Raw genomic sequence first — 113,389 nt, forward strand, 5'->3', positions numbered from 1 at the left:
GGCGCGGGGACGGCGGCGCCGAAGCGGTGTCAGATCACGTCCTCCAGCTCGCGCAGCAGCCGCGCCTTCGCCCGCGCACCGACCACCGACTTCACCGGCCGGCCGTCCCGGAAGACCATCAGGGTCGGCATCGACAGCACGCCGTAGGCGGCCTGGGTCTCCGGATTGGTGTCCACGTCGAGCTGGACCACCCGCAGGGTGCCGGCCCGCTCGGCCGCGATGTCCGCCAGCACCGGGGCGATCATCCGGCAGGGCGGGCACCAGTCGGCGGTGAACTTCACCAGCACCGGCAGGTCGGCCGCGAGCACCTCCTCGGCGAAGGTCAGGTCGGTGACGGAGGTCAGCTGAGCACTCATCGGAAGGCCCTCCCGGGGCAGGTGGTGGTCGGTCTCAGGGATGCGGACGGAGCTCGCAGGAGGGATCGGCACCGGCCGCCCCCTCGGCGAGCCGCGCCATGTCCTCCTCCGCGCGCAGGAGTTGGGCCCCGACCTGGTCGCGGACCTGGCGCAGCCGGTCGATGCACTCGTCCAGCTCGGCCAGCTTGGCCCGGTAGACCTGGAGCGAGGCCGGGCAGGAGTCCCCGGCCGGGTGGCCCGCCCGCAGGCACTCCACGAACGGCCGGGTCTCCTCCAGCCCGAAGCCGAAGTCCTGGAGCATCCGGATCTGCCGCAGCATCCGGAGGTCCTCCTCGTCGTACGTGCGGTAGCCGTTGACGCTCCGCCGCGCGGTCAGCAGACCGCGCGACTCGTAGTACCGCAGGGTGCGCGTGGTGGTGTCGGCCCGTGCCGCGAGTTCTCCGATCCGCATGCCCCGACGGTAGACCTTGCCCCCGACGTCAACGCCAACCCCTCCGGGGAAATCCGCCGGGCCCGGCGCGCGGCCGGGGGTAGGGTCGGGGCATGGCGGACGAAGAGCTGAGCGTACGGGTGGACAGCTGGATCTGGTCGGTGCGGCTGACCAAGACCCGCTCGATGGCCGGCGCCGCCTGCCGGGCCGGGCACGTCAAGGTCAACGACGAGCGGGCCAAGCCCGCCCAGGTGGTCCGCGAGGGCGACGTGGTGCGGGTCTACCACGACGGCCGGGAGCGGGTGGTGACGGTCCGCAAGCTGATCCGCAAGCGGGTCGGGGCCGAGATCGCCGCCGAGTGCTACCGGGACGACAGCCCGCCGCCCCCGCCCCGGGCGGAGGCCGCCGCGCTCGGCATCCGCGACCGGGGCACCGGCCGCCCGACCAAGCGCGACCGCCGCGAGATGGAGCGCCTGCGCGGCGTCTGACCGGAGCGCCACCCCGGCCCCTCCCCGGCCCCTCCCCGGGACCGACACCGGCCCGGACGGCCTCCGCCGTGGGCGACAATGGTGCGATGTCCCGACGCCAGAAGCCCACGCCCCGGCCCACCCGGCCGACCCGTCCCGCCGTGACCGCCATCACCCCCTGCCCGTGCGGGCGGGCGGCCTCGTACGGCGACTGCTGCGGGCCGCTGCACCGGGGCGAGAAGCCGGCCGCGACCGCCGAGCAGCTGATGCGCTCGCGCTACACCGCCTTCGCCGTGCGGGACGAGCCCTACCTGCTGCGCAGTTGGGCCGCCGCGACCCGCCCGACCTCGGTGGACTTCGATCCGGGCCTGATCTGGGAGCGGCTGGAAGTGCTGGCCACCAGCGAGGGCGGCGCCTTCCACGCCGAAGGCACCGTCACCTTCCGCGCGCACTACCGGGACGGCGGCGAGCCGGGCTCGATGGAGGAGCACAGCCGCTTCGTCCGCGAGGACGGCGCCTGGGTCTACCTCGACGCGCAGTAGCGGAGGCGGAGCGCCGCCGCGGACACGCGATGGCGGTCCGGATCGGGACGGACCCGCACCGAGCAGGCGCCGCACGGGCGTCCCGGCCCGGCCAGGGGGTGGTGGCACTCCGCGCGGCCCGGGGTGCGAGGATGGCGGTCCCGCCCCGTACGGCGGGCCTTTCAGCCGACCGGCCGGCCGCCCACACGGCGGCGGTACCAGGGGCACGGCGAGGCCCGCGCACCGCTCGGCTGCACCACCCCGGCAGCCCGGACGGCGGCGGCTTCCCCCTCTACTTCCCTCCCTCAGGAAGCACCCCGCCATGCACGTCTCCACCGTGCCCGGCCGCACCCTCGCGGTCCTGGGCTGCCTGACGCTGGCCGCCTGCGCCGGCTCCACCACCACCGAGCCGGGTTCCGCCGGCTCGCTCCGTGCCCAACTCCCGCGCGCCGTACGGGATGCGGGCGTCCTGCGGATCGCCACCGACCTCAACTACCCGCCCGTGGACTTCAAGCAGCCGGACGGCACCCCGGCCGGCCTGGACATCGACCTGGCGCGGGCCCTCGGCAGCCACCTGGGCCTGCGGGTGGAGTTCACCGACCTGCCGTTCGAGAAGGTGCTGCCCGCCGTCCGGGAACGCCGGGTGGACCTCGCCGTGTCGGCCGTGCTGGACACCCGCCAGCGCCAGCAGGGCCTGGACGACCAGGGGCGGACCACCGACTCCGGCGTCGACTTCGTGGACTACTTCGTCACCGGCACCTCGATCCTGGTGCGCCGGGGCAATCCGGCCGGGATCGGCTCGCTCGACGACCTGTGCGGCCAGACCGTGGCGCTCCAGCGCGGCACCGTGCAGGACGAGATCGCCCAACGGCAGACCGCCGCCTGCACGAAGGCCGGCAAACCGCTGACCATCCGCCGGACCGACACCGACCAGCAGGCGCTGGCCGAGGTCGCGGCCGGCCGGGCGGTGGCCGATCTGAACGACTACCCGGTGGCCGAGTACAACACCCGGGACGGCCAGGGCGGCGGCCGCTTCCAGGTGACGGGCGGTCAGTTCCTGACCAGCCCCTACGGCATCGCCCTGGCCAAGGACTCCACCGCGCTGCGCGACGTGCTGGCCAAGGCGCTGGACCAGCTGATCCGCAACGGCGAGTACGACCGCATCCTGGAGCGCTGGGGCGTACCCGGCGGCGCCGTCAGCAGCGCGGTGGTCAACGGCGGTCGCTGACCGGGCTCCCGGGGCCTACTTGACCGGGGCCAGGCCGGTGCAGCCGCGCAGCCCCTCGCGCCGCTTGAGCGAGGCGGCGGCCTTGGCCCCGGTCTCCGGGACCGGCACGCCCTGCGCGTTGATCTCGGCCGGGGTGAACTCCTCGGCGGTGACCTTGCCCTCGGCCGTCACGGTCAGGGTGGTCACCCCGGTCTCGTTGGAGTTGGCGTAGCTGGAGGTGGCGTACCAGAGGAAGTTGCCGAAGCCGTAGCCCACGTAGGTGTCGCCGAGCATGCCCGCGCCCAGCATGGTGTGGGCGTGCGTGCCGACCACGGCGGTGGCTCCGGCGTCGGCCAGCTTCTTGGCGATCGAGGTCTGTGCGGCGGTCGGGCATGCCTTCCCCTCGTCGCCCCAGTGCAGGTAGACCAGCACGACGGACGCCTGGGCCTTGGCCTGCTCGACCGCCTTGATCAGGGCGGGCTCGTCCAGCGCCGAGGCGATGCCGGCCTTGCCGACCCCGGCCCGCCACTTCTTGTTGGTCTCCTCGTTGACCTGGCTGGCCCCGAGCACCGCGACCTTCACGCCCTTCACGTCGGCCAGGTAGGGGGCGAACGCCTCGGTGGCGTCCTTGCCGAAGCCCACCACCGGGATCGGCGAGGACGCCTTGGCCGCCAGGGTGTCGGTCAGCCCCGGCTGGCCGAAGTCCACCGCGTGGTTGTTCGCCATCGAGACCACGTCCACGCCCGAGTCCTGGAGCACCTTGAGGGTGCGGGCCGGGGTGCGGAAGGTGTAGGTCTTCGCCTCGGGCGCGCCGCGCTCGGTGATCGCGGTCTCCAGGTTGAGCACCGACAGGTCGGCGTCGGCCAGCTTCTTGGAGATCGGCCCGAGCGCCTGCTCCGGCGCCTTGACGTTCAGCCGGCTCTCGGTCCGGGACTCGAAGTGCACGTCCCCCGCGAAGGCCACCGTGAAGGTCGTCCCGGGTGCGGCCGACGGAGCCGCCGGAGTGGTCGACGCCGCGCCGCCGGACGGCTGGGCGGCGCCGGACGACTGGGCGGCGGACTGCTGGGCCGAGCCGGGCTCGACGTGGTCACCGCCGGCCGGGTGCGGCTCTTCGCTGCAACCGGCGACCAAGGCCAGAGCGGCCACCAGCGCGGCTGCGGACACGGCACGGCGCATGACGAGTTTCCCCCCGAATTCGATACGTGAGCACCTGAGGTTACGACACACCCCCACCTCTGGAACACATTTCCCCCACGGAAGCGGAAGATCACGGTCCACAAGGGCCTCTGCCATACTGCGCGGATGTCGAAGAGGAACCGCTCCCAGCCCGCGACCTTCGCCGCCATGGTGGCCGCCGTCCCGCGCGAGCCCGAGCCCGACGAGGACTACGGCACCATCGTCGACCCGATGACCGCCCGGGCCTTCACCGACGCCGAGGGCCACCACTGGGTGCTCTCCCGGGGCCCGCTCGACCCCCGCCGGGCCAAGCGGATGGCAACCGCCGCCGACGAGATGGCCCTCAGCGGCCCCGACCACCACGACGAGGCCACCAACCGCTGGCTCCCCGCCTTCCTCCCGCGCGCCGACCGCCTCGCCGCCTGGCAGGAGGTGGCTCAGCTGTACGGCGCCGACGGCATGCTCAGCCACGTGGCGTACGAGTTCACCAGCGAGGACGGCCGGGTGCTCCTCTACATCCAGACCTTCTGCTGACCCCCCGTCAGCGCATCAGGTCCGCCGCCGCCCCCGCGCTCGCGGCGAGCACCAGCCCACCGCGACCGTCCGGGCGCTCCTGGAAGACCCAGGTGTACGCGGACGGCGGCTCGACGGACGGCGACCCCTGCCGCTCCGCCGCCGCCCGGGCGGTCATGGTGACCAGCAGCCGCCCGCCACTCCGCTGCCAACCGCCGTCACCGGTCAGCCGCCAGCCCCGGGCCGCGTCGTGCCCGGTGACGTCCAGGCCCCGTACGGCGGCCGACCCGTCCGGACGGAGCGTCAGCCGCACCTCGCCCGCACCGCGCCAGTCCCCCACGAGAGCCTCCGGCGGCGTCGGCGGCACTGCGGCCGACACCGGGACGTCGGTCGCGCCCGCCCACCAGAGGCCGACGACCAGCCTGGCACCCCCGTACAGCGCCGCCCCGACGAGCAGCAGCGCCACCGCCGCCCCCGCCCCGCGCATCCACCGGGCCGTGCCCGCCCCACGTCGTTCGCCACTCACCGGGCCGAGCCTGCCAGATGAACTGAACGCGTTCAACTCTGGCTGGTTCCCGGCCATCCGGTGCGAACCACCCCATATCCGGCCGGTCGGACGTAGCGCGATTCGGCCATTGGGCGCAATACCGTGGTCCACGTCACGTAATTAGATCCGTAACGGATCGACTCCTCCTGCGATGGAAGGGGAGGTGTTGTCGCGCGGGACGAGTCCGTACCCGCGCTGTCCCACTCCCCTTGTGAGAGGCTCCTCGTGTCGCTCAGCTCGCCCAGCAGGGTTTCCGTCGCCGAGAAGAAGCGTCCCGTCAAGCGGGCCACCGCCAAGGTGCCGGTGGCCGCACAGCCGTCCGAGTCCGAGGACTCCGGGTGGGAGGAGAACGGCGCCGGGGCCGCGGCGGAGCCGGAGGAGCAGGAGACCGAGGTCTTCGTGCTCTCCGACGGGGACGAGGACGACGCCCCGGCCCAGCAGGTGGCCACGGCCGGTGCCACGGCCGACCCGGTCAAGGACTACCTGAAGCAGATCGGCAAGGTCCCGCTGCTCAACGCCGAGCAAGAGGTCGAGCTCGCCAAGCGGATCGAGGCCGGCCTGTTCGCCGAGGAGCGGGTGGACACCGACGACTCGATGTCCCCGCAGCTGCGCCGCGAGATGGAGCTGCTGGCCGAGGACGGCCGCCGGGCCAAGAACCACCTGCTGGAGGCCAACCTCCGCCTGGTGGTCTCGCTGGCCAAGCGCTACACCGGTCGCGGCATGCTCTTCCTGGACCTGATCCAGGAAGGGAACGTCGGTCTGATCCGCGCGGTCGAGAAGTTCGACTACACCAAGGGCTTCAAGTTCTCGACCTACGCGACCTGGTGGATCCGGCAGGCCATCACCCGCGCGATGGCCGACCAGGCCCGCACCATCCGCATCCCGGTGCACATGGTCGAGGTCATCAACAAGCTGGCCCGCGTGCAGCGCCAGATGCTCCAGGACCTGGGCCGCGAGCCCACCCCGGAGGAGCTCGGCCGGGAGCTGGACATGACGCCGGAGAAGGTGGTCGAGGTCCAGAAGTACGGCCGCGAGCCGATCTCGCTGCACACCCCGCTCGGCGACGAGGGCGACAGCGAGTTCGGTGACCTGATCGAGGACTCCGAGGCGGTCGTGCCGGCCGACGCGGTCTCCTTCACCCTGCTCCAGGAGCAGCTGCACTCCGTGCTCGACACCCTGGCGGAGCGCGAGGCGGGCGTGGTGTCGATGCGCTTCGGCCTCACCGACGGCCAGCCGAAGACCCTGGATGAGATCGGCAAGGTCTACGGCGTGACCCGCGAGCGGATCCGCCAGATCGAGTCCAAGACCATGTCCAAGCTGCGCCACCCCTCGCGCTCGCAGGTGCTCCGGGACTACCTGGACTGACCTGGACGACCTCCCCCGCCCGCACGCCATCGGAGGGCCCGGCACGGTGACACCACCGCACCGGGCCCTCCGGCACGCCACCCGCCGTCAGATCGGCAGCGCGTGCAGCCACACCGCTCCGGCGGGCCGGCCCGCCCCGTCCCGCAGCGGGTGCCACCTGGTCAGCAGCGGCATCACCACCGGGCCTCCGGGCTGCTCCACCTCGACCGGCCCGGTGATCTCCCGCCGGTCCAGGGCGGCGTAGAGGCCGGCCTCGTCGGGGCGGCAGAACACGATGGCCGGCTCCGGCCCGAGCCCGGCCGCCCGCTCCAGCGCCCCGCCGACCACAAGGCGGGCCAGACCCCGCCCCCGCATCGCTCGGTGACGCCCACCCCGCCGAGGCCCACCACCCGGGTGCGCACGCCGCCCACCGAGATCGGCAGCACCGTCATCCCGGCGTGGGCCAGGGTGGCTCCGCCCCGCCGGATGCCGACGTGGTGCTCCTCAGGGCCTCAGGTCAGACCGTACGAGGCCACCCGGGCGGGGTCGGGCCGGTCGCCGTACAGCCCGGTGAGGTGGTAGCTGTCGAACGGCACGACCACCAGGTCTGCCGTCGCGGCATGCCGATCATCGGTCATCCCGACATCCTGTCATCCGGCGTGACGGGCACCGCAGTTCGCTACAGTGCGGGCAGCGGCGCGCAGAGGTGTATACCAATCCGGCCCCCGACCACCTCCGGCCGTCGCTGAACTCCCACCCCCACGGAGGAAGTTGTGCCGACCCGCCGTACCGTCCTGACCCTTGCCGGAGGCGGGGCCGCCGCCCTGCTCGCCGTCCCCGCCGGCCCGGCCGCCGCCACCACCGGTCGGGCCGCCGTCACCGGCCCGCGCACCGTCCGGCTCACCGCTCCGACCGGCCCCCGCCGGGTGGCCACCCGGGCCGTCCACCTGATCGACCGTCAGCGCACCGATCCGTTCGCCCCGGTGCCCGCGCCCCGCGAGCTGATGGTCCAACTCTGGTACGCCGTGGGCTCGGTGGGCGGCTGCCCGGACGCCCCCTACACCTCCGCCCGGGTGGCGGCGGCCGTCGAGGCCGGGCTCGGCCTGCCCGCCGGGCTGGTCGGACGGCTGCGCGGCCACGCGGTCTCCGGGGCGCCCGGCGGTGGGGCGGGCGGCGGGGTGGGCGGCGGCGGGGTGGGCGGGCAACCCTCCGGCCCACTGGTGCTGTTCAGCCCGGGGCGGACCGGCATCCGGGCCGGTGCGACCGCGCTGGCCGAGGAGCTCGCCTCGCGCGGCTTCGTGGTCGCCGCCGTGGACCACACCCACGACGCGGCGGCGGTCGAGTTCCCGGACGGACGGCTGGTGACGGGCAACCTGCCCGCCGAGCCGGAGGACTGGGACGCCCAGGACCGCAAGGAGGTCGCCGTCCGGGCCGCCGACCTGCGCTTCGTGGCCGACCGGCTGGCCCGGCTGCTGCCCGGCACCGCCGGGCGGCCGGTCGGGGTCTTCGGGCACTCGCTGGGCGGCGCGGCAGCGGCCGAGGCCCTCCGGCAGGACCGCCGCTTCGCGGCCGGACTGGACCTGGACGGCGGCCTGTTCGGCAGCACCGTCCCGGCGGTCGGTCTGGACCGCCCGTTCCTGCTGCTGACCTCGCTCGCGGACCACGAGACCTGGCAGCTGTTCCGGGATCACCACCGGTCCTGGGGGCGGCAGTTGCGGATCACCGGAGGCGGCCACCTGACCGCGACCGACATCCCGCACCTGGCCGTGCCGGGCCGGCTGGCCGAGGTCTGGGACGGGCCGACCTATGAGGCACTGCTCGGCCCGATCGCCCCGCAGCGCGGCACCGAGCTGGTCCGCGCGTACACCGGGGCCTTCTTCGAGCGCTTCCTGCTCGGCCGGCCCGGCGGCCTGCTCGACGCGCCGTCCGGGCGATACCCCGAGGTGATCCACCAGTGGAGCCGGAACGGCGGCTGACCGCGGGATATCGTCGCGGTGTGCCCCACCCGCCGACCGGCCGCGCCGCCCGGTCGGCGGGACCGCCGCCGTGACGGTCGGTCAGTCCCCCGGCCGGCGCGCGGTGCCGACGAACGGAGCCCCCTGCCATGCCGCACCCCGACTCCCGGGCCGAGCCGGCGGCGTCCCTCGCTCCGGCCCCGGTCCAGGGGGACCTGACGGGCCGTCCGGACCGGGCCGCGTCCGGGCTCGCGGACGTGCTCCTGGTGGTGCGCACCGCGACGACCCTGAACCGGCTGCTCGACGTCGTCCCGGTGTTCGCCGACGACCACCGGGTCCGGCTGCACTGGACCATCGCCCCCGGCTCCGCCTACGACGACGGCCTGCCGGAGCTGCTGGAACGCCACCGGATCCACCTCACCCCCTGGGCCGAGGCCGTCCGACACCGCTACGGCCTCGCGCTCGCGGCCAGCGCCAACGGCCGACTCCACCAGCTGCGGGCGCCGTTGCTGCTGCTCCCGCACGGCGCAGGCTTCAACAAGCGCCTCGGTGGCCACGGCAGCGGCGCCCCGGGCGGCCCGTCCGGGCTGACTGCCGGACAACTGCTGCACCGGGGCCGCCCGGTGGCGGCGGCCATCGGCCTGGGCCATCCCGCCCAGCTGGCCCGGCTGGCCCTCTCCTGCCCGCCCGCCGCCGCCCGGGCCGTGCTGGTCGGCGACCCGTGCCACGACCGGATCCGGGCCAGCCTGCCCTGGCGGGACGAGTACCGCCGGGCCTTCGGGCTGCGGGCCGGGCAGCAGCTGGTCGTGGTCTCCTCCACCTGGGGCCCGGCCTCGCTGAGCCGGCGTCACCCGGAGCTGCTCACCCGGCTGCTGGCCGAGCTGCCGGTGGACGAGTACCGGGTCGCACTGGTGCTGCACCCCAACGAGTGGGCCCAACACGGCGCCTTCGGCCTCCGGCTCCGGCAGCACTCCGCCCGGACCGCCGGGCTGATCGCCGTGCCGCCGCACGAGGGGTGGCGGGCGGCGCTGGTGGCCGCCCGGGTGCTGATCGGCGACCACGGCTCGGTCTCGCTCTACGCAGCCGCCGCCGGGCTGCCGGTGCTGCTCGCCACGGACGGTGGCGGCGAGCTGGACCCGGCCTCGCCGATGTCCGAACTCATCTCCACCGCACCACAGTTGGACCTCGACGCGGCCCTGCTTCCGCAGCTCGCCGAGAGCCTGGCACCGGCCGTGCTGCCCCCCGGAGCGTTCGCCGCCGAGGACGGCTCCCTGGCCCTGCTCGCCGAGCTGGCCTACCGGCGGCTCGGCCTCACCCCGCCGGCCCGCACCCCGACGGCCGAACCGGTCCCGCTGCCCCGGCCGGACACCACCACCCCGGCCCGCCGACTGACAGTGCACACCACGCTGCTGGCCCCCGCCACGCCGGACCGGCCCGCACTGGTCCGGCTGGAGCGTCACCCGTCCGGGCTCACCGAGCTGCACCCGGCCCCGGCCCGACCCGCGCCGGACGGACACACCCGCCGCCACCGGCTGGCCGAGCTGACCCCCGAATCCGGCCGGGCCGCCCAGAGCGCCAGCGTCCTCACCAGCCACGATCCGGACCCGGACCCCGGCTGGCCGGCCCGGGCCCTGGAGCGCCACCCCGCCTGCCGGATCGCCGCCGTGGTGCTGGACCGGCACCGCTGCCTGCTGCGCCTGCGCACCGGCGAGCTGCTGACCACCACCCTGCGCGGCGACGCCGACCCGCTGCTCGCCGTCTCCGCCCTGCACCACCTGCTGACCGCCGGTCAGCCGGTCCCCCGGTCCGTCCGGATCGAGATCGGCGGCCACCGGTACACCGCCACCATCGACCGTGCCGAGCCCGCCGAGCCCGGCACCTGACGGTCAGCCACTCCCCAGGCCCGTCCGGATCGAGCACGGCCGCGAAGTCGGTGTGCCCCCGGCCGCTCCCCGAACCGCCGACGCTCCGCTCCGGCCGTGCGCCCGGTGCCCACCCCGCCCTCCGAGGCCGACGCCACCGCCCCGATCCGGTACGGGCTGCGCACCGACAGCCACTCGGCCAGGGCCGCCTCCGGCTCCGGCTCCGGCTCCGGCTCCGGCTCCGGCTCCGGCTCCGGGACGACGATCAGCGGGCCGTCGAGGTCGCGCGGCGTCCCGTACAGGTCGTGCAGCGCGCTGCCGGCCGGCAGCGCCGACAGCCGGGCCGGAAGCTCGGCGGGAACGCGGTACCGGCCCCTCCGACGGAGTCGACGCCGAATCCGGCCTGGCGGTCCACCTCGGTCACTGCTCCTCCCCCGGCCCGGTACCGCCCTCACCGTAACGAGCCGTCAGTTCGGCGCCGATCCGGGCCAGTTCGGCTCGGGCCTGCGGCGGGGCCAGCACCTCGATCCGGGCGCCGAGCCCGGCCAGCCAGGCCGCGACCACCTCGGGTGACGGGCCGTCGACCTCCAGCTCGCGCCACCCGTCCGGGAGTTCGCCCACCTCGCGGACCCGGCCCGAGCCGAGGCGCTCCAGCAGCGCCTCGGTGCCGGGCGCGGCGCGGAGCAGCACGGTGGCGGCGTGCAGCCGCCGGTCCATCCGCGCGGTCAGGGTGCGCCAGGCGGTGCCGAGGTCGAAGTCGGCCGGGCGGTCGACCGGTTCGCCGGTCGGGACGGCTCCGGTGACCCGGCTGAGGCGGTAGGAGCGCAGCCCGTCCGGGGTGCCCGCGACCAGGTAGCCGACCCCGGCCTTGCTGGCCAGGCCGAGCGGGTGCACCGTCCGCTCGCGTGCCGGGCGGCCCGGGGTGGCGTAGCCGAGCCGCACCTGCTCACCCTCCACCACGGCACGCCGAAGCACCTCCAGGTGCGGCCCGGCGGCGCCGACCGGCGCCCGGGACCAGTCGGTCGGGTCGGCCACCCCGCCCCGGGCCGCTGCCTCGGCGCCCTCCCGCTGGGGCGCGGGCAGCGCCTGGACCAGCTTGCGCAGCACGGTGCGGGCCCCGGGCGAGTCGGCGACCGGCCCGGCGGTCAGGAAGAGCGCGCGGATCTCGTCGGTGGTCAGCCCGTTGAGGGTGGTGCGGGCACCCCCGACCAGGGTCCAGCCACCGCCCCGGCCGCGCTGGGAGTACAGCGGGACGCCGGAGGCGGCCAGCGCCTCCAGGTCGCGGCGGGCGGTGCGCTCCGAGGTCTCCAGTTCGGCGGCCACCTCGGCCACCGTGACGCGGCCCCGCCGCTGAAGCAGGAGCAGGGTGGCCACCAGTCGATCGGCTCTCATGGAGCGTCATTCTGCTGCCCCGGCCGGCCGGTTCGGGACCGATTCGGACCCGCTCGGAAAACTGGCCCGAAGGTGGCCGGTTTCGCGGAGAGGCTGGTCTCATCGCCCCGGACGAACGGCCGGGGCCGGAACGGAAACGGAGCAGAAGATGATCGTGGTGACCGGAGCAACCGGGAACGTCGGCCGACCGCTGGTGCAGGCGCTGGCCGAAGCCGGGGAGCAGGTGACGGCGGTGTCCCGGCACACCCCCGAGGGGCTGCCGACGGGGGTGCTCCACCGGGTGGCCGATCTGGCCGAACCCGCCTCCCTGGAACCGGCATTGGCGGGGGCCGAGGCGCTCCACCTGCTGATCGCGGGCTCGGGGGCCGAGCTCGATCCGCAGGCGCTGCTCGGGGTGGCGAAGGCAGCCGGGGTCCGGCGGGTGGTGCTCCAGTCCTCCCAGGCGGCGGGCACCCGGCCGGGTCTGGCCTCGCACGACGGCCTGCGGGGCTTCGAGGCGGCGCTGCGGGCGAGCGGTCTGGAGTGGACCGTGCTGCGGCCGGGCGGCTTCGCCTCGAACGCCTTCCTCTGGCTGGAGTCGGTGCGGGCCCACCGGACGGTGGCGGCCCCGTTCGGTGAGGTCGGCCTGCCGCTGGTGGACCCGGCGGACATCGCCGCCGTCGCGGCGGCCGTGCTCACCGACCGCAGCGGCGCCCACGCCGGGCGGACCTACCAGCTCACCGGGCCGGCGGCGGTCTCGCCGCGCGAGCAGGCCGAGGCGCTGGGTGCGGCGATCGGCGAGCCGGTGCACTTCGTCGACCTGAGCCGGGAGCAGGCGCGCGAGCACCTGGCCCGCTTCCTCCCGCCGACGGTGGTGGACGGCACCCTGGCCATCCTGGGCGAGCCGACCGCCGAGGAGCAGCGGCCGAGCCCGGACGTCCAGGCGGTGCTCGGCCGGGCCCCGCAGCCCTTCACGGCCTGGGCCCGGCGGCACGCGGCGGCCTTTCGCTGACCGGCCCGCACCGCACGGCACAGCTCCGCACCACACCGCCCCGCCCCGCCCCGCCCCGCCCCGGCGGCCCGTCTGCCGGAAGGCCCGCGCCGACGCCCCCGGTCAGCCCTCGACCGACTCGAACTGCGCCAGCTGCTCGGCGAGTTCGGACGCCCGGGGGCTGCCGGTGGCCTGGTGGATCCGACAGGCCCGATCCAGGTACCCACGGGCCGCCGGAGCATCACCGACTGCCGAGGCGGCCTCGGCTAGCAGCTCCAGCACCGGGGCCTGGTCGGTCGGGGTGTCCCGTCCGACGAACACCGCGAGCGCCTGCTCCAGGAGCTCGACCGCCTGCCGGCGCCGGCCCAGCCGGAGCTGCACCCCGCCCAGGGTGGTGGCGATGCGGGCGGTGGTGCGCTCGTCCGTCCCGTCCCCGAGCCGGTGGGCCCGCAGCAGCACCTCGGCCGCCGCGTCCCACTGGCCGCGGCGGTCCAACACCTGCCCCAGGTGGTGGAGTTGGAGCCTGGTGCCACGCACCTGCCGGAGGTTCTCGTTGATCCGCAGCGAATCCTCGAAGGCGGTCTGGGCCTCGTTCAGCCGCCCCTCGGCCAGCATGGCCTTCCCGGTGAACTCCAGCACGCTGGCGGTGGCCCGTAGGTCCCCGGCCAGCCGGGCGGCGGCCAGCGCCGGGCGCAGCTGGGCGTGCGCGGCGGCGAAGTCGTGCCGCTCCCAGTGGGCGCGGGCGAGCTGGGCCCGGTAGCGGGCGAGCAGCAGCAGCTCCTCCTCCCGCTCGGCGGCACCGACCGCCAGAGTGTACGCCTCGACCCAGTAGTCATACGGCCGTTGGTCCTCGACCAGCTTCCAGAGCGGCTCGGCCAACCGGCAGACCATCTGGTCGTCACCGAGTCCGCTCGCGGTCCGCAGACAGGCCATCAGGTTGTGCCGCTGGGCGCGGAACCAGTCCAACGCCTGCCGCCCGTCGCCGAACGCCAGGTCCGGCCCGGGGCCGGCCGGCAGCGGCTCCTGGTACCGCAGCCGCTCGCCGAGCGCCCGGTCCGCCCGCTCGGCCTGCCGCGCGTACCAGTGCACGGTGCGCTGCCAGGCCGCCGCGCGCTCGATCCCACTAGGGTCGGCGATCCGGGCCATCCGGGCGGCGTGCTCACGCAACAGGCAGTGGTAGCCGAGCCGTTCGGCCTCGGCGTCCTCCTCCAGCAGTCCGGCGTCGACGAGTTCGGCGATGGCCGCCTCGGCAGCCCAGAGGTCGAGGTCGGTGGCCGCGGCGGCTGCGCCGGCACTGAACCCGCCACCCGGGTGGTCGGCCAGCAACCGGTACAGCAGCGCCGCATCCCCGGGCAGGGCCCGGTAGCCGGCGTCCCAGAGCGCTTCCACGTCCGCCCCTCCGATCGTCCCGCCACCGGCGTCCGGCACACCGCCCGCGCCCGCCTCCGCCAGTTGACGGACCAGCTCCGCGGCTCCGGCCCGGCGCATCCGGCGCAGCCTGAGCCCCACGACCCGGAGCGCGATCGGCAACCCGCCACACCGGTCGGCCAGTTCGGCCACGGCCTCGCTCTCGGCCGCCGCCAGCTCCGGGCCGATCAGCTCGGCCAGCAGACGGCGGGCGTCCCCGGACGGCAGCATGCCGAGCGGCACGGCGAGAGCACCGTCGGCCTCGGCCTCGTGCAGTCTGGTCCGGCTGGTGGCGACGACCGCACTGTCCTCGCCGGCCGGGAGGAGCAGGGCGAGCTCGACCTCGTCGTCCACGTCGTCGAGCAGGACCAGCAGGCGGGCACCGGCCGTCCTGGAGCGGAACATGGCCTGCCGCTCCGCCAGGGTGGGCGGCAGCCAGGCGGCATCCACGCCCAGCGACTCCAGCCAGCCTCCGAGCACCTCGGAGAAGTCCACGGCGCCGTCGTCCTGGCGCAGCCGGCCCAGGTCGGCGTAGAGCTGGCCGTCCGGGAAGCGCTCGCGCATCCGGTGCCCCCAGTGGGCACCCAGCTCGCTCTTGCCGACCCCGCCGATGCCGCTGAGCACCACCACCGCCGGACGGCCGGTCCGGCGGTGGTTCAACTCCGCGGTGCAGAGGGCCTGTTCGGAGACCCGGTCGAAGAACCTTCCCCGGGTGTGCGGGAGCTGGCCGGGCACCGGACGCCGGGGGCCGCTGACCGTCAGGTGCTCGATCACCTGAGCCTGGATCAGGTGCCCGTCCACCCGGCCGCCGTCCACCCGGTTGACTCCGGCCGACTTCGATCGGACCACTTCCTCGGACTCCGGTCGCTCCGCCACGCCCACCCCTCGTTCCGTCCTCGACCGCCAACACTGTAGACGCTCCGCAGGCCGGAAGGGTTGTGGTCGCATGTGTACATCCCACCCGAAGAGATCACTCCAGGTATCGGACTAGTCACCCTCCGTTGAAGACTGAGGGCGGCCCATTTCCGATCGAGAGCGACACATCGATGACCCGCATACGCCGCACCTCCCCGCGCCGCCCGCTCGGCGCCGCCGCCCTCGGCCTGCTCCTCGCGGGCGGGGGCCTCGGCACCGCCCTGGCCGGGCCCGCCGCAGCCGCTCCCGCGCCGCACGCCGTGCGGGCCGACTGCCCGCCCGCGCCGCTCTGGGCGAACACCGGCGGGGCGACCCGGGTGCTCGTCGAGTACGACACCGCGGGTGCGGTGCTCGCCACCGCGCCGCTGGCGCGTGACTACGGGGACATCGCCTTCAGCCCGGACGGCTCGAAGCTGTACGGCGTCAACTTCCCGGCGGCGCCCGTGCTCTACACCGTGGACCCGGCCACCGGGGCCGAGACCGGCAGCACTGCGGTGACCGGCCCGCTCGCCGAGCTGCCGCCCTCCCAGGCGGTGAACGGACTGACCGCCGCCGCCGACGGCCGGCTGATCGCGGGCTCCTTCACCACCCAGCAGATCTTCCTGATCGACCCGGCGACCGGCGCCAGCACGGCGGCGCCCTACGCCTTCCCGGCCGGCTTCGTCTCGGCCGGTGACTTCCTGACCCTCGCCGACGGCGACATCCTGGCGTTCGCCACCGAGGTCAGCGCCCCCGGCGCCGGCTCCCCAGTCTTCCGGATCCACCCGGACAACACCCTCACCCGGATCGGCACCGTCCCGCTGACCTTCGGCGCGGCGCAGTCCGGTGGCAGCGTGTACGCGTTCGGCTCGGACGGCACGATCAACCGGCTGGACGGCGTGCCGACCGCGTACTCGACGGCGCCGCTGCCGGTGACGCCGGTGGTCGCCACCGGCTCGGGCTTCTACGGGGCCACCGCCCCGCAGGACGCCGGGACCTGCACGGCGCCGACGTACACCGTGGCCAAGGGCGTGACCCCGGCCGGCCCGGTCATGGAGGGCGCCACCGTCACCTACACGGTCAGCCTCGCCAACACCGGCACCGTCGCGGCCAACGCCGACTTCAGCGACGACCTCTCCGCCGTCCTGGACGACGCCACCCTGGTGCCCGGCTCGGTCACCGCGTCCACCGGGAACGCCTCGGTGGCCGGCAGCACCCTGAGCTACACCGGCGTCCTGAACCCCGGCACCACCGCGACCGTCAGCTACCAGGTCACGGTCAACACCCCCGACACCGGGGACCGCGCGCTGACCAACACCGCCACCGCGACCGCGCCGGGCGGCAGTTGCGCCACCGAGGGCGGGTGCACCACCACCGTCCGGGTCGAGCGGCCGGCCACCACCGGCCTCACTGTGGTGAAGGCCGCCACCGAGCAGTCGTTCAGCGCCCCCGGCCAGGTGCTGCACTACACCTTCACGGTGACCAACACCGGCACCGTCCCGCTCACCGGCCTGAAGGTCACCGACGAGGGCCCGGGCAGCCCGCAGGTGACCTGCCCGGTCGGCACGCTGGCGCCGGGTGCCTCGACCACCTGCACGGCCGAGTACACCGTCACGGCCGCCGACCTGACGGCCGGTCAGGTCACCGACCGGGCCACCGCCACGGCCTCCGACCCCGACTGCAAGCCGGTGACCGCCACCAGCAACACGGTCACCGTCCCGTGCCGGACGCCCGGCCCCGACGACTGTGACGAGCAGCAGGGCACCGTGCTCCGGTAGCCCGGCGGTCCACCGAGCGGCGGCCGGGGGTGGTGGCGCAACACGCCACCACCCCCGGCCGCCGCGTCAGGCGGCGCAGAACTCGTTGCCCTCGGGGTCCCGCATCACCCACCAGTGCCCGGCCGGCCCCTGGTCCACCTCCCGGACCCGGACCGCGCCGAGGCCCTCCAGTCGGGCGACCAGGCCCGGCAGGCCCTCGTCCCCGGCGTGCAGGTCGAGGTGCAGGCGGTTCTTGACGGTCTTGGGCTCGGGGACCTCCTGGAACAGCAGCCGCCGTCCCTTGCCGACCCCGCTCGCCGGGTCGAAGGGTTCCTCGGGGTGGCGGACGGCGGCGTAGCCCCGGAAGACCTTGCGGCCCCGGTGCTCGCCGACCGCCGCCTCGGGCAGGTGGCCGGCGGCGAGCAGCTGCTCGATCAGCGGGCTCGGGTCCTCCACCTCGTACTCCAGGGCAGCCGCCCAGAAGTCCGCGAGGGCCGGGGCGTCGGTGCAGTCGATGACCAGTTTCCAACTCAGTGCCATGTAACCAGTTATATTGGTTACATGGATTCGGCCGCAACCGCCAAAGGACTGACGCTGCACTCGCGCAGCGGCACCGCCTACCGCTTCGACGCCGGAGCACTCTGCCTGGAGCTGATGACCACCGGCGGCCCGGGGCCCTACCGGCACTTCGAGGTGCTGCACGCCCCGGCCGACCTCACCGTCTTCGCCGAGCGCTCACGGCTCGCCCCGACGCCGGAACTGGCGGTGACCGGGCAGGACGTCACCGACCTGCGCCGGGTACGCGACGCGCTCTTCGGCCTGGTCTTCGCCCACCTCGACGGCACCCCCCTGCCCACCGAGGAGCTGGCGCTGCTCAACGAGGCCGCCGCCCGCCCCTCCCTCGCCCCGGCCGTCGCCGCCGACGGCACCCGCCACTGGGCGGCCGGGGCGACCGGCGCGCAGCTGGTCGCCACCGTCGCCCGGGACGCGGTGGACCTGCTCACCGGCCCGTCCGCACACCGCATCCGCACCTGCTCGGCCGACAACTGCCAGCTGGTGTACGTCGACACCTCCCGCCCCGGGAACCGCCGCTGGTGCTCGATGGAGCACTGCGGCAACCGCCACAAGGTCCGGGCCCTGCGCGCCCGCCACACCGAGGAAGGATGACCGCCATGTCCGCCACCACCGGCAGGACCGCCCCGACCGGGAGCACGGCCACGACGGCGGGCACCGCCGTGCCCACCGGGCTCACCAGGGACGTGGGCTGGGAGATCGGGGTCTCCCGCACGCTGCCGCACCCCGGCCCGCTGGTCTGGGACTTCGTCACCAGCCCGGCGGGGCTGGCCCTCTGGCTCGGCGAGGGCACCGCCGCCCTGCCCACCGTGCCGGGCACCCCGTACCGGACCGGCGCGGGCGTGACCGGCGAGGTGCGCGGCTACCGGCCCGGCGTGCGGCTCCGGCTCACCCACGGCCCGACCACCGTCCAGCTGACCGTGACCCCGGCCGGGGATGGCTCGAAGTCCGTGCTCCGGTTCCACCAGGAGCGGCTGGCCGACGCCGCCGAGCGCGAGCGGCAGCGGGCGCACTGGCGGGCCGTCATGGACCTGGTGGCCGCCGGGCTCGACGGGCCCTGAGACCGGCAGGTCCCCGGCCGGAGCCGATCCGCCGTTTCCCGTCCGATGAGGGCCGGTCGATCGCGGCTCCGGGCCCGTTACCCGCCCGGGGCCGATCCCGGGCGGGCACGGTCAGACCGGTCCACCGGCCCGGCGGCGGCCCCTGAGCGAGCGCCCTGACCGAGCGCCCTGACGGAGGGTCAGCCGATCCGCTCGGCGACCGGGGTCGCGGCCGGCTCGACCGCGACGGGCTGCCGCGCGGGACGGTCCAGCGCCCACGCCACGGTGGCGACCGCGCAGCCGGTGAGGGCGAGGCCCGAGCCGACCACGGTCGGCGACAGCCAGCCGAGCCCGGCCGACAGCGCCACGCTGCCGAGGTAGGCACCCTGGGCGTTGGCCAGGTTGAAGGCGCCCTGCACGGTGGCCGAGGCCAGGGTCGGGGCGGTGCGGGCCTTCTGCATCACCAGGGTCTGCACCGTCGGCACGGTGGCGAAGCCGCAGGTGCCGATCAGCACCACCGTCAGCGCCGCCGCCCACGGGGTGCTCGCGGTGAACGCGAACAGGCCCAGCGCCAGCGCCATCAGCAGGAAGGCCACGCTGATCGACGGGCGCAGCGCCCGGTCGGCCGCGTAGCCGCCGATCAGGTTACCGATCGTCATCCCGACGCCGAACAGGGCGAGCACCACCGTGACGCCCTGTCCGGAGAAGCCGGACACCTCGGTGAGCACGGGCGTGATGTAGGTGTAGCAGGCGAACAGCCCGGCGCAGCCGGTCACCACCGTGCCGAGGGCGAGCCAGAGTTGACCGCTGCGGAAGCTGGCCAGCTCGCTGCGCAGCCCGGCCCCCGGCCGGCTGGGCAGCTCGGGCAGCAGCCGGGCCAGAGCGAGCGTGCCGACCGCCCCGCAGCCCACCACCACGAGCATCGCCGAGCGCCACCCGAGGTGCTGGCCCAGCAGGGTCGCGGCGGGCACGCCGAGGATGGTGGCGACCGTCAGCCCGGAGAACATCACCGCCACCGCCCTGGCCCGCAGGTGCGGGGCGGCCAGCTCGGCGGCGGCCACCGCACCGGCCCCGAAGAAGGCGCCGTGCGGCAGTCCGGTGATCAGCCGGGCGGCGGCCAGCAGCGGGAAGTTCGGGGCCACCGCGCAGAGCAGGTTCCCCAGGGTGAACAGCGCGGCCAGACCGACCAGCACCCGCTTGCGGGGCAGCCGGGCCGCGGCGGCGGTGAGCAGCGGCGCACCGATCACCACGCCGAGCGCGTACATCGAGATCAGCCAGCCCGCCTGCGGGACCGAGACGGCGAGGTCGTCCGCGACCTGCGGCAGCAGGCCCATCGCGGCGAACTCGGTGGTGCCGATCGCGAAGGCGGTGAGGGCGAGGGCGAGGAGCGCCAACGGCATGGCGGTACCAACTCCAGGGTGAGGGGGTGAGGCAGGGGGCGGTCGCCGCTGACCGCCGGTCGAGGGCTCGGGGAAGTCTACCGAGCGGTGGTCAGTACCCGGATCCGCCGCAGCTCGCCGTGGATCTCGGCCAGCGTCCGGCAGCCGTCCGGCGGAGCCGTCGGCGGCGGCCAGGACGACGGCCCCGCACCCTCCAACTCACTTGCCAGTTGCGCCAGTTCACCGGTGATCCGGCAGGCTTCGGGACGGCTCGGGTACGGGCGGCCGTGGTCGAGGCGGACCGCGCAGGCAGTGATCGCGTCCACGATCCGCTCCACCCGGCCCCCGACCGGCAGCCAGTCCCGGTCCGCCCCCAGCTCGGCGGCGGCGGTCTCGGCGGCGGACCGCGCCTGCGCGAGCGAACGGTAGGCGGCCCGGCGCAGCGCGTCCCGCTCGGCGCGGGCCGGGCGGGCCGGGCGGGCCGGGCGGGCCGGATGGTCGGGGGTCAGCACGTGCGCCAGGTAATCGCGGGCGTGCCGGAGCGCGACGGCGTACCGGTGGCCGACCCGGGTCCTGGTCGAGGTCAGCCGGGGCAGGTGACCGACCAGCAGCACCACCAGGCAGGCCAGCACGGTGTCGGCCAGGCGGCTGCCCGCCGCGCCGGTGTCACCCGCCAGCGAGACGAAGCCGAGCACGGTCACGGTGACCACGGCGGTCTGGGCGGCGAAGTGACGGGCCGCCAGCGGCACCAGCGCACCGCCGAGCGTCACGGTCGCCAGCTCCGGACCGTGGGGCAGCACGGCCGCCAGCAGCACCCCGGCGACCGTCCCGGCGCACCGGCTGACCACCCGGGAGAACAGCGGCCCGATGTCCGGCTTCACCAGGAAGGCGGCGGTGACGGGCAGCCAGTACCAGTACGCCGCCCCGAGCAGCAGCGCGAGCCCGGTCGACACCGCCACGCAGGCCGCCACCCGCAGTCCGTACTCCCGCCCCGCCGGCCCGGTCGGCCGCGCCCCGGGACCGCCCACCCGCAACGGCCGTCCCGGTGCTCCACCGTCCCGCCGGCCGACGGCCCCGCCGGGGAACGCTCGCGGCAGGCCCACCGGGGCCGGGCAGGTCAGCCCGGCACGCCACCGAGCGGAGCCCGACGCCCGGAGGCGTTCGGAGGCGTTCGGCGCTCGGTCCGTCGAGCACGGCCGGCCTCCGGCTCCGTCCGACAGCCGGACGCGGACCACCTCGGGGTCCCCGGCTGCCGTCCTCTCCCGGGCCAGGACCGCCCACACCCGTGCCAGGCCCGATCGGACGGCGGCGACCCACCCGCGCGGTCGCTCCCCTACTCCCGGGCCCGTCCCACCGCTTCCACCACCGGAGAACGTCAGGGTCGCCTCCAGCACCGCCCGGTCGAACGCCGTCCTGGCCGGACTGTCCGTCACGGGAGCCGACACCGCCCCCGGCAGTCCCCCCGCCCGGACCGCCGCCGCCAGCCGCCGGGGCCCGGCGACGATCCGCTCGGGCACCGGCTCGCCCTCCCAGAGCAGCGCCACACTCGCCTCGCAGAGCATGGCCGCCGCCCCGAACCGCTCCGTCAGCCGTCGCCACTCCCCCGCGGCACCCGACCAGCCCGACCTGTCCGACCCACCCGACGCGCCGTCAGCCCGGGGTCGGCACAGCCGCAGCGCCAGGTCGGCCTCGTTCAACGCGACGGTCAGCCGACGCCGCGCCGCCTCCGCCCCGGGGGTGCCGACGGCGGCCAAGGCCTCGGCCAGCGCGTCGAAGACGGCCGCCACCGCATGGCGCTCACCGTCCGCGCCGGACGGGCTGACGACCAGTCGGAGCGCCAGCTGCCACAGCGCCCCGGCCAGGAAGGCCACGGCCATCGCCCAGGGCGGTGCCACCACCGGCATCCCCGCCCCGACCGCCGTCAGCACCAGCAGCTGGACGGCCGCCGCCGACCACACCGGCCCGGCCACGCTGACCGCGCCGCTCACCAGGCCGACCACGGTGAGCAGCGGCAGCGCCCACCACCCCGGCACCCAGGCCGCGAAGAACCCGGCTGCCCCGGCCAGCGCCGGCAGGGCGATCCGCACCGCCGCCACCCGCCGCGTCCCGGGCCGGTCGTTGAGCGTCCCGAACAGCGCTCCCAGCGCTGCCGCGATCGCCTCGGCCGGCCTCCCCACGGCCAGCCCGAGGGCCAGCGCCGGACCGGTGCCCAGCGCCCCGCGCAGTACGGCGGGCCAGGGCACGGGCCCGCCTCCCGACCAGCGCAGCGGATGGGCCAACCAGGCGGGCGGCCGGTACGGCACGGTCTCCCCCTCTCCCCGGGTCATCGGACCTCCGGCCCGCCCGGGCCGCTCCGGCCCACTCCGGGCCGACCCGGTCCCGGGACCTCTGTGAGCGACCCTAGGCGGGCCGGTTGTCGCGCTCGCTTCGCCCCCGTTACAGGAACGTGACCATCCGTTCCGCCGGTCCGGCCGGGCCCGTACGCCCGCCCGAGGGCACCCGGCAGGCCCGTCCGCAACCCCGGCGAGCCCCCTCCGGAGCCTCCCGGCCGGGCCGCGCCCCCGGTCGCACCCCGTGCGAGGATGACACCACAGCAGCCCCAGCCCCCCGGGCGGTGGTCGACACATGCGAAGTGATGAGCAGGACGGCCTCCTGATGGTCCCGATCGCGACTGCGCTGATCTCCGAGGACGGCCGGATCCTGCACTGGAGCGCCGACGCCGAGGCCCTGCTCGGCTACCCGGCCCGGCAGGCCGTGGGCGCCCGGGCGGCCCAGCTGCTGGTCACCGAGGACCAGCGGCCGGAGGTGCTTGACCTGTTCCGGCACATCCTCTCCGGCCGGGGCTGGTCGGGGATCTTCCCGGTGCTGCACCGCAACGGCCACCACGTGAACCTCGAGTTCCGCACCCACCCGGTGCTCGGCCCGGACGGGCGCCCGCTGGTCCTGGCGGTGGCCTCGGACGTCACGGCGGTGCACCGGCTGCACGCCGACCTGGCGGTGCTGGACAGCTTCTTCAGCCAGTCCCCGGTCGGCATGGCGGTCTACGACGGCGATCTGCGCTTCGTCCGGCTGAACGACGCGCTGGCCCGGGCGAACGGGCTGCCGGTCGAGGCCCAGCTGGGCCGCCGGGTCACCGAGGTGCTGCCGGGGATCAACGGCGAGGAGATCGAGGCGGTGATGCGGCACGTGATCACCACCGGAGAGCCGGTGCTGGACGCCCGCTCCTACGGCCGCACCCCCGGCGATCCGGGCCGGGACCGGGCCTGGTCGGCCTCCTACTTCCGGCTGGACCGGCCGGACGGCGGGGTGCTCGGGGTGAGCTCGACCATCGTGGACGTCACCGAGCGGTACCGCGCCGAGGCCCGGGCGGCCCGGGCCCAGCAGCGGCTGGCGCTGCTCAACGAGGCCAGCACCCGGATCGGCACCACCCTCGATCTCGCCCGCACCGCACAGGAGTTGGCCGAGGTGGCGACCCCGGCGCTGGCCGACACCGTGGTGGTGGAGGTCCTGGACACGCTGGCCGCCGGCCAGCCGGCCGAGCTGCCCAGCCCGGCCGACCGCTCGGCGGTGCTGCGCCGGATGGCCTTCCACTCGGTGCCCGGCTCGGACATGAAGCCGCTCGCCCCGGTCGGATCGGTGCACCACTACCACCCCTCGGCCCCGTACGCCTGGGCACTGGCGCACCGCCGCCCGGTGCTGCTGCCGACCCTGGACGGCGATGCCGCGCACTGGTTCGCCGACGCGCCCGCGACGGCGGCGGCTATGCGCGCGGACGGGGTGCACACCCTGATGGTGGTGCCGCTGATCGCACGCGGCGCGGCGGTCGGCATCGCGGTCTTCTACCGGAACCTGACGGCCCGTCCGTACGACGGCGAGGACGCCGCCCTGGCCGCCGAGCTGGCCTCCCGGGCGGCGGTGGCCGTCGACAACGCGCTGCTCTACACCCGGGAGCGGGACGCCGCCCGGGCCCGGCAGTTCGCCCTGGAGGAGGCGCACGCCGCCCAGCAGCGGCTGGCACTGCTGAACGAGGCCAGCACCCGGATCGGCACCACCCTCGATCTCGCCCGCACCGCACAGGAGTTGGTGGAGGTGGTGCTGCCGAGGTTCGCCGACTTCGCCACCGTCGACCTGCTGGAGTCGGTGGTCGAGGGCGAGGAGCCCGGGCCACCGCCGGACGACGGCCCGGCCCTGATGCGCGCGGTGGCGGTCGGCGAGGTGCGCGGCTCGGAGGTGCTGGCCGGGGCGGCCGACGACGTCGGCGAGCCCAGCAGGTCGGCCAACCTCTATGCGGAGAGCCTGCGTTCGCGCCGCTCGATCCTGGTGGCGGAGGTGGACGAGGCGGCCCTGCACCGGATCGTGGCGGCACCGGACCGGGTGGAGCCCGGCCTGGCCGCAGGGGTGCACTCCTACGTGATGGTCCCGCTGATGGCACGCGGGGTGGTGCTGGGCGGGGCCGAGTTCATCCGGACCGTCAATCCGGAGCCGTTCACCGCCGACGACGTGGCACTCGCCGAGGAGCTGGCGGCCCGGGCGGCGGTCTGCATCGACAACGCCCGGCTCTACCGGCGCGAGCGGGAGACCGCACTGACCCTGCAGCGCAGCCTGCTGCCGCAGGAGGTGCACCAGTCGCTGGGCCTGGAGCTGGCCCACCGCTACCTGCCCAGCAGCGTGGTCAGCGAGGTCGGCGGCGACTGGTTCGACGTGGTGCCGATCGGCAGCGGGCGGGTCGCGCTGATCGTCGGCGACGTGATGGGCCACGGCATCCTGGCCGCCGCCACCATGGGTCAACTGCGCACCGTGGCAAGGACCCTGGCCACCCTCAACCTGGACCCGGCCCGGCTGCTGCGCCGCCTCGACGAGGCCGCCACCGCACTCGGCGACGGTCAGTTCGCCACCTGCGTCTGCGTGGTCTACGACCCGCTGGACCGCAGCTGCACCGCCGCCTCGGCCGGCCACCTGCCGCCGGTGCTGGCCCCGCCCGGCGGCGAGGCCGAGCTGGTCGAACTCCCCACCGGCGCACCGCTCGGCGTCGGCGGGGTGCCGTTCCACAACCGCACCTTCACGCTGCCCGAGGACGGCCTGCTGGTGCTCTACACCGACGGCCTGGTGGAGCGGCGCGGCCAGGACCTGGACCAGGGCCTCGAACTGCTCCGCCGCACCCTCACCCGCCGCCGGGGCAGCCTGGAGCGCACCTGCGACGCGCTGCTCGCCACCATGGAGGCGCCGGCCGGACAGGACGACGTCGCCGTCCTGCTGGCCCGGGCCCGGCCGGTCGGCCCGGACCGCTTCGCGGTGCTCCCGCTCGGCCGGAGCCGGGCCGAGGCCGGCCGGGCCCGCCACTTCACCCGGGAGGTGCTCACCGCCTGGGGCTTCGGCGGGCTGGCCGACCAGGCCGAGCTGCTCACCAGCGAGCTGATCACCAACGCACTGGTGCACGCCGGCCGCCCGGTTGAGATGCGGATCTTCCGCGACCGCCTGCTCACCGTCGAGGTCACCGACGCCGACCCCCGCCCGCCCCGCATCCGGATCGCCCGGGAGGCCGACGAAGGCGGCCGGGGCATGTACCTGGTGAACGAGCTCGCCCACCGCTGGGGCACCCGGGTCACCGACACCGGCAAGATCGTCTGGTACGAGCTGGAGCCCCCGGCGGGGAGCTGACCGGGCGTCAGCCCCCGCCGGACACCCGCCTCCCCTACTGCGGCGTCACGTACGCGCCCGAGATGCCGCCGTCCACCAGGAAGGTGTTCGCGGTCATGAAGGACGCGTCGTCGCTGGCCAGGAAGGCCACCGCCGCCGCGATCTCGGAGGGCTCGGCGAACCGGCCCAGCGGGATGTGCACCAGCCGGCGGGCCGCCCGCTCCGGGTCCTTGGCGAACAGCTCCTGGAGCAGCGGCGTGTTCACCGGCCCCGGGCAGAGCGCGTTGATCCGGATGCCCTCCCGGGCGAACTGCACGCCCAGCTCGCGGGTCATCGCCAGCACCCCGCCCTTGGAGGCGCTGTAGGAGATCTGCGAGGTGGCCGCGCCCATCACCGCGACGAACGAGGCGGTGTTGATGATCGAGCCCTTGCCCTGCCGCTGCATGTGCGGGATGGCGTACTTGCAGCACAGGTAGACGCTCTTGAGGTTGACGTCCTGCACCCGCTGCCAGGCCTCGACCCCGGTGGTCAGGATGGAGTCGTCGTCCGGCGGCGAGATGCCCGCGTTGTTGAAGGCGATGTCCAGGCTGCCGTAGGTGTCCACGGCGGTCTGGTACATCTGCCGGACGGCCTCCTCGTCCGTGACGTCGGCCCGGACGAACAGGCCGCCGACCTCGTTCGCCGCCTTCTCCCCGCTCTCCTCGTCCAGGTCCACGCAGACCACCTTGGCGCCCTCGGCGGCGAACCGCCGGGCGGTGGCCAGGCCGATGCCGCTGCCGGCTCCGGTGATGACGGCCACCCGGCCGTCCAGACGGTTGCTCATCTTCGCTACTCCTGATCCGTTGCGATGAAGACGTTCTTGGTCTCGGTGAAGGCGTGCAGGGCGTCCGGCCCGAGCTCGCGGCCCAGGCCGGACTGCTTGAAGCCGCCGAAGGGCGTCGAGTAGCGCACCGAGGAGTGCGAGTTGACCGAGAGGTTGCCGGCCTCGACGGCCCGGGCGACCCGCAGGGCGCGGCCCACGTCCCGGGTCCAGATCGAGCCGGAGAGGCCGTACTCGGTGGCGTTGGCGATCCGCACCGCGTCCGCCTCGTCCCGGAACGGCACCACGGTGACCACCGGCCCGAAGATCTCCTCGGTGAACGCCGGGTCGTCGTGCCGTACCGGCGCGAGCACCGTCGGCGGGTACCAGAAGCCCGGCCCGTCCGGACAACTCCCGGTGATGGCCGGGTCCTTGACGTAGGCGGCGACGCGCTCGCGCTGGGCGGCCGAGATCAGCGGGCCCATCTCGGTCTTCTCGTCGGCCGGGTCACCGACCCGCACCGCGCGCACCGCCCGCTCGAAGCCGGCCATGAACTCGTCCAGCACGGTGGCCTGCACCAGGATGCGGGACCGGGCGCAGCAGTCCTGCCCGGCGTTGTCGAAGACCGCGTACGGGGCGGTGGCCGCCGCCTTGGCCAGATCGGCGTCGGCGAACACGATGTTGGCGCTCTTGCCGCCCAACTCCAGGGTCACCGGCTTGACTTGCTCCGCGCAGCCGGCCGCCACCCGGCGTCCCACCGCCGAGGAGCCGGTGAACACCACCTTCCGGACGTCCGGGTGGGTGACGAAGCGCTCCCCGACCACCGGGCCGCGCCCGGGCAGCACCTGGAAGACGTCCTCCGGGATGCCCGCCCGCCGGGCCAGCTCGGCCAGCCGCAGGGCGGTCAGCGGGGTCAGCTCGGCGGGCTTGAGCACCACCGTGTTGCCCGCCGCCAGGGCCGGGGCGAAGCCCCAGGCGGCGATCGGCATCGGGAAGTTCCACGGCACGATGATCCCGACCACGCCGAGCGGCTCCTGGAAGGTCAGGTCCACCCCGCCGGCCACCGGGATCTGACGGCCGAACAGCCGCTCGGGGGCCGCCGCGTAGTACTCGATCACGTCCCGGGCGTTGCCCGCCTCCCAGCGGGCGTTGCCCACCGTGTGGCCGGCGTTGGCCACCTCCAGCCGGGCCAGCTCCTCCCGGTCGGCGTCCACGGCGGCGGCGAAGGCCCGCAGCAGCCGGGCCCGGTCGGCGGGGGCGACCTTGCGCCAGCCCTCGAAGGCCGCCTTGGCCCGGGCGATCGCGGCGTCGGTCCCGTCGAGCGAGGTCATCGGGACGGTGGTGATCACCTCCTCGGTGGCGGGGTTGACCACCTCGAAGAGGTCGGGGGCTGCGGTCACTGGGTGTTCTCCTCGGTCGGCGAAGCGGGGTGCACGGGCGTCGGGTGCGTCGCGGGCGTCACAGGCGCTCGAACCCACGGCGGCGCTCCCAGTCCGTCACCGCCGCCTCGTAGGCGGTGAGTTCGACCCGGCCGGCGTGCGCGTAGTGCCGCACCACGTCCTTGCCGAAGGCCAGCGCCGCCGCCTCGCTCTGCTCGAACGCGGCCACCGCGTCCCGGAGCGTGGACGGCACCCTGGGCGCGTCGGAGGCGTACGCGTTGCCGGTGAACTCCGGCTCCAGCGGCAGCTGGTGCTCGACCCCGTGCAGCCCGGCGGCGATCAGCGCGGCCAGCGCCAGGTAGGGGTTGACGTCCCCGCCGGGCACCCGGTTCTCGAACCGCAGCGAGGGGCCGTGGCCGACCACCCGCAGGGCGCAGGTCCGGTTGTCCCGGCCCCAGGCGATGGCGGTGGGGGCGAAGGAGCCCGGTACGTAGCGCTTGTAGGAGTTGACCGTGGGCGCCAGCAGCAGGGCGAACTCGCCCAGGCAGGCCAGCTGTCCGGCCAGGAAGTGCTCCATGGTGCGGGAGAAGCCGTGCGGGCCGTCCCCGGCGAACACCGGGGCGCCGTGCTCGTCCCGCAGGCTGAGGTGGACGTGGCAGGAGTTGCCCTCGCGCTCGTCGTACTTGGCCATGAAGGTGAGGCTGTAGCCGGCCTGGTCGGCGATCTCCTTGGCGCCGGTCTTGTAGACCGCGTGGTCGTCGCAGGTGGTCAGCGCGGGGCCGTACTTGAAGGCGATCTCGTGCTGGCCGAGGTTGCACTCGCCCTTGGCGGACTCCACGGTGAGGCCGGCGCCGGCCATCTCGTTGCGCAGCCGGCGCAGCAGCGGCTCGATCCGGGAGGTGCCCAGGATGGAGTAGTCGACGTTGTACTGGTTGACCGGGGTGAGGCCGAAGTAGCCCTTGTCCCAGGCCTGTTCGTAGCTGTCCTTGAAGACGATGAACTCCAGCTCGGTGCCCGCGTAGGCCTGCCAGCCGTAGCCGGCCAGCCGGTCCAGCTGGCGCCGCAGCACCTGGCGCGGGGAGACCGGCACCGGGGTGCCGTCCTGCTGGAGCACGTCGCACTGGACCATCGCGGTGGCCGGGTGCCAGGGCACCATCCGCAGGGTGGCGAAGTCCGGCCGGAGCACGAAGTCGCCGTAGCCGGTCTCCCAGGAGGAGACCTCGTAGCCGTCCACGGTGTTCATCTCGACGTCCACCGCGAGCAGGTAGCCGCAGCCTTCGGCGGCGTGGCCGACCACCTCGTCCAGGAAGTGGCCGGCGGCGATCCGCTTGCCCTGGAGGCGGCCCTGCATGTCGGTGAGGGCGAGCACCACGGTGTCCACGGAGCCGTCGGCGACCAGCTCGCGCAGCCGTTCGAGGGTGAGGCGGGGACTGCTCATCGGCTCTCCAAAGCGCTCGCGCGGTCGACCGGTTCGTCGTCGGCGGTGATCCGCGGGCCGGTGAACCAGTGCCGGGCCGACACCAGCCACCAGACCCCGGCGAAGCCGAGCACGACCGCCACCGCGACGGGGGTGTAGTTGAAGTTCGCGGCGGTGACCGGGCTGACGGTGGGCAGCATGAACAGCACCGAGATCAGCGCCGTCCAGCCGACCGCCACGCTACCGATCAGCCTGCTCCACCGGCCCAGGTGCCACGGGCCGCGCTCGAAGGCGTCACCCTGACGGAGTCTCAGGAACACCGGTACGACGTAGGCGATGTACAGTCCGATGACGGAGATCGAGGTGACGGCCGCGTAGGCGGTGGCGTTCCAGAGGTTCTGCGCGCCCAGCACGAAGGCGCCGCCGGTGGCCAGCCAGACGGCGGCCGTCGGGGTCTGGGTACGCGGGTTGATCCGGTGCCAGATCCGCGAGCCGGGCAGCGCGCCGTCCCGCGAGAAGGCGTAGATCATCCGGGAGTTGGCCGTCACCGAGGCCATCCCGCAGAAGAACTGGGCGCCGATCACGATCAGCAGCAGCAGCTTGGCCCCGGTCGGGCCGAGCGCGTCCAGGAAGATCTGCGCGGGCGGCACCCCGGTCGAGGTGCCGGTGACGCCCTCGTAGTCGCGGATCGCGAAGGTCAGGCCGAGCAGCAGCACCCAGCCGGCCACCAGCGAGACCAGCACCGAGTTCACGATGCCCTTGGGCCCGGAGCGGGCGGCGTCCCTGGTCTCCTCGGTCATGTGGGCCGAGGCGTCGTAGCCGGTCAGGGTGTACTGGGCCAGCAGCAGGCCGAGCATCGCCACGTAGAAGCCGCTGGTGAAGCCGGTGTTGTTCACGAACTTGGTGAACACGAAGGAGGCGGAGGCGTGTTCGGACGGCAGCAGCACCAGGGCGCCGACGATCACCGTCACGCCGGCCACGTGCCACCAGACGCTCACCGTGTTGAGCAGGGCGACCAGCCGCACGCCCCGGGTGTTCAGCAGCCCGTGCAGGAACAGGATCACCGCGAAGATCACCATGGTGTGCCCGGTGGTGGCGGCGTAGCCCCACTGGAGGTCCAGGAAGGCGTTGGTGAAGAACGCGGCCCCGAAGTCCACCCCGGCGGTGACGGCCACCTGGCCCATGAAGTTGAAGTAGCCGGTGAACCACGAGGCCGCCGCGCCGTTGCGGCGGGAGAGCTTGGCGGCCCAGTAGTACAGGCCCCCGGCGGTCGGGTAGGCGGAGCAGATCTCGGCCATCGCCAGCGCCACGCAGAGCGTCATCAGGCCGACCACCGGCCAGCCCCAGGTGATCAGGGCGGGGCCGCCGGTGTTCAGCCCGAAGCCGTAGAGGGTCAGGCAGCCGGAGAGGATGGAGACGATCGAGAAGGAGACGGCGAAGTTGGCGAAGCCCGACATCGAGCGGGCCAGCTCCTGGGTGTAGCCGAGCTGCCGCAGCCGGTGCTCGTCGTCGTCCGCCGGTCTGTGCGCGTCGTGCTCGTCGTGCTCGGTAGGCATGCGCACCCCTTGGGGGTTGAGGGGTTCGGGAGGAAGCCGAAACGTGCGCCCACGTCGTCGTGGCAGCCAAAGGACCGGTATCAGACCTTTGGCGTGGGCAGCATGTTTCCCTTCCCCTGATGCCCCGTCAAGAGCGCGCGGCTCACCGGGTGACGGGCGCGCCCCCGAACTCCGCCACCGCCGCGTCGACGATCCCGCTCAGCTGCGCGTGGTGCGCCCCGCGCCAGTACACCTGACCGCAGTCGCCGCACTGCGCGTAGACGTCGTAGGACTTCTCGGTGCCGTCCCGCAGCTGCTCGCGCACCTCGGCCTTGTCGGCCTCCCGGAGCACCCCGTTGCAGCTGGTGCAGCGGGTCCAGGGGGCCAGCGGGGGCGCGAACCGCGAGAGCACGTCCCGCAGTTGCTCGGCCGGACGGTGGCTGTAGACGTACGCCCCCGCCCACAGCTCGCGCCGGTGCAGCAGCCCCCGGTCCCGGGACAGCATCACCCGCTGCTCGGCCGCCGAGCGGGCGGACAGCGCCGGGTCCCCGATGTCGGTGTTCTCGTACGCGGCGTCCACCCCGAGCAGCCGCAGCCGGCGGGCCAGCGTGCCCAGGTGCACGTCCAGCAGGAAGCGCGGCGGACCGGGCAGCGCCTGCGGCCTGACGACCGGTCGGACGGCGATCCGCTCGCCGTCCACCGGCACGTGCGAGGCGGCCAGCGGTGCGCCCTCCCCGGTCTCGAACGCCCCGACCTCGGTCAGCGGCACGCCCAGCGACTCCACCACGTGCCCCAGCGTCGAGGTCCCGTCGGTCCGCAGCTCCGACCATCCGTCCCGGCGGCGGGAGCTGACGAAGAGGTGCAGCTCGGGGGCGAAGTCGATGGCGATCTCAGGCTTGTCCACGGGAGCAGCATGCCAGCAGCGCACCTTCTCCCGCCTCGGCTTTTCTCCGTTCCCCGGCCCCGTCCCACCCCTCGGAACGGGCCCCGCCCCGCCGCACCGCACGCGGGTACGATCCTCCCGTGGCTGACGACGGCATGGACCCGCGGGGCGCGGCCGTACTGCGTCCGGTGCGGACCGGCAACGCCTTCGAGGAGACCGTCGAGCGGATCCTCGCCGCACTCAAGCTCGGCGTCTTCGCGCACGGCGAGCGCCTGCCGCCCGAACGCGAACTGGCCACCCGCCTCGGGGTCAGCCGGGAGACCCTGCGCGAGGCGCTCCGCTCGCTCCAGCAGGCCGGCTGCGTCGAGCCCCGCCGGGGCCGCTACGGCGGCACCTTCGTCACCTACCGGCTGCCCCCGCCCGACCTGGGCCAACTCCGGCGCGCCGTCCAGGACATGGGCGCGGAGCTGGAGGACGCGCTGACCTACCGGCTGGTGCTGGAGACGGGCGCCTCCGAGCAGGCCGCCCGCCGGACCCTCACCCCCGCCCAGCGCGACCACCTGGAACGGCGGCTGGCCGAACTGGAGGAGTGCGACCCGGCCGACTACCGGCAGCTGGACTCCCGCTTCCACCTGGCGATCGCCGAGCTCACCGGCTCCCCCTCGCTGGCCGCCGGGGTGGCGGCCGGCCGGATGCGGCTGAACGACCTGCTGAACGCCATCCCGGTGCTCGGCCGCAACATCGAGCACGCCTCGGAGCAGCACCGCGCCATGGTCCGGGCCATCCTCGACGGGGACGTGGCCGCCGCCCGGCGCAGCACCGAGGAGCACCTGGAGGCGACCGCCGCACTGCTCCGGGGCTTCCTCGGCTGAGCCGCCGCTCCCTCAGTGCTGGTGCTCGTGGTCGTGCTGGTGGCCGTGCGGGTGCTCGTGGTCATGCTCGTGGTCGTGCGGGTGCGGGTGCTGTCCCCGGACCACCAGACGGGCGAGCAGCTCCCGGGTGGCCTCGGTGACCGCCGCCACCGCCTGCTCGAACGCCTCCTGGTTGTGCGCGGCCGGCGCCCGGAAGCCCGAGACCTTCCGGACGTACTGCAGGGCGGCGGCGTGGATGTCGTCCTCGGTGACCTCGGGGGTGACCGGCGCGCGCAGGGTCTTGATCGATCGGCACATGCCCCCAGTGTGCGCCGCGCCCCTGACAGGTGGCAGGGGGTGATGACCGCCCCGCCGGGGTACCGTGGCCAGGTACCTGCTTGACGCATGATCACCCCCGGACAGGCAGCAGGAGGAACCGTGGAGACGTGGGCCACCTGGACCACCCAAGGCATCCACGCCGGGCACGGCGGCGTGCACACCGAGGAGCTCGGCGCGATCACCGGCAATCTGACCCTCCACACCACCTGGGTGGAGGGCCAGGTGAAGATCACCGTCCAGTACACCGGTGCACAGGACTGGTTCACCGTGCTCGGCAGTCCGCTGCCGGCCGCCGACGAGACCACCGCCCGCAATCTGCACCAGGCCATGGTCGAGGCCACCAAGGCGGGCGACGCCCGCGCACCCCGGCTCTGACCAGGCACGATCCCCAGTACGTCCACCCCCGCCCGAGCCCCCCGCCGACGATCATCGGACTGTTCGTCAACTGCTAGTCTGTGCACGCCAACGGGGGGCTTTGGCCTGTTCCGCACCGGTCTGTCGGGCGCGGACGCGCTTCCGCGCGCCCCGTCACGTCCGAGAGTCCGGGAGCTCCACTTGTCGCTGCGCACCACACGCCGCCACGTCCTGCCCTTCGCCGCCGTCGCCGTCGCCGCCTCGCTGCTCGCGGGCGTCGCCCAGGCCGACACCTCCACCCCGGCCGACCCGAAGCTGGTCGCCGACCTGGACGCGATCCTCGCCACCCCGGCGCTGGCCAACGCGCAGGCCGGCGTCCAGGTCATCGACACCACCACCGGCCAGGTGGTCTACCAGCGCGGGCAGAACGCCCTGCTCACCCCGGCCTCGGTGCTGAAGACCGTCACGACCGCCGCCGCCCTCGACCTGCTCGGCGAGAACCACGTCTTCACCACCCAGGTGCTCACCACCGGCAGCCGCTACGGCTCCGTCCTGGTCGGCGACGTCGTGCTGCGCGGCGGCGGCGACCCGAGCCTGCGGCCCGCCGACCTGGACGACCTGGCCAAGCAGGTGGCCGCGGCCGGCATCACCACCGTCACCGGCCGGGTGCTCACCGACGCCACCCGCTACGACTCCGTGCCGCTCGGCCCGGGCTGGGCCTGGGACGACGAGCCCTACTCCTACAGCCCGCAGATCTCCGCGCTGACCGTGGCGCCGGACTCCGAGTACTCGATGGACACCGTGAAGGTGACCGTCACCCCGACCACGGCCGGCCAGCCCGCCAAGGTCACCACCTTCCCGGCCGAGGCCCCGGTCAAGTTCACCGGCCAGATCACCACCGGCGCGGCCGGCTCCGGCAACTCCAGCGGCGTCGAGCGCAAGCGCGGGGTCAACGAGATCTCGCTCTCCGGCAGTCTGGCCGCGGGCGCCGCCCCGGTCGACTCGCTGGTCACCGTCGAGGGCCCGGCCGCCTACACCGGCGAGGTCTTCGCGGGCTCCCTCAAGCGGGCCGGCGTCGACGTCACCCGCCCGGCGAAGGCCGCCACCGGCACCGAGACCGCCCAGCCGCTGGCCTCGCACTCCTCCGAGCCGCTGGGCAAGCTGATCGTCCCGATGCTCAAGATCAGCAACAACGGCATCGCCGAGCACCTGATCAAGGAGATCGGCAAGGTCAAGGGCGGCCAGGGCACCTGGGGCGCCGGCGCCACCCAGGTGAACGGCTTCCTGAAGACCAACGGCCTGGAGCTCCCGACGGGCCGTCAGGTGGACGGCTCCGGCCTGTCCCGCTACGACCTGGTCACCCCGGGCAAGCTCACCCAGCTGCTCGACCTGGCCACCCGCAAGCCGTGGTTCAAGACCTGGTACGACGCCCTCCCGGTGGCGGGCAACCAGGAGCGGATGGTCGGCGGCACGCTGGCCGCCCGGATGCGCGGCACCGCCGCCGAGAACAACGTGCACGCGAAGAGCGGCTCGATGAGCGGTGTCGACAACCTGATCGGCTACGCCACCGCCCCGGACGGCCGCCGCCTGGCCTTCTCCGCGATGCTCAACAACTTCCCGGGCGCCCGCCCGCGCTTCGTCCTGGACGCCATCGCGGTCCGCCTGGCCGCCGGCCCGGCCCCGGCCCCGGCCGCCTCGGCCCCGGCCAAGGCCCCGGCCGGCGGAGCCAACGCCCCCGCCGCCCGCTCCTTCCAGGCGCCGTCCGCCACCGCCCCGGACCAGACCCTGGTGCCGGCCACCCGCTGGGAGGAGTGCGAGACGCTCGGCCGCTGCTGAGTGCCCCGCCGAGTACCCCGCGCGCCCCTGGACGCGCTCCCGACGGAACCTGACGTTCCGTAACCGGGCCCTGCCGAACTTCGTTTGGCAGGGCCCGCTCGCCTATTCGTCAGGAGACAGACCATGTCCGGTGCACGGGCCATGCTGCAGACCGCCCGGAGCCACCTCGGCTACCGCGAGGGCGCGGGCAACCGCAACCGCTTCTCCACCGCGATGGGACGCCCGGCCGAGAGCTGGTGCGCCGACTTCGTTGCCGCCGTCGCCGCCGAGAGCGGGAACGCCGGGCGCTACCCCGACACCGCCTCCTGCGCCGCCGCCCGGGCCTGGTTCGACCGCCGCGACCGCCTCTCGGTCTACCCCGCCGTCGGCGCCCAGGTGCTCTTCGGCACCCCGGACGGCCCGTACGGCGCCGGCGGCGAGCACACCGGCCTGGTGACCGCCTACACCCCCGACATCATCACCGTGATCGCCGGGAACACCAACGACGACGGCTCCGCCAACGGCGACGGCGTCTACCAGCGCACCTACCGCCGCCGCTCCGCCTACGTCGACTCCTACGGCTACCCCGACTTCCCCGAGGGCCTGGTCTGCGCCGACCCGGCCTGGCGCTCCCGCCCCGGCGTCACCTGGTTCGGCCAGCAGGCCGACGAGTCCGACCTGCCCACCCCCCTGATCCCCCGTCAGGTGGTCATCGACGGCCACCCCTACGGCCCCGGCTCGCACGGCCCCCACGTCACCACCATGGGCCGCCTGCTGGTCGCGGCCGGCTGCTCCCACTACACCGTCGGCCCCGGCCCCGACTGGGGCCCGGCCGACACCGCCTCCATGCGCGCCTACCAACTCCGCATCGGCGACACCGGCCCGGACGCCGACGGCATCCCCGGCCCCCGCCAACTCCACCGCCTCCAGCAGGAGTTCGGCGACCGGATCTGATCCGGACGCCTCCGCAGGGTCTCCGCAGGCAGGGCACCCTCCCGCCGACTCACCTCCCACCGGCGGCCCGCACACCGGCGGGCCGCCGTACCGGACCGGGAGGACCGTCACCACGCCACTCGCCCCGACCGGTCCGACCACCAGAGCCGGAACCCACCCCCGACCCGCACCACCACGGGGTGGCGGCCCCGGCGGCGCCTAGGGTGAGGCAGGTGACGACCACTCAACCCACGCCCGCCCCGGCCCCGTTGCCCACCACCGACCCGGTCGCCTTGCTCAGCGCCGACCCGTACGCGGGCTACGCCGCACTGCGCTCCGCTGGACCGGTGCACCGCGTCACCGGCCCGGACGGCCTGCCGGTCTGGCTGGTGACCCGCTACCCCGACGTCCGGCGAGCGCTGGCCGATCCAAGGCTGGCGCTCGACAAGCGGCACGCCACCCCCGGCAACTACCGGGGCTTCGCCCTGCCGCCGGCCCTGGACGCCAACCTGCTCAACATGGACCCGCCCGACCACACCCGGATACGGCGCCTGGTCTCCCGGGCCTTCACCCCTGCCCGGATCGGAGCCCTGCGCCCCGCCGTCGAGCGGACGGCCGAGGACCTGCTCGACGCGATCGCCCCGCTCGGCCGGGCCGAACTGATCGCCGCCTACGCCGCACCGCTTCCGATCACCGTGATCTGCGACCTGCTCGGCGTCCCGGCCGACCACCGCCACGACTTCCGGGCCTGGACCGACACCCTGGTCGCCCCCGACCCGACCCGGCCGCAGGACGCCAAGGCGGCGGTCGGAGCGATGCTGGCCTTCTTCACCGGGCTCATCGCCCGGAAGCGGAACGAGCCGGGTGACGACCTGCTCTCCGCACTGATCGCGGTCCGCGACGACGAGACCGGCGGCGCCCTCGGTGAGGACGAGCTGACCTCGCTGGCCTTCCTGATCCTGTTCGCCGGGTACGAGAACACCGTCCACCTGATCGGGAACGCCGTGCTCGCCCTGCTCACCCACCCCGAGCAGTCGGCCGCCCTCCGGCAGGACCCGTCACTGGCCGCCGGCGCCGTCGAGGAGTTCGCCCGCTACGACGGACCGGCCCCGCTGGCGATCCGCCGGTTCACCACGGAGGACCTCGCCATCGGCGGGGTCACCGTCCCCGCCGGCGAGACCGTCCTGCTCGCCCTGGCCTCCGCCAACCGCGACCCCGGGCAGTTCCCCGAGCCGGACCGCCTCGACCTCGCCCGGTCGGAGAACCAGCACCTCGCCCTCGGCCACGGCATCCACTACTGCCTGGGGGCCCCGCTGGCACGGATGGAGACCGAGGTCGCCCTCACCGCCCTGCTGCGCCGCTTCCCGGACCTGACCCTCGGTCGGCCCGCCGACGAGCTGCGGCACCGCCCGTCGCTGCGGGCCCGGGGACTGCTGGCGCTGCCCGTACAGTGGGGCGCCACGGAGCGTGGAGAGCCGGAGGACCGATGCTGACCCTGGACGAGATCGACGCACTGGCCGAGCAGGCCCACGCCGGGCAGGTGGACAAGCTCGGCGTCCCCTACGTCGGCCACGTCCGGGCGGTGGCCGCCGGGCTGGCGCCGTTCGGGGCCGGACTGCAGATGGCCGGGCTCCTGCACGACGTACTGGAGGACACCGAGCTGACGGCCGAGGACCTGCTGCGGGCCGGCGTGCCGGGCGCCGTGGTGGCCACCGTGCAGCGGGTCACCCGGGTGGCGGGGGTCGGGTACGAGGAGATGATCCGTCAGGTGGCGGGTGATCAGGCGGCGGCCCTGGTGAAGATCGCGGACAACGCGCACAACTCCCACCCGGACCGGACGGCCGGGCTGGCACCGGCGAGCCGGGACCGGCTGGCGCTGCGGTACCGGGGAGCGCGCGAGGTGCTCTGGCCGGCGGTGCCGGTGGCGGACGTCCGCGCGGTGCTGGAGCTGGTCAACCCGCACCTGCTGGCGGAGCTGGCCGCCACGGGCTGACGGGCGCAGGCTGGGAGGTGGCCCCGCAGCGGCGAGGCCCCGACCCGAGGAGCACCACCATGTCCGACATGCAGCAGCGGCTCGGCGAGAAGGACGCCACCGACCGGGAGGACGTCCGGGCGGCCGACCCCGAGGAGGGCATCACCTCCTACCAGACCGCGCACGCCTGGCAGGAGTCGCAGGCCGAGGGCGACCGTACGGACGGGGACGACGACCGCTGACGGGTGAGGCCCGACGGCCCCCGCACCCTCCCGGGTGCGGGGGCCGTCGGCCGTGCGGTGGTCAGCGCCCCGAGGGCGGAGAGGGCACCGACCCGGGGGGGACGGCACCGACCAGGACGGGGCGGCCCCGGTGCAGTGCGTGCGGCCGGTGCCGAGCTCGAGGCTCCGGTCCCCACCAGGGCGACCCCGGCCACCATCGCGAGCACGCCGAGGGCCCCGAGCCGGGCCCGCCCGGCCAGCCGCAGGACCAGCGGTACCAGCAGGGCCACCAGCCCGCACCCGAGCGCGGCCCACGCCCCCACCTGCATGCCGGTGCCGGCCGGCAGGTCGAGGCAGCTGCGCAGCACCTCGCGGTGCCGCTCCTCGGACGCGGCCGAGTACCGCCAGACGGCCAGACCGCCCAGCACGGCCACCTGCACTGCGAACACCCCAGCCACCGGCCGGGCCTGACGGGCCGTCATCAGTACCAGCTCGGGGAGACTCGGACCACACGCACGCGCTGGGAGCCCTCGGCCTTCTCGGTGGCCGGCAGCCGGCCGTCCAGGCAGACGTTCCGCCGCGAGCCGGCGTGCCGGATGTGCTCCACGTCGCCGTCACGGGTGGCGGCGCCCGGTGCGCCCGCGAGGCGGCTCCTGGCCTGCCCGCCGAACTCCCCCATGCCGCCCACGGCCCCGGCCCTGCGCACGCCGCCGGTCGAGATGCCGATGTCCCGCATCCGGCCCCCGTCCGTTCCCCGTCCGTTCCCCGTTCGAAATGATCGGTCGTACGGGGAGCCACCCAGCGCTGCCGTCCGACGGGCCGTCAGCTGCCCTGATCGGTGGAGCGCAGGTCGGCGATCCGCTGGATCTTGCCCACCGAGCGCTCCAGCGTGTACGGGTCCACCACCTCCACCTCGGCGGTCACGCCGATGCCGTCCTTGACGGCGCGGGCGATCGCCGCCGCGGCCTCGGCCCGCTGCCGGGGGTCGGCGTCGGGGCGGGCCTCGACCCGGACGGTGAGGTGGTCGAGGCGGCCCCGGCGGGTCAGCCGGAGCTGGAAGTGCGGGGCCACCGACGGGACCCGGAGCAGGAGTTCCTCGATCTGGGTGGGGAAGAGGTTGACCCCGCGCAGGATGATCAGGTCGTCGCTGCGGCCGGTGACCTTCTCCATCCGGCGGAACGCGGGCCGGGCGGTGCCCGGCAGCAGCCGGGTGAGGTCCCGGGTGCGGTAGCGGATGACCGGCAGGGCCTCCTTGGTGAGCGAGGTGAACACCAACTCGCCGTGCTCGCCGTCGGCGAGCGGCGCGTCGGTCAGCGGATCGACCACCTCGGGCAGGAAGTGGTCCTCCCAGACGTGCAGGCCGTCCTTGGTCTCCACGCACTCCTGGGCGACGCCCGGCCCCATCACCTCGGAGAGGCCGTAGATGTCGACGGCGTGCACACCGGTGCGCTCCTCGATCTCCCGGCGCATCTCCTCGGTCCACGGCTCGGCCCCGAGGATCGCCACCCGCAGTCCGGTGGAGCGCGGGTCGACGCCCTGCCTCTCGAACTCGTCCAGCAGGGTGAGCAGGTAGGACGGGGTCACCATGATGACCTCCGGCGCCAAGTCCCGGATCAGCTGCACCTGGCGGGCGGTCATCCCGCCGGAGGCCGGGATGACGGTGCAGCCCGCCCGGGTGGCGCCGTCGTGGGCGCCGAGGCCGCCGGTGAACAGGCCGTAGCCGTAGGCGACGTGCACCTTGTGCCCGGCCCGGCCGCCGGCCGCCCGGATGGAGCGGGCCACCAGGTCGGCCCAGACCGAGAGGTCGGCCTCGGTGTAGCCGACCACCGTCGGGCGGCCGGTGGTGCCGCTGGAGGCGTGGATCCGGCGGACCCGGTCCATCGGGACGGCGAACATCCCGTAGGGGTAGGTCTCCCGCAGGTCGGCCTTGGTGGTGAACGGGAAGCGGGCCAGGTCGGCGAGCGTGCGGCAGTCCTCGGGGCGGACCCCGGCGGCGTCGAACTTCCGCCGGTAGAGCTCGACGTTGTCGTACGCGTGGCGCAAGGTGGCCTGGAGGAGCGCGAGTTGGCGCTCCCTCAACTGCTCGGGGGTCAACCGCTCGCCCGGGTCCAGCAGCTCGTCCGGCAACGGCTCGCCCAGGCGCACACCCATGTCCCACAGCTCCTTCGCCACCGGGCGCTCCGACCGGTCATTCGGTTGGTGCGCGAAGACCGTGCCCAGTAATCCACCGCCCGCCCGGGCTGTCAAGGTCCGGGCGGGCGGTGGCGTGGCGTCAGTTGGCCAGGCTGAAGTCACCTCCGACCGGCGCGGCCAGCTTGTCGACGCCGGTCAGCGCGGTGAGCGAGGTGACCGGGGTGGAGCTGTCCGTGGTGGTGCCGTTGCCGAGCTGGCCGGAGCCGTTGTTGCCCCAGGAGCGGACAGTGTTGTCACCGAGCAGGACGATGGTGTGCTCCCGGCCGCCGGCCACCAGTTGGATGCCGGTGAGCGAGGGGACGGGCACCGGGGTGATCCGGTAGTCGGTGGTGCCGTCGCCGATCTGGCCGGAGGTGTTATGGCCCCAGGCCTTCAGCCGGTTGTCGCTGTCGGTCACGGCGAGGCTGTGCTTGCAGCCCGCCGCGATCTGCGAGACGCCGCCCAGCCAGATGCCCTGGGTGTCGACCGGGGTGTAGCGGTTGATGGTGGAGTTGTCGCCGAGCTGACCGGTGGCGTTGTAGCCCCAGGCCTTGATGGCGTTGCCACTGGTCGGCTTGGTGGTGCTGCTCGCCGGGCCGGTCAGGGCGAGGTTGTGGTCGCAGCCCGCCGCGATCTTGGTGACGCCGGTCAGGCCGGAGACCGGCGAGGGGACGTTGCGGCTGGCCGAAGTACCGTCACCCAGCTGGCCGTTGATGTTGTAGCCCCAGGCCCAGACGGTGCCGTCCTCGCGCAGCGCGATGCTGTGGTTGAGGCCCGCCGCGATGGCCACCACCTTGTTGAGGCCTTCGACCCGGACGGGGACGGAGCTGTCGGCGTTGCTGCCGTTGCCCAGCTGCCCGTAATTGTTGTGGCCCCAGGAGACCACCGTGCGGTCGGCCAGCAGGGCCAGACTGTGGGTGCCACCCGCCGCGATGTCGGTGGCGTTGGAGAGGTTGACCACCTGGCCCGGCGCGTTGTGGCTGAAGACCGAACCGTCGCCCAGCTGGCCGGAGTTGTTGGACCCCCAGCTCTGCACCGTGCGGTCGGTGAGCAGGGCGAGGCCGTGCCCGTTGTGAGCGCCCGCGCCACCGGCAGCGATCTTCACCACCTCGGCACTGGTCAGGCCGAGCACGGTGGTGGCGGTGGTGCGGAAGTCGGTCCAGGTGCCGTCGCCGAGCTGGCCGGAGCGGTTGTTGCCCCAGGACTTGAGGCGCTTCTCCTGGGCCTGCGCGGTGGCGGCCGGCAGCGCGAGCGGGGCGGCTATCGCCAGGGCCGCGAGGGTGGCGGCAAGGGTACGGCGGGTGCGGCGGGAGTGGGTCATCACGGGCCTTTCGGAGGTGTCAACGCGCCAGGCTGAACTGGCCGTTGGAGGGTGCTGCGATCAGCGAGACGCTGCCGGACTTGGCCAGCACCTGGATCGGGGTGTTGCGCTGGAGGACGGTGCCGTCGCCGAGCTGGCCCTTGTCGTTCAGGCCCCAGGCCTTCACGGTGCCGTCGGCGAGGACCGCCAGGTTGTGCGAGGCACCGGAGGCGATGGCGATCGCCCCGGTCAGGCCCGCCACCGGGACGATGGTGTTCCGCTGGGTCACGGTGTCGTCGCCCACCTGGCCGTTGGTGTTCAGGCCCCAGCCCCGTACCGTCCGGTCCTCCAGCAGGGCGAGACTGTGGGAGGCCCCGGCGGACAGGGCCGAGACCTTCTTGAGTCCCAACACCGGGACGGGGTAGGACTTATTGACGACCGTGTCGTCGCCGAGCTGGCCCTTGTCGTTGTTGCCCCAGGCCACCGCCGTGCCGTCGGCGAGCAGGGCCAGGGCGTGGGTGGCGCCGGCCGTGATGCTCTTCACCGTGTTCAGCTCCGGTACCGCGACGGCGGTGGTGCGGCTGGCCGGGGCGGCGGGCGTGGCCGGGGCTCCCTTGGGGGTGATGCCGAGCTGGCTCTTGTCGTTGCTGCCCCAAGTCTTCACCGTCCCGTCCTTGAGCAGCGCCATGCTGAACGCGTCGCCGGCCGCGATGGCCTGCACCTCGTCCAGGCCGGCGACGGTGACCGGGAGCTTGGCGTCCGTGGTGGTGCCGTCGCCCAACTGCCCCTTGTCGTTGAGGCCCCAGGCCCGCACGGTGCCGTCCTTGAGCAGAGCGAGGGCGTGCGAGCCGCCCGCCGCCACCGCCTCCACCCCGGTCAGCCCGGGCACCAGGCTGGGCACCGACCACTCGTCACTGGTGCTGGAGGCGCCGTTGCCGAGCTGGCCCTTGTCGTTGCGGCCCCACGCCTCGACCGTGCCGTTGCCCATCAGGGCGAGGGCGAAGCCGGTCTGGACGGCGGAGGCGCCCGAGCCGCTCGCGGTGCCGCCGGCCGCGATGCCGTTCACCTCGGCGCCGGACAGGCCGACCACCGAGATGGGCGAGAGCCGGACGGCCTTGGTGCTGCCGTCGCCGAGTTGGCCGTTGGTGTTCTGGCCCCAGGCGCGCAGCCGCAGGTCGTAGGCGGAGGCGGCGGAGGTGGGCAGGGCGGTGCTGCCCAGCAGGGTGAGACCGGCGATCACGGCGGGGACGGCGGTGACGGGCAGGCGGCGGAGCTTACGGTGCGGGTGCATCTCTTCCTTCGGAGTCATGGGGTTCAGCGGTGGACGGGGGCGCCGTGCAGCGGGGTGTGCCCGTGCAGCGGTGAGTAGCGGCTCTGGGCCGAGGGGCCGGCCTTGGCGGCCGAGGCGGCCGAGGCGGACTCGGCGGCCTGAGCGGTCGTCAGGGACAGGACGGTGAGGGCGAGCAGGACACCCCCGGCCCGCAGGCAGCGGGCAGGGCGGAGCAGGCGGGTCATGGGGATTCCTCGACGATCCGGGCCGCTCGGCGCGGTGGGCGCACGGCCACTGGGGGACAGGGGATCGGGATCGTTCGAACACCTACCCGGCCGGTCCGGCGCGGCTCACCGCCTCCGGGCGGCTTCCACGCCAATGGCCCACACCGATGGTTCGTCTTCGCCCTATCGGCCCGTTCTGATTGCGGAGCGTGATCGCCGATTGAAGGATGGCGGCTGATCGTGAGTGACGGTCAGCTGACCGTCACTCAACCATTCGGCAGAGAAGCCAAGTTCAGTGGAGTCGACCGTGCTGCGGAAGAAACGTGCCAGATTCCTCGTCCTCACCCTCAGTAGCTCACTGGCCCTGGCGGGTCCGGCGGCGGCGGAGGACACCGAGCCGGCCGTGGTGGTGAACGGCACCTTCTCGTCGCCGACGGTGCCGGACGGCAAGTCCTGGGCGGCTTGGATCGACGGATGGAGCGGCGCCGGGGTCGGCTCGGCCGCCAGGGTCAAGCATCCGCGGGGCTACCAGGCCGCGTCGCTCGGCTGGGACGGCACGAACGTGGCGCTCAGCAGCCGCCTTCGCGGGGTCCGGGCCGGTGCCACCGTCACCCTCAGCTGGGACGACGGCCCGGGGGACTGCGCGGCGAAGGGCAGCGGACGCCTCGGCTACACCGTGACCGTGGCTGGTACGAGCAACCCGGCGGGCAGCTTCAGCACCACGGAGGCGACCGGCGCGGCGAGCTGGTTCACCGGTCGGACCTACTCCTTCACCGCCGCCGAGGACGCGCCGCAGGTCACCTTCGACTCCACCGTCGCCAAGGTGCCCAACTGCGGGCCGATGATCGCCAACGTGATGGCCAAGCAGACTGCGCCTCCGCTCAGCACCCCCGCCAAGCCCGGTGACAACGACCCCTGCGCGGGGGAGGCCGCCGGCAGCCCCGCCTGCAAGGACGTGGCGGGCGGCAAGGAGAGGATCGACGCCTGCCCGCCCACCAGCAGGGAGTGCCTGGGCAGCGTGGCCGGCGACGGCAAGGCCGAGAAGGACGGCATCGCCAAGGAGACCCAGGCCGTCGCCGACTTCGGCAAGGTCGCCCGGGACGAGCCGCCGAACGCCGCCGCGAACGAGCTCTGTGCGCTGCCGAACGCGCTGACCGCCTCGGTCGGGCCGGGCGACGCCGTGGTGCCGCCGAGCGAGTGGTGGTTCTGCTGATGCGCCGTCACCAGCTGCTCCGCACGGCCTCCCCGCTGACCGTGCTCGCGCTCTCCTGCGCCCTCGTACCACCGGCGCACGCTGCTGCACCCGTGGCCGTCCAGGTGCCCAACGGCACCTTCGCCCGCCCCACCGCCCCCGACAACGGCACCCAGGCCGGCCACGCCGACTGGTACCCGGACACCAACGCGGTGGTCTTCGGCAAGGCACTGGCCGGGCACCCGCAGGGGTACCAGGCCACCTCGCTGAACTGGAACGGCGCACCGCGCTCGATGCGCACCCGGCTCTGGGGGGTGAAGAACGGCTCCCAGGTCACCCTGCGCTGGGACGACAGCCCGAGCACCCACCCCTCCTGCAAGCCGGAGCAGGTGAAGGACGGTCAGACCTACAACGTCTCGCTGGTCGTCCCGACCGGCATTCCGCCGGACCCCCGGGTCACCACCAACGGCACCGACCAGGTGGGAACGCCGAGTTGGACCACCGGTCGGACCTTCGACTTCACCGCCACCGAGGACAACCCGATGGTCTCCTTCGACTCCGAGGAGACCCGCTCGCTCTCCTGCGGTCCGCTGATCACCAACGTGACGGCCGAGCAGGTGCCCGCCCCGGTCGACCAGAAGGTCGCCAAGGAGCGGCTGCCCGGCCCGGCCGCGTACAACGGCGTGGCCACCCTGGAGCCGGGCGTGGCGGTGGACGACTGCGAAGGGTCCGCCGCCGCCTGCCGGTTCACCGTCGACCGGCGCTACTCCTACCCGTACTACGGGCGGACCCGGATCATCGGCGAGGTGTACGTCAACTGCACCCGCAACACGGTGGTGGACGACCACCCGATGACCAACACCGAGCCCCCGTACGACAACCTGACCCAGTACTACGCGCTCAAGGGCACCCCGCTCACCCCGGACCGGGCCGACATCTCGGTGAGCCGCCCCCACCTGGCCGCCCAGGTGGCGGCCGGTTTCGCGGCCGGCGGCGGCAATCCGGCGGCTGTCTCCACCAGCAATCCGCTGACCTGGAGCCGGACCACCACCAAGTCCCTCAACCCCACCATCCAGCCGGGCGAAGTGAGTTGGATCGAGGTGCAACCGGCCCGGGAGCGGGTGGTGGGCACCTTCACCAACTCCCGCAACGCCTACCGGCTGGACGCCGTCTTCGACGTACCGGCCGCCTCCCTCCCGGACCGGTACTTCCAGCGCACCGGCCCGCTGAACGAGGTGGAGCTCCAGCGCTGCGGCACCGCCCGCCCGAGCGGCGGCACCCCGGACAACACCCCGGGGGCGGACCAGCGGCTGCTCACCCTGGACGCCCCGCCCGCAGGACTCCGGACCCGCTCCGTCCCGCTCCAGCCGTAGCACGGCACGGGCCGCCCGCCGGATCACCGGCGGGCGGCCTCGGTGCGCGGGCTGCTCAGTCGACCTCGGCCCAACTTCCTTCCGCCGTAAGCCGGTAGCGGACGTCGGGCACCGCGCCGTCGGTGCGCGGCCCCGACTCCAGCAGGCCCTCGGCGAGCGCCCGGCCGGGCGGTCGCAGGGTCAGGCAGCGGCCGGGGCTGGTGAAGGTCTGGGCGACCAGGGTGGAGACGTTGACGCTGGAGGGGCTGTCCACCGTGACGTTCTTGATCAGCTTGCCGGTGCCGTCCACCGACAGCTCGCCGACCGTCCGGGTCATCGCGTTCAGTACCCCGAACTGCAGCTCGTCACCGGCCTTGAGCTTGAACTTCACCTGGGTGGTCTCGGTGCTGGTGCGCTTCCACTCCTTGGAGAAGGCGAGCTTGAAGGCGAGTGCGAAGGTGGCCTTGGCACTCAGCTTGAGCTGGCCGGCCGCGCCGACCGTACCGCCGGCGGCCAGCGTGGCACCGTTGGCGATGTCGGCGTTGGGGCCCTTGTCGGTGGGGGCGGTGTGATCGGTGTGGGTGATCTCGGTCTTGTTGGCCACCCCCACGCTGCCCGCCACGTCGGTGGTGTTGTCGATGCTGCCCTCGATGGCGGCGCTGCCGGAGATCTCGCCGGAGAGGTTGTCGGTGGTGCTCGACTCCAGGGTGACGGTGCGGTAGACGTCGAGGTCCTTGCCGGTGCAGTTGATGGCGGCGTTCCCCAGCGACATGACCGCCGTGGTGTACTCGCGGGAGGCCCCCGGGTGGACTCGGAACGAGCAGCCGTACTCCCCGCCGCAGCCGTGCGCCACGGTGGGAGCGTCGGGCAGTGCGGTGCTCCCGTCGAACGCCTCGGCCGCCGCCATCGGCTCCGTCCCCCCGGTGGTCTCGACCGCGAGGGCGGGCCGGGCCGCGGCGAGCGGCAGGGCCAGGGCGGTCAGCAGTGCGGCGGCACGCCGAGCCTGCCGAGTGTGCCGGACGGGCCGCGTGTGCCGGGTGCGCTTCATCGCTTCCTCCAGTCGCCCTGCCCGGTGCGGACGTACAGGGCGCCCGGCCGCTGCCCGGCCTGCTGGGGCGTCAGCTCGATCAGTCCGGCCGGCTCGGTGGCGGCCCGGCCCTTCGGGCGCAGCGCCAGGCACTTGTCGGGGCTGGTGAAGGTCTGCGCGACCACCGCGCTGACGTTGGCGGTGGACGGGCCGTCCACGGTGATGTTCTTGACCAGCTTGCCGGTGCCGTCCACGGTCAGCTCACCGGCCGTGCGCACCATCGCGTTGAGCACCCCGAACTGGATCTCGTCCCCGGGGCTGACGTTGAACACCACCCGGGTGGACTCGGTGCTGACGGACTGCCAGGTGCGGGAGTACGCGGCCTTGAAGGCCAGTTGGAAGGTGGCCTTGACGCCCAGGTGCAGGGCGTTGGACCCGGAGACGGTGACGGGCAGTTCGACGGTGTTCTTGGCCTGGTCCTCGGTGGTCGGCCCCTTGTCCTTGTTCGGGCCCCACTGGTTGACGCTGTTCACCATGCCCGGCGCGACGCTGGCCGCCGCCGAGGCGCTCACCGTGCCGTCGATCGCGCCCTCGACGGTGGCGCTGCCGGAGATCTCGCCGTTGATGTTGTCGGTGCTGCTGGTCACGAAGGTGACGGTGCGGTCGATCTCCATGTCCTCGTCGGTGCAGTTGATGGCGGCGTTGCCGAGCGACATCACCGCACTCAGGTACTCGCGCGGGATGCGGTCGTACATGCGGAAGTGGCAGGCCGCCCCCTGGGCGCAGAGCTCGGTCACCTCCCGGACGGTGGACAGCCGTTGCTCCCCGTCGTACGCCTCCGCCACCAGCGGCGGGGGCGGCCCGCCGTCGTCCTCGGCGCTGCTCGGCGGGGCGAACGGGACCAGCACGGCGAGTGCCGCCAGCGGGGCGAGGACGGCGCTCCGGGCTCCGCGCCGCCTGGTCGGCGGGCGTGCGGGATCTACCACGGGGACTCTCCTGAGGGGGTGGATCGGGTCGGTCCCCTCATCGTCGGCGAGCACCGCATCGTGGGCGAACGGTCGTCCGCCGGTCTGCGCCATTCGGCTCAGCGCGGGGCCAGACCCTCCAGCAAGGTGCGCAGTACGCCCCGGAGTTGCTCCCCGAGCAGGCCCGGTTCGGCCGGGGCCGGCTCCTGCACCCAGCGGATCAGGGTGCCGAGGTAGAGGTCGTGCAGCAGGTCGCCGACCTGGTGGGCGGGCAGCAGGACGGTCAGCTCGCCGCGCTCCGCGCCGGTCTCCACGATCCGGGTGAACAGCTCTGCCGCGTAGGGGCGTTCGGTGAGCGGGCGGCCGGCCCGGACCCAGGCGGTGAGCATCGCGGCGGTCTGCTCCCGCTCCGCCTCGTTGAGCTGCCCGAGCACCGCCATGCAGTGCTCCAACCGGGCTACCGCGCCCTGCTGTTCGGGGTCCGGCAGCTGCTCCAGCGAGGCGGCCAGGGCGGCCCGGCGATGGCTGCCCCACTCGCTGATCAGGTCCTCCTTGCGCTGGAAGTGGTTGAAGAAGGTCGCCCGCGCGACGTCGGCCGCCTCGGCGATGTCGTCGACCGAGGTGCCGTCGTAGCCCTGCTCGGCGAACAGCCGCAGGGCCGAGCGGTAGAGGCTCTCCTTGATCCGCAGCTTGTTCCGCTCCCGGCGGCCGACCGACGATCCCGCTGCCCTGGACATGCCCGCTGCTCCCCGCTGGAGATCCCCCCGCCCGGCCTGCTGTCCGGGCCCTCGGCCTGCTTTATACCATGGTACAAAGTTGACTGTCGGTAACGTTTTGACAGTCCGTCAGGTGGGTAACGCGGCCCTTTCCGTCGCTTTCTCCGTCATTTCGCGTCGCGCACCGCGACGACAGTCCGGCGGGGATATTCGCCATTCCCCGGACCGGCCCGGCGCATGAATAGCCGGACGTGAAACACGGCACCTGACACACCTCGCCGGAAATCCGCCGGGACGTCGTCATTTCGGTGCACCGGGCCCCGGAGGAGCCTGACGGAGGCCCGGCCGAAAAGTCTTGACATACCGGGACGAAACCTCGGTCCATCGAGGCCAGTTCGTCAGATCCGCGCTCACACCGAATCCACCTGTGACCTGCGTCACCCTCAAAACTGTACTTGCGTCCACCTTTGGACGCCCATTTACTTCTGCCATCGATCCACAGACAGGGAAGGTACGGAGATGCAGGACTCCACCCTGAACATCGCGATCATCGGAATGGGACCACGGGGCCTTTCGGTCCTCGAGAGAATGGTCTCCCGGCTCTCCGCCCGCCCGGTCGCCCGGGAGGTGCGGATCTACACCGTGGACCCGGCCGAAATGGGCGCGGGCCGGGTCTGGCGGACCGACCAGTCCGAGTGGCTGCTGATGAACACCGCCGCCGGCGAGGTCAGCCTCTACTCCGGCGAGCCGGACGACGGCCCCTGGCGGGCCGGGGCCGGACCGTCGCTGCACGAGTGGCTCTCCGCCGACCCGGCGTCCTACCCGGAGCTCGGCTCGCCCAACACCTACGCCCCGCGCCGGGTCTACGGCCGCTACCTGCACGACGTCTACCGGCGGGTCACCGCCCACCTCCCGGCGGGCGTCACGGTCACCCCCGTCACCGCCCGGGCCCGCTGGGCCAAGCGCGGCGAGACCAGGGACTACCGCCTGACCACCAGCGACGGACAGCAACTCGACGTCGACAAGGTGGTGCTGACCACCGGTCACCCGCACAATTTCGCCGGCGGCTCGGACCGCGACCTGCTGGACTTCGCCTCCCGGCACCGGGGCACCAGCTACCTGCGCGGCGACTCCGCCGCCGACATGGACCTGGAGGACCTGCGCCCCGGCCGCCCGGTGGCGGTGATCGGCCTCGGCCTGACCTTCTACGACGTCACCACCGTGCTCACCTCCGGGCGCGGCGGTCGCTTCGTCGAGCGGGTCGACGGCCGGCTGAAGTACGAGCCCTCCGGCCACGAGCCGCACATCTACGCCGGCTCCCGCAGCGGCCTGCCGCTGCTGGCCCGGGGCCGCAACCAGAAGGGCTCCGACTACCGCTACACCCCGGCCATCTTCACCGCCCAGGCACTCGCCGAGGTCCGCCGCCGGGCGCTGGACGAGAGCGGCTCGGTCAAGCTGCGGTTCCGCGAGCACGTGCTGCCGCTGATCCTGCGCGAGGTGGACCACACCTACTACCGCACCACCGTGCTCCAGCGGGACGGCGAGCAGGCCGCCGCCGAGTTCTCCACCGCCTTCAAGCTCGCGGTGGCCTGCGACGACCGGCAGGTGGCCAAGCTGCTGGCCGACTCCGGCCTGGCCTCGCTGCCGCCGATCGACCTGGAGCGGATGGCCCGCCCGTTCGCCGGGGAGCGCTTCGCCTCGCCCGAGGACTTCCACACCCGGCTCGCCGCGGTGCTCTGCTCCGACGCCGCCGAAGCCGAACTCGGCAACATCGACGGCCCGTTGAAGGCCGCACTGGACACCCTGCGGGACATCCGGGGCGTGGTCCGGGAGGCCGTGGAGTTCTCCAGCCTGCACCCCGACTCGCAGCGCGACGAGTTCCTCGCCTGGTTCAACCCGATCAACACCATGGTCTCGGCCGGCCCCCCGGTGCTGCGCATCCGGCAGGCCGTGGCGCTGATCGAGGCGGGCATCCTGACCGTGGTCGGGCCCGACCTGGAGATCGGCCGGTGCGAGGACACCGGGCAGTTCTCGCTCGAATCCCCGTCCGTGGAGGGCTCGTTCGTCAACGCCACCACGCTGATCGACGCCCGCATCCCGCGCTCCGACATCCGGGTGGACGCCTCCCCGCTGATGCGCCAGCTGCTCGGCGACGGCTGCGCCGCCGCCCACACCAACCGCAACGAGCAGGACGGCGCGAGCTTCACCACCGGCGCGCTGGCCGTCACCGAGCGCCCCTACCGGGTGATCGACCGGGCCGGCGAGCCGACCAAGGGCCTGTACGCGCTCGGCATCCCGACCGAGGAGCTGCGCTGGTTCACCCAGATCGGCAACGGCCGCCCGGGCCCGATGGTCGGCTTCCACGCCGACGCCGACGCGATCGCCGAGGACATCCTCACCAGCGCGATCACCGGCGCCCCCGCTGCCGCTGCCACCGCCACCGCCGGCGCGGACGCCTGAGCCCAGCGCCCCACCCCCGTGCCCCGACCAGGAGTTGACGCACCGTGAACGCACAACACCCCGATCCGTACGAGGAGTTCAGGGCCGCCCGGGACCTGCTGCTGGAGCTGCGCGAGGACCACGACGCGGCCGTCGCCAAGTTCAGCTGGCCCCGGCTGGAGACCTTCAACTGGGCGATCGACTGGTTCGACCGGATCGCCGTGGGCAACCCGCGCGTGGCGATCCGGATCACCGACGGCACCGAGGCCGTCCAGCTCAGCTACGCCGAGCTCTCCGCCCGCTCCAACCAGGTGGCCAACTGGCTGCGCGCCCAGGGCGTCCGGCGCGGGGACCGGGTCCTGCTGATGCTGGACAACCAGCTCGCGGTCTGGGAGTCCATGCTCGCCGCCATCAAGCTCGGCGTGGTGGTGCTCCCCACCTACACCACCATCTCCGGCGACGACCTGGCCGACCGGATGACCCGCGGCGAGGTCGCCCACGTGCTGACCGCCAGTCACCTGACCGGCCTGTTCGACCCCTTCGAGGGCGTCACCAGGATCGCGGTCGGCGAGCCGGTGGCCGGCTGGCGCCCGTACGCCGAGGCGTACGGGGAGAGTGCCGCGTACTGCCCGCAGCGCGAGACCCGGGCCGACGAGCTGCTCTTCCTCTACTTCACCTCCGGCACCACCTCGCGCCCCAAGATGGTCGCCCACACCCACGTCAGCTACCCCGTGGGCCACCTGACCGGGATGTACTGGAACGGCCTGCGCCCCGGCGACGTGCACTGCAACGTCTCCGCCCCGGGCTGGGCCAAGCACGCCTGGTCCTCGTTCTTCGGCCCGCTGAACGCCGAGGCCACCGTGCTCTCGGTCAACCTGCCGCCCGGCGCCTCGCCCCGGCTGCTGGTGGAGATCGCCGACCGGGAGCGGGCCACCAGCCTGTGCGCCCCGCCCACCGCCTGGCGCACCCTGCTGCAGAGCCACCTGGGCAGCCGGCCGGCCGCGCTGCGCGAGGCCTCGTCGGTCGGCGAGCCGCTCAACCCCGAGGTGATCGAGCAGGTCCGGGTGGCCTGGGGCCTCACCGTGCGGGACGGCTTCGGCCAGACCGAGACCACCGCCCAGATCGGCAACACGGCCGGCCTGCCGGTCCGCCCCGGCTCGATGGGCAAGCCGCTGCCCGGCTACCCGATCCTGCTGATCGACCCGCGCACCGGCCGGGCCGGCGACGAGGGCGAGATCTGCGTCGACCTGACGGACCGTCCGGTCGGCGTGATGACGGAGTACCTCGGCGACCCCGAGAAGACCGCCAAGACCCTGGCCGACGGGCTCTACCACACCGGCGACATCGCCCGCCGGGACGCCGACGGCTACCTGGTCTACATCGGCCGCAACGACGACGTCTTCAAGTCCTACGACCACCGCATCTCCCCGTTCGAGCTGGAGAGCGTGCTGCTGCGCCACGAGGCGGTGGCCGAAGCCGCCGTCGTCCCGGTGCCGCACCCGGTCGGCTACCGCGTCCCCAAGGCGTACATCGCGCTGGCCGAGGGCCACCCGGCGGACGCCGCCACCGCCCGCGCCATCCTCGCGTTCTCCGCCGAGCAGCTCGCCCCGCACCAGCAGATCGCCTCGGTGGAGTTCGCCGAGCTGCCGAAGACCACCTCGGGCAAGATCCGCCGCGCCGAACTGCGGGCCGGCGCCGCCGGGGTGGAGCACCGCGCCGAGGACCTGCTCGACGAGCAGACCGTGCACTCCGCCCCCGGCCTCTGACCCTCCCTCACACTCTCCAAGGAGTACCGCCATGCCCGAGTACATCGCCCAGCAGCGCAAGGTCGAGGTCTTCCCTGACCTGCTCGGCGCCGGTCTGACCAGCGGCGCGCTGGACTGGCAGGCCTACGTCCAGCCCGGCCGGCAGGCCGTGGACGTGCACTGGCTCTACACCGGCGAGGAGACCGGCCCGGACGGCGCCGAGGCGTACATCGCGCACTTCGGCCCCGGCGCGCACGGCGACCTGCACCGCCACCTCGGCTTCGAGCTGCTCTTCATCCTGGAGGGCGAGCTGGAGAACGACAACGGCGACCGCTACCTCCCCGGCACCCTGGTGGTCGAGGTGCCCGACAGCATCCACCGGGTCTCCAGCAGCAAGGGCTGCAAGATGTTGGTCATCCGGGAGAAGCGCACCCTGGCGATCAAGCCCGGCGAGCTGCCCGACCTCGGCCTCGCCCTCGACGGCGCCCCGATCGACCCCAACGGCACCCAGAGCTGACATACCCACTTGCCGTGCACCGGAGTTCCCTTCCCGCTCCGGTGCGCGGCTGTCACCGTTGCCTAGACGACCCCCGTGTCCAGCCCGCTCCGCACCACCACGACCAGGAGACCTCCCATGGTCCAGTTAACGACCCCGCCCACGCCGGCGGCCCCGGCGGAACCGACCGTCGGCCGGTCCGGCAAGGTCCACGGCACCCGCTACAAGTGGGGCATCCTCTGGATCGGCATCTTCGCCCAGGCCGCCTTCAGCGCCACCTTCCAGGGCATCCCCACCTCCGGCTCCATCCTGCAGACCGCCTACGAGCTGACCACCGGTCAGCTCGGCTTCGTGCTCGCGGCGGTGACGGCCGGCATCTTCGTCACCGACGTCTTCTGGGGCATCCTCTCCGACCGGATCGGCGAGCGGGTGGTGCTGATCACCGGTCTCTCCGGCACCACCATCGCCCTCGCCCTGGTCACCGTCTTCCTGGTGCCCTCCGGCGGGGCGGTGCCCTCCTACGTCGCGCTGGCGGTGGTGCTGTTCTTCGCCGGCGCCCTCGGCGGCTGCGTCAACGGCGCCTCCGGCCGGGCGGTGATGGGCTGGTTCCCGCCCGCCAAGCGCGGGTTCGCGATCTCGCTGCGGGTCGCGGCCGTCCCGGCCGGCGGGGCGATCGGCGCCGCCGTGCTGCCGCCGCTGGCCCTCGGCGCGGGCTTCCGCTGGGTCTTCGCCTTCCTCACCGTCTTCTGCCTGCTGGCCACCCTCGCGGTGGTGATCTGGCTGGACGAGCCCCCGCTGGCCCGCACCAAGGACGCCGGCTCCACCGCCCCGTCCCCGCTGAAGCGCTGGGACATCTGGCGGGTGGCCATCACCGCCTTCCTGCTCGACCTTCCGCAGTTCCTGGTGCTCACCTTCGGCTCGGTCTTCCTGCACACCGTCAAGGGCATGTCGATCGGCTCGATCGCGGTGCTGCTGGTCGCGGTGCAGATCCTCGGCGCCGTCTCCCGGGTCTGGGGCGGCCGGTGGACCGACCGTCAGGGCGGCCGGTACCGCCGCACCCTGGTCACCGCCTACTCCTGGGTGATCGCGGTCGCCTACACCGGCATCGCGCTCTTCGAGTCCTCCCCGACCTGGGTGGTGGCCGGCCTGCTGATCCTGGCCGGCTTCCTCTCCTGCGGCTGGCACGGCGTGCACTACGCCGAGATCGCCACCATGGCCGGCGCCGAGCGCTCCGGCACCGCGCTCGGCCTGGAGAACACCATGGTCTTCGCGGGCGCCTTCGCCACACCCCTGCTCATCCCGCTGCTGCTGGACGTCTCCGGCTGGCCCGTCGTCATGCTGGTCATCGGCGCCGCTCCGGCCGTCCTCTCCGCCCTCCTGATGCCCCGCGAACTCCCGCGCTCGGCCGGGGCGGCCTGACCTCCGGCCCACCTCCGACGCGCCGACGGGCGCGCCGACGGCGCACCGCCGGGGCGGTCTCCACTGACACGGTGTCAGCGGGGGCCGCCCCGGCGGTTGTTCGGGTTGGATCGGGGTGGATCGGGGTGGTTCCGGGCCGTCCGGGATCAGCGCGGGTCGCGGTCGTAGACGGACCTGGACCAGCGGTAGCCGAGGACGGTGAGCACGAGGCACCAGCCGACGGCGAGCCAGCCGTTGTGGCCGATCCCGGTGCCGAGCAGCAGCCCGCGCAGGGTCTCGATGGCGGGCGTGAAGGGCTGGTACTCGGCGATCGGCTGGAACCAGCCCGGCATCGCGTCGACCGGGACGAAGGCGCTGGAGATCAGCGGGAGGAAGATCAGCGGCAGGGCGTTGTTGCTGGCCGCCTCGGCGCTGGGGCTGACCATGCCCATCCCGACCGCGATCCAGGTCAGGGCGAGCGCGAAGAGGGCGAGCAGGCCGAAGGCGGCCAGCCACTCCAGTGCGGTCGCCCCGGTGGAGCGGAAGCCGATCGCGACCCCGACCGCACCGACCAGCACCACGGCCGCCACCGACTGCACGACGCTGCCGACGACGTGGCCGATCAGCACCGAGCCCCGGTGGATGGCCATGGTGCGGAAGCGGGCGATGATGCCCTCGGTCATGTCGTTGGAGACCGAGACGGCGGTGCCGACGGTGGTGCCGCCGATGGTCATCAGCAGGATGCCGGGCACCAGGTAGGCGATGTAGTCGGAGCGGTCCGCTCCCCCGCCGCCGATGCCGGCGCTCATCACGTCGCCGAAGACGTAGACGAAGAGCAGCAGCAGGACCACCGGGGTGAGCAGCAGGTTGAGGGTCAGGGAGGGGTAGCGGCGGGCGTGCAGGAGGTTGCGCCGCAGCATGGTGGAGGAGTCGCGCACGGCCAGGGACAGGGAGCTCATCGGGAGGCCTCCGCGGGGTGGGTGGTGAGGGCGAAGAAGACGTCGTCCAGGTCGGGGGTGTGCACGGTGAGCTCGTCGGCCTCGATGCCGTGGTCGTCCAAGTGGTCGAGGATGCGCCGCAGTTGGCGCTGGCTGCCGTCGCTGGGGAGTTGCAGCGCGAGGGCCTCGTCGTCGCGGGCGGCGTCCGGGAGCGCGTCGGCGGCGCCCCGGTAGGCGTGCGGGTGGGTGAACCGCAGGCGGACGTGCCCGCCGGGGACCAGCCGCTTGAGCTCCTCGGCGGTGCCCTCGGCGACGATCCGGCCGCCGTTCAACACCGCGATGCGGTCGGCGAGTTCGTCGGCCTCCTCCAGGTACTGGGTGGTCAGGAGGACGGTGGTGCCGTCGGCCACCAGCTCGCGGACGATCTGCCACATGGCGTGCCGGGAGCGCGGGTCCAGGCCGGTGGTGGGCTCGTCCAGGAAGATGACGCTCGGGCCGCCGACCAGGGTCATGGCGATGTCCAGGCGGCGCTTCATGCCGCCCGAGTAGGTGGCGGCGGGCTTCTTCGCGGCCTCCACCAGGTCGAAGCGGCGCAGGAGTCCGGCCGCCACCCGGCGTCCCTCGGCCTTCGGCAGGTGGTGCAGGTCGGCCATCAGCAGCATGTTCTCCTCCCCCGTGATCAGGCCGTCGACGGCGGAGAACTGGCCGGTGACGCCGATCGCGGCGCGGACCTGCTGCGGGGCGGCGGCCAGGTCGTGACCGGCCACCCGGACCTGGCCGCCGTCGGCACCGACCAGGGTGGAGAGGATCTTCACGACGGTGGTCTTGCCGGCGCCGTTCGGCCCGAGCAGCGCGAAGACGGAGCCGGCCGGGATCCGCAGGTCGATCCCGTCGAGCACCACCTTCTCCCCGTACGACTTGCGCAGACCGACGGCGGTGACGGCGGCGGGGGCCTGCGCGGACCCGCCGTGCTTCCTGGGCGTGGGCATGACAGACGAAGGCACGGAGCCCTCCCCTTTCGGTGAACGGACTTGCCTGGCAGGTGGGTTCGCGGACGACGGGGGCGGTCAGCCCCGGGCGCGCAGGACGTCGATGTTGCCGTAGCGGGTACGGGCGCGGACCTTGACGGTCTCCTCGGCCTCGTCCGGGGCCTCGGTGCCGGTGAGCATGTTCCGCACCTGGCCGGCCCCGGAGTTGACGTCCAGCCAGGCGGCGGTGCCCGACCGGATGCCGACCTCGATGGCGCCGTAGTTGGTCTCCAACTGGGCGGTGCCACGCGCCACTTCACCGACCCGGATGGTGCCGTGCGCGGTGGTGGCGGCCACCGAGGCCTCGGCCCGCCGGACGTCGATGTCGCCGTTGGCGCCGCTCACCCGCAGATCGCCGCCGGCCAGCTCCACGGTGGTGGTGCCGTGCGAGTTCTTCAGGACGGCGGAGCCGGTGACGCTGCCGATCCGGACGCTGCCGGTGCTGGTGGAGACCTCGGCGGTGCCCTCGACCCGCCCGACGGTGATCGAGCCGTGCGAGGCGGTCAGCCGGAGCGGGCCGGTGGTGTCCAGCCGGGTGTCACCGGTCGAGGTCTTCACCCGGACCTCGCCGAGCCGGCCCTCGCCGAGCACCTGGGCCCAGGCGCCGGTCACGTCGACCACCGAGCCGGTGGGCAGCTCGACGGTGACGTCCACCGTGCCGGGCTTGCGCAGCGAGTTGCGGTGCTTGGCGGTCTTCACGGTGAGGGTGCCGTTGACGAAGGTCACCTCGGTCTGCTCGACCGCCCGGCGGTCGTTGTCCTTCTTGGGGTTGCGGGGCAGCACCTCGACCACGGTGTCGGTGCGGTCCCCGGCGGAGAGGCGGATCGAACCGGCCTCGACGTGGGCGGAGACGGTGATGGGGGTGGGGGTCTCGAAAGAAGGCATGGCTGTGGCGTCCTCTTGGCTCTCGGTGACATCTCCGCAGGCGGGAGAGGTGCGGTGGGATCCGGCGCGCGGTCGACGCGCCGTCAGGAGGTGCGGGCGGGCGGGCCGGTCAGCGGACCCAGCCCGTGATGCTCTGGCCGAAGCTCTGGACCCGTCCCGGCGGGGCCGGGCGCGGTGCGCCGCCGTCCACTGCGGCCGAGACGGCGCGCACCAGCCAGGCGTTGACCGACAGGCCCTCGCGGCTCGCGGCCTCCTCGGCCCGGGCCTTCAGCGGGGCCGGCAGGCGCAGGTTCACCCGGGCCGTGGCGCCGCCCTCGTCGAGATCGGCGGCGGCCCAGGCGGGCTCGGCGGGGGCGAAGGGCTCCGCCGGGACGGCGGGCTCGACGGGCGGCAGGGTCACCACGAAGTCCGGGTCGAGCCCGCGCAGCCGCACGTCGACCGAGCCCGGCGCCAGCTCGCGGGTGATCTCGTCCATCGCGGCCGAGAGCACGTTGAGCATGGTCAGCCTGGTCGCCGACTCCAGCGGGGCGGTGAGCCGCTCCGCCAGCTCGCGGGCGTCGTCGCCGCCGGCCTCGGCTGCCACCGCGAGCTCGCGGCGGAGGTTGTCGACATACGGGGTGAGGTCCATGACGCCATCATGGCACCACGGTGGCACCACATGCAAGCCCCCTTGGCGCCACCCTGGCTCAAACTGGCACCAAACCGCTCTCACCTGCGAAAATGCCCGGCTGACCCTCGCCGGAACAGCCCGGCCGAGACCTTGCCGACGCGCCGATGGCGCCACCTTGGCACCAAGTGGCACCGAATGGCGCCACTCGGCGCCGAGGCGACTGCACAGCCCTGGGCATAGACCGGTCCCGCCGTGCCTTGAGAGCGGAGGACGATGCCACCGACGGAGAGGAGAGCACCCCGTGCCGGTGCAGCCCATCTCGCCCGAGCGCCTGGCCGAGCTGCTCGCCGACCGGATCGCCGCGCTGCCCGTGACCGACGGCCGCCGGATCCGGGTCGCAGTGGACGGCGCCCCCGCCGCCCGGCCCGGCGAGTTGGCCGACGCCCTGGTGGAGCCGCTGCGGCTGCGCGGCCGGCCGGTGCAGCGGGTGTCGGCGGCCGACTTCCTGCGGGCCGCCTCGATCCGGTTGGAGTACGGCCACCAGGACACCGACGCCTACCACGATCTCTGGCTGGACGAGGGATCGCTGCTGCGCGAGGTGCTCGACCCGCTGGAGCCCGGCGGCACCGGCCGGGTCCTGCCGACCCTGCGCGATCCGGTCACCGACCGCGCCACCCGGGCCGGGTACGTCGCGCTCGCGCCGGACGCGGTGCTGCTGCTGGACGGCCCGCTGCTGCTCGGCCGCTGGCTGCCCTTCGACCTGACGGTGCACCTGGCGCTGACCCCCGCCGCACTCGCCCGGCGCACCGCGCCCGAGCTGCGCTGGACGCTGCCGGCCTTCGCCCGCTACGAGGCAGAGACCGGCCCGGCCGGGCTGGCCGACCTCACCGTCCGCTGCGACGACCCGCGCCACCCGGCCCTGGTGACGCCCCACCAGCCCCGGGAGTCCCGGGCGTAGGCCCGCGCTGGCAGTGCGGGCACCAGTAGGCCGGCCGGTCCCGGTCGTGGGTGGCGGCCCGGACCGGGGTGCCGCACCGCAGGCAGGGGCGGCGCTCGCGGCCGTAGACCCAGTGCAGCCGGCCCGGGCGCGGGTCGGGCACGGTGGGGTGGCCGGTGCGGGTCTTGTTGGCGTCGAGGAGCTGCTGCGCACGGGCCAGCAGCCGGTCCAGCACCGGTGCGGCGTCGGCGACCGGCGACCAGGGGGTGAGGGAGGCCAGGAAGCTGAGCTCGTTGGCGTAGATGTTGCCGATGCCGGCCAGGTTCCGCTGGTCCAACAGGGCTTCGCCGAGCGGGCGTTCGGGTGCGGCGAGCAGGCGACGGGCGGCCTCGGCCACGCTCCAGTCCGGGCCGAGCAGATCCGGGCCCAGGTGGCCGACCACGCTCGACTCCTCGGCGGTGCGCAGCAGCCGGACCACCGGCAGCCGGTACCCGACGGCGGTCGGCCCCTCGGTGCCCAGCACCACCCGGATCTGGTGGGCCGCGCCGCCGGACCACCGCTCCCCCGGCCCGAAGACCGCCCACCGGCCGTCCATCCGCAGGTGGGTGTGGAGCGTCAGACCGCCCTCGAACCGGGTCAGCAGGTGCTTGCCGCGCGGCACCGTGCCGAGCACTTGGCGGCCCGTCAGATCGGCGGTGGCGTGGGCGGGCACCCGGAAGTCGGAGCGGGTCAGCTCCCGGCCGGTGAGCGCGCGGTCCAGCTCGGCGGCGACGCGGTGGACGGAGTCTCCTTCTGGCACCCGTCCATCATGGGGCACCGGCCCGGGGCCGGGCGGCCCGACCGGCCGCCCGGCCCCGGGCCGGGCCGACCCCCGGTCAGGCGCCGACGCCCGGGAGGCCGGTCTCCAGACCGTCCAGCGCGTGCGAGCAGACGCAGTCCCGGTCACCGTCGGCGGGCAGCGCGGCCAGGGTCTCGAAGAGCACGGTGCGCAGCCGGTCGACGTTGCGTCCGAAGACCTCCAGCACCTCCCCGTGGGTGACGCCCTCGCCGGTCTCCACGCCCGCGTCCAGGTCGGTGACCAGCGCCAGCGAGGTGTAGCAGAGGCCCAATTCGCGGGCCAGTACGGCTTCCGGATGGCCCGTCATGCCGACCACCGACCAGCCGTTGGCGGAGAACCAGCGGGACTCGGCCCGGGTGGAGAAGCGCGGGCCCTCGATCACCACCAGCGTGCCGCCGTCCACCGGCTCCCAGTCGAGCGCCTTGGCGGCGTCCAGCGCGGCGGCTCGCCCGTCCGGGCAGTACGGGTCGGCCATCGAGACGTGCACCACCTCGGGGCGGCCACCGGCCGGCAGCGGCAGGCCGTCGTAGTAGGTCTGCGCCCGGCCGGCGGTCCGGTCGACGAACTGGTCCGGCACCACCAGCGTGCCGGGCCCGTACTCGACCCGCAGCCCGCCGGTGGCGCAGGGGCCGAGCACCTGGCGGACGCCCAGCGAGTGCAGCGCCCAGAGGTTGGCCCGGTAGTTGATCCGGTGCGGCGGCAGGACGTGGTCCCGGCCGTGGCGCGGCAGGAAGGCCACCCGCCGCCCGGCCACCTCGCCGAGGAAGACCGAGTCGCTGGGCGTCCCGTACGGGGTGTCCACCACCACCTCGGTGACCTCGTCCAGCAGGGCGTAGAGCCCGGAGCCCCCGATCACTCCCAGCTCGGCGCGGGCGGAACGGTCGGTGCTCTGATCCATGGTGACGGCCTCTCAGTCGCTACGGTCGCTAGGGTCACACGGGCACTGTTCGAAGATCCACTCTACGGAGCCGGGCCACCCCGGCCCCGCGCCCCACCGTCCAGGGGGACCAGATGACCGACGCCGACCCGTACCGCCTCCACCCGGGCGACGCCCGCTCCCCGGTGATCCTGCACGTGCCGCACTCCTCCCGGGTGGTGCCACTCGGGGCCCGGTCCGGCATCCTGCTCGACGATCTTTCCCTGGAACGGGAGTTGGACCACATCACGGACGCCCACACCGCCGAGCTGGCCGCCACCGCCGCCGGGGCCGCCGCCCGCACGCCCTGGCGGTTCGTCAACCGGACCTCCCGCCTGGTGGTCGACCCCGAGCGCTTCCCGGACGAGCGGGAGGAGATGACGGCCGTCGGCATGGGCGCGGTCTACACCCGCACCACCCACGGCGAGCCGCTGCGGGCACCCGGCTTCGACCCGGAACCACTGCTGGATCGGTACTTCCACCCGTACGCGGCGGCGCTCACCGAGGCGGTGGAGGAGCGGCTGACGGCCGTCGGCCGGGCCGTGGTGATCGACGTGCACTCCTACCCGACCGAAGCGCTGCCGTACGAACTGCACGGCACCGGCCCGCGACCGCCGGTCTGCCTGGGCACCGATCCGTTCCACACCCCCGCCGCGCTGCTGGCGGCGGCCCGCAGGTGCTTCGACGGCTTCGGCGGCACCGGGCTGGACAGCCCGTTCGCCGGCACCTACGTCCCGCTGCGCCACTACGGCCGGGACGCCCGGGTCTCCGCCCTGATGGTGGAGCTCCGCCGCGACGGCTACATGGCCGAGCCCGGCGGACCGGCCGGCCCGGGGCTCGGTGCGCTGGCCACCGCGCTGGCCCGGCTGGTGGACCTGGCGACCGGCTGACGCACGGTCAAGTGGAGCCCCAATCCGGGTAAAGCACCGTATGTCCGTCAGCAAAGGAACCCTGATCGGCCCCGGCATCCCCCCCGGTGCGCACACTGTCGGAACGGACCCCCACAATGTCCGCCATGGCCGAACTGGAAGACCCGCACTTCGCCCCCGCACCGCCCACCGAGCGCCGCCGGCTGAGCCGGCGGGCCCGGATCACCCTCGGCGGCGGCGCCGCCGTGGCCGCCGTGCTGGCGGTGAACCTGGGCATCGACGACGGCCGGGACAGGTACGAGCAGAGCATCGCGGGCCAGTCCGCCGACGGAGCCACCAAGGTCGTCCCCGGCGAGGCCTCCCGCGAGCAGCCCTGGCTCGGCTCCCCCGCCGCCACCTGGGCGAACGGCGAGGCCGGCATCGTGCTGCCGGAGGCCCGGCCGGTCGGGGTGTTCAGCGCCGAGCAGGTGGCCGAGCACCTGCGGACGGTGCGTTCCTTCCTGCTCGCGGCCAACGTCGACCCGGCGACCGTGAAGGGCGGCAGGCCCGACCGGGCGCTGGCCCTGCTGACCGAGCCGAGCCGCAGCTACGTGGACGACTGGCTGGCCCGGCCGACCCGCGACTCCGACCCGGCGCTGCTGTTCAGCCGCTTCGACCCGCAGCGGGCGGTGCCGGTCACCGACACCGTGAAGGTCAAGGGCGAGCTGAGCTTCGCCGAGGGCCGGGACGGCGGGCTGACGGTGACGACCGACCACAGCTTCGCCTACGCGCTCTTCCCCGGCCCGGAGGCGGGCAAGGCGCGCAGCTCGGCGAGCCCGGCCGGTGTGGTGCCCGCCGCCTTCGGCAATCCGGTCTTCCAGGCCCGGGTCGAGCGCGAAGTGGTCCGCCGCCAGCTGGAGTTCCACTTCGAGGACCCGGCGACGTCCGGGGCCGGGCCCGGGCAGACCGAGCTCGGCCGGATCGCCGCCAGCTTCGCCAACAACGTCTGCGAGATGGGGAACGGCTTCCTGGAGACCGACTTCGGCGGCACCGACCAGGAGATCGACACCTCCGGCCGGATGGGCGACCCGTACGACCGCGGCACCGGCGACATCGGCGGGGCCGGAAGCTGCGTCGCCGTCCGGGGCACCTGACGGCCCGTCGGCTCCCCGGCTCCGCCGCGCTGCTCGCCGCAGCGGGGCCGGGGAGCCGGTTCAGACGACGCCGGGACCGCCGTCCGCCGGGACGGCGCGGACGGTGTGGGTGCCGTCCGTCGGGATCAGCCGGTCACCCGGGACGGCGCGGTCGATCGCCTGCCGGAGCGCGGCCGGTCTGGTGGACGGATCGGCCGCCGCGGCGGGCAGGGCCGGCACCGGGCCGAGCGCACTGCCCGCCGCGGCGGCGGTGAAGGTCCGACGGTGCATCAGCTCTCCTCGGGACGGAGGCCCACCCGGGTGGCGGGCCCGCCGTACCCGGTCCGTCCCGTCCCGTCGGACGCGCTGCGCGACACCGCCGGACGGCGGGTCACCTGGTCGCGCTGACCGGCTCCTCCCGGTGGCCCTCCGTCGTCCCGGCAACTACGGCGGCCGGAGCGGTGCTGCGGGGCGGGAGCTTGGCCCCCTCGATGTCCACGTCCGGGGTGATCCGGTCCAGCCACTTCGGCAGGCCCCAGGCCCGGCGACCGAGCAGCGCCATGGCGGCCGGCACCAGGGTCATCCGGACCACGAAGGCGTCGATCAGGACGCCGAAGGCGAGCGCGAAGCCGATCGACTTGATGATCGGGTCGTGGTTGAAGACGAAGCCGCCGAAGACCGCGACCATGATCAGGGCGGCGGCGGTGACGACCCGTCCGCTCTGCGCCAGGCCCTGGGTGACCGCCCCGGCCGCGTCCTTGGTGTGCTCGTAGTGCTCGCGCATCCGGCTGACCAGGAAGACCTCGTAGTCCATCGCCAGGCCGAACAGCACGCCGATCAGCAGGACCGGCAGGAAGCTGGTGACCGGCCCGGCCGAGGGCACGTCCAGCACGCCGTTCAGGTGGCCCTGCTGGAACACCCAGACGGTGGCGCCGAGCGAGGCGGCGATCGAGAGCAGGAAGCCGAGCGCGGCCTTGAGCGGCACCAGGACGGAGCGGAACGCGATGGTGAGCAGCACCAGGGCGAGCAGCACGATGATGGTCACGAAGAGCGGCAGCGCGTCCGAGAGCTTGTTGGAGATGTCGATGGTGGCGGCGGTGCCACCGGCGATGTAGAGGGTGCCGCCGGCCTGGGCGGCCTCCGGGGCGAGGGCCCGCAGGCGGTGCACCATGTCGGTGGTGGCCTCGTCGTCCGGGCCGGTCTTCGGCACCACGGCGATCACGCTGAGGCTGCCGTCGGGGTTGGCGGTGGGCGGGGCGACCGCGGCCACGCCGGGGTCGGCGGCGAGCGAGCGGGCCAGGCCGGTGACGGTGGCCGCGCGCTGCTCGGCCGGCACGGCGGCGGTGTCGACGACGGCGACCAGGGTGGCGTTGAAGCCGGGGCCGAAGCCGTCGGTGAGCAGTTGGTGGCTCTTGTGCTGGGTGCTGGCGGCGGGCTGCGAGGCGTTGCTCGGCAGGCCGAGGCGCAGGTCCTTGGCGGGGAGTGCGAGGGCGACCAGGCCGACCACGCCGACCAGCAGCACCGCCAGCGGGCGACGGGTCACCAGGGCGGCCCAACGGGCGCTCCAGGAGGGCGCGTTCGCGGGCTTCCCGGCCTCGGCACCGGCCGGCCCGGCGGCGACCCCGGCCGTGCCCTCGGCTCCGGCCTCACTCCGGGCCTTGACCTCGCGCTGGGCCTCGCGCTGGGCCTTGCGCTGGGCCTTGCCCTTGTCCCGGGGCCGCAGGCGCTCGCCCGCGAAGCTGAGCGAGGCCGGCACCAGGGTGACGGCGATCAGCACGGCCAGCAGGACGGTGACGGCAGCCGCCAGGCCCATCGCGGTGAGGAACGGGATGCCGGTGACCGCCAGCGCGGCCAGGGCGATGATCACGGTCGCCCCGGCGAACACCACCGCGCTGCCGGCAGTGGCCGTGGCCCGGGCGATGGAGTCGTCCAAGTCCGCCTCGGGATCCGCGAGTTGCTCGCGGTGGCGGGAGATGATGAAGAGCGCGTAGTCGATCCCGACGGCCAGCCCGATCATCAGGGCGAGCACGGTGGCGGTGCTGGTGAGATCCACGAAGCGGGAGACGAACTGAACCCCCATCACCCCGATGACCACGCCGACGGCGGCGGTCAGCAGGGGCAGTCCGGCCGCCACCAGCGAGCCCAGTGCCAGGAACAGCACGGCGAACGCGATCACCACGCCGACCACCTCGGCCGGACCGCCGACCTCGGTGACCGGGGCCATCACCGAGCCGCCCAACTCCACCTGGAGCCCGGCGCCCCGCGCCTGGGTGACGGCCTCGGTGAGGGCGTCCTTGGAGCTCTGCGGCACCTGGTCGGCCGGGCGGTCGAACAGCACGTCGGCGAAGCCGATCCGGTGGTCGGCCGAGACGGTGCCGGCCTCGGCCGGCGAGGCCACGTGCACCACCCCGGGGACGGCGGCGGCCTGCTGCAACCCGTCGGCCACCGCCTGCCGGGCGGCCGGATCGGTCAGCGTCCGCCCCTCGGGGGCGGCGAACACCACCCGGGCGCTCCCGCCGGAGGCGGCCGGGAAGCGGTGCTCCAGCAGGTCCTGGGCCTGCTGCGACTCGATGCCGGGCACCGTGAACTCGGTGCTCGGCTTGCCGTGCAGGGTGGCGCCGAGACCGCCGACCACCGCGAGCACCAGCAGCCAGACCCCGACCACCGCACCCCGGCGGCGTATCGCCCACCGCCCCAAGCCGTACAGGCGTGCCGCCATGCCGTCCTCCCTCTCGCCTCGCTCCGTGCCCCGTCCGGGCGCTCGTTGCACCGTACGGCATTTTTACACTGGACTGTAATTTAACCCTTGGTGGTAATCTCCGCACCATGACCAGTGACGCCCGCCAGGACGGCCTCAGGGAGCGCGGCAAGGCCAAGCGCCGGGACGCGATCGTCCGGGCCGCCTTGAAGGAGTTCGCCGACCGGGGCTTCGACGCGACGACCATCGCCGACATCGCGGCCGAGGCCGAGGTCTCGCCGCGCACGGTCACGCTCTACTTCCCCTCCAAGCTCGACCTCGCCCTCGCCCACTTCGACGGCTTCACCTCGGAGCTGGCCGCCGGGCTGCGCGAGCGCCCGGAGGGGTGGACGATCCTGGACGCGCTGGAGCACTGGCTGCGCACCCGGTTCACCGAGACCACCGAGCTGGACGAGCTCAGCGACCGGATCCTGGAGGCCGACCCCCGGTTGAAGGGCCTCGCCAACTCCCGGCTGGCCGAGGTGATCCAGGAGGGCACCCGGCTGTTCGCCGAGGAGACCGGAAGTTCGCCGGACGACTTCGCGCCCCGGCTGGCGGCGGCTGCCGCGGCCGGCATCGTCTCCGAGCTCTGCCACAGCCCGGAGCCGGAGAACGTCGAGGCCGCCATCGCCTTCATCCGCGCGGGCGTCGCCACCCTTCCGTAGGCCACCGGACACCCGCCGCGCACCCCTCGCCCTCGGGCTGCCCAAGTCCGGCCCAACCGACCGTCAAGCCGTCACCCGGCCGCCCGGGCCCGGCGTACAGTGGCCGTCCCCGGCCCACCTCGGCCGGGGACGGTACGGGGCGCGGCGAGCGGGAGGACGAGGAGTCGTGAGCAGAGCGGTGGGCCACCGGAGCCTGCAGTGGCGGGGGCGGCGACCAGAGGGGGCGGAGGCCGCCGTGCTGGTGCTGCACGGGGGCAAGGAGCACAGCGAGGAGCGTCCCGGGCCGGTCAACCTGCCCGGCCTGCGGATGGCCGGCTTCGCCCGCGCGGTGGCCCGGCTGACGGCGGGTCAGCGGGTCGCGGTCGGGGCCGTGCGCTACCGCTACCGGGGGTGGAACGGCGCGCACGCCGACGCCGCCCGCGACGCCTCCGCCGCACTCAGCGACCTCGCCGAGGCGCTCGGCCCGGTGCCCACCGTGCTGATCGGCCACTCGATGGGGGGCCGGGCCGCGATCCGGGCGGCCGGTCACCCCTGTGTGTTGGGCGTGGTGGCGCTCGCCCCCTGGTGCCCGCCGGAGGAGCCGGTGGTCCAGCTCAAGGACCGCACCCTGATCACCCTGCACGGCGACCGGGACACCGTCACCGCCCCCGCCGCCACCCGGCTGCTGGCCGCCCGAGCCCGCGAGGCCGGTGCCCGGGTGGCGGGCTACACGGTGCCCGGCGCGGGCCACGCCCTGATGCAGCGCCCCGGGGACTGGCACCGGATCACCGCCACGCTCACCGCCGCACTGCTCGGCCTGCGGCCCTTCCCCGCCGAGGTGGCCGCCGCCCTCACACTGGCCCCGGGGCAGGACGGCGGCCTGGAGCTCCCCCTGACCCCGCGTCACGCCACGCCCGCCACCCACTGAAGGCCGGGACGGAAACCCGTGCCGCGCCGACGGCCATAGCGGACACCCTCTGACCTAGTTGCCGCCTATCTTTTCTCTTGTCGACGGAACGACCGACCAGAACGACGAAGACGGAGAGCCACCATGACCGGGACCACCGACCTCCAGGCCGAGACCACCGCCCCCGCCCTCACCGGCGAGCGGGCCGACCTGCTGGAGCAGCTCGGCAAGTCGCGCTTCTTCCTCCGCTTCACCGCCAACGAGCTGACCGACGGTCAGGCCGGCCACCGCTCGACGGTCAGCGGGCTGACCGTGGGCGGGCTGATCAAGCACGTCGCCAGCGTGGAGAAGGTCTGGGTGGACTTCATCCTGGGGGGCCCGTCCGCGATGCCGGACTTCTCCGCGATGACCGAGGAGGACTTCGCGGCGCGGGAGAACGAGTTCCGGCTGCTGGAGGACGAGACGCTGGAGGGCGTGCTGGCCGCCTACGCCGAGGTGGCCGCCCGGACCGACGCGCTGGTCGCCACCGTCGACCTGGACGCGGCGCACCCGCTGCCGAAGGCGCCGTGGTTCGACCAGGACGCCAAGTGGTCCGCCCGCCGGGTGTTCCTGCACGTGATCGCCGAGACCTCCCAGCACGCCGGCCACGCGGACATCGTCCGCGAGGCCATCGACGGCGCGAAGAGCATGGGCTGACGGTCGGCCGGCACGGTGGGATACTCGTACGGTCCGTCCGGGTCGAGAGGGTGTCCGAATGAGCAGCAACCGGGTCCGGGTCCTGCGCAAGCAGCAGCGGCTCAGCCTGGAGGCCCTGGCGGAGCGGGCCGGGGTGACCAAGAGCTACCTGTCGAAGGTCGAGCGCGGGCTCAGCGACCCCTCCATCTCCACCGCGCTCAAGCTGGCCAACGCCCTCGGGGTCGAGGTCGGCCGGCTGTTCTCCGACGAGGAGGACCCCGAACTGGTCACCGTGGTCCGGGCCGACGAGCGCACCCCGATCGCGGCCGGGGCCGGCCCGGGCGCCCCGCACTACGAGGGCATCGCCACCGGTCTGAGCGGCAAGCAGATGGTGCCGTTCGTGATGTACCCGCCGCCGGCCGGGGTGGACACCCCGTTCAAGTCGCACGGCGGCGAGGAGTTCCTCTTCGTGCACGCCGGGACGGCCGAGCTGGAGCTCGCCGACCGGACGGTGGCGCTCGGCCCCGGGGACAGCGTCTACTTCAACTCCGCGCTGCCGCACCGCTGTCACAGCACCGGGGCGGAGCCGGCCCAGATCCTGGTGGTGATCCACGACGATCCGGCCGACTCCGACGGACGGGTCCCGCCACTGCCCTGACGCCCGCCACGGGGCCCGTCCTGACACCTGCCACGGGGCCCGGTGGCGACGGTGGGTCAGGCCGGGACGCCCGCCGTCTCGGCGAGCAGGCCCGCCAGTTCGGCCCGGCCGGCCGCGTCCAGCGGCAGCAGCGGGAGCCGCGGGTCACCGGCCTCGAAGCCCGCCAGTGCGAGCCCGGCCTTCACCGTGGTCGGCAGGCCGCCGCGCAGCAGGAAGCTCAGCAGCGGCAGTTGACGGTAGAACACCCGGCGGGCCGCCTCCAGGTCGCCGGCCCGCACCGTACGGTGCAGCTCCAGCGTCAGCTCGGGCACCAGGCAGGCGGCGGCCGTGCACCAGCCCGCCGCTCCGGCGGCGAACGCCTCCAGGGCGAGCGGATTGCTCCCGTTGTAGAACGGCAGCGCCCCGTCGGTGAGCCGGTGCAGGCGGTGCATGCGCTGGATGTCCCCGCTGCTCTCCTTGACCATGGTGATGTTCTCCACCTCCCGGACCAGCCGGACCATCAGCTCCGGCGGCAGGTCGACCCCGGCGGTGGCCGGGTTGTTGTAGATCATCACCGGGACGGTCACCGCGTCGGCGACCTCGGTGAAGTGCCGGACGATCTCGCGCTCGTCCAGCCGCCAGTACGAGAGCGGCAGCACCATCACCACGTCCGCCCCCGCCCGCTCGGCGAACCGGGCCCGCTCGACCGCGCCCCGGGTGGTGAGCTCGGCGATGCCGACCACGGTGGGGACCCGGCCGGCGACGGCGGACACCGCCGCCTCGGCCGCCGCGTACCACTCGTGGTCGGAGAGGTAGGCGCTCTCCCCGGTCGATCCCAGGGGGGCGACCGCGTGGCAGCCGGACCGGACCAGACGGTCCGTCAGCTCGGCGAGCCGGCCGGTGTCCACCGTGCCCCCTCCGGGGGTGAACGGCGTGACGGGGTAGGCGATGATGCCGTCCAGGGCTGTCCGGGTCATGGTCAGGCGCCGTTCTGGGTGGGGTGGGCGGAGGCGGGCGGGACCGACAGGGCGTCGGTGTGGCCGGCCCGGAGGGCGCGGCGCGCGTAGTAGGCGAAGGAGGCCTGGCCGCGCTTGGGGGCGGAGATCCAGTCGTGCGCCTCCCTGGCCAGCAGCTCCGGGATCTCCTGGATCTTCCCGGCCGCGCTCGCCAGCAGCTGGAGCCGGGCGGCCCGTTCGAACAGCACCGCCAGGGTGCAGCTCTCCTCGATGCTGCCGGTGGCGACCAACTGGCCGTGGTGGGCCAGCAGGACGGCGCGCTTGTCGCCGAGTGCCGCCGTGATGATCTCGCCCTCCTCGTTCCCGACCGGGATGCCCGGCCACTTCTCCAGGAAGGCGCAGTCGTCGTAGAGCGGGCACAGGTCCATGTGCGAGACCACCAGTGGGGTCTCCAGCATGGAGAGCGCCGAGATGTGCAGCGGGTGGGTGTGGATGACGCAGGCGACGTCCGGGCGGGCCCGGTAGATCCAGCTGTGGAAGCGGTTGGCCGGGTTGGCCATGCCGTCGCCCTCGAGGACGTTCAGGTCCTCGTCGACGAGCAGCAGGTTGTCCTCGGTGATCTCGTCGAAGCCGAGGCCGAGCCGCTGGGTCCAGTAGGTGCCGGGCCGCTCGGCCCGGGCGGTGATCTGACCGGCCAGACCGGAGTCGTGGCCCGCGTCGAAGAGGATGCGGCAGGTGAGCGCGAGCTTCTGCCGGACGGTCCAGTCGTTGTCGGGGATGGCGGCCGTCATCCGCCGGTGGGCGAGCTCCACCAGATCGGACTTGGCCGTCGCGAAGGTCTCCGCAGCCATGGTGCGGTCCTCCCGTTCTCGGGTTGGGAAACTGTGTTCACCATAGGACACCTTGTGTCATCTGTCGACGGGGATCACCCCGGGCCGGTGGCCTGTCGGGGGCGGTGGCTAGGGTGCCGGACAGGTGCACCGGACGATCCCGCTCCGGGTGGCCGACCATGCCAGGAGGAGACGCGGTGCGGCGCTGGGAGTTCGTCGGAGACGGATCTGCGAAGTTCTGGGAGGCCGCCGTCGAGGGCAGCTCCGTCCGGGTCCGGTACGGCCGGATCGACACGGCGGGGCGCGAGCAGCTGAAGGAGCTGGGCTCGGCCGAGGCGGCCGAGGCCCACCTCGCGAAGCTGATCGCGGAGAAGACCCGCAAGGGCTACACCGAGGCCACCCCGCACCCCGGCACGGTCACGCCACCACAGGCCGCCGCACCGCTCGCCGCCGCGCCCGCACCCGCGCCCGCACCCGCACCCGCACCCGCACCCGCACCCGCACCCGCACCCACGGAGACTCCCGGCCCGCCCGCCCTGCCGGACGAGGAGACCTTCGTCTTCCCGGCCGCCTGGCAGCGCCTGGTCCAGCCCCGGCGCGGTGGCGTGGTGCGTTCGGTGCCCCGTCCCGACCCCAAGGCGGTGCGTGCGGCCGAGGACCGGATCGCCGGTCAACTGAGCTGGGTGGAGCAGGTGTTCGCGGCCAAGCAGGTCGATCCGGCACTGGCGGAGGCGGGCCGGGCGTACCTGGCCGGCGAGGCCGATCCGCTCGGTGCGGCCGTGCTGGCCGAGCTGCTGCCGCCCGCCTGGAACCACAACAGCCTGGAGAAGTCCCCGTTCGTCGACGCCTGGGTGGTGCGGTTCGGCCTGCCGTTCGCCGCCTCGGCCGTGCTGGAGCTGGCCGGGCTGCACGTCCAGTACAACCAGCAGGGATCCGTCCGGCGGAACCCCGCACTGCGCTACCGCAGCACCCAGCACGCCTCGCTGAACAGCGCCGCACAGCTGGCCCCCCGGGTCCGCGCGCTCCTGGCGGTCGCCGACGAGGAGACGTACCGACAGGCCGTCACCACCCTGGGAGAGCTGCGCACCACCCTCCTCCGGCGCGCACTCGCCGCCTACCTCGCTCCGGGCACACCGGGCTGGACCGAGGAGTCCGCCGCCGAGCTGTCCCGCACCGGACGCCACCACGGGACCGACCCGCGGGCCCTGCTGGTCGCCGCCCTCGACCGGCCCGAGCAGCTCTCCGTCCTCGGAGAGAGTCCCCAACTCGGCTACCACGACTGGACGGTGAGCCTGTTCGCGACGCTCGCCGACGGCGTCGGCACCGCCGCCGCGCGCTACCTGGACGCGGCACTCGGGCAGTACCACTCCACCGACGAGCTGCGCTCGGTCTCCTCGATCGCGGCCCAGCTCCCGACCGACGAGGCCTTCCGCTTCCTGCTCGGCCGGCTGGCGGAGAAGCCGGCCCGGCCCGCCCTCCAGGACGCGATGGTGCGCTACCCCGTCCGGGCCGCCCGCCTGCTCGCCGAGACGGTGCTGGCCGACGGCCCCACCGCCGCCGAGGCCCGCCGGTTGCTCACCACCCACGTCCAGCTCCAGCACGCCGTGCTGCCCGAGCTGATCGCCCGACTTCCGGACGCCGCAGCCGAGTTGATCGGCTCCCTGGAGGGCGTCCGGCCGCGGATCGCCGACGCCACACCGGCCGAGCTGCCCGAGCTGCTGGTCTCGCCGCCGTGGAGCCGCCCCCGGACCCGCCGCACCGCCCGGGTGCTCACCGGCCTGCGGGCCGACGCCGCACCGGAGTTGGCGTGGCGGGCGGGCGAGCAGGAGCGCTGGTCCCGGCTGGAGGAGAACTGGCCCTACCCCGACGGCACGGACTGGAAGGACGAGATCCGGAAGGTCTTCGGCCGGGCCAGCGGCCTCTGGTACTCCGCCCGGCTGCTGATCCAGGGGCCGGCCGAGCTGCTCGCGCCCCGCCTGCTGGAGTGGCGCCCGACGGACCTCTACGGCTTCGGCGAGAACCTCCGGCCGGTGGTCGCCCGCTACGGCCTGACCGCGCTCCCGGCGCTGCTGGCCGCCGCCGAGCAGCAGCCCGCCACCGTCGCACCGACCCTGCTGCCCTACCTGGACGCCGGGGTGGCCCGGGTGATGGCGGACTGCCTGGTGCGGCTCAAGTCGGCCCAGCCGACCGCCCGTTCGTGGTTCCTCCGGCACGGTGTGCGGGGCGCGCTGCTGCTGGTGCCGGAGGCGGTCGGCCCGGCCGGCGCCGCCCGCCGGGCTGCCGAGCAGGCGCTGCGGCTGGTCGCCAGTGACACCGGCACCGAGTCGCTGACCGCTGCGGTCGCCGACCGCCACGGCGCCGAGGCGGCCGGGATCGTCGCGGAGGCACTGGCCACCGATCCGCTGGAGAACGCGCTGCCCGCCAAGCTCCCCGTGCTGCCCGTCTGGGTGCAGCCCGCCGTGCTGCCGCAGCTGCTGCTGACCTCCGGCCCCGCCCTGCCCGAGTCGGCCGTGCGGCACGTGCTGACCATGCTCGCGCTCTCCCGGCCGCAGGAGCCCTACCCCGGGCTGGCCGTGGTGACCGAGGCGTGCCGGGCGGACTCGCTGGCCGACTTCGGCTGGGCGCTGTTCGAGGAGTGGCGGCAGGCCGGGATGCCCTCGAAGGAGAGCTGGGCGCTGACCGCGCTGGGCTTCCTGGGCGACGACGGCACCGTCCGCCGGCTGACCCCGGTGCTGCGCGAGTGGCCCGGCGAGGGTGTGCACCACCGGGCCGTCGAGGGCCTCGGCGTGCTCGCCGCGATCGGCACCGACGTGGCCCTGCTGCACCTGCACGGCATCGCCCAGCGGGTGAAGTTCAAGGCGCTCAAGTCCCGGGCCCAGGAGCGGATCGCGGAGGTGGCCGAGAGCCTGGGGCTGACGGCCGATCAGCTCTCCGACCGCCTGGTGCCCGATCTCGGACTGGAGGCCGACGGCACCACGGTCGTCGACTACGGCCCGCGTCGCTTCACGGTCGGCTTCGACGAGCAGCTCCGGCCGTACGTGCTGGACGCGGACGGACGGCGGCGCAAGGACCTGCCCGCCCCGGGGGTCAAGGACGATCCGGAGCTGGCCCCGGCCGAGCGCAAGCGCTTCGCCGCCCTGAAGAAGGACGTCCGCACCATCGCGAGCGACCAGCTGCGGCGCTTGGAGGGCGCGATGGTGGCGCAACGCACGTGGACCGCCGCCGAGTTCGAGGACCTGTTCGTCCGGCACCCCCTGGTCTGGCACCTGGCCCGCCGGCTGGTCTGGCTGGCCGACGTCCCGGGCACCCTCGGCCGGGTCACCACCACCGCGTTCCGGGTGGCCGAGGACCGCACCTTCGCCGACGTCGCGGACGAGCGGTACGCACTGCCCGACACCGCCACCGTCCGGCTGGCGCACCCGCTGCTGCTGGACGGGCCGGCCCTGGCGGCCTGGTCGGAGCTGTTCGCCGACTACGAGCTGCTCCAGCCCTTCGCCCAACTCGGCCGTCCGGTGCACCGGCTGACCGAGGAGGAGCTGCGCGCCAACCGGCTGCACCGGTTCGAGGGGTGCAAGGTGCCGGTCGGCCGGCTGCTGGGTCTGACCAAGCGCGGCTGGGAGCGCGGGACACCGGAGGACGCGGGTGTGGAGCGCTGGTTCTCCAAGCGGCTCGGCGACCGCTGCCACCTGGTGATCCAGCTCAGCGACGGCATCGTGGTCGGCACCCCGGACTACTTCCCCGACCAGACCTTCACCACGGTCTGGCTGGACACGGTGCCGCGTGACCACTGGGAGCGCAACGGCCTCGCGCTGCGCTTCCGGGACGTCGCCCCAGTGGCCGCCTCCGAGCTGCTCGCCGACCTGACCGAGGTGACCACCGCATGAGCACCCCCGACGCCGCCCGCCTGCAACGGCCACCCGCCGAGGTGCGCCACGCCGAGGAGCTGGCCGCCCTGCGGGCCGAGGACCGCGACCCGCGCCCGCCCGGCTGGCAGCTCAGCCTGCGGGCCGCCCGCCGCTTCGTGATCGGCGACGAACGGGCCGGGATCACCCGCAAGTTCGTCGGCAACACCGCCCTGGTCGAGCGCGCCCTGGTGACCCTGGCCACCGACCGGGGGCTGCTGCTGGTCGGCGAGCCGGGCACCGCCAAGTCGCTGCTCTCCGAGCTGATCGCAGCGGCCGTCAGCGGGACCTCCACCCTGACCGTGCAGGGCGGCGCGGCCACCACCGAGGACCAGATCAAGTACTCCTGGAACTACGCGCTGCTGGTCTCCGAAGGCCCCTCCCCGCGCTCCCTGGTGCCCGCCCCGATGCTGCGCGGGATGGCCGAGGGCCGGATCGTCCGGTTCGAGGAGATCACCCGCTGCCCGCTGGAGGTGCAGGACTGCCTGCTCTCGCTGCTCTCCGAACGGGTGCTGGCGGTACCGGAGTTGGAGGGCGAGGGCGGCATGGTCTTCGCCCGCGCCGGGTTCAACGTGATCGCCACCGCCAACACCCGGGACCGGGGCGTCAACGAGATGAGCGCCGCGCTGAAGCGCCGCTTCACCTTCGAGACGGTCTTCCCGATCCCGGACTTCGACACCGAACTCGCCCTGGTGGAGGCCGAGTCGAGCGCGCTGCTGCGGCGTTCCGGGGTCACCGTCGCGCCGGACCGGGACGTGTTGGAGGTCCTGGTGACCACCTTCCGCGAGCTGCGGCGGGGTGCGGGCGGTCCGTCCGGCCAGGCCGTGGCCGGTGACCGGATCTCCGCCGTGATGAGCACCGCCGAGGCGGTCTCGGTCGCCCACGCGGTCGGGGTCCGGGGCTGGTACCTGCGGGGCGAGGCCGGCGACGCCGCCGACCTGGTGACCTGCCTGGCCGGCACCGCCGCCAAGGACAGCCCGGAGGACCTGGCCCGGCTGCGGCGCTTCCTGGAGCAGGAGGGCTCCCGCCGGCGCGGCGCGCAGTGGAAGGCCCTGCACCGGGCTCGCCACCTGCTGGCGGAATGATGCCGCCCGCACCGCCCTCCAACCGGGCACCGGCCACCCTGCCGCCCTCCGAGGCCGCGCTGCCCTCCGAGGCCGCGCTGCCCTCCGATCCCGCACCGCCCTCCGAGGTGGTGCTGATCGGAGTGCGCCACCACTCGCCCGCCTGCGCCGGGCTGGTGGCCCGGACCATCGCCGCGCTGCGGCCCGCCCACGTCCTGATCGAGGGTCCGGCCGACTTCGGGGACCGGCTGAACGAGCTGCTGCTCGACCACCAGCCACCGGTCGCGGTCTTCAGCCACCACCGGGACACCGACGGCACCGCCACCTCCTGGGCACCGTTCTGCGAGCACTCGCCGGAGTGGGTGGCCCTCCGTCACGGCCGGGCCGCCGGAGCCCGGGTCCGCTTCATCGACCTGCCCGCCTGGCACCCGGCCCTCACCGGGCGGGCCACCCCGGCGGCCAACCGCTTCGCCGACGCCGAGGCCCGCTACACCGAGGCGGTCGGACGGCTCTGCGCGCACTTCGGCACCGACTCGGTGGACGAGCTCTGGGACAGCCTGTTCGAACTGCCCGACCCGGCCGGGCTGGCCGAACGGCTGGACGCCTACTTCGCGTTGGTACGCGGCGACACCGCCGCCGACCCGGGCGACCAGGCCCGCGAGGCGTACATGGCCTCCTGGGTGCACGCGGCGGCGGCCCGGGCCGAGGGCCCGGTGCTGGTGGTGACCGGCGGCTTCCACACCCCCGCGCTGCGCACCCTGCTCGCCGGACCTCCCAGCGCGCGCTCTCACGCACTGCTCGGTCCTCGGACCGGCCCGGCCACCGACTGGCCCGCCATCCCCTCCCCCGCCCCGGGCTCGGTGGGCGGCAGCTTCCTGGTGCCTTACTCCTTCCGGCAGTTGGACGCCTTCGCGGGCTACCAGTCCGGCCTGCCCTCCCCCGGCTACTACCAACTCCTCTGGGAGCGCGGCCCGTCCGGCGCCGCCGACGCCCTGCTGGAGCAGGTGGTCGGCCGGCTCCGAGCCCGTCGGGTGCCCGCCTCGACCGCCGATCTGGTGACCGCCCGCACCCTGGCCGACGGCCTGGCCGCGCTGCGCGGCCACCCGGTGCGCGGCCGGACCGACGTCCTGGACGGACTGGCCGGGGCCCTGGTCAAGGAGGCACTGGAGCAGCCGCTCCCGTGGAGCACCCGGGGTCCGCTCTCCGCCGGCTCCGATCCGGTCGTGGTGGAAATGGTGGCGGCGGCCACCGGCCAGCGTACCGGCCGGCTGCACCCGGACACCCCGGCCCCGCCGCTGGTGCACGACTGTGCCGCCCAACTCGCCCTGCACGGAGTCGTCCTGGGCTCGTCGACGACGGCCGAACTGACCGATCCGGCCGGGCTGGAGCGCAGCCGGCTGCTGCACCGGCTGCGGGTGCTCGGCATCCCCGGCCACACCCGCGCCGCCGGTCCGGCCTCCGGCACCGATCCGGTCTTCAGCGAGCGCTGGGAGCCGACCGCACCGACCGGCCGGGAGGCCGCCCTGATCGAGGCCGGCGCGTACGGCGCCCGGGTGGGCGACGCAGCGGCCGTGGCGCTCACCGAGCGGCTGCGCGCGGCGGGCCCGGACGCCGCCGGGCTCGCCGCGCTGCTCTTCGACGCGGTGCTCTGCGGAGCGGACGCGCTCTCCGCCGAGCTGCTCGGCACCCTCGCCGACCGGGCCGCCACCCTCCCCGAACTCGGCCAGGCAGGAGCGGTGTTGAGCACCGCCCTGCACCTGTGGCGGCACGACCGCGTGTACGGCGCGGCCGGCTCCCCGCTGCTCGCCCGGACCATCGGCCGGGCGGCCGACCGCGCGCTCCGGCTCGCCGAGGACATCCGGGGCGGCGGAGGCGCCACCCGCCCCTCCGGCGCCGACCGCCCGCGCCTGCACGCCCTGGCCGCCGTCCGGGACGCCACCCGGGATGCCGAGGAGCTGCTGCCGCTCCCCCGCAGCGCTGTCCTGGACTCCGCCCGGCGGATCGCCACCGACCGCTCGGCACCCTCCGACCTGCGCGGCGCGGCGCTCGGCCTGCTCCGCTCCCTCGACGCCCCTTCCCCCGAACTGACCTCCCTGGCGAGCGAGTTCGCCACCGAAGGCCCGGAGGTGCTGGGCGACTGGCTGGCCGGGCTCTTCGCCTTGGCCCGCCAGGAGCTCACCGACACACCCGCCCCCGCCCTGCTGGACGCCTTGGACGAACTGGTGGTCGCGATGTCCGACCACGACTTCCTGACCGGCCTGCCCGCCCTCCGCCAGGCCTTCGCCCACTTCCCTCCGCGCGAACGCGAGCGGATCGCCGAACGCCTGCTGGAGCGGCGCGGCCGGCGCGGCTCCGCCCGTACCCTCCTGCGCACCACCGCCGACCCGCTCGACCTGGCCCGGGCCAGGGCCCTGGAGGAGGGCGTGCACCACCTGCTCCAGCGCTACGGCCTGACCTCCCCTCAGCCCCTGCCCACCGCCACGCCCTCCAGCTCCGACGACCAGGACCGGACCGCCCGATGACCGCCTCCGCCGACGCCTCCCGTCCCGACCCCGGCCTGGAACGCTGGCGCCTCCTGCTCGGCGCTCCCGCCGAGCGCGCCACCGGCCCGCTCGGCCCGGAGGCCGCCCGCCAGGACGCCGCACTGGAGTGGCTGTACGGCCGCGATCAGGACCTGGCCGAACGCGGGGTCCGGCACGGGCCGCAGCACGCGCCTCGGGAAGGTGGCGACGGGGCGTCCCGGGTCACCGCCGTGGACTGGCTGGACACCGTGCACCGGCTCTTCCCCAAGGAGACCGTCGAGCGGCTGGAGCGCGACGCGGTGGAGCGCTACGGCATCGAGGAGATCGTCACCGATCCGGAGGTGCTGACCAGGGTCGAGCCCAGCGCCACCCTGCTGCGGGCGGTGCTGCGCACCAAGCACCTGATGAACCCCGACCTGCTGGTACTGGCCCGCCGGATCGTCGAGGCCGTGGTCCGCGACCTGATGGCCCGGCTCCGCCCCGAGCTGCGCCGTGCCTTCACCGGCGCCCGCAGCCGCCGCCCCAGCCGCCTCCCGGCAGCCCGGAACTTCGACTTCCACGGCACCCTGCGGGCCAATCTCCGGCACTACCAACCCGAGCAGCGAAGGGTGTTGATCGAACGCCCGCACTTCCACACCCGCTCGCGCCGGCACCTGGAGCCGTGGCAGCTGATCCTGCTGGTCGACCAGTCCGGCTCGATGGTCGGCTCGGTGATCCACTCCGCGGTCACCGCCGCCTGCCTCTGGGGCCTGCCCGGCCTGCGCACCCACCTGATCGCCTTCGACACCGCGGTGGTCGACCTCACCTCGGACGTGGCCGACCCGGTGGAGCTGCTGATGCGCGTCCAACTCGGCGGCGGCACCGACATCGCCCGTGCGGTGGACTACGCCGCCGCGCTGGTGGAGAACCCGCGCCGCACCGTGATCGCCCTGGTCTCCGACCTCTACGAGGGCGGCGACCGGATCCGCCTGCTGCGCACCGTCCGCACGCTGACCGGCCAAGGCGCCACCGTGCTCGGGCTGGCGGCGCTGGACGAGGAGGCCGATCCGGCCTACGACCGAGTGCTGGCAGGGCAGTTGGCCGAGGCCGGGGCGCACATCGGCGCCATGACCCCCGGCCACCTGGCTGCCTTCGTCGCCGAGAAGGTCGGCCGATGACCACTCCCGAGCCCCGCCCCGACCTGCTCGCCCTCACCCCGGACACCCTGGCCGCCCTCACCAACCGTGGCCTGGTCAAGCGTGCCGCCCGCGAGCTGGAGTCCGGCGCCGGCCCGGCCGTCTCGGTGGCCGGGGACGGCGGCGTCACCGGCCACCACCCGGACGGCAGCACCAGCACCCTGCCCGCCGGACACGGCCTGGACGCCGCCACCTGCAGCTGCGCCGCCCCGGGCGTCTGCCGCCATCTGCTCGCCCTGGTCCTCGCCTACCAACAACGCCTTCCGGCGCCCGCCGCACCCGAACTCCTCTGGTCTCCGGCCGAGTTCGACGATGCCCAGCTGGAGTCCGCGCTCGGCTCCCCCGCACTGGCCGCCGCGCGCCGCACCCTCGCGCGCGGCCCCCAGCGGGCCACCGTCCACCCGGCCGGTCCGGACCGGCCCGCCCCCTGGGTCGAACTCCCGTCCTGCACCGTCCGGTTCCCCGTCCCGCACGGCCTCGGCTACGCGCTCAGCGACGCCGCCGCCCGGCTGCACGGCGAGACCGTCGTGCTGGCGGTCTGGGCCTTCCGCGCGGCCGAGGCCGCTCCGACCAGCACCCGGGTCGTGCTCGGCCCGCCCGCTCCCTCCCCACCCTCCGCCGCTACGACCCCCGCCGACGCGCTCGCCACCGCACTCGACCTGGCCACCGAGCTCCTGCTCGACGGCCCGGCCCGCACCACCCCGGTGTTCGCCGCCCAACTCCAGCGGGTGAGCAGCCGGTTGACCGCCGAAGCGCTGCACTGGCCGGCCGCCGTACTGACCGACCTGCACCGCCAGACCGAGGCACACGCGGCCCGCGACGCACGCTACTCACCGGCCGAACTCGCTTCGCTGCTGGCCGAGTTGTCGGCCCGTGGCCGCGCTGCCGCCCTCGACCCGGCCGGCGCCCTCGGCTCCCGGGAGGCCGCCGACACCCCGCTCCGGCTGGCCCGGCTGGTCTCCCTCGGCTGTCGCGTCACCGGCCCCACGCCCGAGACCCGTACCGCCACGCTCTACTTCGCCCACCCGGACGCCGGCCTGGCCCTCGTCCTGCGCAAGCACTGGCCACTCGCCGACGGGCAGCCGGTCACCGGCCCCGAGCTGGCCGGCCGCCGCCTGCTCGGCACCACCCTGCGCGCCCTCGCCTCCGGCAATCTGGTCAGCGAGCAGCTCTCCCGCAGCCCCGGCCGCGCCGTCACCATCGGGCGTGGCCGGATCTCCGCCACCACCGTCACCCCGCTCGGCGCCGCCTGGACGACCCTGCCCGCACCGCTGCTGGTCCACGACCTGACCGCCCACCTCCACGGCACGGCCCACCGGCCACCTCGGCTGATCCGGCCCCGGGTGGAGGCGGAGGACGCCCTCGTCCTCGCCGTCGGCGCCGTCGAATCCGTCGGCTACGACCCGGCCCGGCAGCAGTTCGAAGCCGTCCTGCGCGACCCGTCCGGCGCGGCCGTCCTGCTCCGCGCCGACCACGAACCGGCCTGCCCCGGCCGCCTCGACGCCCTGGCCGGCGTCCTGGCCACCGGCCGGGTCACCCACGTCAGCGGCCTGCTCCGGTACGACAGCGGCCACCCCGTCCTGGACCCGCTGGCCCTCCTGACCCCCGACGGCCCGACCGTCCCCGACCTCGTCCCCACCACCGCCGTCGTACTCCCCCCGCTCCCCGACCGCCCGGCCGACCCGCTCGCCCAGGCCCTCGAATCCGCCCTCGCTGCACTCGCCGACCTCGCCCACACCGGCCTGCGGCACACCCGCCACCCCGACCTCTCCCCCGCCAGCGCCCACCTCCGCCGAGCCGGCCTGCACACCGCCGCCGCCCTGCTCGACGCCCTCGCCACCGACACCACCCCGACCGCCTGGACCGACGCCGCCCTCCACCTCCACCTCGCCCTGGAACTCCACCACCTCAGCTGAGACCCCTCGCCCGCTCGGCCGCCCCGGGCAGTCGAGCACGCCGGCAGTCCGAGGCCCTAGCCCCACAGGTCGCTCCGAAGCCCTCGCCGTCTCCCGGGGTGTCACCAGCCCTGCCGGGGCGGTCCGATCACGGCGAGACCGGCTCGGGCGCGAGCCGGTCGGCCCAGGACCCGGCAGACCGACCGCGCCGTCGCTCCGGCGTCAGAGCGGGTCGAGCCGTCGGCGGAGCAGGCAGAACTCGTTCCCCTCGGGGTCCGCCAGCACGTGCCAAGTGACCTCCGAGCCCTGGCCGATGTCGACCGGACGGGCACCGAGGGCCAACAGGCGCTCCAGTTCAGCCGGTTGGTCGCGGTCGGTGGGGTTGACGTCGAGGTGGAGCCGGAGCTTGGCGGGGCGGGCGTCGGTGCTCGGGCTGAGGATCAGCGTGGGCTGCGGACCGCCGAAGCCGACGTCGGACGGACCGATCTCGATGCCGCCGTCGGGCTCGCGCCCCAGCTCGACGTAGCCGAGCACCGCGCTCCAGAAGACGGCCAGCCGCTCGGGGTCGGCGCAGTCGATGACCAGTTCACTGATACGACATGCCATGACGGCCACTCTAGGGGGCCGACGCCCGGACCTGCCGCTCCGCCGCGCAGCCGCGCAGGCCGGTCCGGCTGACCGGCCGTCAGGCCAGGACGCCAGGAGCGGCCGTGGCCGGGCTAGGGTGCCGGGGTGAGCTTTCATCTGATCGTCGGACACGGGCCCGCCGGGGCCGCCACCGCTCGGGAGCTGGCCGGGCAGGGCCATCGGGTCAGGGTGGTGACCCGGAGCGGTCGGCCCGCCGAGACCGGGGTCGAGCACCTCGCCCTGGACGCCACCGACCCGACCCGGCTGGCCGAGGCGGCGGAGGGGGCGGCGGCGATCCACAGTTGCGCCGCTCCGCCGCTGCACCGCTGGACGGTCGACTGGCCGCCGCTCGCCGCCTCGCTCTTCGCCGCCGCCGAGGCCTCGGGCGCCGTCCTCGTCCTGCTCGGCAACCTCTACGGCTACGGACCCGCCGCCACCGGCCCGCTGACCGAGGACCTCCCGCTCGCCGCCACCGGCCCCAAGGGCCGGACCCGGGCGGCGATCTGGGAGCAGGCACTGGCACTGCACCAGGCCGGACGGATCCGGGCGGTGGAGCTCCGGGCCTCGGACTTCTTCGGTCCGGGCGTCACCGACGGCGGCCACCTGGCCGCCCGCGCCGTGCCCCGCGTGCTGGCCGGGAAGGGCGTTTCGGTGCTCGGTGACCCGGACGTACCGCACAGTTGGACCTACCTCCCCGACGTGGCCCGGGCGCTCGCCGAGGCGGCCGGCGACGAACGCACCTGGGGCCGGGCCTGGCACGTCCCGACCGAGCCGGCCCGTTCGGCCCGGGAGATGGTGGCGGGCCTGGCGACGGCGGCCGGGGTCGCGGCGCCGAAGGTCGGCCGGCTGCCGTCCGCCGTGCTGGCCGTGGCCGGGCTGCTCTCACCGCTGCTGCGCGAACTCCGGGAGACCCGCTACCAGTTCGACCGACCGTTCGTGGTCGACAGCTCCGCCTACGAGTCCGCACTCACGGTCCGCGCGACCCCGCTCCCGGAGCAGTGGGACGCCACCGTCGCCTGGTGGCGCGAGCGGCTCGCCCGCGACGCCCGCTGAGTCCCGTCTCCCCGGACCCGCCCGGCGCCGGGCACCCCACCACCGCCAGGAGCCCCCGGCATGGCCATCGAGATCGTCTACGAGACCCACTCGACCACCACCGACAACGAGGCGGGCATCGCCACCGGCTGGCTTCCCGGCCGGCTCTCCGAGCTGGGCCGCCGGCAGGCCGTCGAACTCGGCAAGCGGCGCCGCGCGGAGCACTTCTCGGCGATCCACTGCTCCGACCTGGCCCGCGCCGTGGAGACCGCGCGGCTGGCCTTCCCGGACCGCGAGCCCCACCAGGACCCCCGCCTGCGCGAGTGCAACTACGGCTCCTTGAACGGCACTTCCGCCGCCGTGATCGCCGGGCTCCGCCCGCTCCGGCTGGACGAGCCGTACCCCGGCGGCGGCCAGAGCTACCGCGAGGTGGTGGCGGCCACCGCCGCGTTCCTCACCGATCTGGCCGCCGCCCCCGGCGACGACACCGACCCCGGCACTGACGCCGACCCCCGACGGGTGCTGATCATCGCCCACTCCGCCAACCGCCTCGCCCTCGAACACCTGCTCAACGGACGGGCGTTGCCGGAGCTGCTCGCCGCCGATCCGGTCTGGCAGCCCGGCTGGCACTTCACTCTCCCTGCGAACTGGCTTCCCTGACCAGCCAGTTCTCCATCCACCCCACTCCGGATGCGTGCATACGGGTGAATCTCTCCGCCCCTCCGGCCGACGACTGCCTATGATCCACTTCCATGACGGAGAGTCAGATCATCCCAGCTGTGCGTAATTCAGCTGACGTGCTCATCCTCGGAGCGGGCCCCGCCGGACTGGTGCTGGGCAATCTGCTGCACACCGCCGGAGTGGACTGCGTCATCCTGGAGCGCGCCACCCCGGAGCAGCTCGCATCCCGGTCCCGGGCCGGATTCCTGGCCGCCAACACCGTGCGGATCCTGGACCGGCACGGCCTCGCCGAGGGCCTGCACCGGCACGGACGCGAGCACGCACTCTGCGAGTTCCGCACCGAGGACGGCAGCTTCCGCCTCGACTACGCCACCCTCGGCCGGGGCGAGCGCCACACCGTCTACCCGCAGCACCACCTGGTGGCCGACCTGCTCCGGCAGTACCGACAGGCGGGTGGGCGGGTGGAGTTCGGCACCGAGGCGGTGGCCGTCCTGGACATCGACTCGGACCGGCCCCGGGTCACCGTCACCACCGGGCCGGCCGGCGGCTCGGCCACCTGGTCCGGACGGTACGTGGCAGGCTGCGACGGCCGGCACGGCGCGGCCCGCCGCTCGCTGCCGCCCGGCGGCTACCGGCACCACCGGCACGACCACGGCCTCAGCTGGCTGGGGCTGCTCGCCGAGGCCCCGCCGAGCCTGGACGCGGTCGGCTACGCCGTCCACCGCCGCGGCTTCGCCGGGCACATGGCCCGCACCCCGGCCCTCACCCGCTACTACCTCCAGTGCGAGCCCGGCACCCCGGCCGACCGGCTGTCCGACGACCGGATCTGGGCGGAGCTGGAGCAGCGGCTCCGCACCGACGAGCACGGCCCGCTGCACCACGGCCCGATCGTCCACCGCACCGTGATCGACCTGGAGTCCGACGTCATCGAGCCGCTGCGGCACGGCTCGCTGCTGCTGGCCGGTGACGCCGCGAGCCTGTTCAGCCCGTCCGCCGCCAAGGGGGCCAACCTCGCCGTGCTGGAGGCCGAACTGCTGGCGGCGGCCCTGCTCGCCCGGCTCCACCACGGCGACTCCGGCGGGCTGGACGACTACTCCCGGCGCAGCCTCGAACACATCTGGCGGGCCCAGGAGTTCTCCCACTGGATGGTGCAACTCCTGCACCGCACACCGCAGTCGGGCAGCCCGTTCGACGACGCCCGGCGACGCTCCCGGCTCGCCTCACTGCGCGACTCGCGCACCTTCCAGGACTGGTTCGCCGACCACTACGTCGGCGTCTGAGCCGCGCGGCCGACTCCCCGCGCCCCACGCCCCCACTCTGGCACGCCGACCACCCCGGCGTCCGACGACCCCCTCCCCCATGGCCCGGCCGGACCAGGCTCAGCCCCCGGCCGGGCCCCGCTCTGCCATGCCCGCATCCCGCTTCCGGGGACCGAGAACAGACGAGGAGTCACCACCATGACCACCAGCACCACCACCCACCGCACGGACGCCGCCCGCTTAACGGAAGCCGTCGAGTTCGTCCGGCAGCAGGACACCTCCGCCCTGCTCCCGCTGCTCCTCCCCGGCCTGGACGGCCCCGAGCTGCGCGCGCTGGCGGACCGCTGCCGCTTCTCGCACGCCGCCCTACTGGTCTTCCCGGCCGACGTCGAGGAGCGCCGCGCCCTGCTGGCCGGCTGCGGCCTCGCCCCGGACGTGACGGCCCGGCCCAGCGTGGTGGTCAGGGACCGGCTGGCCGCCCGGCACGGTCGGGCCCCGGCCTCGCTGGACGTCCGGATCCTCCGCCCGCCCGTCGAGGGCACCGGGCGCACGGTGGAGGTCTTCGTGCTCACCGTGCCAACCGGCTCGGACCTCGCCGGACCGGCCGAGCACGAACGGGCCCATGACCACGAGGCCCACCTCGCCCTGGAGGTCGACCACCCGGACCCGCTGGTGCTGCGCGGCCTCTGCGCGCTGCTCGCCCGGCACGGAGCCGGGCCGGACGGTGGCGGCTACAACCCGCACGAGGACGGCACCGTGCTCTACTTCACCACCCCCGCCGACACCAAGGCGGGCTACCGGCGGCTGGAGCTGTACGTCCCCGGCGAGCACCCGGACGTCCTGGCCGCCCACCTGAGCCCCCCTCAGGTCCCCCGGCCCGGTCCCTCCCCGTCCGGCAGCACCGGGCCCGGGGGCACCGGGTCCGGTGGCACCACACAGGACACCTCTGCGGAAACGCTCCTCCGCCTGCTCACCGGTGCCTGGACCACCCAGGCCCTGGCGGTCTCCGCCGAACTCCGCCTGCCCGACGCCCTGGACACCACCACCGCCACCGGCCTGCCGGCCCTGGCCCGGACGGTCGGCGCCGACCCGGACGCCCTCGCCTCCCTGCTCCGCTACCTCGCCATGCTGGACGTGGTCGAGGCCGCCGACCAGGACCAGGGGCACGACCACGGCCAAGGGCATGGCCACGACCAAGGGCACGACCGGGCCCCGAGCCGGGACGCCTACCGCCTCACCCCGCTCGGCGCCCTGCTGCGCACCGACACCCCGGCCTCCATGCGACCGCTGGCGCTGATGTACGGCGGGCCGTTCTACCACTCCTTCGCGGAGCTCGGGCACACCGTCCGGACCGGCCGGGTCGCCTTCGACCACCTCTACGGCGAGAACCACTTCGACCACTTCGCCCGCGATCCGGAGCTGGCCGAGCTGTTCGACCACGCGATGGCGGCGAGCTCGCGGATGTTCGAACCGCTCACCACACACCCGGTGGTGACGGCCGCCGCGTCCGCCGGGACCGGTACGGTGGTGGACGTCGCGGGTGGCAACGGTGCGCTCCTCGCCCGGCTGCTGACCGCCCACCCCGGGCTCCGCGGCGTCCTGCTGGAGCGCCCGCACGCGGTGGAGGCCGCCCGTCGGGCCCTGGACGCGGCCGACTGCGGCGAGCGCTGCGACTACCTGGCGGGCGACTTCGCCGACGTGCCGCCGGGCGGGGACGTCTACCTGCTGTCGCGCATCCTGCACGACTGGGACGACGAACGCTGCCGGGAGATCCTGCGGCACTGCGCCCGGGCCATGCCGGCCCACGCGGACCTGCTGATCGTCGAACGGGTGCTCCCGGACGACGGCTCGCCCTCGCTGGCCACCGCCTGGGACCTGCACATGCGGTGCAACGTCGGCGGCCACGAACGGCGGGCGGACCACTTCTCCCGCCTGCTCACCGACACCGGCCTGACCCTGGTCGGCCGCTCACCGCTCCCGCTGGGCGCCACGGTGCTGCACGCCCGCCGGACCGCCCCGGTCCCGATCCAGACCGCCCGCACCGGCACACCGTAGCGCCGTGACCCCGGACGGGTGGTCAGCTGCCAAGGTCCTCGCGGCAGCTGACCACCCGTCCGGCTCCCGATCACCGCCCGGCCGGAGCGGCGCCGTGGCGCACCGCCCCCGTCACGCCTAGCGTCGGTACCGCACCGCCCGCCTCCCGCCAGGCCCCCCTCGTCCCCTCCTCGAACGGAGCCGCGATGACCGGCAGCGACCCGATCCACGCAGAGCTGGACCGCCGCACGGCGGCCATCGCCTCCGAGGTGGTGGCCTGGCGTCAGCACCTGCACCGCCATCCGGAGTTGTCCAACCGGGAGGCCGGCACCGCCGCCTACGTCGCCGACCACCTCCGCTCGCTCGGCCTGGACGAGGTGCGCACCGGCATCGCCGGCCACGGTGTGGTCGGCGTGCTGCGCGGCGGCCGGCCGGGCTCCCGGACGGCGGCACTGCGCGCCGACATCGACGCGCTGCCGGTCCCCGACCTCAGCGGGGTGCCGTTCGCCTCCACGGTGACCGACCCGGACTACCCGGGCGGCCCGTTCCCCGTCTCGCACGCCTGCGGACACGACTGCCACACCGCGATGCTGATGGGCGCGGCCACCGTCCTGGCCGGGGTCCGCGCGGAGCTGCCCGGCACGGTGCTGTTCGCCTTCCAGCCGGCCGAGGAGGGCCCGCCGGTCACCGAGACCGGCGGCGCCCTCGCGATGGTCGAGCAGGGCGCCTTCGCCGATCCGGTCCCGACCATGGCGTTCGGCATGCACGTCGTCCCGCTCCCCAAGGGCCAGGTGGGCTACCGGGCGGGCAACCAGTACGGCGCCTCCTGCCTGGTCCGGATCGTGATCACGGGCCGTCAGGTGCACGGCTCCACCCCCTGGCAGGGCATCGACCCGATGCCGGCCGCCGGGGCCGTGCTCACCGGCATCGGGCAGCTCTACCGCCAGCTGAGCGCCTTCGACCCGGTCACCGTGACCATCGGGCACGTCGAGGACGTCGGCCGGTTCAACATCATCGGCCAGACGGTCACCCTCTGGGGCACCATCCGCTGCATCGTCGAGACCGACATGACGGAGGTGCGGCAGCGCCTGGCCACCCTGGTCGAGCACTCCGCCCTCGCCTTCGGCTGCACCGCCACCACCGAGTACCTCCAGGACGTCCCGCCCGTCCACAACCGCCCCGCCTGGGTCGAGGCCGCCCTCCCCACCCTCCGCCGGGTGGCCGGCCCGGACCACCTCACCGAGACCGACCCCACCCTCGGCTACGACGACGTCTCCGAGCTGATCGACCGCTTCGGCGGCCTCTACGTCATGCTCGGCGTCCAGGACGCGGCCCTCGACCCGGCCGGCCGCCCCGTCCCCACCCCCGGCGGCCGGGGCCTGGTCCCCAACCACAACCCGCACTTCTACGCCGACGACGCCACCCTCCCCACCGGCGTCCGCCTGCACGCCCACGTGGCCTACGACCACCTCGCCGGTACGCTCCTGCCGGACTGAACACCCTGCTGCGCCCCGGCTGCTGACGGATGGAATGATCGGCACGGCTGCTGATCCCCGCCGACCTCCTCCACCGACGCCCGGAGCGCACCGTGCCCTTCCACGACCCGACGGCCCTGCCCGTGCTCGACCTGCTCAGGGCCGACGGCTCGTGGCAACTCACGGAGGTGGACGGCGTGTTGGAGAGCGCCGTCTACCGGCACACCCCGGGAGCGGAACGCGGCGCCTTGGTGGAACGGCTGGTCGCCGGGGGTGCGGCGACCGTCGATCCGGGCGATCCGGAGCAGTGGGAGGGGGCGCTGATCGAGGCGCTGCTCTCCCACCCGGCCGCCGACGGGCTGACCGGGCTGGAGCTCCACCTCACCGACTACCACCACTCCGCCGAGCACGCGGCGGCCGCCCTGGCCCGCCGCGAACGTCCCCGGCTCCACCACCTCCACCTGGGCAACGCGTTCGAGTACCTCTTCGAGGACGGCCTGACCTCGACCGGCCGTCCCCTCGACCCGCTGGAGCGCCACGGCGCGGCCCTGGTGCGGACCGAGCCGTGGGCCGCGCTGCCGGCCCTGCGCAGCCTGGAGCTGGAGGGTGCCTTCCTCGTCGACGCGATCGACCACCCGGGCCTGACCCGTCTCCGGACCCGGGGCGCGGTGATCTCCGACGGCTCGGTCTTCTCCCCGGGCCGACTCCCTGCCCTGACCGACTTCGCAGTGAGCCTGGAGAGTGACGTGTTCGGCGTCGCCTGCTCGATCGACCAGGTCGCCGAGCTGGGCGCGGGGCGGTTCCCGGCGCTGCGCCGACTCGACCTGGGGCTGGTCGAGTTCGACTCCCACGCGTTCGACACGCTCGCCGCGTTCGCCGGCTCCCCGCTGCTGCCGCAGCTGGAGAGCCTCACCCTCCGGAGCCTGGAGCTGGAGCGCTGGCACTGCGCGGAGGCCGCCGACCCGGAACCGGCCGTCGTCCTCGCCGCGCTCGCCCCGGCCTTCGCCCACCTCACCCTCCGGGTGGTCGGCCCGGTCACGGTCGAGTCCGACGACCCGGCCCGGGCCGACGCGGCCCTCGCCCTGCTTGGCCTACGCATCGGAGCCGGCGGGGCCGGAGGGGCCTGACGCCGCGTCACCGGCCGTCAGGCGGTGTGGTCGAGCAGCAGCGGGAGGACGGACGCCCAGGTGGCGGGCGGGAAGACCTCGTGGCCGGTCCGCTCCAGCAGATGGAAGGCGGCGCCGGGGATCTCGGCGGCCAGCGCGCGACCGTGGTCCGGCGGGAAGAGCGGGTCCTCGTCGCCGTGGCAGACCAGCGTCGGCACCGCCAGCCCGCCGAGGCGGTGGCGCCAGGGCGCACCCGCGTCGATCAGGAACGGGTTGGTCAGCTGGGCGGCGATGTCGGCGGCGTGGTCCACCGTCCGGGCGGCCACCCGGCGCATGCCGTCGGCGTCGAACGGCCGGGAGGCGGCGGCGAACGGCCGCTCGCCCTCCACCAGGTGGCGGACGACCGCCTCCCGGTCCGCCCGGTCGACCGCCGGCTCCTCCTGCTCGAACAGCGCCGCGATCCGGGCCGCCATCGGCGGCAGGTCGGGGGTGGCGTGGCCGGGGCCGCCCGGCGTCGAGGCGGTCAGCGTCAGGGTGGCCACCACCTCCGGGTGGTCCAGGGCGAGCAGCTGGGCGACGGCCGAGCCCTGCGACATGCCGACCACGTGGGCCCGGCCGAGGTCGAGAGCAGCGATCAAGTGTGCTGCGTCGGAGGCGAGTTCGCGCAGGCCGTAGGGCGGGGCACCGACCGGGAAGGCGGTGGAGCGGCCCGCATCACGGCTGTCGTACCGGACCACGTACCGGCCGCCGTCGGCGAGCCGCCGCACGAACGCGTCGGGCCAGTTGAGCATCGAGTGCCCGGCGCCGTGGAGCAGCAGCACGGCCGGTGCCCCGGGCGTGCCGAACGCCTCGGTGCACAGCCGCACCCCGTTGACCTCGACCGTCCGCCGAACCGCCGTCATCGTGCCGTCCCTCCGCACCGCTGCCACCACTGCCACCGCCAGCGCCAGCGCCAGCGCCACCGTCCCTCACCGACCGGCTCACTGACGCACCGTCAGCACGACCGTACCGGCGGGTGGTGACACGGCGGCCGGGCGCGCCCCCGCGCCCGGCTCAGTCGTCACACGAGCGGACCCACTCGTGCGAGTACGGCGCCGGGCCACGCTCCGGGAGGTTGCGGCGTTCGCCGTTCGGCAGGCAGCCGATCCGGTCCTGGTACTCGACGTCCGCGAAGTACCCGACGTCGATCCTGGTGGCGCCCTCGGCGAGGCTCTGGCCGTTGTTGAAGACCGAGCGCGGCGGGCTGGAGGCCGACCAGCCGCAGGTGAGCTCGCCCCGGTACCAGTCCTCGTCCGAGTCCACCCAGGCGCAGAGCTCGCCCTGTCCGTCCGGCTCGGTGAAGAAACAGACCGCGCCCCGGTCGCAGCGGTCGTAGCCGGTCTCCGGCAGCAGCGGCACCAGGCCGACCCCGAGGGCGGTGGCGAGGGCGGCGGTCGCGGCCGTCAACAGCCGGCCGCTGTGGCGACGGAGGAACGGGCCCGGGTTCCACGGAGCACGGCGGCCGGCGGCGGCGGCCTGGACCCGGCGCAGCAGCGAGGCGGCGGTGTGCGGGGCCCGGTCCTCGTGCCGACGGGCCAGGCAGTCGGTGAGCAACGGCCGCCACTGCTCCGGGAGTTCCGGTGAGAGCCGGAGCTCGTCCTGGCCCCGCGCGTACCGCAGGGCGGCGTCCCGGCGGGCGCCGGGAGTGCCGCCGGGCAGCGGGTGGGTACCGGTGAGCACCAGGTGGGCGAGCACCCCGAAGGCCCAGATGTCCGCACTGGGGCGCACCTTGCGCCCGCGCTCGTCCACCTCGGACCAGACCAGGTCCGGCGCGGTGTAGTCGGCGGTGCCGAAGACCGGGGCGTAGGCGTGCGTGCCCTCCAGCTCGGCGGCCACGTTGAAGTCGGCCAGCCGGGCGGTGCCGTCGGCCATCAGCAGCACGTTGCCGGGCTTGAGGTCACCGTGCACCCAACCGGCCCGGTGGAGCTGGTCCAGGCCCGCACAGACGTCGACCAGCAGGGCCGGGCCGCCGCGCGGGGTCCGGTCGGCGTCGAGCAGTTCCTCCAGCGAGCGCTCGGCCAGCTCCAGGACGAGCACGCTGGCACCGTCCAGGCCGGGCAGCGCGGGGTCGTCGAGGGTGCGCACCTCGTACAGCCGGATCAGCCGGGGTGCCCGCACCCTGCGGAGCAACTCCACCTCCCGGGCGACGAGTTCGCGCAGGTGGCCGAGCTGGCGCGGGGTGCGGGTGCCGGTCGGCAGGACCTTCAGCGCAGCCCGGGTCGGCACGCCGGCCACCGGGGCGCCGCGGTGGGCGGCGTAGACGGTGCCGAACGCACCGCTGCCGAGCGGCTTGCCGACCGTCCACGGGCCGATCCGGTAGCCGGCCGGCACGGACAGCCGGTCCGACGGTCCGTCAGGGGGCGCCGTCACCAGCCCGCACCCCCGGCGGCGGCCGCTCCCGGCCCTCCCCCGGATCCGGGGCACGGGCCCGGCCCCGGTGCGGGCCGCGACCCCCCGGCCGGCTCCGTCCTCCGTCCGGGCACCATGATGATGCTGTGCACGCGCCGCCACCCTTCCCCCGTTGTGGTGAAGGAAGGGTAGCGAGGGGCGTGGCCCGTTCACCTGAGGATTTCCGGCCGGGCAACTGCCGTCCGGGCCCTCCGTGCACGGCGGATCAGCACTCCCCCCCTGCCACACGAAGCCCGCGACGATCCGGCCACCGCCCGGGAAGCTGCCCCGGCCCTCGCCCGGGCCCTGGTGCAGGCACTGGCCCCCGCCACCGCCGAAGCTGACCTGGACGTGGTCGTCACCGGGCTGCACCGAGCCGTTGTCGAAGTACGAGCGGCGGAAGCCGCAGTCGCTCACCGGCCGGTCGGCATCGGACCGGCAGACCGCAGCCAGGCCGACAGCACCGCCCGTCCCCCGTGTCCGCGCACCGCACACCCCTCCTCCGGCAGCCGCCACAGCCCCGCCCGCGCGGCCCCGCCGCCCTCCTGCCGACGCGGGGGCCACCCGACCGCCTGTGACCTCCCAGAGTCCGGCTAGGCTCGCCCCGGACGATCACGACGCGGGTCGTCCACCGAGCGGACGCACCGGGTGAACGGGCCGGGTGAACGGGCCGGGTGAACGGGCCGGGTGAACGGGCCGGGTGAACGGGCCGGACGGACCAACCGGAAGAGGGCGGGCGCGAGTTGACCGGCTGGACGAAGGCGCTGGACGCGGCCGGCATCACCGACCCCGGGCTGCGGGAGGACTACACCCGGCAGCGGGAGCAGGTGACGCGGTACCGCCGCGAGGCCGCGCTCGCGGCCCGGCTCCTGCTGCCCGCACGGCTGGTGCCGCACGTGATCGCCGCCACCGCCTACATGCACCGCACCGACACCCTGCTCGACAGCGGCCCGCTGGACGGGCGCCGCGCCGCATACGCGCAGTGGGAGCTGGAGGTGACCGGGGCGCTGGCGGACGGCGGCACGGACCACCCCGAGCTCCGCCCGTTCCTGCACACCGTCGCGGCCCACCCCGCCCTGCGCACCCTGGTGCCGCAGCACCTGGCCGGCTCCCTCGCCGACCTCGACTTCACCGGCTTCGCCACCGAGGCGGAGTACCAGACCTACCTGGACGTCTACGCGCTGCCGGCCTTCATGGTGGTCGCCACCGTGCTCGGCCCGCCCGGCGACCAGAGCGCCTACCGAGCCGCCTGCCGCACCTACCTGGACGCGAGCCAGCGCATCGACTTCGTCGCCGACCTCGCCGAGGACCTGGCCGACGGCCGCCTGACCCTCTCGCAGGAGGCACTCGACCGGCACGGCGTCACCCGCGCCGACCTGGTGGCGGGCACCGGTCTGCCCGCCGTCCGGGCCCTGATCACCGATCAGCTCGACCTGGCCGGCCGCACGCTCGCCGAGGGCCGGAGCGTGATCGACCTGGCCCCGCCCGCGCACCGGCCGATGGTCCGCTGCATGGTCGGCCTGGACGCCCTCACCGCCACCGCCGCCCGGGCCGATCCGGCCGCCCTGCTGCGCCGCCCGGTCGGCCCGCCGAAGGGCGCGGCGCTGCGGCTGCTCGCCCGCGAGTACCTCCGCTCCCGCCGGTCCGCCGGCTGACCGTCTCCCGGCCGACGCCCCCTCGGCCGACGCCCGGCTGACGGTCCGTCGGGCTGGTTCGGCGGCCATGACCGACACTGAGCCCGGCACCGACCACTGGACGTCGCCACCCGACCGCCCGGTGCACGGCCGGGGCGAGTGCACCGTCACCGTCCTCCACCCGCCGTTGCCGGCCGGCACCGGCCGGTCCACCCGGGAGACGGTCGCCGCACCGCACCGGCCGACCGCCGGGCGGCGGCCACGCTCAGGACTGCCGGACGGCCTCCGTCAGACGGTCGGCCGCCTCCACCACCGCGTGGGCGAGCCGCGCCCCGGGGTGCCGGCTCAGCCGCTCGATCGGGCCGGAGACGGTAACGGCGGCCACCACCCGGTTGGACGGACCGCGCACCGGTGCCGAGACCGAGGCCACCCCGAGCTCCCGCTCGCCGACCGCCTGCGCCCAGCCCCGCCGCCGCACCCCGCTCAGCGCGGTGGCCGTGAAGCTGGCCCCCTGCAGCCCCCGGTGCAGCCGCTCCGGCTCCTCCCAGGCCAGCAGGATCTGCGCCGCCGCACCCACCCGCATCGGGAGCGTCACCCCCACCGGGACGGTGTCGCGCAGGCCGGAGAGCCGTTCGGCGGCGGCCACGCAGATCCTCATCTCGCCCTGCCGCCGGTAGAGCTGGGCACTCTCCCCGGTGACGTCGCGCAGGTGCGCGAGCACCGAGCCGGCCGCCGCCAGCAGGCGGTCCTCACCGGCGGCCGCCGAGAGTTCGCCGATCCGGGCGCCGAGCGTGAAGCGGCCCTCGACGTCGCGCGCGACCAGCCGGTGCTGCTCCAGGGCGACCGCCAGCCGGTGGGCGGTGGGCCGGGCCAGGCCGGTGGCGGCGACCAGCCCGGCCAGCGTGGTCGGCCCGGCCTCCAGGGTGCCGAGGATGGAGGTGACCTTGTCGAGGACGCCGACGCCGCTGGTGGTTTCCATGGATGTACTCCGTCTCAGGTCCCGCGAGCGGCGGGTGGCGGCGCTCGCGGAGGGCTCCGTACGGGGAGCCCAGGGGGTGGTCAGCGAGGGAAGGCCGCAGAAGTGGGCCGGGGTCCTGCGCCAGACACAGAACGGGTACGCGAAAGCGCCGGGGTGGGAAGCGCCCGGACGAAGGACAGCACAGAGAGCACCGTGTCTCCTCATCTTTCCCGCGCCACAGTGGCGGCAGGCCGGAGTTGGCACTGCTCCCGGACGGCACGGCGCGTACTTCGGACGCCGGTTCGACCGGGGAGTTGCCGGGGCTTCGTAGGGCCGGTCCCTCCACCCCTCTGGATGATTCGCGAGGAACCATATCAAGACCCCGGGCCGCCGTGCCGGGCCTCCCCCCACCTCGTCCGGAACCGCTCCCCCACCGGCCCCCGTCGGCCGGAATCGCCCCCTCGGGTGATCCACGTTGGTAGCGTCGCGGCATGACGGACCAGCGATCGGCAGAACACCGGTACGAACCAAGCGGACTGACACGGCGTCAGACCCTCGCCGCACTCGGCGCCGGCGGAGCGGCCTGGCTGCTGCGGGGCACGGTCGGACCGGACAGCGCCCGGGCGGTCGGCACCGCCCCCGCCGACCTCCCCGGCGGGCTGGTCCCGTACCAGCGGGAGTACCGGAACTGGGCCGGCGAGGTGCGCACCGATCCGCTCTGGGTCTGCGAGCCCACCACCCCGGAGCACGTGGCCGAGCTGGCCGACTGGGCCCGCACGGCCGGCTGGCGGCTGCGCCCGCAGGGGCACCGGCACGGCTGGGCCCCGCTCACCGTCGCCCCGGACACCCCTTCCTCGGCCCGCGTCCTGCTGCTCGACACCACCCGCCACCTCACCGCGATCACCCTGCCCACCGGGCAGGTGGCCGGCGCCCCGACCGTCCGGGTGCAGGCCGGCGCCTCGATGGAGGAACTGCTGGCCCGCCTCGGCGAGCAGGGCCTCGGCGTCGCCGGCTGCCCGGCCCCGGGCGACCTCACCGTCGGCGGTGTGCTCGCCATCGGCGGCCACGGCACCGGCGTCCCGGCGGCCGGCGAGACCACGCCCGCCGGCCACGGCCACGGCTCGCTCTCCAACCAGGTGGTCTCGCTCACCGCCGTGGTCTGGGACCCGGCCGCCGGGCGGTACCTGCCGCGCACGTTCGACCGCACCGAGGCCGAGGCCGGGGCGCTGCTGGTCCAGCTCGGCCGGGCCTTCCTCACCGAGGCGGTGCTCCGGGTCGGCCCGGACCGGCCGCTGCGCTGCCTCAGCCGGGTCGACGTCCCGGCCACCGAACTGTTCGCCGCCCCGGGCGGCCCCGGCGCCGCCGGCAGCGCCGGTGCCCGCACCTTCGCCTCCTTCGTCGACCGGGACGGCCGGGCCGAGGCGATCTGGTACGCCTTCACCACCCACCCCTGGCTCAAGACCTGGCGGGTCACCCCGACCCGACCGCTCACCGCCCGGAGCGTCGACGAGCCGTACAACTACCCCTTCTCCGACAACATCCCCCAGCCGGTCGCCGAGCTGGCCGGACAACTGGTCTCCGGTGCGCCGGAGTTGGCCCCGGTCTTCGGCCAGCTCCAGTACCTGATCACCAAGATCGGGCTGACCGGGGACCTCACCGACGTCCTCCTGTCCAGCGGCCTGCTGCGCACCCTGCTGACCGGCGAGCTGCTCACCCACCTGCTGGCCGGCGGCCTGCGCTCCGACCTCTGGGGCCCCTCCCGCCACCTGCTCCAGTACATCCGGCCGACCACCCTGCGGGTCACCGCCAACGGCTACGCGGTGCACCTGCGGCGGGCCGACCTCCAGTGGGCGGTGCACTCCTTCACCACCACCTACCAGCGCCTGCTGACGGAGTACCAGCAGCGCGGCGAGTACCCCGTCAACGGCGCCGTCGAGATCCGCGTCACCGGCCTCGACGACCCCGCCGCCACCGGCATCCCCGGCGCCCGGCCCGCCCTGCTCTCGGCCCTCCGCCCCGACCCCGCCCACCCGGACCGCGACACCGCCCTCTGGCTGGACGTCCTCACCCTCCCCGGCACCCCCGGCCTGCACCGCTTCTGCCGCGAGCTCGAACAGGCCCTGCTCGCCGCCTTCGACGGCACCCGCGCCGCCCTCCGCGTCGAGTGGTCCAAGGGCTGGGCCTACACCGACACCGCCGCCTGGTCCGACCCCGGCGTCCTCGCCACCACCATCCCCGCCTCCTTCCCCGAGTGGACCGAGGCCGTCACCACCCTCGACCGCCTCGACCCCCACCACGTCTTCGGCAACCCGTTCCTGGACGGCCTGCTGCGCACGCCGTAGCCGGCGGCGACCGCTCCCCGGAGGTCCCCGCCGTGCACTTGGTGGCCGACCGTCCGAATCCTTTCGCCGCCCCGGTGACTCTCATGACCGCAGGGCCGCACCGCGCGCGGTGCGGCCCTGCGGTCCCGACACCGCGAGCACCGAGAGGCCCGTCATGAACCTCCCCTCCCCCACCGCCCCCGTCCGTGGCGTACTGCTGGTGCACGGCGCCTGGCACACCGGGCACGCCTGGGACGGTGTCGCGGCCGGCCTGCGGACCCTCGGGGTCCCGGTGGCCGTCGCCGAGCTGCACCGGGGCTCGCTGGCCGCCGACATCGCCGCGGCCGAGGACGCCCTGGACCGGCTGTCCGGGAACGGCCCGGCCGTGGCCTGCGGCCACTCCTACGGCGGCGCCGTGATCACCGGCCTCGCCCCCGAACGGGTCGACCACCTGGTGTACCTGGCGGCGATGATGCCCGACCACGGCGAGACCGCGCTCGGTCTGCTCGCCGGTGCGCCGCCCACCGCCCTGGCGACCGCCATGGTCGGCGACCGGGCGGGTGTCACCACCATCGCCCCCGGGGCGGCGGGCGAGCTGTTCCACGGACAACTCGGCACCGCCGAACGGGCCCGCCACACCGCCGGCCTGGTCCCGCAGGCGATGGCCGCCGGGCTGCACCCGACGGCCTCCCCCGCCTGGCGCGAACGGCCGAGCACCTACGTGGTCTGCTCCGAGGACCGCGCCGTGCACCCCGAGTTGCAGGGGCGGTTCGCCGCCCGCGCCACCCACGTCCTCACCTGGCGCAGTGACCACGGGGCGTTCGCGTCCCACCGGGACGAGACCGTCGGGCTGCTGCACCGACTGGCCACCACCGGCAGCCCGGCCCGGCAGGAGGAGTGACGCACCGTCAACGGGCTGGCTGCGGCACCTCCGGGGCCAGCGAGTTGCCCGCCGGGATCCGGCCGCAGTCGGTGGGGGCGGGGCGCCCCGCGAAGCGGTCGTTCAGCCAGCCGAGGGCGCCGGGGGCCCAGGCGACGGCCGCGCCGAGGTGGCTGAGCAGGTCGTACTGGTCGTAGGCGATGCGGCCGTTGCCGATGGCGCAGTACTGTCGGGCGAGCGCCCGGACGTCACCGGCGACCATCACGCCGTCGCCGGTGCCGATGCCGGCCGGGCTGGCGAAGGTGCCCTCCAGGACGCCGCCGTTGCCCTGGGCGATGTGGCCGGGGACGGTCGGGGTGGGGGCCGAACCGAGGTTGATCCGGTTCACCGCGTCGACGAAGGCCGGCACCGAATTCGGGTCGGAGTACTGGGACTTGGCCATCTTCTTCCAGGTCAGCCCCGGGTAGTGGCCGACCGCGTCGATGATCGACCCGTCCTCCAACTGCCGGTAGACCGACAGGCCGTAGTCGTTCAGGTAGGGCTTGAGGTCGATCCCGAAGGAGCGGGAGACCCCGATCACCGCCATCGGGATCACACCGCTCCAGGCCAGCGAGCCGTCCACGTACTTGAGGTTGTGCGCCGGCGCCACCAGCAGGCCGCCCTCGGTGAAGCCGACCAGCCTGGCGTTGACGTCCGGCGCGTAGCCCGGGGCGAGGGCGGCGGCCCAGTTGGTGGCGATGGCACCGCCGGAGTAGCCCATCAGGCCGAAGCGCGTGTCGGCGTTCATGCCGGTGGCCTCGGACCGGGTGGCGGCGCGGATCGAGTCCAGGGTGTTGGTGCCGTACTCCGGGCCGGCCGCGAAGTCGGCGGTCTGCCCCTCGGTGTCCGGGATGACGACGTTGTAACCCTGCGTCAGGAGCGGCACCAGGAAGAGCGCTTCGGCGTTCGGGATCAGCCCGCCGAGGCTCAGGTCGCCGGCCACCGCGCGGGACGGGCCGTCCGCCGGGTCGAGCGAGTCGTAGAAGGACTGGTACGAGACCGCCCGGCTGGAATCACCCGTCAGGCTGCGGACCACGGTGGTGACGTTGGCCGCCGGGCGGCCCTGGGCGTCGGTGGTGCGGTAGAGGAGCTGGACCGCCCGGACGGGGGTCGGGAGCCCCACCACGTGGTAGGCCAGGGTCCGGGTCTTCAGGACGGTGCCCGGCGCGAGCGAGGCCAGCGGCGTGCTGCCGTCGTAGCGGTAGAACGCGTCGCCCGCGGCGGCGGTCACCTGCGCAGCGGCCGGGACGGCGGTGGCGGCCAGGGTGGTGGCGGCCAGCGCGGCGGTGACGGCGGCGGCGAGCAGGCGGGAGGTGTTCGTGCGCATGCGGCTCCCCCGTGGGGTGGGTGGGTGTGAGGGTCCGGTGCACGGCACGGGTGGGGTCCGCGCACGTGGGGTGGTACACCGGTGGGCGTGTTACCAACTGGTAGGAAACGTCCCGGAGAACATGATGACTGCGGTACGGCGGGGTGTCCCCGGGCCGTGCACCAGAGATTCGCGAGGTGGATTGTGACGGCGTCCAGCCCGGCGGAGCGAGCCGACGCGGCACCACGACTGGGCGGGACCCCGGTCCACGAACGGCTCCGGGCCACCGCCTCGGTCCTGGCGCCCGCCGTGATGGCCCGGCTGGTCGAGCAGCTGCCCGCCTACGAGGCCCTCCCCTCCGAGCAGCTCCGGGGCGAGATCGCCCGCGAAGTCGACCGTGGCATCCGGGCGTTCACCGAGACCCTGCAGACCGGTGAACTGCCCGGCGAGGCCGAGCTCGCCCGGATCAGCGAGTCCTCGGCCCGCCGCGCCGACGAGGGAGTGCCGCTGGAGGCCGTCGTCGGCGCCTACCACTTCGGCGCGCAGGAGTGCGCGGCCCGGGTGCTGGCCGCCGCCGAGCCGGCCGACCTGCCGGACGTGCTGCTGGTCCAGCACCGGCTGCTCGACTACCTGCGGCTGGTGAGCTGCGCGGTCGCGGCGGGCTACGTCCAGGAGCGGCAGGCCGCGCTGGGCGACGAGCAGGTCGCCCGGCAGGAGCTGCTGTCCGCACTGCTGGAGGGCGGCGACCTCCGGGCCGCCGCCGACCGGGCCGGTCTGCCGCTGCCGGCCGGCTACCTGGTGCTCGCCCTGACCGTGGGGCCGCACCCCGACGAGCTGCTCGCCGGGGTCAACCACGCCGTGGCCGACCGCCGCAAACTCCGGCGCCTGCGCCACGAGCTCCAGCGCCGGACCGACGGTGAGCTGCTCTCCCGGCTCTCGGGAGACACCGGCCTGGTGCTGATCCCTGACGGCGCGTCACCCCTCGGCCCCGGCGGGGCGGACCGGGAGCGGCTCGCCCGGCTGGTCGACCAGCTCGGCCACCGGTGCGGCGCCGAACTGCTGGTGGCGGCGGCCACCGCGGCGCCCGGCGGCGTGGCGGACGCCGCCCGCCTGGTGGCCGAGGTCCGCGACGTGGCACGCGCCTCCGGGCGCGGGCCGGGGCTGTACCTGCTGGAGGACGTGCTGCTGGAGTACCAGCTGAGCCGCCCGGGCCCGGCCCGGGACCGGCTCGCCGCCCTGCTCGCCCCGCTGGCCGGGCGCCCCGACCTGCTCGACACCCTGCGCGCCTACCTCGCCGGCGGCCTGGACCGGCGCAGGGCCGCCGCCCGGCTGCTGGTCCACCCCAACACCGTCGACTACCGCCTGCGCCGGGCCGCCGAACTCACCGGCCTGGACGCTGCCCGGGGCGACGACCAACTGACCCTGCGCGCCGCCCTGGCCGCCCACGACACCGCCCGCCACGGCACGGAGGCCCCCGCATGAGACCCGAGGCCGCGCCCTGCGGCCCGGGGCGGGCGGAGTCGAACTAGGCCGTCCGGCGGGCCCGGTGGGCGGCGATCAGGTCGCGGTACCAGGTGTAGGAGGCCCGGGGGGTGCGCCGCTGGGACTCGAAGTCGACGTGCACCAGGCCGAAGCGCTGGTGGTAGCCCTCGGCCCACTCGAAGTTGTCGAGCAGGGACCAGGTGAAGTAGCCCCGGACGTCGACGCCTTCGGCGTGGGCGGCGGCGAGGGCGTCCAGGTGGCCGGCCAGGTAGGAGATGCGGTCTTGGTCGTCGAGGTCCTCGGGGTAGGAGCAGCCGTTCTCGGTGATGGTGACGGGCGGGAGGGCCGCGCCGTAGCGCTCGCGCAGGCCGGTGAGGAGTTCGCGCAGGCCGTCCGGGACCACCGGCCAGCCGAAGGCGGTCCGGGGGACGCCCTCGATCGGGGCGTCGGCGAACGGGAGGCCGGGGGCGGCGGGGGCGGTGATGAGGGTGGGGTTGTAGTAGTTGACGCCCAGTCCGTCGAGCGGGGCGGCGATCAGGGCGAGGTCGCCGTCCCGGACCGCCCCGCCGAGGTCGGCCGGGACGCCGAAGGCCGAGAGGTCGGGGTAACTGCCGAGCAGCACGGGGTCGTTGAAGAGCCGGTTGTGCAGGGTGTCGTAGGCGTCGGCAGCCGCCAGGTCCTCGGCCGAGGAGGAGGCCGGCCGGACCGGGGTGAGGTTGTTGGTCAGCAGGACGGAGCCGCCCCGGGCCCGGAGTTCGGCGGCGGCCAGGCCGTGGCCGAGGAGTTGGTGGTGGGCCACCGGGAGGGCGTCCAGCAGCAGGGTCCGGCCGGGGGCGTGGTTGCCGAGGGCGTAGCCGTAGACCATGTGCACGAAGGGCTCGTTGAGGGTGATCCAGCTGCGCACCCGGTCGCCGAGCCGGTCGGCGACCACGGCGGCGTACTCGGCGAAGCGGTACGCGGTGTCCCGGGCGAGCCAGCCGCCGCCGTCCTCCAGGGCCTGCGGGAGGTCCCAGTGGAAGAGCGTGGGCACGGGCTCCACCCCGGCCTCCAACAGGCCGTCCACCAGCCGGTCGTAGAAGGCCAGCCCGGCCTCGTTCACCGGGCCCCGGCCGGCCGGCACGACCCGCGGCCAGGCGATGGAGAAGCGGTAGGCGTCCACCCCGAGCCCGCGCAGCAGGGCGACGTCCTCGGGCCAGCGGTGGTAGTGGTCGCAGGCGGTGTCGCCGGTGTGGCCGTCCCGGATCGTGCCCTCGCGCGCGGTGAAGGTGTCCCAGATCGACGGCCCCCGGCCGTCCTCCCGGACGGCGCCCTCGATCTGGTACGCGGCGGTGGCCGCGCCCCAGCGGAATCCGGCGGGCAGGTCGTGGCGGTCCGTCATGGGGGTCCTTCCGCAAGGTGATCAGGCAAATGCGAGGACTGCTCATGTTAGGAGCGGAAGCCGTCCGGGGCCAGGGGCCCGCGCGATGACGACCGACCGGGTGACGGGGCGTCGGCCGGGAGCGGACCACCCGGGGTGAGCAGCCGTTCGAGCCGCGCGGCGGAGCCGTCCCAACTCCACTCGGCCGCCGCCCACCGCCGCCCCGCCCGCCCCATCGCGGCCCCCTCCGGGGTGCCCAGCAGCCGGATCACCGCTTCGGCGACGGCTCGGACGTCCCGGCCGTCCACCACCACCCCGGTCCGGCCGTCCAGCACCGCGTCCGGCGCCCCGCCGGAGTCCCCGGCCACCACCGGCAGACCGCTCGCGGCGGCCTCCAGGTAGACAATGCCCAGCCCCTCCGCCTCCAGACCGGCCCGGCGGGTGCGGCACGGCATGGCGAACAGGTCGGCCGCCGCGTAGTAGCCGGGAAGCTCGGCGTGGCTCCGCCCGCCGGCGAACTCCACCGAACCTTCGGGCAGTTGGGCAGCGAGACGACGCAGCCGCCGCTCGTCCGGCCCCTGACCGACGATCAGCAGGATCGCCTCCGGTACGGCACTGCGGATCAGCGGCAGCGCGCGGATCAGCGCGTCCTGCCCCTTGCGCGGCACCAGCCGGGCCACGCACAGCACCACCGTGCGGCCGTGCAGCCGGTGCCGGTCGCGAACGGCACGGGCCCGATCCGCCCGGGACGGGGCGTCGCGGGCCGGATCGAGGGAGATCGGAGCAGCCCGGAACGGATCGGGGTGAACCGGATCGACGTGAACCGGACCGGCACAAGCCAGGCCCGCATCGGCCGGATCGGCGGACGCCGGGCCGGGCACCGGATCCGGCCGGAAGGCCGCCGCGTCGACGCCCGGCACCAGACGGCTGAGCCGGGCCCGTGGCTGCGGGCCGAGCGCCGGGGCGATCCGGCTCCGGGTGTACTCCCCGAGATAGGTGACCACGTCCACCCCCTCGCCCACCCGCCGCAGCAGGCGGCGCGCACCGGGCACCCGGGCCCACCAGATCTCGTGGCCGTGGGTGGTGGCGACCAGGCGTTCGGCCCCGGCCCGGCGCAGGGCCGGGGCCATCAGCGCGAGGGGCGCCGCCGCGCCGAACCAGACCCGGTCGCAGCCGTACGCCCGGACCAACTCGGCGGTCTGCTCGGTGACTCGGCGGGTGGGCAGCAGGGTGCGGGCCCGATCACGGACCACCGGGAACGGCAGGGTCGCGTCGAAGGCGGCGGCACCCGGCTCGGCGGAGGTGTGGACGACCACGTCGTGGCCGGGCACCCGCATGGCCATGGCGTGCACGAAGGTCTCGATGCCGCCCTGGCGGGGTGGGAAGTCGTTGGTGACGATCAGGGTGGTGCCCAAGGTCTCGCTCCGGTTCGGTGATGGAGGGTGCGGATGGTGCGGAGGGCGTGGTTGACGGGTGGTCAGGTCAGGGACGGCCGGATGCGGGTGCCCGGGAGGGCCACCGCCAGGCGACCGCTCCCGTCCGCCGAGGCCCGTACGGCGGTGGGCACGGCGGCGCGCGCGACCAGCCGGGCCCAGAGGACGAGCAGCAGCGGCAAGGCGAAGTAGCCGTACCGCCCGGCCGGGGCGAACAGGAAGGCGAGGCAGAGCCCGGCCGCGAGCCGGTCGGCAGCCGCGACCAGGCCCCGGGGCGGGCGGCGCACCAGCGAGACGGCCACCGCCACGCCGCCGCAGAGCAGCAGCACCAGCCCCGTCCACCGGCCGGCCGGCCCCAGGTCGGCGAGCAGCCGTCCCGGCAGCGGACTGGCGGCGGGGGTCGGGAAGGCGCCGCGACCGGTCGGGAACCGGAACACCTGCTCGACCAGCGGCCCCGGCCCGGCCACCAGCACGGGTGCCAGCACGGCGGTGGTGCCGACCGCCCAGGCAGCCAGGCACCGCACGGCCGACCGAACGGCCGCCCCGCCACGCGCCGACCCGCCACGCGCCGACCCGCCTCGCGCCGACTCGTTCCACCCCACCTGACCGGCCGTCAGCAGAGCGAGCACCACGGGGAGCGCGGGCAGGGCCGTCCACTTGAGGGAGCAGGCGGCGGCCAGCGCCACCCCGGCCGCCACCGGCCGGTGCCGGACCGCGAGGGCGAGGGCGAGCGCGAGCAGCCCGGTGAGCGGCAGGTCGACGCCGCTGACACAGAGCGGGAGCGCCACCAGCGGCGAGGCGACCAACGCCCCGACCCCGATCACGCGCCCGTGCCCGCGCCCCGCCCCGACCGGGCGGGCCGCACCGCCACTCCGCAGCACCAGGTGCGCGGCCGCCAGGCACAGCACCAGTGCGGCAGCACACCAGAACCGGACGTCACCGGCCCCCGCCAGACGCCCCGGCAGGCCGAAGACCGCCATCCCGGGCAGGTACGGGTTGTAGTCCGTCACGCTCTGCGGCTCCGCCAGGTACGGCGTCCCGGTGCGCAGCAGGGTCGCGGCGGAGCGTTCCACCACCCCGACCTCGCTCTGCGCCTGACCGGTCGTCAGCAGCAGCACCAGCGGCACCAGCACCGCCCCGACCGCGGCCACCGCGACCGCAGCCACCGCTCCGCGCGCCCGCCGCTCCGCCCGTACGAGCCCGGCCGCCAGCAGGTAGCCGACGGCCGCGCAGCCGCCCCAGATGCGGTGCGGCGCCAGTGTGGAGACGGCGGCGAGCGCCGCCGCGAAGCCCGCTGCGGCCAGCCACCAACCTGCTCCGACTCCCTTCACCAGAAGCCCTTTCGATGTCCCCGGCAGTTGTTTCGACACCGCTCCATTCCAGGCGGGTTCGGACCCGGGGTCATGGGGTCCAGGTCGAGTTCCGATGGTCGGGTTTTCCCTACCGACAGCGGACGACCGTCCGGTTAGGCTCTTGATGATCAAGAAATCGAGAGGCGCCGGATGTCCCCCACTCCCCCGAGCGAGACCGTTCACGTACCGGCCGTCCGAACGGTGGCACCGGCCCCGCCCGTCCACCCCGTAGGCCCCGCACGCCCCGCACGCCCCGCACGCCCCGCCCGGGTGTTGCGGTGCTGGCTGCAACTGCTGAGCGGCTCCGTGCTCGGCCTCGGCGTGCTGGTGGCGCTGACCGTCCTGCTGGTGGCCGGGGTCCTGCTGTCGGTGCTGGGCGTCGGACTGCTGCTGCTGGCCGGTGTCCCGCTGTTCGGCACGGCGGTCGCCCGGGTGGAGCGCCGCCGGCTGCGCCTGGTCCGGGCGGAGCCGATCCCGGACCCGCACGCGCCCGTCACCGGACGCGGGTGGCTGCGGCACCGGCTGTCGGAGCGCGCCACCTGGCGGGAGCTCGGCTACGCGGTGCTGCTCGCGGTGGTCTTCGGCGCGGCCGGGCTGGGGACGATCGCCCTGCTCGCCTTCTCCACCACCCTGCTGGCCTCCCCCGTCGTGGTGTGGGCGCTGGCGCCCGAGACCGTGATGATCATCCCGGGGCACCCCGTGCCCGGCCCGCTGCACGCGCTGCCGTTCAGCCTGCTCGGCCTCGCCGGAGCGGCGCTCGCCTCGTACGCGGCCACCCGGCTGACGGCCGCTCAGCTCTGGGTGGCGCACGCCCTGCTCGCCCCGCGTCCCGAGCCGGACAGCCACCGGGTGGTCGAGCTGACCCGCTCCCGGGCCCGGCTGGCGGACGCCTTCGAGGCCGAGCGGCGACGGATCGAGCGGGACCTGCACGACGGGGCGCAGCAGCAGTTGGTCGCGCTCACCATGACACTGGGCCTCGCCGAGTCGGAGCTGCGGAGGGAGCAGCGGGCCGCCGCCCCGGAGACCGCCGCGCTGCTGGCCCGGGGCCGGGCCGAGGCCCGCCGGGCGCTGGACCAACTCCGGGACCTGGTGCGGGGGATCCACCCCCAGGTGCTGACCGACCACGGGCTGGCCGCCGCCGTCGCGGAGGTGGCGCAGCGCTCTCCCGTACCGGTGCGGGCGGCGATCGACCTGCCGCACCGGCTGCCGCCGCTGGTCGAGGCGACGGCGTACTTCACCGTCACCGAGGCCCTGGCCAACGCGGCCAAGCACAGCGGCGCGGCTCGGATCGAGGTGGCCGGCACGCTGGCCGACGACCGGTTGGTGCTGCTGATCACCGACGACGGCCGGGGCGGGGCCGACCCGGCCGCCGGTACCGGGCTGTCCGGCCTGGCCGACCGCCTGTCGGTGCTGCACGGCCGGCTGCTGGTCTCCAGCCCGCCCGGCGGTCCGACCGAGGTCCGGGTGGAGGTGCCGTGCTCCGCGTAGTGCTGGCCGAGGACGCCGTGCTGCTCCGGGCCGGGCTGACCGAGATCCTGGAGCGCACCGGGCACCGGGTGGTCGCCGCCGTCGGTGACGGCCCGGCGCTGGCCGGCGCGGTGGCGGAGCACCGGCCGGACGTCGTCATCACCGACGTCCGGATGCCACCGGACTTCCGCGACGAGGGGCTCCAGGCCGCCCTCGGGCTGCGGGCCCGGCAGCCCGGGCTGCCGGTCCTGGTGCTCTCCCAGTACGTGGCGACCGCCTATGCCGCCCAACTGCTCGGTGGTGACCGGAAGGGACCCGGCGGTGGTCTCGGTTACCTGCTGAAGGACCGGGTCGGCGAGGTGTCCGAGTTCCTGGACGCGCTGCGCCGGGTCGCCGACGGGCAGACCGTGATCGACCCCGAGGTGGTCCGGGTGCTGCTGGCCGATCGGACGGCGGCGCAGCCCCTCGGCCGGCTCACCCCGCGCGAGCGCGAGGTGCTGGGGCTGATGGCGGAGGGCTGGAACAACCAGTCGATCGCGGCCCGGCTGTCCGTCACCGAGGCCTCGGTGGTCAAGCACTCCGGCAACATCTTCATGAAGCTCGACCTCGACCCGGCCGAGGGCAACCGCCGGGTGCTCGCCGTGCTGGCCCACCTGCGCGGCGCGGACGGGAGGTGATCCACCGTCAGCCGCCCGGCGGGCCCGGGGTGGGCGCGGACATCATCCGGACCACCAGCTCCGGGCGGCTGCCCACCCCGGTCTTGGTGAAGACCGCCTTCAGGTGGTCCTGCACGGTGTAGGGGGTCATCAGCAGCCGCTGGGCCACCTCCCGGGTGCCCGCTCCCCGGAGCAGCAGCAGCGCGACCTCCTGTTCGCGGGCGGTCAGCCCGTACGCGGCGAGGTGCAGCGGCACCGTCTCGGCGGGGGTGGCGGGCGTGGCGACCACCGTCACCTCACCCGCCGAGGCGTCGGCGCCGCCCGCCTCCCGGAGCGCGGCCGCGTGCAGCAGGTACCACCGGCCGTCCCGGGCGCGGATCCGCACCGGGATGTGCGGGGTGGGCAGTCCGCAGGCCGCCCGGCGGGCGTGCTCGGCGGCCATCGCGACGGCGGTGGGGACGTCCAGCGAGGTGGGCGTGGGGTCGGCCAGCCGGGCGAGCAGGTCCTCGGCCGGGCCGGACAGCGCGCGGGGCCGGTTGTGCCGGTCGAGCAGCAGCACCGCCGGGGTGGGATCGACCGGGTGCGGATCGGGTGGTGGGAGGTGGCCGGCCCGCAGTGCCTGGCCGAGCAACCGGGCTGCGGTGTCCGCGAGTTCGCGGGTCCGGTCCGGGTAGGGGCCACGGTCCGGGGCCCGCATGAAGGCCGCGCACCCCCACATGCCGCCGGCTGCGTCGAAGACCGCCCGCAGCTCGTCGCCGAAGCCGTGCCGGGAGATCTGCTCGCGGTACCGGATGCTCCGCTGCGGTGCGCCCCGGGTCGCCCGGCTGAGCGTCTCGGCGTGCAGGCCACTGCCGCGGATCTTGGGGAAGGTGGCCAGGTCGTCGGCCCACACCTCCAGGTACACCGCGTCCTGGTAGCTGCCCAGGCTGAGGTCCTCGCTCTGCACCGAATTGACCAGCCCGGTCGCCGGGTCCGCGGTGTGCCAGCAGACCGCGTCGAACTCCAGGACCGGGCGCAGGAGTTCGTCCGCCCGCCGGAAGACCTGACTGCTGCTCAACCGCAGCCCGGCCAGCTCCCGTAACTCCGCCATCGCCGCCCGGGCCACCGCTTCCCGCCCCCTGCGTGCCGCCATGCGGGCACGCTAACACCGGCGATCCGCGCCGACGAGTGCCACCGGTGGGCCACGAGCAGCGGCTCAGCGCTGCGCGCGCCCGCCGCCGGCCAGGTCGCGGAACAGCCGGGCGAGCAGGCCGGCCGCCCGGAGAGCACCGTCCGTCACCTCCGCCCGCTGCCGGTCCGTCAGCGGCGGCGCGTCCAACTCCCGTTCGAGCTCGGCGAGGTGGTCGCCGGCCAGGTCGGCGTGCTCCCGGAGGGTGTGGAACCCGGCGGTGGGCAGGCCGGTCAGGCGGGCCAGGTAGCCGGCCAGTCCGAGGGCGGGCGCACTGTCCGCCAGCACCAGCAGCGCGCCCAGCAGCGCGACCGGATGCCCCTGCTCGATCAGCCGGTACTGCGTCATGATCAGCTCCGGCACCGCAGGCGGCACCAAGGGCGGCACGACCGGAAGCAGGGCCGGGCCGCCCGCCGCCGCCAGGTCCGCCAGCAGGTGCCCGGCCCGGTCCCGCTCCCGCTCCGCCCGCCGGAGGTAGTACGCGGCCAGGCCCGGGGCCCAGGCCTCCCGTGCGCCCGCCCCTACCCCTGCCTCCGCGCAGCGCTCGGCCGCCCGCTCCTGCAACGGGGCCGAAGCGGCGGCCAGCAGGTGCTGAGCCCGGAGGTACCGCCGGTAGCGGTCGGCCAACTCGGCATCCGGACGCCAGAGTTCCACGAAGGACCGGCGCAGGCCGGGCACCGCCGGGGCCAGTTCGGCGTGCACCGCCTGGGAGAGCCGCAGGTCGGCGGGCCGACGAGGGGCCGGGCGGACGGGCAGGGCGAGGGGCGGTGCGGTGGCCGGGAGCAGGGTGACCGGTCGGTGCGCAGCGCTGGTCAAGGGAGCCTCCTGATGCGCCCGGGTACCGGTGTGCCGTGTACCTCCGCGCCCTCGCAGCCTCGCAGCGCCCGCGTCCCCCGGTCCATCCCAGCGCTCTGGGATGACCCGGGGTGCACCCGGCGCGACGCGAGGTGACGGCTGGTCAGCGGCCCGGCGGGACGATCCGCGCCGGTGGACCGGCAGGCGAACCCGGGGCGAACCGGTGATGAACCGGGGCGGGAGGGGCAACATGAGGCTGACTCGGGTTGAATAGTGGCGCCCGGCATTCCGGATGCGGCAGAGTGGGCCCATGAAGTCGGAGACGGACGGCCCGGGCCAGAGTGCGAGCGGCCCGCCGGGTGCCCCCGTCCCGCCCCGGCGGCGGCCGGTGCAGCAGCGCAGCCAGGAGCGGTACGAGCGCCTGCTGGACGCGTGCGCCGCACTGCTGGACGAGGTCGGCGCAGGGGCGCTGACCACCAAGGAGACCGCACTGCGGGCCGGGGTGCCGATCGGCACCCTCTACCAGTTCTTCTCCGGCAAGGAGAGCCTGCTCTCCGCACTGGCCTCGCGGAACCTCGACCTCTACCTGGACCGCCTCGGCGGCCGGCTCGGCGCCCAGGCCCACGCGGCCCCGCTCGGCGTGCCGGAGTTCGTCCACCTCGCGGTGGGCGAGTTCGTCGCGATGAAGCGCTCGGTGCCGGGCTTCGGGCAGCTGGACTTCGGCCTGGTCGAGGTGCTCGGCGCCGAACCCCCGACCGGCGGTACCGACGGCGCCCCCGGGGCCGACCCGGGCGGGGTGGACGAAGGCTCGGTGGACGACCGGCACCTGCTGGACACCGAGCTGGACAACAACGCCGCCGTCGCCCAGCGCCTCCAGTCCCTCGGCGGCGGCCTGTTCAGCGGCCCGGGCCATCCGCTCGCCCTGCGGGTGGCACTGGAGTGCGCGGACGCCGTGCTCAAGCTCGCCTTCCGCACCGATCCGCACGGCGACCCGGCATTGATCGCCGAGTGCGAGCGGCTGCTCCGCTGCTACCTGAGCGACCACCGGACCGCCACCGCCTGAGCAGCCGTCCGAGCGACCACCCGGCCGCCCCCAGACCGGCCGCCCCTGACCGAACGCCCCCTGACCGAACGCTCCTGACCGACCGTCAGGGCGCACCCTCCACCCGCGACGCACCGCCCACCGGAGCACCATGACGGACACCCCGCCGCCCGACCTGCCCGCCCCGCTCGAAGCGCTGACGCCCCTGCTGGACGGCTACGGCTACCCGCTGGTGGGCCTGCTGGTGTTCCTGGACAACTGCGGCATCCCGGTGCCCGGTCAGACCGTCCTGGTGCTGGCGGCGGTGTACGCGGGCGCCGGCCGGATGAGCATCGCCGGGGTGGTCACCGTCGCGGTGCTGGCGGCGGTGGCGGGGAACTGCCTCGGCTACCTGATCGGCCGCACCGGAGGCCACCGGCTGGTCGAACGCTGGGGCCGGTACGTGCTGATCACCCCGGAGCGGATGGCGCGCGGGGAGCACTTCTTCACCCGGCACGGCGCCAAGGTGGTGACGGTGGCCCGGTTCGTGGACGTGCTGCGGCAGACCAACGGCATCGTGGCCGGCACCACCGGGATGCCCTGGCGGCGCTTCCTGCCGGCCAACGTGCTCGGCGCGCTGCTCTGGGTCGGCGTCTGGGCCTCGGCCGGCTACCTGGCCGGGGACAACATCGGGCCGCTCTACCGCGAGCTGGCCCGCTACCAGCTGGTGCTGCTGATCGCCGCCGCCGTGGCCGCCGCCGGGCTGGTGGGGTACCGGCTCCGGCGGCGGCAGCTGGCCCGCCGTCAGGACGGGCCGCAGCAGCGGCAGTAGGGCCGCCGACGGGTCAACGGGCGGTGCGGATCGAGTAGTTGAAGTCCGCGTGGCCGTAGTGGTTCATCAGCCGCAGCCAGAACGGCATCAGCATCTCCAGTCCGCGCGAGCCGGTGATGTCGCCGAGGTCCAGCACGGCGGCCTTCGGCCAGCCGAAGGAGTGCAGCAGCTCGGTCACCTCGGCCTTGGCGGCCGGGTCGTTGCCCGCGATGAAGAGCTGGTGCTCGCCCGGCACCCGGGACGGGTCCACCATCAGCTCGCAGTTGAGGGTGTTGAGCGCCTTGACCACCCGGGCCTCCGGGAAGTCGCGCTGGAGCTGCTCGCCGATGCTGTCCACGTTCACCGGCTCCAGGCTGACCTCGCCGAGCGGCGAGAAGACCAGCGGGTTGGAGACGTCGATCAGCACCTTGCCGGCCAGGTTCTCGTCCCCGGCGTTGCCCAGGGCCTTGGCGGCGACGACGCCGGAGACGGCGTTGATCAGCAGCTCGCCGAAGGCGGCGGCCTCGGCGAAGGTCCCGTGCTGTGCGCTCGGCCCCGCCTGCTCGGCCCAGGCCACGGCGGTCGGGTTCTGCTCGGTGCGCGAGCCGAGCATCACCTCGTGCCCGAGCTCCACCAGCTTCCCGCCCAGCGTCCGCCCGACCATGCCCGTACCGATGATCCCGACCCGCATCACGCACTCCCGTCACTGAACCGGCTGTGGCTTCGAACCCTAGCCGAGCGGGGATCGGCGGAGCGTGGCCGGCAGGCGAGCGGAGTGTGACGGAACGGGTGCCCACCGGCCCGGCGGAGAAGGGAAGTTGCTCCCCCGCCGGGCCGGCCGGGCCGGGCCGGAACGACGCGTGTTCCGTTAAGTCCGGCGCGCCGGACTACTCGACGGTGACGCTCTTGGCCAGGTTGCGCGGCTTGTCCACGTCCCGGCCGAGGGCCACGGCGGCGTAGTACGCCAGCAGCTGGAGCGGGATGTTCAGCAGCAGCGGGTCCAGCTCGGGCTCGGAGCGCGGCACGATCACGGTGTGGTCGGCCAGCTTGGCGTCCACCTGACGGTGTGCCACCGCGAGCACCCGGCCCGAGCGGGCCTTGATCTCACCGAGGGTGGTGAGGTTCTTGTCCAGCAGCTCGTCGTCCGGCACCAGCGCGACGGTCGGCAGCTCCGGGTTGATCAGCGCCAGCGGGCCGTGCTTCAACTCGCTGGCGGGGTACGCCTCGGCGTGCACGTAGCTGATCTCCTTCAGCTTCTGCGCGCCCTCTCGGGCCACCGGGAAGCCCCGGACCCGGCCGATGAACATCATGCCCTCGTGCTTGGCGTACTCGGCCGCCAGCTCGGCGATCTTCTCCTCCTCGGCGAGGATCTCCCGGATCTGGCCGGGCAGCGCCTTGAGGCCCGCCACGATCCGGCGGCCGTCGGCCGGCGACAGGTCGTGGACCCGGCCGAAGTGCAGGGCCAGCAGCGCGAAGGCGATCACGGTGGAGGTGAACGCCTTGGTGGAGGCGACCGAGATCTCCGGGCCGGCGTGCAGGTAGATGCCGCCGTCGCACTCGCGGGCGATGGCGCTGCCCACGGTGTTGACGACGCCGAGCACCCGGCCGCCCTTGCGCTTGATCTCCTGGACGGCGGCCAGCGTGTCGTAGGTCTCGCCGGACTGGCTGACCGCGATGTAGAGGGTGTCGGCCTCGATCACCGGATTGCGGTAGCGGAACTCGGAGGCCGGCTCGCTGTGCGCGGGGATCCGGGCCAGCTCCTCGATCAGCTGGGCGCCCATCTCACCGGCGTAGTACGCCGAGCCGCAGCCCAGGATCTTCACCCGGCGGATCTCGCGCAGCTCGCGGGCGTCCAGGTTGAGGCCGCCCAGGTGGGCGGTGGAGAAGCGCTCGTCGAGGCGGCCGCCGAGGGTGCGCTCGACCGAGGCGGGCTGCTCGTGGATCTCCTTGTGCAGGTAGTGCTCGTGCCCGGCGGTGTCGTAGGAGTCGATCTCCCAGTCCACGGTGGAGGGCTGACGGGTCACCGTGCGGGCGTCCTCGGTGAAGGTGCGGAAGCCGTCGGCCTTGACCACGGCCAGCTCGCCGTCCTCCAGGTGCACCACCTGGCGGGTGTAGCGGACCAGGGCGGCCACGTCGGAGGCGACGAACATCTCCTTCTCGCCCAGGCCCAGCACGATCGGGCTGCCGTTGCGGGCCACCACGATCCGGTCGGGCTGGGTGGCGTCCAGCACCGCGATGCCGTAGGTGCCGATCACCTTCTTCAGCGCCGAGCGGACGGCGTCCTCCAGGTCGACGCCCTCGCCCAGGTGGGCGGCGATCAGGTGCGAGAGGGTCTCGGTGTCGGTCTCCGAGCGGAACACCGCGCCGTCGGCGGTGAGCTTGGCGCGCAGCTCCTCGGCGTTCTCGATGATGCCGTTGTGGACCACGGCGATCCGCTCGGCGTTGTCCAGGTGCGGGTGGGCGTTGGCGTCGCTCGGCACGCCGTGGGTGGCCCAGCGGGTGTGGCCGATGCCGGTGGTGCCCTTGAAGCGGGCCGGGACGGCGGCGGCCAGGTCGGCCACCCGCCCCTTGGTCTTGCAGACCTTCAGGCCGCCGGCCTTGCCGGTCACGGCGACGCCCGCCGAGTCGTAACCCCGGTACTCCAGGCGCTGCAGGCCCTCCAGCAGGAAGGCGGTGGCGTCCTTGGCCCCGATGTAGGCGACGATTCCGCACATGTGTGTACAACTCCTCTGATTCCGCCGCCCCCTGAGGCGGCGTCAGCCGTAGACGATCCGGCGCAGCTGACGGGTGGACAGCTCGGGTGCCGCGACCCGGCGCGCGGCCAGCTCCCCGGTCAGCCGGTCGAAGATCTTCTCGTTGGTCAGTCCCCGTGCCTGCAGCTCACCGTGGCGGCGGCGGACGTACTCCTCGGTGGTCTCCGAGAAGTACGCGAGCACCTCCGCGACCACCCGTACGGCCTCTCCCGGTCCCAGCGAGGTGGTCCGGGTGAGGTGGACGAGCAGGTCTTCATGAGGGTGCGGTGAAGCGGACACGAGAGGGGAGCCTATGCGTTCGAGGTCTTCCAATCCAATAATCCTGCCCGAAATCGGGCAGGGATCCCGCCCTTGCGCACCAGCGGGCCGCATCGCCGGGTCGGCCGTCCGGGGGAGGCTCCGCTGTGAGAGCCTGTGCCGGGGGTGACCGGGGGGTCGGCCCCTCGTTGACCAGTCGGCCGAGCCGACACTCCCGAATGGCCGTCAGAAACGCTCCGTTTCGATCCGGAACAGCCAGGATGGGAACCGCCACCGTCCGTAGCGACCGCCGGGGGACCAGAGCACATGCAGCCGCGACTCTTCGCGATCATCACCGCCTTCCTGCTGGGCGCGCTCGGTCTCGGCTCGGTCGCCGTGACCGACTGGACGCCGGCCCCGCCGGGCAGCGCGCAGACCGCGCAGGCCGCCCCCGCCACCCAGCAGGCCGCGCTGGCGCCGGCCGCCGCCTCGCCCTCCCCCACCGGGGACCCGGCGGTGTGGACCCGCTCCACCCTGCGCAACAAGCTGATGGCCAAGATGGACGCCACCGACCCCGGCCAGGCGCTGGCCGAGCTGGACGCGATCTCCAAGAAGCTCCCCTACACCGTGCGCTTCTGCCACCCGATCGCCCACGAGCTCGGCCACTCCGCCGTGAAGCGGTACAACGCCGACTTCCAGAAGGTCATCTCCTTCCCGCACGAGACCTGTGCGGCGGGCTACCTGCACGGCGCGGTGGAGGAGATGCTGAACGCCTCCGCC

99 protein-coding genes, 1 pseudogene and 1 riboswitch (1 of these 101 cut by a window edge) are annotated in these 113,389 nt (G+C 74.5%); of the genes and pseudogenes, 52 read left to right on the plus strand and 48 right to left on the minus strand.

Annotated features, from left to right (window positions below; translation table 11 throughout):
* Window positions 1–29: 29 nt before the first annotated feature.
* Entirely contained in the window at window positions 30–356 is a 327-nt protein-coding gene (trxA, locus tag ACIRBX_RS04405) for a thioredoxin (protein WP_402293646.1), read from the minus strand.
* A gap of 34 nt (window positions 357–390) precedes the next feature.
* A complete protein-coding gene (locus tag ACIRBX_RS04410) occupies window positions 391–807 on the minus strand; it encodes a MerR family transcriptional regulator (RefSeq protein ID WP_402293647.1) in 417 nt (138 codons plus the stop codon).
* A 92-nt stretch (window positions 808–899) separates the two neighbouring features.
* Here ACIRBX_RS04410 and ACIRBX_RS04415 point away from each other — a divergent pair, with 92 nt between their 5' ends.
* From ACIRBX_RS04415 to ACIRBX_RS04425, 3 genes are all read left to right on the plus strand, one after another.
* Window positions 900–1,274, plus strand: coding sequence for an RNA-binding S4 domain-containing protein (locus ACIRBX_RS04415; RefSeq protein ID WP_402293648.1), 375 nt, complete (start codon window positions 900–902; stop codon window positions 1,272–1,274).
* An 86-nt stretch (window positions 1,275–1,360) separates the two neighbouring features.
* Entirely contained in the window at window positions 1,361–1,795 is a 435-nt protein-coding gene (locus ACIRBX_RS04420; protein ID WP_402293649.1) for a YchJ family protein, read from the plus strand.
* Between the two features lie 301 nt (window positions 1,796–2,096).
* Complete coding sequence (locus ACIRBX_RS04425) at window positions 2,097–3,002, plus strand: ABC transporter substrate-binding protein (protein WP_402293650.1); 906 nt, start codon at window positions 2,097–2,099, stop codon at window positions 3,000–3,002.
* A 15-nt stretch (window positions 3,003–3,017) separates the two neighbouring features.
* On the opposite strand, the gene ACIRBX_RS04430 is transcribed toward ACIRBX_RS04425, so the two are convergent.
* Window positions 3,018–4,157, minus strand: a complete 1,140-nt coding sequence (locus ACIRBX_RS04430) for a CapA family protein (protein WP_402293651.1) — start codon at window positions 4,155–4,157, stop codon at window positions 3,018–3,020.
* Window positions 4,158–4,283: 126 nt separating this feature from the next.
* On the opposite strand from ACIRBX_RS04430, the gene ACIRBX_RS04435 reads away from it, so the two are divergent.
* Window positions 4,284–4,691 carry a hypothetical protein gene (locus ACIRBX_RS04435; protein WP_402293652.1) on the plus strand — a complete coding sequence of 136 codons (408 nt, stop codon included), beginning with the start codon at window positions 4,284–4,286 and terminating at the stop codon, window positions 4,689–4,691.
* A 7-nt stretch (window positions 4,692–4,698) separates the two neighbouring features.
* Here ACIRBX_RS04435 and ACIRBX_RS04440 read toward each other — a convergent pair whose 3' ends face one another.
* On the minus strand, window positions 4,699–5,196 hold the full coding sequence (locus ACIRBX_RS04440; RefSeq protein WP_402293653.1) for a hypothetical protein: 498 nt from the start codon (window positions 5,194–5,196) through the stop codon (window positions 4,699–4,701).
* Window positions 5,197–5,517: 321 nt separating this feature from the next.
* On the opposite strand from ACIRBX_RS04440, the pseudogene ACIRBX_RS04445 reads away from it, so the two are divergent.
* Window positions 5,518–6,582, plus strand: a pseudogene (locus tag ACIRBX_RS04445) (RNA polymerase sigma factor); the annotation flags it as partial.
* 87 nt (window positions 6,583–6,669) lie between these two features.
* Here ACIRBX_RS04445 and ACIRBX_RS04450 read toward each other — a convergent pair.
* Both ACIRBX_RS04450 and ACIRBX_RS04455 read right to left on the minus strand, forming a co-directional pair.
* On the minus strand, window positions 6,670–6,936 hold the full coding sequence (locus tag ACIRBX_RS04450) for a hypothetical protein (RefSeq protein ID WP_402293654.1): 267 nt from the start codon (window positions 6,934–6,936) through the stop codon (window positions 6,670–6,672).
* 137 nt (window positions 6,937–7,073) lie between these two features.
* Window positions 7,074–7,199: a hypothetical protein gene (locus tag ACIRBX_RS04455; protein WP_402293655.1), complete on the minus strand. Its 126-nt coding sequence runs from the start codon at window positions 7,197–7,199 to the stop codon at window positions 7,074–7,076.
* Between the two features lie 135 nt (window positions 7,200–7,334).
* Between ACIRBX_RS04455 and ACIRBX_RS04460 the strand changes: the two genes are divergently transcribed.
* A complete protein-coding gene (locus ACIRBX_RS04460; protein WP_402293656.1) occupies window positions 7,335–8,537 on the plus strand; it encodes an alpha/beta hydrolase in 1,203 nt (400 codons plus the stop codon).
* A 128-nt stretch (window positions 8,538–8,665) separates the two neighbouring features.
* Entirely contained in the window at window positions 8,666–10,399 is a 1,734-nt protein-coding gene (locus ACIRBX_RS04465) for a translation initiation factor 2 (RefSeq protein ID WP_402293657.1), read from the plus strand.
* Window positions 10,400–10,798: 399 nt separating this feature from the next.
* Here the strand turns inward: ACIRBX_RS04465 and ACIRBX_RS04470 are convergent, their stop codons facing one another.
* A complete protein-coding gene (locus tag ACIRBX_RS04470) occupies window positions 10,799–11,770 on the minus strand; it encodes a helix-turn-helix transcriptional regulator (RefSeq protein ID WP_402293658.1) in 972 nt (323 codons plus the stop codon).
* 148 nt (window positions 11,771–11,918) lie between these two features.
* On the opposite strand from ACIRBX_RS04470, the gene ACIRBX_RS04475 reads away from it, so the two are divergent.
* Window positions 11,919–12,761: an NAD(P)H-binding protein gene (locus ACIRBX_RS04475; RefSeq protein ID WP_402293659.1), complete on the plus strand. Its 843-nt coding sequence runs from the start codon at window positions 11,919–11,921 to the stop codon at window positions 12,759–12,761.
* A 102-nt stretch (window positions 12,762–12,863) separates the two neighbouring features.
* On the opposite strand, the gene ACIRBX_RS04480 is transcribed toward ACIRBX_RS04475, so the two are convergent.
* The gene (locus ACIRBX_RS04480) at window positions 12,864–15,023 is read right to left on the minus strand and encodes a tetratricopeptide repeat protein (protein ID WP_402293660.1); all 2,160 of its coding nucleotides are present in this window, start codon (window positions 15,021–15,023) and stop codon (window positions 12,864–12,866) included.
* 170 nt (window positions 15,024–15,193) lie between these two features.
* Here ACIRBX_RS04480 and ACIRBX_RS04485 point away from each other — a divergent pair, with 170 nt between their 5' ends.
* Window positions 15,194–16,819, plus strand: a complete 1,626-nt coding sequence (locus ACIRBX_RS04485) for a hypothetical protein (RefSeq protein WP_402293661.1) — start codon at window positions 15,194–15,196, stop codon at window positions 16,817–16,819.
* A 66-nt stretch (window positions 16,820–16,885) separates the two neighbouring features.
* On the opposite strand, the gene ACIRBX_RS04490 is transcribed toward ACIRBX_RS04485, so the two are convergent.
* Window positions 16,886–17,338 (minus strand): VOC family protein, encoded by a 453-nt coding sequence (locus ACIRBX_RS04490; RefSeq protein WP_402293662.1) that lies wholly within the window; start codon window positions 17,336–17,338, stop codon window positions 16,886–16,888.
* A 21-nt stretch (window positions 17,339–17,359) separates the two neighbouring features.
* Between ACIRBX_RS04490 and ACIRBX_RS04495 the strand changes: the two genes are divergently transcribed.
* The gene (locus tag ACIRBX_RS04495) at window positions 17,360–17,965 is read left to right on the plus strand and encodes a CGNR zinc finger domain-containing protein (protein ID WP_402293663.1); all 606 of its coding nucleotides are present in this window, start codon (window positions 17,360–17,362) and stop codon (window positions 17,963–17,965) included.
* A 68-nt stretch (window positions 17,966–18,033) separates the two neighbouring features.
* Window positions 18,034–18,432: an SRPBCC domain-containing protein gene (locus tag ACIRBX_RS04500; RefSeq protein WP_402293894.1), complete on the plus strand. Its 399-nt coding sequence runs from the start codon at window positions 18,034–18,036 to the stop codon at window positions 18,430–18,432.
* A gap of 179 nt (window positions 18,433–18,611) precedes the next feature.
* Here ACIRBX_RS04500 and ACIRBX_RS04505 read toward each other — a convergent pair whose 3' ends face one another.
* Both ACIRBX_RS04505 and ACIRBX_RS04510 read right to left on the minus strand, forming a co-directional pair.
* The gene (locus ACIRBX_RS04505; protein ID WP_402293664.1) at window positions 18,612–19,811 is read right to left on the minus strand and encodes an MFS transporter; all 1,200 of its coding nucleotides are present in this window, start codon (window positions 19,809–19,811) and stop codon (window positions 18,612–18,614) included.
* 77 nt (window positions 19,812–19,888) lie between these two features.
* On the minus strand, window positions 19,889–22,117 hold the full coding sequence (locus tag ACIRBX_RS04510; protein WP_402293665.1) for an FUSC family protein: 2,229 nt from the start codon (window positions 22,115–22,117) through the stop codon (window positions 19,889–19,891).
* A gap of 298 nt (window positions 22,118–22,415) precedes the next feature.
* Here ACIRBX_RS04510 and ACIRBX_RS04515 point away from each other — a divergent pair, with 298 nt between their 5' ends.
* Window positions 22,416–25,448, plus strand: a complete 3,033-nt coding sequence (locus ACIRBX_RS04515; RefSeq protein WP_402293666.1) for a SpoIIE family protein phosphatase — start codon at window positions 22,416–22,418, stop codon at window positions 25,446–25,448.
* Between the two features lie 34 nt (window positions 25,449–25,482).
* Here ACIRBX_RS04515 and ACIRBX_RS04520 read toward each other — a convergent pair whose 3' ends face one another.
* From ACIRBX_RS04520 to ACIRBX_RS04540, 5 genes are all read right to left on the minus strand, one after another.
* Window positions 25,483–26,250, minus strand: a complete 768-nt coding sequence (locus ACIRBX_RS04520) for a 3-oxoacyl-ACP reductase (RefSeq protein WP_402293667.1) — start codon at window positions 26,248–26,250, stop codon at window positions 25,483–25,485.
* Between the two features lie 5 nt (window positions 26,251–26,255).
* Window positions 26,256–27,626: an aldehyde dehydrogenase family protein gene (locus ACIRBX_RS04525; protein ID WP_402293668.1), complete on the minus strand. Its 1,371-nt coding sequence runs from the start codon at window positions 27,624–27,626 to the stop codon at window positions 26,256–26,258.
* Window positions 27,627–27,684: 58 nt separating this feature from the next.
* Window positions 27,685–29,043, minus strand: coding sequence for a glutamine synthetase family protein (locus tag ACIRBX_RS04530; protein ID WP_402293669.1), 1,359 nt, complete (start codon window positions 29,041–29,043; stop codon window positions 27,685–27,687).
* Window positions 29,040–30,578 (minus strand): amino acid permease, encoded by a 1,539-nt coding sequence (locus ACIRBX_RS04535; protein ID WP_402293670.1) that lies wholly within the window; start codon window positions 30,576–30,578, stop codon window positions 29,040–29,042. The genes ACIRBX_RS04530 and ACIRBX_RS04535 overlap by 4 nt, the downstream gene beginning before the upstream one ends.
* 142 nt (window positions 30,579–30,720) lie before the next feature.
* The gene (locus tag ACIRBX_RS04540) at window positions 30,721–31,461 is read right to left on the minus strand and encodes a Mut7-C RNAse domain-containing protein (RefSeq protein ID WP_402293671.1); all 741 of its coding nucleotides are present in this window, start codon (window positions 31,459–31,461) and stop codon (window positions 30,721–30,723) included.
* A 119-nt stretch (window positions 31,462–31,580) separates the two neighbouring features.
* Here ACIRBX_RS04540 and ACIRBX_RS04545 point away from each other — a divergent pair, with 119 nt between their 5' ends.
* Window positions 31,581–32,312: a FadR/GntR family transcriptional regulator gene (locus ACIRBX_RS04545; RefSeq protein ID WP_402293672.1), complete on the plus strand. Its 732-nt coding sequence runs from the start codon at window positions 31,581–31,583 to the stop codon at window positions 32,310–32,312.
* A 12-nt stretch (window positions 32,313–32,324) separates the two neighbouring features.
* On the opposite strand, the gene ACIRBX_RS04550 is transcribed toward ACIRBX_RS04545, so the two are convergent.
* Window positions 32,325–32,609, minus strand: coding sequence for a DUF2277 domain-containing protein (locus ACIRBX_RS04550; protein ID WP_402293673.1), 285 nt, complete (start codon window positions 32,607–32,609; stop codon window positions 32,325–32,327).
* A gap of 120 nt (window positions 32,610–32,729) precedes the next feature.
* Between ACIRBX_RS04550 and ACIRBX_RS04555 the strand changes: the two genes are divergently transcribed.
* The 6 genes from ACIRBX_RS04555 to ACIRBX_RS04580 all read left to right on the plus strand — a co-directional run bounded on the left by ACIRBX_RS04555 (window position 32,730) and on the right by ACIRBX_RS04580 (window position 37,946).
* Window positions 32,730–33,005, plus strand: coding sequence for a hypothetical protein (locus ACIRBX_RS04555; protein WP_402293674.1), 276 nt, complete (start codon window positions 32,730–32,732; stop codon window positions 33,003–33,005).
* A gap of 180 nt (window positions 33,006–33,185) precedes the next feature.
* Window positions 33,186–34,820, plus strand: a complete 1,635-nt coding sequence (gene dacB / locus ACIRBX_RS04560) for a D-alanyl-D-alanine carboxypeptidase/D-alanyl-D-alanine-endopeptidase (protein WP_402293675.1) — start codon at window positions 33,186–33,188, stop codon at window positions 34,818–34,820.
* A gap of 123 nt (window positions 34,821–34,943) precedes the next feature.
* Window positions 34,944–35,753 carry a peptidoglycan-binding protein gene (locus tag ACIRBX_RS04565; RefSeq protein ID WP_402293676.1) on the plus strand — a complete coding sequence of 270 codons (810 nt, stop codon included), beginning with the start codon at window positions 34,944–34,946 and terminating at the stop codon, window positions 35,751–35,753.
* A 212-nt stretch (window positions 35,754–35,965) separates the two neighbouring features.
* Window positions 35,966–37,225 (plus strand): cytochrome P450, encoded by a 1,260-nt coding sequence (locus ACIRBX_RS04570; RefSeq protein WP_402293677.1) that lies wholly within the window; start codon window positions 35,966–35,968, stop codon window positions 37,223–37,225.
* On the plus strand, window positions 37,219–37,725 hold the full coding sequence (locus ACIRBX_RS04575; protein ID WP_402293678.1) for an HD domain-containing protein: 507 nt from the start codon (window positions 37,219–37,221) through the stop codon (window positions 37,723–37,725). The genes ACIRBX_RS04570 and ACIRBX_RS04575 overlap by 7 nt, the downstream gene beginning before the upstream one ends.
* A gap of 59 nt (window positions 37,726–37,784) precedes the next feature.
* Window positions 37,785–37,946, plus strand: a complete 162-nt coding sequence (locus ACIRBX_RS04580; protein WP_402293680.1) for a hypothetical protein — start codon at window positions 37,785–37,787, stop codon at window positions 37,944–37,946.
* 460 nt (window positions 37,947–38,406) lie between these two features.
* Here the strand turns inward: ACIRBX_RS04580 and ACIRBX_RS04585 are convergent, their stop codons facing one another.
* The 5 genes from ACIRBX_RS04585 to ACIRBX_RS04605 all read right to left on the minus strand — a co-directional run bounded on the left by ACIRBX_RS04585 (window position 38,407) and on the right by ACIRBX_RS04605 (window position 42,912).
* Window positions 38,407–38,661, minus strand: coding sequence for a hypothetical protein (locus ACIRBX_RS04585; RefSeq protein WP_402293682.1), 255 nt, complete (start codon window positions 38,659–38,661; stop codon window positions 38,407–38,409).
* Window positions 38,662–38,747: 86 nt separating this feature from the next.
* Window positions 38,748–40,076 (minus strand): phenylacetate--CoA ligase PaaK, encoded by a 1,329-nt coding sequence (paaK, locus tag ACIRBX_RS04590; protein WP_402293683.1) that lies wholly within the window; start codon window positions 40,074–40,076, stop codon window positions 38,748–38,750.
* Window positions 40,077–40,197: 121 nt separating this feature from the next.
* The gene (locus tag ACIRBX_RS04595) at window positions 40,198–41,418 is read right to left on the minus strand and encodes an RCC1 domain-containing protein (RefSeq protein ID WP_402293684.1); all 1,221 of its coding nucleotides are present in this window, start codon (window positions 41,416–41,418) and stop codon (window positions 40,198–40,200) included.
* A gap of 19 nt (window positions 41,419–41,437) precedes the next feature.
* Complete coding sequence (locus ACIRBX_RS04600; protein ID WP_402293685.1) at window positions 41,438–42,688, minus strand: RCC1 domain-containing protein; 1,251 nt, start codon at window positions 42,686–42,688, stop codon at window positions 41,438–41,440.
* 23 nt (window positions 42,689–42,711) lie between these two features.
* Window positions 42,712–42,912, minus strand: coding sequence for a hypothetical protein (locus ACIRBX_RS04605; protein WP_402293686.1), 201 nt, complete (start codon window positions 42,910–42,912; stop codon window positions 42,712–42,714).
* A 286-nt stretch (window positions 42,913–43,198) separates the two neighbouring features.
* Here ACIRBX_RS04605 and ACIRBX_RS04610 point away from each other — a divergent pair, with 286 nt between their 5' ends.
* A complete protein-coding gene (locus ACIRBX_RS04610; protein WP_402293687.1) occupies window positions 43,199–44,104 on the plus strand; it encodes a hypothetical protein in 906 nt (301 codons plus the stop codon).
* On the plus strand, window positions 44,104–45,456 hold the full coding sequence (locus ACIRBX_RS04615; protein ID WP_402293688.1) for a hypothetical protein: 1,353 nt from the start codon (window positions 44,104–44,106) through the stop codon (window positions 45,454–45,456). Before ACIRBX_RS04610 ends, ACIRBX_RS04615 begins: the two co-directional genes overlap by 1 nt.
* Before the next feature lie 55 nt (window positions 45,457–45,511).
* Here the strand turns inward: ACIRBX_RS04615 and ACIRBX_RS04620 are convergent, their stop codons facing one another.
* The 3 genes from ACIRBX_RS04620 to ACIRBX_RS04630 form a co-directional block, all read right to left on the minus strand.
* A complete protein-coding gene (locus tag ACIRBX_RS04620; RefSeq protein WP_402293689.1) occupies window positions 45,512–46,483 on the minus strand; it encodes a hypothetical protein in 972 nt (323 codons plus the stop codon).
* Window positions 46,480–47,448: a hypothetical protein gene (locus ACIRBX_RS04625; RefSeq protein ID WP_402293690.1), complete on the minus strand. Its 969-nt coding sequence runs from the start codon at window positions 47,446–47,448 to the stop codon at window positions 46,480–46,482. Before ACIRBX_RS04625 ends, ACIRBX_RS04620 begins: the two co-directional genes overlap by 4 nt.
* Window positions 47,449–47,546: 98 nt before the next feature.
* On the minus strand, window positions 47,547–48,164 hold the full coding sequence (locus ACIRBX_RS04630) for a TetR/AcrR family transcriptional regulator (RefSeq protein WP_402293691.1): 618 nt from the start codon (window positions 48,162–48,164) through the stop codon (window positions 47,547–47,549).
* A 498-nt stretch (window positions 48,165–48,662) separates the two neighbouring features.
* Between ACIRBX_RS04630 and ACIRBX_RS04635 the strand changes: the two genes are divergently transcribed.
* The 4 genes from ACIRBX_RS04635 (at window position 48,663) to ACIRBX_RS04650 (ending at window position 54,242) form a co-directional block, all read left to right on the plus strand.
* Window positions 48,663–50,603, plus strand: a complete 1,941-nt coding sequence (locus ACIRBX_RS04635; RefSeq protein ID WP_402293692.1) for an FAD/NAD(P)-binding protein — start codon at window positions 48,663–48,665, stop codon at window positions 50,601–50,603.
* Window positions 50,604–50,647: 44 nt separating this feature from the next.
* Window positions 50,648–52,348 carry an AMP-binding protein gene (locus ACIRBX_RS04640; RefSeq protein ID WP_402293693.1) on the plus strand — a complete coding sequence of 567 codons (1,701 nt, stop codon included), beginning with the start codon at window positions 50,648–50,650 and terminating at the stop codon, window positions 52,346–52,348.
* Window positions 52,349–52,379: 31 nt separating this feature from the next.
* Window positions 52,380–52,844, plus strand: a complete 465-nt coding sequence (locus ACIRBX_RS04645) for a cupin domain-containing protein (RefSeq protein WP_402293694.1) — start codon at window positions 52,380–52,382, stop codon at window positions 52,842–52,844.
* Between the two features lie 117 nt (window positions 52,845–52,961).
* Window positions 52,962–54,242 (plus strand): MFS transporter, encoded by a 1,281-nt coding sequence (locus ACIRBX_RS04650; protein WP_402293695.1) that lies wholly within the window; start codon window positions 52,962–52,964, stop codon window positions 54,240–54,242.
* Window positions 54,243–54,388: 146 nt separating this feature from the next.
* Here ACIRBX_RS04650 and ACIRBX_RS04655 read toward each other — a convergent pair whose 3' ends face one another.
* The 4 genes from ACIRBX_RS04655 to ACIRBX_RS04670 all read right to left on the minus strand — a co-directional run bounded on the left by ACIRBX_RS04655 (window position 54,389) and on the right by ACIRBX_RS04670 (window position 57,700).
* Window positions 54,389–55,180, minus strand: coding sequence for an ABC transporter permease (locus tag ACIRBX_RS04655; protein WP_402293696.1), 792 nt, complete (start codon window positions 55,178–55,180; stop codon window positions 54,389–54,391).
* Window positions 55,177–56,148, minus strand: a complete 972-nt coding sequence (locus tag ACIRBX_RS04660) for an ATP-binding cassette domain-containing protein (RefSeq protein WP_402293698.1) — start codon at window positions 56,146–56,148, stop codon at window positions 55,177–55,179. Before ACIRBX_RS04660 ends, ACIRBX_RS04655 begins: the two co-directional genes overlap by 4 nt.
* A 78-nt stretch (window positions 56,149–56,226) precedes the next feature.
* The gene (locus ACIRBX_RS04665) at window positions 56,227–57,072 is read right to left on the minus strand and encodes a DUF4097 family beta strand repeat-containing protein (protein ID WP_402293699.1); all 846 of its coding nucleotides are present in this window, start codon (window positions 57,070–57,072) and stop codon (window positions 56,227–56,229) included.
* Between the two features lie 109 nt (window positions 57,073–57,181).
* The gene (locus ACIRBX_RS04670; protein WP_402293700.1) at window positions 57,182–57,700 is read right to left on the minus strand and encodes a hypothetical protein; all 519 of its coding nucleotides are present in this window, start codon (window positions 57,698–57,700) and stop codon (window positions 57,182–57,184) included.
* A 283-nt stretch (window positions 57,701–57,983) separates the two neighbouring features.
* Here ACIRBX_RS04670 and ACIRBX_RS04675 point away from each other — a divergent pair, with 283 nt between their 5' ends.
* The gene (locus ACIRBX_RS04675) at window positions 57,984–58,640 is read left to right on the plus strand and encodes a uridine kinase (RefSeq protein ID WP_402293701.1); all 657 of its coding nucleotides are present in this window, start codon (window positions 57,984–57,986) and stop codon (window positions 58,638–58,640) included.
* Here ACIRBX_RS04675 and ACIRBX_RS04680 read toward each other — a convergent pair.
* Window positions 58,567–59,418 carry a DNA-formamidopyrimidine glycosylase family protein gene (locus tag ACIRBX_RS04680; protein ID WP_402293702.1) on the minus strand — a complete coding sequence of 284 codons (852 nt, stop codon included), beginning with the start codon at window positions 59,416–59,418 and terminating at the stop codon, window positions 58,567–58,569. The two genes, ACIRBX_RS04675 and ACIRBX_RS04680, sit on opposite strands and share 74 nt — an antisense overlap.
* Window positions 59,419–59,494: 76 nt before the next feature.
* Window positions 59,495–60,355, minus strand: a complete 861-nt coding sequence (locus tag ACIRBX_RS04685; protein ID WP_402293703.1) for an S-methyl-5'-thioadenosine phosphorylase — start codon at window positions 60,353–60,355, stop codon at window positions 59,495–59,497.
* 113 nt (window positions 60,356–60,468) lie between these two features.
* Here ACIRBX_RS04685 and ACIRBX_RS04690 point away from each other — a divergent pair, with 113 nt between their 5' ends.
* Window positions 60,469–61,263 (plus strand): N-formylglutamate amidohydrolase, encoded by a 795-nt coding sequence (locus tag ACIRBX_RS04690; RefSeq protein WP_402293704.1) that lies wholly within the window; start codon window positions 60,469–60,471, stop codon window positions 61,261–61,263.
* Between the two features lie 125 nt (window positions 61,264–61,388).
* On the plus strand, window positions 61,389–62,375 hold the full coding sequence (locus ACIRBX_RS04695; RefSeq protein ID WP_402293705.1) for a hypothetical protein: 987 nt from the start codon (window positions 61,389–61,391) through the stop codon (window positions 62,373–62,375).
* Window positions 62,376–62,435: 60 nt separating this feature from the next.
* On the opposite strand, the gene ACIRBX_RS04700 is transcribed toward ACIRBX_RS04695, so the two are convergent.
* Window positions 62,436–62,645 (minus strand): hypothetical protein, encoded by a 210-nt coding sequence (locus ACIRBX_RS04700; protein ID WP_402293706.1) that lies wholly within the window; start codon window positions 62,643–62,645, stop codon window positions 62,436–62,438.
* A 100-nt stretch (window positions 62,646–62,745) separates the two neighbouring features.
* Entirely contained in the window at window positions 62,746–65,073 is a 2,328-nt protein-coding gene (locus ACIRBX_RS04705) for an MMPL family transporter (RefSeq protein WP_402293707.1), read from the minus strand.
* A 107-nt stretch (window positions 65,074–65,180) separates the two neighbouring features.
* Here ACIRBX_RS04705 and ACIRBX_RS04710 point away from each other — a divergent pair, with 107 nt between their 5' ends.
* The 4 genes from ACIRBX_RS04710 (at window position 65,181) to ACIRBX_RS04725 (ending at window position 67,975) form a co-directional block, all read left to right on the plus strand.
* On the plus strand, window positions 65,181–65,756 hold the full coding sequence (locus ACIRBX_RS04710) for a TetR/AcrR family transcriptional regulator (RefSeq protein WP_402293708.1): 576 nt from the start codon (window positions 65,181–65,183) through the stop codon (window positions 65,754–65,756).
* Window positions 65,757–65,922: 166 nt separating this feature from the next.
* Window positions 65,923–66,663 (plus strand): alpha/beta hydrolase, encoded by a 741-nt coding sequence (locus ACIRBX_RS04715; protein WP_402293709.1) that lies wholly within the window; start codon window positions 65,923–65,925, stop codon window positions 66,661–66,663.
* 123 nt (window positions 66,664–66,786) lie between these two features.
* Window positions 66,787–67,338 carry a DinB family protein gene (locus tag ACIRBX_RS04720; RefSeq protein ID WP_402293710.1) on the plus strand — a complete coding sequence of 184 codons (552 nt, stop codon included), beginning with the start codon at window positions 66,787–66,789 and terminating at the stop codon, window positions 67,336–67,338.
* Window positions 67,339–67,396: 58 nt separating this feature from the next.
* Window positions 67,397–67,975 (plus strand): helix-turn-helix domain-containing protein, encoded by a 579-nt coding sequence (locus ACIRBX_RS04725; RefSeq protein ID WP_402293711.1) that lies wholly within the window; start codon window positions 67,397–67,399, stop codon window positions 67,973–67,975.
* Window positions 67,976–68,031: 56 nt separating this feature from the next.
* Here ACIRBX_RS04725 and ACIRBX_RS04730 read toward each other — a convergent pair whose 3' ends face one another.
* Entirely contained in the window at window positions 68,032–68,931 is a 900-nt protein-coding gene (locus tag ACIRBX_RS04730) for a dihydrodipicolinate synthase family protein (RefSeq protein ID WP_402293713.1), read from the minus strand.
* Between the two features lie 2 nt (window positions 68,932–68,933).
* Entirely contained in the window at window positions 68,934–69,761 is an 828-nt protein-coding gene (locus ACIRBX_RS04735) for an aldolase (protein WP_402293715.1), read from the minus strand.
* 158 nt (window positions 69,762–69,919) lie between these two features.
* Between ACIRBX_RS04735 and ACIRBX_RS04740 the strand changes: the two genes are divergently transcribed.
* The 5 genes from ACIRBX_RS04740 to ACIRBX_RS04760 are packed head-to-tail and all read left to right on the plus strand — an operon-like array spanning window position 69,920 to window position 80,319.
* Window positions 69,920–73,624, plus strand: a complete 3,705-nt coding sequence (locus tag ACIRBX_RS04740; protein ID WP_402293717.1) for a DUF4132 domain-containing protein — start codon at window positions 69,920–69,922, stop codon at window positions 73,622–73,624.
* On the plus strand, window positions 73,621–74,727 hold the full coding sequence (locus ACIRBX_RS04745) for an AAA family ATPase (RefSeq protein WP_402293719.1): 1,107 nt from the start codon (window positions 73,621–73,623) through the stop codon (window positions 74,725–74,727). Before ACIRBX_RS04740 ends, ACIRBX_RS04745 begins: the two co-directional genes overlap by 4 nt.
* The gene (locus tag ACIRBX_RS04750) at window positions 74,724–77,228 is read left to right on the plus strand and encodes a DUF5682 family protein (protein ID WP_402293720.1); all 2,505 of its coding nucleotides are present in this window, start codon (window positions 74,724–74,726) and stop codon (window positions 77,226–77,228) included. Before ACIRBX_RS04745 ends, ACIRBX_RS04750 begins: the two co-directional genes overlap by 4 nt.
* Window positions 77,225–78,385 (plus strand): VWA domain-containing protein, encoded by a 1,161-nt coding sequence (locus tag ACIRBX_RS04755; RefSeq protein ID WP_402293721.1) that lies wholly within the window; start codon window positions 77,225–77,227, stop codon window positions 78,383–78,385. Before ACIRBX_RS04750 ends, ACIRBX_RS04755 begins: the two co-directional genes overlap by 4 nt.
* A complete protein-coding gene (locus ACIRBX_RS04760; protein WP_402293722.1) occupies window positions 78,382–80,319 on the plus strand; it encodes a hypothetical protein in 1,938 nt (645 codons plus the stop codon). The genes ACIRBX_RS04755 and ACIRBX_RS04760 overlap by 4 nt, the downstream gene beginning before the upstream one ends.
* A 201-nt stretch (window positions 80,320–80,520) precedes the next feature.
* Here ACIRBX_RS04760 and ACIRBX_RS04765 read toward each other — a convergent pair whose 3' ends face one another.
* Window positions 80,521–80,904: a VOC family protein gene (locus tag ACIRBX_RS04765; protein WP_402293723.1), complete on the minus strand. Its 384-nt coding sequence runs from the start codon at window positions 80,902–80,904 to the stop codon at window positions 80,521–80,523.
* 126 nt (window positions 80,905–81,030) lie between these two features.
* On the opposite strand from ACIRBX_RS04765, the gene ACIRBX_RS04770 reads away from it, so the two are divergent.
* From ACIRBX_RS04770 to ACIRBX_RS04795, 6 genes are all read left to right on the plus strand, one after another.
* The gene (locus tag ACIRBX_RS04770) at window positions 81,031–81,978 is read left to right on the plus strand and encodes an NAD-dependent epimerase/dehydratase family protein (protein ID WP_402293724.1); all 948 of its coding nucleotides are present in this window, start codon (window positions 81,031–81,033) and stop codon (window positions 81,976–81,978) included.
* Window positions 81,979–82,038: 60 nt separating this feature from the next.
* Window positions 82,039–82,617, plus strand: a complete 579-nt coding sequence (locus ACIRBX_RS04775) for a histidine phosphatase family protein (protein WP_402293725.1) — start codon at window positions 82,039–82,041, stop codon at window positions 82,615–82,617.
* Window positions 82,618–82,709: 92 nt separating this feature from the next.
* Complete coding sequence (locus tag ACIRBX_RS04780) at window positions 82,710–83,918, plus strand: 4-hydroxybenzoate 3-monooxygenase (protein ID WP_402293726.1); 1,209 nt, start codon at window positions 82,710–82,712, stop codon at window positions 83,916–83,918.
* Window positions 83,919–84,095: 177 nt separating this feature from the next.
* Window positions 84,096–85,952: a methyltransferase gene (locus ACIRBX_RS04785; protein WP_402293727.1), complete on the plus strand. Its 1,857-nt coding sequence runs from the start codon at window positions 84,096–84,098 to the stop codon at window positions 85,950–85,952.
* A gap of 185 nt (window positions 85,953–86,137) precedes the next feature.
* Window positions 86,138–87,427, plus strand: a complete 1,290-nt coding sequence (locus ACIRBX_RS04790) for a M20 family metallopeptidase (protein ID WP_402293728.1) — start codon at window positions 86,138–86,140, stop codon at window positions 87,425–87,427.
* 92 nt (window positions 87,428–87,519) lie between these two features.
* Window positions 87,520–88,533 (plus strand): hypothetical protein, encoded by a 1,014-nt coding sequence (locus tag ACIRBX_RS04795; RefSeq protein WP_402293729.1) that lies wholly within the window; start codon window positions 87,520–87,522, stop codon window positions 88,531–88,533.
* A 17-nt stretch (window positions 88,534–88,550) separates the two neighbouring features.
* Here the strand turns inward: ACIRBX_RS04795 and ACIRBX_RS04800 are convergent, their stop codons facing one another.
* Both ACIRBX_RS04800 and ACIRBX_RS04805 read right to left on the minus strand, forming a co-directional pair.
* Window positions 88,551–89,474 (minus strand): alpha/beta fold hydrolase, encoded by a 924-nt coding sequence (locus tag ACIRBX_RS04800; RefSeq protein ID WP_402293730.1) that lies wholly within the window; start codon window positions 89,472–89,474, stop codon window positions 88,551–88,553.
* A gap of 91 nt (window positions 89,475–89,565) precedes the next feature.
* Window positions 89,566–90,921 (minus strand): serine/threonine-protein kinase, encoded by a 1,356-nt coding sequence (locus ACIRBX_RS04805; RefSeq protein WP_402293731.1) that lies wholly within the window; start codon window positions 90,919–90,921, stop codon window positions 89,566–89,568.
* 761 nt (window positions 90,922–91,682) lie between these two features.
* Here ACIRBX_RS04805 and ACIRBX_RS04810 point away from each other — a divergent pair.
* The gene (locus ACIRBX_RS04810; protein WP_402293732.1) at window positions 91,683–92,594 is read left to right on the plus strand and encodes a phytoene/squalene synthase family protein; all 912 of its coding nucleotides are present in this window, start codon (window positions 91,683–91,685) and stop codon (window positions 92,592–92,594) included.
* A 244-nt stretch (window positions 92,595–92,838) separates the two neighbouring features.
* On the opposite strand, the gene ACIRBX_RS04815 is transcribed toward ACIRBX_RS04810, so the two are convergent.
* Window positions 92,839–93,552: an IclR family transcriptional regulator gene (locus ACIRBX_RS04815; RefSeq protein WP_402293733.1), complete on the minus strand. Its 714-nt coding sequence runs from the start codon at window positions 93,550–93,552 to the stop codon at window positions 92,839–92,841.
* Between the two features lie 197 nt (window positions 93,553–93,749).
* A riboswitch (SAM riboswitch) is annotated at window positions 93,750–93,892 on the minus strand.
* A 130-nt stretch (window positions 93,893–94,022) separates the two neighbouring features.
* On the opposite strand from ACIRBX_RS04815, the gene ACIRBX_RS04820 reads away from it, so the two are divergent.
* Both ACIRBX_RS04820 and ACIRBX_RS04825 read left to right on the plus strand, forming a co-directional pair.
* Window positions 94,023–95,873, plus strand: coding sequence for a cholesterol oxidase substrate-binding domain-containing protein (locus ACIRBX_RS04820; RefSeq protein ID WP_402293734.1), 1,851 nt, complete (start codon window positions 94,023–94,025; stop codon window positions 95,871–95,873).
* Window positions 95,874–96,027: 154 nt separating this feature from the next.
* Window positions 96,028–96,753, plus strand: coding sequence for an alpha/beta hydrolase (locus ACIRBX_RS04825; RefSeq protein WP_402293735.1), 726 nt, complete (start codon window positions 96,028–96,030; stop codon window positions 96,751–96,753).
* Window positions 96,754–96,760: 7 nt separating this feature from the next.
* Here the strand turns inward: ACIRBX_RS04825 and ACIRBX_RS04830 are convergent, their stop codons facing one another.
* Window positions 96,761–98,098, minus strand: coding sequence for a lipase family protein (locus ACIRBX_RS04830; protein WP_402293736.1), 1,338 nt, complete (start codon window positions 98,096–98,098; stop codon window positions 96,761–96,763).
* 183 nt (window positions 98,099–98,281) lie between these two features.
* Between ACIRBX_RS04830 and ACIRBX_RS04835 the strand changes: the two genes are divergently transcribed.
* Complete coding sequence (locus ACIRBX_RS04835; RefSeq protein ID WP_402293737.1) at window positions 98,282–99,559, plus strand: PucR family transcriptional regulator; 1,278 nt, start codon at window positions 98,282–98,284, stop codon at window positions 99,557–99,559.
* Window positions 99,560–99,602: 43 nt separating this feature from the next.
* On the opposite strand, the gene ACIRBX_RS04840 is transcribed toward ACIRBX_RS04835, so the two are convergent.
* From ACIRBX_RS04840 to ACIRBX_RS04850, 3 genes are all read right to left on the minus strand, one after another.
* Window positions 99,603–100,937, minus strand: coding sequence for a GH1 family beta-glucosidase (locus ACIRBX_RS04840; RefSeq protein WP_402293738.1), 1,335 nt, complete (start codon window positions 100,935–100,937; stop codon window positions 99,603–99,605).
* 47 nt (window positions 100,938–100,984) lie between these two features.
* Window positions 100,985–102,331 (minus strand): glycosyltransferase family 4 protein, encoded by a 1,347-nt coding sequence (locus tag ACIRBX_RS04845; RefSeq protein WP_402293739.1) that lies wholly within the window; start codon window positions 102,329–102,331, stop codon window positions 100,985–100,987.
* 62 nt (window positions 102,332–102,393) lie between these two features.
* The gene (locus ACIRBX_RS04850; protein ID WP_402293740.1) at window positions 102,394–103,680 is read right to left on the minus strand and encodes a hypothetical protein; all 1,287 of its coding nucleotides are present in this window, start codon (window positions 103,678–103,680) and stop codon (window positions 102,394–102,396) included.
* Window positions 103,681–103,971: 291 nt separating this feature from the next.
* Between ACIRBX_RS04850 and ACIRBX_RS04855 the strand changes: the two genes are divergently transcribed.
* Together ACIRBX_RS04855 and ACIRBX_RS04860 are read left to right on the plus strand one after the other, a co-directional pair.
* Window positions 103,972–105,189 carry a sensor domain-containing protein gene (locus ACIRBX_RS04855; protein WP_402293742.1) on the plus strand — a complete coding sequence of 406 codons (1,218 nt, stop codon included), beginning with the start codon at window positions 103,972–103,974 and terminating at the stop codon, window positions 105,187–105,189.
* Window positions 105,177–105,845: a response regulator gene (locus ACIRBX_RS04860; protein WP_402293743.1), complete on the plus strand. Its 669-nt coding sequence runs from the start codon at window positions 105,177–105,179 to the stop codon at window positions 105,843–105,845. The genes ACIRBX_RS04855 and ACIRBX_RS04860 overlap by 13 nt, the downstream gene beginning before the upstream one ends.
* 7 nt (window positions 105,846–105,852) lie before the next feature.
* Here the strand turns inward: ACIRBX_RS04860 and ACIRBX_RS04865 are convergent, their stop codons facing one another.
* Together ACIRBX_RS04865 and ACIRBX_RS04870 are read right to left on the minus strand one after the other, a co-directional pair.
* On the minus strand, window positions 105,853–106,956 hold the full coding sequence (locus ACIRBX_RS04865; RefSeq protein ID WP_402293744.1) for a LuxR C-terminal-related transcriptional regulator: 1,104 nt from the start codon (window positions 106,954–106,956) through the stop codon (window positions 105,853–105,855).
* Window positions 106,957–107,019: 63 nt separating this feature from the next.
* Window positions 107,020–107,808: a hypothetical protein gene (locus tag ACIRBX_RS04870; RefSeq protein ID WP_402293745.1), complete on the minus strand. Its 789-nt coding sequence runs from the start codon at window positions 107,806–107,808 to the stop codon at window positions 107,020–107,022.
* 289 nt (window positions 107,809–108,097) lie between these two features.
* On the opposite strand from ACIRBX_RS04870, the gene ACIRBX_RS04875 reads away from it, so the two are divergent.
* Window positions 108,098–108,850, plus strand: coding sequence for a TetR family transcriptional regulator (locus ACIRBX_RS04875; protein WP_402293746.1), 753 nt, complete (start codon window positions 108,098–108,100; stop codon window positions 108,848–108,850).
* Between the two features lie 130 nt (window positions 108,851–108,980).
* On the plus strand, window positions 108,981–109,640 hold the full coding sequence (locus ACIRBX_RS04880; RefSeq protein WP_402293747.1) for a DedA family protein: 660 nt from the start codon (window positions 108,981–108,983) through the stop codon (window positions 109,638–109,640).
* Between the two features lie 13 nt (window positions 109,641–109,653).
* On the opposite strand, the gene ACIRBX_RS04885 is transcribed toward ACIRBX_RS04880, so the two are convergent.
* The 3 genes from ACIRBX_RS04885 to ACIRBX_RS04895 all read right to left on the minus strand — a co-directional run bounded on the left by ACIRBX_RS04885 (window position 109,654) and on the right by ACIRBX_RS04895 (window position 112,651).
* Window positions 109,654–110,310 carry an NADPH-dependent F420 reductase gene (locus tag ACIRBX_RS04885; RefSeq protein ID WP_402293748.1) on the minus strand — a complete coding sequence of 219 codons (657 nt, stop codon included), beginning with the start codon at window positions 110,308–110,310 and terminating at the stop codon, window positions 109,654–109,656.
* A 196-nt stretch (window positions 110,311–110,506) separates the two neighbouring features.
* Window positions 110,507–112,333: a glutamine--fructose-6-phosphate transaminase (isomerizing) gene (glmS, locus tag ACIRBX_RS04890; RefSeq protein WP_402293749.1), complete on the minus strand. Its 1,827-nt coding sequence runs from the start codon at window positions 112,331–112,333 to the stop codon at window positions 110,507–110,509.
* Between the two features lie 42 nt (window positions 112,334–112,375).
* On the minus strand, window positions 112,376–112,651 hold the full coding sequence (locus ACIRBX_RS04895; RefSeq protein WP_402293750.1) for a hypothetical protein: 276 nt from the start codon (window positions 112,649–112,651) through the stop codon (window positions 112,376–112,378).
* 285 nt (window positions 112,652–112,936) lie between these two features.
* Here ACIRBX_RS04895 and ACIRBX_RS04900 point away from each other — a divergent pair, with 285 nt between their 5' ends.
* On the plus strand, window positions 112,937–113,389 hold the beginning of the coding sequence (locus tag ACIRBX_RS04900) for a hypothetical protein (protein WP_402293751.1). 660 nt of this gene lie beyond the right edge of the window; the window shows 453 of its 1,113 coding nt (coding positions 1–453); it begins with the start codon at window positions 112,937–112,939; its stop codon lies off the right edge, out of view.

Origin of the sequence: Kitasatospora sp. NPDC096147 (assembly GCF_044763225.1) — a bacterium.
GTDB lineage: Bacteria > Actinomycetota > Actinomycetes > Streptomycetales > Streptomycetaceae > Kitasatospora.

Coding starts and splice junctions, on each gene's coding strand:
- trxA (WP_402293646.1), bottom strand. CDS start 356: ATGAGTGCTCAGCTGACCTCCGTCACCGACCTGACCTTCGCCGAGGAG.
- ACIRBX_RS04410 (WP_402293647.1), bottom strand. CDS start 807: ATGCGGATCGGAGAACTCGCGGCACGGGCCGACACCACCACGCGCACC.
- ACIRBX_RS04415 (WP_402293648.1), top strand. CDS start 900: ATGGCGGACGAAGAGCTGAGCGTACGGGTGGACAGCTGGATCTGGTCG.
- ACIRBX_RS04420 (WP_402293649.1), top strand. CDS start 1,361: ATGTCCCGACGCCAGAAGCCCACGCCCCGGCCCACCCGGCCGACCCGT.
- ACIRBX_RS04425 (WP_402293650.1), top strand. CDS start 2,097: ATGCACGTCTCCACCGTGCCCGGCCGCACCCTCGCGGTCCTGGGCTGC.
- ACIRBX_RS04430 (WP_402293651.1), bottom strand. CDS start 4,157: ATGCGCCGTGCCGTGTCCGCAGCCGCGCTGGTGGCCGCTCTGGCCTTG.
- ACIRBX_RS04435 (WP_402293652.1), top strand. CDS start 4,284: ATGTCGAAGAGGAACCGCTCCCAGCCCGCGACCTTCGCCGCCATGGTG.
- ACIRBX_RS04450 (WP_402293654.1), bottom strand. CDS start 6,936: ATGCGGGGGCGGGGTCTGGCCCGCCTTGTGGTCGGCGGGGCGCTGGAG.
- ACIRBX_RS04455 (WP_402293655.1), bottom strand. CDS start 7,199: ATGACCGATGATCGGCATGCCGCGACGGCAGACCTGGTGGTCGTGCCG.
- ACIRBX_RS04465 (WP_402293657.1), top strand. CDS start 8,666: ATGCCGCACCCCGACTCCCGGGCCGAGCCGGCGGCGTCCCTCGCTCCG.
- ACIRBX_RS04470 (WP_402293658.1), bottom strand. CDS start 11,770: ATGAGAGCCGATCGACTGGTGGCCACCCTGCTCCTGCTTCAGCGGCGG.
- ACIRBX_RS04475 (WP_402293659.1), top strand. CDS start 11,919: ATGATCGTGGTGACCGGAGCAACCGGGAACGTCGGCCGACCGCTGGTG.
- ACIRBX_RS04485 (WP_402293661.1), top strand. CDS start 15,194: ATGACCCGCATACGCCGCACCTCCCCGCGCCGCCCGCTCGGCGCCGCC.
- ACIRBX_RS04490 (WP_402293662.1), bottom strand. CDS start 17,338: ATGGCACTGAGTTGGAAACTGGTCATCGACTGCACCGACGCCCCGGCC.
- ACIRBX_RS04495 (WP_402293663.1), top strand. CDS start 17,360: ATGGATTCGGCCGCAACCGCCAAAGGACTGACGCTGCACTCGCGCAGC.
- ACIRBX_RS04505 (WP_402293664.1), bottom strand. CDS start 19,811: ATGCCGTTGGCGCTCCTCGCCCTCGCCCTCACCGCCTTCGCGATCGGC.
- ACIRBX_RS04510 (WP_402293665.1), bottom strand. CDS start 22,117: ATGACCCGGGGAGAGGGGGAGACCGTGCCGTACCGGCCGCCCGCCTGG.
- ACIRBX_RS04515 (WP_402293666.1), top strand. CDS start 22,416: ATGCGAAGTGATGAGCAGGACGGCCTCCTGATGGTCCCGATCGCGACT.
- ACIRBX_RS04520 (WP_402293667.1), bottom strand. CDS start 26,250: ATGAGCAACCGTCTGGACGGCCGGGTGGCCGTCATCACCGGAGCCGGC.
- ACIRBX_RS04530 (WP_402293669.1), bottom strand. CDS start 29,043: ATGAGCAGTCCCCGCCTCACCCTCGAACGGCTGCGCGAGCTGGTCGCC.
- ACIRBX_RS04535 (WP_402293670.1), bottom strand. CDS start 30,578: ATGCCTACCGAGCACGACGAGCACGACGCGCACAGACCGGCGGACGAC.
- ACIRBX_RS04550 (WP_402293673.1), bottom strand. CDS start 32,609: ATGTGCCGATCGATCAAGACCCTGCGCGCGCCGGTCACCCCCGAGGTC.
- ACIRBX_RS04565 (WP_402293676.1), top strand. CDS start 34,944: ATGTCCGGTGCACGGGCCATGCTGCAGACCGCCCGGAGCCACCTCGGC.
- ACIRBX_RS04575 (WP_402293678.1), top strand. CDS start 37,219: ATGCTGACCCTGGACGAGATCGACGCACTGGCCGAGCAGGCCCACGCC.
- ACIRBX_RS04580 (WP_402293680.1), top strand. CDS start 37,785: ATGTCCGACATGCAGCAGCGGCTCGGCGAGAAGGACGCCACCGACCGG.
- ACIRBX_RS04585 (WP_402293682.1), bottom strand. CDS start 38,661: ATGCGGGACATCGGCATCTCGACCGGCGGCGTGCGCAGGGCCGGGGCC.
- paaK (WP_402293683.1), bottom strand. CDS start 40,076: ATGGGTGTGCGCCTGGGCGAGCCGTTGCCGGACGAGCTGCTGGACCCG.
- ACIRBX_RS04595 (WP_402293684.1), bottom strand. CDS start 41,418: ATGACCCACTCCCGCCGCACCCGCCGTACCCTTGCCGCCACCCTCGCG.
- ACIRBX_RS04600 (WP_402293685.1), bottom strand. CDS start 42,688: ATGCACCCGCACCGTAAGCTCCGCCGCCTGCCCGTCACCGCCGTCCCC.
- ACIRBX_RS04605 (WP_402293686.1), bottom strand. CDS start 42,912: ATGACCCGCCTGCTCCGCCCTGCCCGCTGCCTGCGGGCCGGGGGTGTC.
- ACIRBX_RS04615 (WP_402293688.1), top strand. CDS start 44,104: ATGCGCCGTCACCAGCTGCTCCGCACGGCCTCCCCGCTGACCGTGCTC.
- ACIRBX_RS04620 (WP_402293689.1), bottom strand. CDS start 46,483: ATGAAGCGCACCCGGCACACGCGGCCCGTCCGGCACACTCGGCAGGCT.
- ACIRBX_RS04630 (WP_402293691.1), bottom strand. CDS start 48,164: ATGTCCAGGGCAGCGGGATCGTCGGTCGGCCGCCGGGAGCGGAACAAG.
- ACIRBX_RS04635 (WP_402293692.1), top strand. CDS start 48,663: ATGCAGGACTCCACCCTGAACATCGCGATCATCGGAATGGGACCACGG.
- ACIRBX_RS04645 (WP_402293694.1), top strand. CDS start 52,380: ATGCCCGAGTACATCGCCCAGCAGCGCAAGGTCGAGGTCTTCCCTGAC.
- ACIRBX_RS04650 (WP_402293695.1), top strand. CDS start 52,962: ATGGTCCAGTTAACGACCCCGCCCACGCCGGCGGCCCCGGCGGAACCG.
- ACIRBX_RS04655 (WP_402293696.1), bottom strand. CDS start 55,180: ATGAGCTCCCTGTCCCTGGCCGTGCGCGACTCCTCCACCATGCTGCGG.
- ACIRBX_RS04660 (WP_402293698.1), bottom strand. CDS start 56,148: ATGCCCACGCCCAGGAAGCACGGCGGGTCCGCGCAGGCCCCCGCCGCC.
- ACIRBX_RS04665 (WP_402293699.1), bottom strand. CDS start 57,072: ATGCCTTCTTTCGAGACCCCCACCCCCATCACCGTCTCCGCCCACGTC.
- ACIRBX_RS04670 (WP_402293700.1), bottom strand. CDS start 57,700: ATGGACCTCACCCCGTATGTCGACAACCTCCGCCGCGAGCTCGCGGTG.
- ACIRBX_RS04685 (WP_402293703.1), bottom strand. CDS start 60,355: ATGGATCAGAGCACCGACCGTTCCGCCCGCGCCGAGCTGGGAGTGATC.
- ACIRBX_RS04690 (WP_402293704.1), top strand. CDS start 60,469: ATGACCGACGCCGACCCGTACCGCCTCCACCCGGGCGACGCCCGCTCC.
- ACIRBX_RS04695 (WP_402293705.1), top strand. CDS start 61,389: ATGGCCGAACTGGAAGACCCGCACTTCGCCCCCGCACCGCCCACCGAG.
- ACIRBX_RS04700 (WP_402293706.1), bottom strand. CDS start 62,645: ATGCACCGTCGGACCTTCACCGCCGCCGCGGCGGGCAGTGCGCTCGGC.
- ACIRBX_RS04705 (WP_402293707.1), bottom strand. CDS start 65,073: ATGGCGGCACGCCTGTACGGCTTGGGGCGGTGGGCGATACGCCGCCGG.
- ACIRBX_RS04710 (WP_402293708.1), top strand. CDS start 65,181: ATGACCAGTGACGCCCGCCAGGACGGCCTCAGGGAGCGCGGCAAGGCC.
- ACIRBX_RS04720 (WP_402293710.1), top strand. CDS start 66,787: ATGACCGGGACCACCGACCTCCAGGCCGAGACCACCGCCCCCGCCCTC.
- ACIRBX_RS04725 (WP_402293711.1), top strand. CDS start 67,397: ATGAGCAGCAACCGGGTCCGGGTCCTGCGCAAGCAGCAGCGGCTCAGC.
- ACIRBX_RS04730 (WP_402293713.1), bottom strand. CDS start 68,931: ATGACCCGGACAGCCCTGGACGGCATCATCGCCTACCCCGTCACGCCG.
- ACIRBX_RS04735 (WP_402293715.1), bottom strand. CDS start 69,761: ATGGCTGCGGAGACCTTCGCGACGGCCAAGTCCGATCTGGTGGAGCTC.
- ACIRBX_RS04740 (WP_402293717.1), top strand. CDS start 69,920: ATGCCAGGAGGAGACGCGGTGCGGCGCTGGGAGTTCGTCGGAGACGGA.
- ACIRBX_RS04745 (WP_402293719.1), top strand. CDS start 73,621: ATGAGCACCCCCGACGCCGCCCGCCTGCAACGGCCACCCGCCGAGGTG.
- ACIRBX_RS04750 (WP_402293720.1), top strand. CDS start 74,724: ATGATGCCGCCCGCACCGCCCTCCAACCGGGCACCGGCCACCCTGCCG.
- ACIRBX_RS04755 (WP_402293721.1), top strand. CDS start 77,225: ATGACCGCCTCCGCCGACGCCTCCCGTCCCGACCCCGGCCTGGAACGC.
- ACIRBX_RS04760 (WP_402293722.1), top strand. CDS start 78,382: ATGACCACTCCCGAGCCCCGCCCCGACCTGCTCGCCCTCACCCCGGAC.
- ACIRBX_RS04765 (WP_402293723.1), bottom strand. CDS start 80,904: ATGGCATGTCGTATCAGTGAACTGGTCATCGACTGCGCCGACCCCGAG.
- ACIRBX_RS04775 (WP_402293725.1), top strand. CDS start 82,039: ATGGCCATCGAGATCGTCTACGAGACCCACTCGACCACCACCGACAAC.
- ACIRBX_RS04780 (WP_402293726.1), top strand. CDS start 82,710: ATGACGGAGAGTCAGATCATCCCAGCTGTGCGTAATTCAGCTGACGTG.
- ACIRBX_RS04785 (WP_402293727.1), top strand. CDS start 84,096: ATGACCACCAGCACCACCACCCACCGCACGGACGCCGCCCGCTTAACG.
- ACIRBX_RS04790 (WP_402293728.1), top strand. CDS start 86,138: ATGACCGGCAGCGACCCGATCCACGCAGAGCTGGACCGCCGCACGGCG.
- ACIRBX_RS04815 (WP_402293733.1), bottom strand. CDS start 93,552: ATGGAAACCACCAGCGGCGTCGGCGTCCTCGACAAGGTCACCTCCATC.
- ACIRBX_RS04820 (WP_402293734.1), top strand. CDS start 94,023: ATGACGGACCAGCGATCGGCAGAACACCGGTACGAACCAAGCGGACTG.
- ACIRBX_RS04825 (WP_402293735.1), top strand. CDS start 96,028: ATGAACCTCCCCTCCCCCACCGCCCCCGTCCGTGGCGTACTGCTGGTG.
- ACIRBX_RS04830 (WP_402293736.1), bottom strand. CDS start 98,098: ATGCGCACGAACACCTCCCGCCTGCTCGCCGCCGCCGTCACCGCCGCG.
- ACIRBX_RS04840 (WP_402293738.1), bottom strand. CDS start 100,937: ATGACGGACCGCCACGACCTGCCCGCCGGATTCCGCTGGGGCGCGGCC.
- ACIRBX_RS04865 (WP_402293744.1), bottom strand. CDS start 106,956: ATGGCGGCACGCAGGGGGCGGGAAGCGGTGGCCCGGGCGGCGATGGCG.
- ACIRBX_RS04875 (WP_402293746.1), top strand. CDS start 108,098: ATGAAGTCGGAGACGGACGGCCCGGGCCAGAGTGCGAGCGGCCCGCCG.
- ACIRBX_RS04880 (WP_402293747.1), top strand. CDS start 108,981: ATGACGGACACCCCGCCGCCCGACCTGCCCGCCCCGCTCGAAGCGCTG.
- ACIRBX_RS04885 (WP_402293748.1), bottom strand. CDS start 110,310: ATGCGGGTCGGGATCATCGGTACGGGCATGGTCGGGCGGACGCTGGGC.
- glmS (WP_402293749.1), bottom strand. CDS start 112,333: ATGTGCGGAATCGTCGCCTACATCGGGGCCAAGGACGCCACCGCCTTC.